This is a genomic window from Pseudomonas sp. BP8, assembly GCF_017875955.1.
Lineage (GTDB): Bacteria > Pseudomonadota > Gammaproteobacteria > Pseudomonadales > Pseudomonadaceae > Aquipseudomonas.
In genome coordinates this window covers 5,737,501-5,852,115 of record NZ_JAGINK010000001.1, presented here as the reverse complement: position 1 = coordinate 5,852,115, position 114,615 = coordinate 5,737,501, and the positions used below count along the sequence as shown (strand labels likewise).

Here is a 114,615-nt window from a genome sequence, read left to right as displayed (position 1 = left end):
CCGGCGCTGGACGGCGTTGGCTTGCTGATCTTCGACGAATACCACGAGCGCTCGCTGGACGCTGACCTTGCCCTGGCCCTGAGCCTCAACGGCCGCGAGCTGCTGCGCGACGATCCACCGCTGAAAATCCTGCTGATGTCGGCGACCCTGGAAGGCGAGCGCTTGTCGCGTCTGCTCGATGATGCGCCGGTGGTCAGCAGCGAAGGGCGCATGCACCCGGTGACGATCAACTGGGGGCGGCCGTACCAGCCGGGCGAGTTCATCGAGCCACGCGTGGTCGACTGCGTGCTACAGGCGTTGGCCGATCAAACCGGCAGCCTGTTGGTGTTTTTGCCGGGCCAGGCCGAGATCCGCCGGGTGCATCAAGCCTTGCTGGAGGCGGTCGGCGAACGGCCCGGCATCCTCCTCTGCCCATTGCATGGCGAGCTCGACCTGAACGCCCAGCGCGCGGCGATCGAGCCGCCCGCCAAGGGCCAGCGCAAGGTGGTGCTGGCGACCAACATCGCCGAGACCAGCCTGACCATCGATGGGGTGCGGGTGGTGATCGACGCCGGGCTGGCGCGGGTGCCGCGCTTCGATCCAGGCAGCGGCATGACCCGCCTGGACACTCAGCGTATCTCTCGTGCCAGCGCCACCCAGCGTGCCGGCCGCGCCGGGCGCCTGGAGCCGGGCGTGTGCTATCGCTTGTGGTCTGAAGCCCAGCATGAACAGCTGGCGGCGCATGGCACGGCCGAGATTCTCCAGGTCGACCTTGCCGGCCTCGCCCTGCAGCTGGCGCGCTGGGGCGTAAGCCCTGAGCAACTGCGCTGGCTCGATCAACCGCCGCCGGCTGCCTATGCCCAGTCCCAGGACTTGCTTGCCCGCCTGGGTGCGTTCAAGCCTGGCAGTCGCGACAACCTCGCTGAACACGGCCAGGCCATGGCCGAATTGCCGGCGCATCCACGCATCGCCCACCTGCTGTTGCGCGGGCACTACCTGGGCTTGACCGAGATGGCCTGCAACGTCGCTGCGCTGCTGGGCGAGCGTGATATTCAGCGCGGCGGCGGCGCCGACCTGCACACTCGGCTGACCCTGCTCAGTGGTGAAAGCCGAGCGTCCCGTGGCGGCCAGGGTGGCGTGCAGCGTGCGCGGCAGTTGGCCCGGCAGTACCGCGGTTTGCTGCGCGGCAAGTCAGCGGCGGCGGTGGCCGATCCTGAGCATCCACGTTGGCTGGGCGCGTTGCTGGCGCTGGCGTACCCCGACCGCGTCGCCCAGCAGCGCCGCGAAGGCGGTGCCGAATATCGTCTGGCCAATGGTCGCGCGGCATTGTTTGCCGAGGTCGATGCCTTGATGAAATGCCCGTGGCTGGTGATCGCCGATCTGGGTAGTCGTCAGGGCCAGCGTGAAGAGCGTATCTATCTGGCGGCCGAATTCGACGCCGGCCTGTTCGACGATGTGCTCGCTGAACAGGTCGAAACCCTCGACCTGCTCGATTGGGATGAGCGCGAACAGGTCCTGCGCGCCGAGCGCCAGCGCAAGGTGGGCGAGCTGGTGCTCAGCCGCGAAGCGTTGCCTGGTCTGAACGACGAGGCGCGGGCGCGGGCCTTGCTTGGCCTGGTCCGGCGCAAGAGCCTGGCGCTGTTGCCGTGGACGCCTGGGCTGCGTCAGTGGCAAGCGCGTGTGGCGCTGCTGCGGCAGTTGGATCTTGAGAAAAGTGCCGAGAGCGTTTGGCCCGATCTGTCTGATGAGGCCTTGCTCGCCAGCCTCGAAGACTGGCTGCAGCCTTATCTCGGCAAGGTCTCGCGGCTGAGTCATTTCGCCCAGCTCGACCTGTCCTCGATCCTGCGCAACCTGCTGCCATGGCCGCTGCCGCAGCGTCTGGACGAGTGGGCGCCGGAGCACCTGCACGTGCCCTCGGGTTCGAACATCCGCCTCGACTACAGCGAATTCCCGCCGATCCTTGCGGTACGTTTGCAGGAGCTGTTCGGTCTGGCCGACACCCCGCGGATCGCCCAGGGTCGCCAGCAGGTAAAGCTGCACCTGTTATCGCCGGCGCGGCGGCCGGTGCAGGTAACGCAGGACCTGGCAAACTTCTGGCGGACGACCTATGCCGAGGTGAAGAAGGATCTCAAAGGGCGGTACCCGAAGCACTACTGGCCCGATGATCCCTTGGTTGCGGAGGCTACTGCACGGGCCAAGCCGCGGGGGACCTGACTGCTGTTTGGGTGAATGGCACCGGCTTTGCCGGTGTTCGCGGGTGTACGACCGGAGACATCCTTTACATCTTAAACCGGGGACATGGTTTACACATTTGAGGCTTGAACGCGGTTTTCACCCCGTTCCAGCCTCCCCAGGAGATGGTCACACAGAAACACATCCCAAATATCATCCTCCACCTCTTTCAGGCCAATCCTCTCGCCAGACAAGGCCTCGCTGATGAACAGCAGCTTGCCTTTCCACTTGATCGAGCCATTTTGCCTGACACTGCGGACAGCCATTTCGGCGGGATACTCCACGACAGGCAGACATCCGGGGTAAGGCCGATTGGATGGTACATACAGCTCAAATGGACGCTTCATCCCCAGTGCTTCGTGGGGACGGACATAGTTGAATTCGTGGCGGAAATGCTCAAGCAACAATTGTTGATGGATCAGATTGTGACCCAGAGGCAGTTCAAGCTTCATGCTGCGATGCATCCGCTCGTGACGACCATTCTGATCTGGGCGCGCGGGAGCGGTCCGTTCGGGAAAAATCCCGAGGCGGATCAACCAAACAGCGATAGTGGACATCCTTGCCAGCCCGACTGAAGCAAATGGGCTGCCGTTGTCAGAGCGGATTACCTCTGGCATTCCATGCTCCTGAAAAAGCCACTCAAGCGTCTGTATGACCGGCTGCGTCATGATGTTCTTGTGGGCTTTGCAGGCCAAGAGGAGGCGCGAGGCGTGGTCCGTGACTGTTAGCGGGTAGCACCACTGGCCGTTGAGCATTTTGAACTGGCCCTTGTAGTCGATGCACCAGGTCTTGTTCGGCTCGTTGGCCTCTCTCATCTTTGTGGGGCTTTTCCCGTATCGCCGCTTTGGCCCACGTTTGTGAACCATGCCCAGTCGGTCTAGCCACTGCCCTGCGGTGCTCGGGGACGGCCAGTCAACGGATGGATCTTCAAGGCGCAACAGCTCAATGAGCTTCTTGGGGCCCCATTTGTCGTGCGCTTCTTTCATCGCAACAATGCGGGCCAACAGCTCATCACTTGTCTTGTTAGGACTGTTGTCGGGACGCCGTGAGGCATCGGACAGCGCTTCAACGCCGCCCGCAGAATATCGCGATATCCATTTGTCGATCGTGGGGCGGCTGACGTTGTACCGGCGAGCAAGCTGACTCTTGGTGTAATCACCGGAAAGCCATTCGCCAATCAATCTGACTCGTTGATCCATGGGGGACTCTTGGTTCCAGGGCATGATCAAATACCTCCTGATCATGCGTATTAGCCTGTAAACCATGTCCCCGGTTTGAAATGTAAACGATGTCTCCGGTTTGTACCCGGGTCAAGCCCGCTCCTACAGGGTCTCTGCCAAGTCAACAAGAGCATAAGCCCGTAAGTACACCGCCCCCCCTGTAGGAGCGGGCTTGCCCCGCGAAGAGGCCATCCGGTTCACCCTCAATCGCGATTCAAGTCTGAAGCGATGTACACATTGGTGCACAAGATTAACTGGCTCTGTTGCGAACGGCTGGATCAGCAGTTCCCGAGTTTTTGCCTTTGCGGCAGGTTGAATGACGCCGCAGTCGGTGGCGAAGATTGGTCCAGGTGCCCGCCCTGCAGAACATCGCCACGACTTGCAGGGAGAGCACATCATCTGCAAGCATGGCGTGCCGATCAAAGGCGCCCTGTCATTGCAGCATTGCTGTTGTTGGAGTTGTTTTGGAACGTATAGCCGTCATCGACTTTGAAACCACTGGCCTGGTCCCAGGCAACGCCCGCGCCACGGAAGTCGCTGTGGTCATGCTGGAGCGCGGGGAGATTGTCGAGCGCTACCAGAGCCTGATGAACGCTGGTGTGCCGATCCCGGGGTTTATCACCGGGCTGACCGGCATCACCACGGCCATGGTGCGCAGTGCACCCTCGGCCGCTCAGGTGATGAACGAAGTCGCCGAGTTTGTCGGCAATACGCCGTTGGTTGCCCACAACGCTTCGTTCGACCAGAGGTTCTGGGACTACGAACTTGGCCTGGTGCGACGCCAACGCGCGCAGCCCTTCGCCTGCTCCTTGCTGTTGGCTCGGCGTCTGCTGCAGGCGGCGCCCGATCACAAGCTCGGCACCCTGACCCGTTGGGCCAACCTGCCCAACACCGGCACCGCTCACCGGGCCATGGCCGATGCCGAGATGGCCGCCAACCTGCTGCAGCACATGGCCTTGGAACTGCGCCACAACCACGGTCTGAGCAACGTTGGCCACGCGCTGTTCTGCACCCTGCAGAAAATCCCCAAGGCCAAGATCAGCGAGGCGCTGCTGCGCTTTCGCAACTGAATGACGCCACGTTTACTGGCTGGCTGCGGCAGGTAGGCGAAGCTGCGCCGAAACCGGCAGGTGATCGGAAATCTGCAGGGTGTCCTGCTGCAGAACCTTGGCCTCAACCCGCAAAATCTTCGGGCTATGCACGATGTAGTCGAGCGTGCGATCCGGGCCACTGACGCTGGGGTCGTTAGGAAAATGCGTGAGCCACACCCCGCGCTCAGCTCCGCCAGCCTCGGCATTGCTGGGGATCATCGGGTACTTGTCCCACAGCAGGTGCAGATCGCTGTCGGCCGGATAACCATCACGCTGCTCCGGCGCTAGACGGCGCTGCTGGCCGAGCGGCAGCGAATTGAAATCGCCGCCGATCAGCCATGGCGTGCCTTGGCTTTCCAGGCGGTCGAGCACCTTGGCGACATGGGCCAGTTGCCTGCGTTGCAGGTCACTGCCTGGCTGATAAGCCGACAAGCGCGTATTAAGCACGGCCAGGCGGCTGCCATCCGCCAGCGGCAGGTAGCTGACCAGCAGCGCCGGTTGCGCTTCAAGCAGTCGCTCCAGGGCGGTGTTTGCACTATTGGGCAGTTGCAGGCGCTCGGCCTTGGCGATCGGGTAGCGGCTCAAGGTCGCCAGGGTCTGGCCGACGCTGCCGAAGATATGCCGGTCGGGGACGAAGCCGGCCTGCCAGTCGAACGTCTGTGTGCTGCACGGGTAGAGGTCGGCCAGGCGCTCGCGAAGCAGGGCGGTCTGATCCTGGTAGTCCGTGGCCTTGGCGTCCTTGTCCAGCTCCTGGAGCAGGACGATGTCAGGTTGCTCGGCGCGGATCACCCGCGCCACCTCATCGAGGTTGAAGGCCAGGTCTTCGGCGGTGGCGCGGGTATCGCTGCCCTGGCCTTGGTCGTTCCAGAACACGTAGCGCTTGCCGGCCAGGTGCTGGACGTTCCAGGTCATCACGCGCAAGGCCTGGCCGGGCAGCAGCGGCTTGGCCGCACCTTGGCAGGCTACCGGCACGGCTTCGCGCGGGGCAGGTTGCCAGCTCAGGTGCTCGGCAAGCAGCCAGAGCAGGGCCAGCAACACAATCAGCAACAGCAGGACATTGCGCAGTAGTCGGGTCATCGGCTCGGCTTGTCGGTGCAGGTCGCCTCAGCATAACCGAGCCGTTCGTCGCCAGGCCAGCTCAAGCGCCAGCGTCGGCTTCAAGCAGCATGAAGATCCGGAACAGCACCACGCTGCTGAACAGCTGCAGCAAGCCGCTCAGGCTGTCCATGAGCAACTGGATGCCTGGCTCGGGCTGCGGGAAGGCCATGATCAGCAGACCGTCCACCAGCCACGCCGGTGCCAGCGAGACGAACACGCAGACCAGGATGCGCATGAAGTGGCCGGTGGTCATCCGCGCGCTTTCGCGCATCGCCAACATCAGCGGCATGCCGCGCAGCACCAGCAGGTACTCGGCGAACACCAGGTTGATCATGATCCAGATGCCGGGGAATACGAACAGCGCCAGGCCGGCCATGATCAACAGGGTGCTGATCATGATCAGCAAGGCCAGCGGTGGCCACAGTTGCACAGCCCGGGCGAACAGGTCGCGCTTGCGGATCTCCTGGCCGCTGGTGCGGGTGTCGAGGTAGAGGATCAGCGCCGCGCTGTACAGCGGATACAGCAACAGGCTGATCAGCATGCCGTAGGCTGGCGAAGCCTGCTCACCCAGTTGGCGGTACACCAGCTGGGTGAGCAGCGCCTCGAGCACGACCAGTGGCAGGCACAGCTGGACGATGTTCGGCAGGTGCCGGCGGAAAAAGTACAGGGAGTCGCGCAGAACGCTCAGCGGATTCATCAGTCAACATCGCATGGCAGTAAAAGCAGGGCGGTAACTTTAGCCCAGTCGGGCCCCAGCTGAAAAAAGTTTCACGCCCCTGCTGATTGAATCGCGTCCTCATGCACCCCATCTTTGACACTGTCCGATGTCCCGTTTGGCGCATGAGGTAGCCCATGAACACTGAAGAACAAACCCTGATCGACGGCCTGTTCGGTCGCATCAAGCAAGCCGAAGACCCTAGCCAGCCGCGCGATGCCCAGGCGCAGGCGTGCATCGAGGGACACCTGCGCCAGCAGCCGGCCGCGCCGTACTACATGGCCCAGGCAATCCTGGTCCAGGAAGCCGCGCTCAAGCGCCTCGACGAGCAGAACAAGCAGTTGCAGAACGAGCTGCAGCAAGCCCGTGCCCAGGCTCAGGCGCCGCGCGAGGGCAACAGTGGCGGGGGCTTCTTGTCGAGCATCTTCGGCGGTGGCGGCGGTGGTGGCGCTCCTGCACGCAGCGCGGCACCGGCAGCTCAGCCGCAACAGCAGCGCCCGGTCGCCTCCGGTGGAGGCTGGCGCGAGCCATCAGCGCCCGGCTACGCCGCGCCACAACAGCAACAGTCCGCTTTCAACGCAGCGCCTGCGCGTGGCGGCGCTCCGAGCTTCCTCGGCGGCGCCCTGCAAACTGCTGCCGGGGTCGCCGGCGGGGTGATGCTGGCGCAGGGCATCAGCAGCCTGTTCAACCATCATTCCCAGCCTGAGGAAGTGGTCGAGGTGATCAAGGAAGAGCCCGCGCCAGCCAGTGACAGCGGCGGCTGGAATGATCAGGGCGGGCAGTCGCAGGTTGCCGACAATGGCTACGGTGCCGACCAGGGTGGCTATGCCGACAGCGATTACGGCAGCGACGATGGCGGCTTCTTCTCGGACGACGACACCTTCGTCTGAGGGCTCTGGCATACTGCTGGGCATTCTGGGGGCGCGCTGCGCCCCTTTTGCGACACAAGGCCGCTCCCACAAACGAGCGGCCTTGTGCTGTCCAACCAGTCGATAGAGGCCCTGTAGTGAAGAAAATCGCGCTGTTCGCCGACGTGCAGAACCTTTACTACACCGTTCGCCAGGCCCACGGTTGTCACTTCAACTATGCCGCGCTCTGGGCTGAAGTCAGCCGCCAGGGGCAGATTGTCGAGGCGGTGGCGTATGCAATCGATCGTGGCGACAGCAAGCAGCAGCAGTTTCAGCAGATCTTGCGCAACCTGGGGTTTGAGGTACGCCTGAAACCCTACATCCAGCGCGCCGATGGCTCGGCCAAGGGTGACTGGGATGTGGGCATCACCCTCGATGTGATCGAGGCGGCGAGCCGGGTCGACCAGGTGGTGCTGGCCTCTGGCGATGGCGATTTCGACTTGTTGCTGGAGCGGGCGATCCAGCGTTACGGGATCGAGGCTGTGGTGTATGGCACGCCGGGGCTGACCGCGCTGTCGCTGATTCGCGCCGCTACTCACTACGTGCCGATTGAAGGGCAGTTGCTCCTGCGCCATTGATGTCGCCCCTTTAAAGTGCAAGTGAGGCGGGGTGTTGCGGTAAACTGCCGCCTTCGCTGAACCCCCCTGACGGTATTGCCATGAATTTCGCCAAACTCGGCCTGATCGAACCGCTGCTGCGCACTTTGCAGCAGCGCGACTACTCCACCCCGACCCCAGTCCAGGCCCAGGCCATCCCTGCTGTGCTGGCCGGCCGCGACCTGATGGCCGCCGCCCAGACCGGCACCGGCAAGACCGCAGGTTTCGCCCTGCCGGTGTTGCAGCGGCTGGCCTTGGAAGGGGAGAAGGTCGCGAGCAATTCGATCCGCGCCCTGGTCCTGGTGCCGACCCGCGAGCTGGCCGAGCAGGTGCATGGCAATATCCAGGAATACGCCGAAAACCTGCCGCTCTCCACCTATGCGGTGTACGGCGGCGTCAGCATCAACCCGCAGATGATGCGCCTGCGTCGCGGCGTCGACCTGTTGGTGGCTACCCCCGGTCGCTTGCTCGATTTGTTCCGGCAGAAGGCGGTCAAGTTCGGCCAGGTGCAGATCCTCGTGCTCGACGAAGCCGACCGCATGCTCGACCTGGGCTTTGCCGAAGAACTGCAGTCGGTGTACGCCGCACTGCCGCGCAAGCGCCAGACGCTGCTGTTCTCGGCGACCTTCTCCGAGCAGATCCGCCTGCTCGCAGGTCTCGCCCTGAATGACCCGCTGAGCATCGAAGTCAGCCCGCGCAACGCAGCAGCGAGCACGGTCAAGCAGTGGTTGGTGCCGGTCGACAAGAAGCGCAAGGCCGACCTGTTCTGCTACTTGCTGCGCAAGCAACGCTGGACCCAGGTGCTGGTGTTCGCCAAGACCCGTAACGGTGTCGATCAGTTGGTCGAGCGGCTGCTGAGCGAAGGCGTCAACGCCGATGGCATCCATGGCGATCGTCCGCAGGCGACCCGTCAGCGCGCGCTGGACACCTTCAAGGCCCGCGAGATCCAGGTATTGGTGGCGACCGATGTCGCCGCGCGCGGGCTGGACATCGATGACCTGCCGTTGGTGGTCAACCTCGATATGCCGATCGTGGCCGAAGACTATGTGCACCGGATTGGCCGTACCGGTCGGGCGGGGAACAAGGGCGAGGCGATCTCGCTGGTGTGTGCGGATGAAGTGCAGATGCTCTCGGCGATCGAGACCTTGATTCGGCAGACCTTGCCGCGTCATGAAGAGCCGGACTTCATCCCTGAGCATCGGGTACCGATGACCGATGCCAGTGGGCAGGTGATCAAGAAGCCGAAAAAACCGAAGAAGCCCAAGGAAAATAGCGCCAAGCGTGGCTTGGGCAAGTGGATGGACAGCAGTGAGGCTGGCGATTCGAAGCCGGCCGTCAAGGCGGTGCGCAAGGTGCCGAGCTTCAATGGCGGGCCGCGCAAGCGCAAGCCTTGAGATCCTTGGGCCGCTTTGCGGCCCTTTCGCGACACAAGGCCGCTCCCACAGAGATCGTGTATGGCGCTATTTACAGGGTAAGCGCGGACATTATGGGAGCAGCCCCAGCACTTTACCTGGCGTTATTGGCCAACCAATCCGCCGCTGCCCGCCCTGCGCGCAAGCCGCTGGCAAAACACGCCGTCAGCAAATACCCCCCGGTCGGCGCCTCCCAGTCGAGCATCTCACCGGCGCAGAACACCCCCGGCAACTGCCGCAGCATCAAGCCCTGATCCAACCCGGCAAAGCGCACCCCACCGGCACTGCTGATCGCCTCATCCAGCGGACGGGTGCGCACCAGCTCGATCGGCAAGGCCTTGATTGCCGCTGCCAGCGCCTGCGGATCAGCGAAGGTGGCCTGATCAGTCAATTCCCGCAGCAACGCCGCCTTCACCCCATCGATGCCCAACTGACTGTGCAGGTGCTTGGCCATCGAGCGCGAACCACGCGGCTTGGCCAGCGCCTGAGCAATGTTGTCCACAGGCCGATCCGGCAACAGGTCCAGTAACAGCGTGGCGCGGCCGTCGCGGTTGATGGCCTCACGCAGCTCGGCCGACCAGGCATACACCAGGCTGCCTTCAACCCCCTGCGCGGTGAGGATGAACTCGCCTTTGCGCACGGCGCTGCCCGGTACGCCGAGGGCAATGTTCTTCAGCGGTGAGCCGGCGAACTTGCTGACCAGCAGCGCGCTCCAGCCTTCGACTTCAAAGCCACAGTTGCTCGGTTGCAGCGGCGAGATATCCACAGCCCGCTCGGCCAGCAGCGGCAGCCAGGCGCCGTCTGAACCCAGCCGCGCCCAACTGCCTCCACCCAAGGCCAACACCACGGCATCGGCCTGCAGGCTCAGTTCACCCTGTGGATAACCCAGCCGCAAGGCGCCGTCAGCCTTCCAGCCCAGCCAACGATGGCGGGTGTGGATAACTACCCCGCTGTCACGCAGGCGCTTGAGCCAGGCGCGCAGCAGCGGCGCAGCTTTCATGTCGCGCGGAAACACCCGGCCAGAACTGCCGACAAAGGTCTCGATGCCCAGGCCATGAATCCACTGGCGCAGCGCGTCGGCATCAAAGTCGCGCAGCAGCGCGTCGATCTCGTCGCGCCGCTCGCTGTAGCGGCCGACGAAGGCCGGGTAAGGCTCGGAGTGGGTGATGTTCATGCCGCCGACGCCAGCCAGGAGAAACTTGCGCCCAACCGAGGGCATGGCGTCGAACACCTGCACCGCGACACCGGCCGCAGCCAAGGCCTCGGCGGCCATCAGCCCGGCGGGGCCAGCACCGATCACGGCGACGAGGGGAGGGCAAGCGGGGCGTTGATCTGGCATGGCGGGCGGCAGGCTGTGGACAAAAGAGCCGGCATTCTACCCTAGGGCGTAGTGTCGAAGCACTGTTCAAAAAATGATCAGCAGGCTGCACGTCATGCAGTCAAAGGGCTGCAGCGTCTTTCACTCAGGTTATCCACAGGCGGTTCCACAGTCATTGTGAACAACTGATGACTTTTACTGCGCTGTGATGAAGGATGCCGTGGCGCCTGGCCAGCGCCGTGCGGTCTTTGCTGTAGCCGCCACCGATCACGCCCATCACCGGAATATCCCGCCCCAGGCAGTGGCGCAGCACGCTTTCGTCGCGCGCGGCGACGCCCTGATCGGTCAACTGCAGGTAGCCCAGGGCATCGTCCTTGTGCACATCGACGCCGGCGTCGTACAGCACCAGGTCGGGCTGGTACAACGGCAGCAGGTAATTGAGGGCGTCGTCGACCACCTGCAGGTAAGCCGTGTCGTCCATACCCCGTGGCAGGGGGATATCCCAGTCGCTGTCGGCCTTGCGCGCCGGGAAGTTCTGTTCGCAGTGCAGCGAGACGGTGATCGCCTCCGGCGTGTCGTGGAGGATGCGCGCGGTACCGTCGCCCTGGTGCACATCGCAATCGAAGATCAGCACCCGCTGGACCCGGCCGGCTTCGAGCAGATAACGGCTGATCACCGCCAGGTCGTTGAAGATGCAAAAGCCTGCCGGGTGATCGTAGTGCGCGTGATGGGTGCCGCCTGCGAGGTGACAGGCGATGCCGTCGCGCAAGGCCATTTCCGCCGTCAGCAGCGAGCCGCCCACGGCCCGCACGGTACGCCGCGCCAGCGCCTCGCTCCAGGGCAGGCCGAGGCGGCGTTGGTCCTCGCGGGAAAGGTCGCCACTCAGGTAGCGCTCGATGTAGCCGCGGTCGTGAGCCAGGGCGAGGATATCGTTGGGGCAGATCTCTGGACGCAGCAGCGCCTGGTCCGTGGTCAGGCCGCTGTCGACCAGGTGGTCGCGCAGGAGGCGGAACTTGTCCATCGGAAAGCGGTGCTCGGCGGGGAAGTCCGGGCTGTAGTCGTCGTGGTAGATCAGTGGCAACGGCATGGTCGGATCGCGGCTAGGGTCAGTGCTGATACTGCCAGTTGGCGTGGGCACGCGCCATGGTCGTGCCGCGCAGCGGAGCCAACTGCGCCTAATCTATAGACTGACAGACCGCGAAACCGGAGCACGCCCGATGACCCCCATCCTTCAACTGGAAAGCGCCCGGCTGGTGCTGCGCCAATGGCACGACGACGACCTGACCGAGTTCGCCAACCTGTGCGCCGATCCGCAGGTGATGCGCTACTTCCCGGCACCCTTGACGCGCCTTGAGGCCGCCGCCCTCATCGGTCGCATTCGTGGTCATTTCAATGAGTTCGGCTTCGGCCTGTGGGCGCTGGAGCGCAAGGACAGCGGCGCGTTCATCGGCATGACCGGGCTGCTCAACGTCAACTTCGATGCGCCGTTTGCGCCAGCAGTGGAGATTGGCTGGCGCCTGGCTCGGCGGCATTGGGGCCTGGGTTTCGCCAGCGAGGCGGCCTGGACCTGCCTGCGTTGTGCCTTCGCCCAATTGCGCCTGGATGAAGTGGTGTCGTTTACTACCGAGAGCAATCTGCCGTCGCAGAAAGTCATGCAGGCGATCGGCATGGTCCAAGACCAGGAGGGCAGCTTCGAGCACCCGCGCCTGCCCAGCGGCCACCCGTTACGCCGGCATGTGCTGTACCGCATCGACCGCAGCCACTGGCAAGAAACCCTGCGCGGCTGAATGGCCGTGCATGCGGGGGACTGATGACAAACCCTGTATCATCTTGCCTCTCAAAATCTGTTGTAGCGCCGTGATGCCTAGCAAGGAGAACCCCCGATGAGCCATGTGTTGGACGACCTGGTCGACCTGTTGAGCCTTGAAGCGATCGAGGAAAACCTGTTTCGCGGACGCAGTCAGGACCTGGGCTTTCGCCAGCTGTACGGCGGCCAGGTACTCGGCCAGTCGCTGTCTGCGGCCAGCCAGACGGTCGAGGACGCTCGCCATGTGCACTCGCTGCACGGCTATTTCCTGCGCCCAGGCGATGCCAGCCTGCCAGTGGTGTACTCGGTCGACCGGGTCCGCGACGGCGGCAGCTTCAGCACGCGTCGGGTGACGGCGATCCAGAAGGGCCACACCATCTTCACCTGCAGCGCCTCGTTCCAGTACGACGAGGAGGGCTTCGAGCACCAGGCGCAGATGCCGGATGTGGTCGGGCCGGAGAACCTGCCCAGTGAAGTCGAGCTGGCCAGTGCCATGGCTGACCACCTGCCGGAGCGCATCCGCGACAAGGTGCTGTGCGCCAAGCCGATCGAAATCCGCCCGGTGACCGAGCGCGACCCGTTCAACCCCAAGCCGGGTGATCCGGTCAAGTACGCCTGGTTCCGCGCCGACGGCAACCTGCCGGACATCCCCGCGCTGCACAAGTACCTGCTCGCCTATGCCTCCGACTTCGGCCTGCTGACCACCTCGCTGCTGCCGCATGGCAAGTCGGTGTGGATGAAAGACATGCAGATCGCCAGCCTCGATCACTCGCTGTGGTTCCACCAAAACCTGCGCGCCGACGACTGGCTGCTGTATGCCACCGACAGCCCGTGGGCCGGCAATGCCCGTGGCTTCTGCCGGGGCAGTATCTACAACCGGGCTGGGCAACTGGTGGCGTCGTCGTCCCAGGAAGGCTTGATCCGTCATCGCAAGGATTGGGCATGAGCCTTTCTGCCATTCGCAACTGGGTGTTCGACATGGACGGCACGTTGACCGTGGCCGTGCACGACTTTGCCGCCATCCGCGTGGCCTTGGGCATCCCTGCCGAGGACGACATCCTCACTCACCTGGCGGCGTTGCCGGCCGATGAAGCGGCGGCCAAGCACGCCTGGTTGCTGGAGCACGAGCGCGACCTGGCGCTGGCCTCGACGCCAGCCAGTGGCGCAGTGGAATTGGTTCGCGAGTTGGCCGGGCGCGGTTGCCGCCTGGGGATCCTGACCCGGAATGCCCGTGAGCTGGCGCATGTCACCCTGGAGGCGATTGGCCTGGCAGATTGTTTTGCGCTCGAGGATGTTCTGGGCCGTGACGAAGCAGCGCCCAAGCCCAGCCCCGATGGCCTGCTGAAAATTGCCCAGGCCTGGGCGGTGGCGCCGAGTGAACTGGTGATGGTGGGCGATTACCGCTTCGACCTTGATTGCGGCCGGGCTGCCGGGGCGCGCACGGTGCTGGTCAACCTGCCGGATAATCCTTGGCCGGAGCTGGTCGACTGGCATGTGTCGGACTGCCGTGCGTTGCGGGCGATGCTGGGCTGATCCGGCCCGCTTGTCCTGTCATCCTGGCAGGCTAGAGATCGGGCGTCAGGCTTCATGCCGTAAGCGCCCCCAATCCAGAAAACCATTCCGTGCGGCAGGCTAAGCTGCACAGCACTTCTCACCCATCACAGAGGAATTACCGCCATGAGCAGCAAGGCCATCTACGTCCAGCCAGGCGGCGGTTACGACAAGGTTCAGGTCGGCACTTGCGAGGCCGTCGCGCCACAGGCCGGCGAGATCACCGTGCGCCTGCACGCCAGCTCGCTCAACTACCATGACTTCGCCGTGGTCAGCGGCATGTGGGGGCCGAGCGAACAACGCATTCCCATGGCCGATGGTGCGGGTGAAGTGCTCGCGGTGGGCGCTGGCGTCAGCGAGTTCAAGGTCGGTGATGCCGTGGTCAGCACCTTCTTCCCCGACTGGCTCGACGGCCAGCCCTTGGTCGAGGGCTTCGCCACTGTCCCGGGTGACGGCATCGATGGTTATGCCCGCGAGCAGGTCACAGCCCGCGCCACCGCGTTCACCCTGGCGCCAAAGGGTTACAGCCACGCCGAAGCCGCCACCCTGACCACCGCCGGCCTCACCGCCTGGCGTGCGCTGATGGCCGATGACCACCTCAAGCCTGGCGACAGCGTACTGGTGCAGGGCACCGGCGGCGTTTCCATTTTTGCCCTGCAGTTCGCCAAGTTGGCCGGGGCAACGGTGATCGCCACGTCGTCGAGCGAGGCCAAGCTGGAGCGGCTCAAGGCGCTCGGGGCTGATCATGTGATCAACTACCGCACCACCCCCGCCTGGGGTGAGCAGGTGCGCCAGCTCACTGACAATCGCGGTGTCGACCATGTCATCGAGGTCGGTGGCCCGGCGACCCTGGAGCAGTCGATGATTGCCGCGCGCATTGGCGGGCATGTGTCGCTGATCGGCATCCTCACCGGGGTTGCCGGGCAACTGCCGTTGGTCCAGGCGCTGGTGCGCCAGATTCGTCTGCAAGGGGTATTGGTCGGCAGCCGTGCTCAGCAGCAGGCGATGGTACGGGCGATCGATAGCAATGGCCTGCGGCCGGTGGTCGACAAGCATTTCGAGCTGGAACAGATCGTTGAGGCGTTCCAGTATCAGGAGAGCAACCGCCACTTTGGCAAGATCTGCCTGACCTTCTAAGGTCGCTGGGGCCGCCTTGCGGCCCTTCGCCGGCTTCTCCCCCCGTGAAGAGCACCCAGCCCCTGTAGGAGCGGGCTCGCCCCGCGAACACCGGCAACGCCGGTGCCATCCAGCACAGCTATGTAATGGATTGTGCAGCAACCCCACCCCCGCAATACATTCGCGTACACCGGCAGGCCCGCCCGTCTGGCTAGAATGCCGCGCTTCGATTCTCTGTCAGGGGATTTCCTCCGATGCGCGCGCTCATCCATGCCTTCCTGCTGCTGGCGACCTGCCTAGGTTTCGCCCAGTCCGCCAGTGCGGTACAAGTCACCGACGTACTCGGCCGCAAAGTCGAGATCGACCATGCGCCGCAACGCATCGTCCTCGGCGAAGGCCGGCTGTTCTTCGCCCTGGCGCTGCTCGACCGCGATAACCCGTTCCAGCGCGTGGTCGGCTGGCAGAACGACATGCGCCTGCTGGATCCGCATACCTACGCGATCTACGCCAAGCAGTACCCGCAGATCACTCAGTTGCCGCTGATCGGCCAAGCGTCCGAGCAGAGCGTCAGCGCCGAGCAGATCCTGGCCTTGAAACCGGACCTGGCGGTGTTCAGCATTGCTGGCGAGGGCCCGACCCAACACAGTCCGGTCGCCGACCTGCTAGCCAAGGCCGGGGTGCCGGTGCTGTTCATCGACTTCCGCGTGCACCCGATCAAGAACACCCGGGTCAGTCTTGAAGCGCTCGGCCAATTACTGGGTCGTGAGCGCGAGGCCAAGCAGTATCTGGACCTGTATGACCGGCACCTCGCGAACGTCACCGAACGCGTCGCCGGGCTCAGTGACAGCGAGCGGCCCAAGGTCTTCCTCGAACTGCTGGCGGGCGTCTGGCAGGCGCCGGGGCACACCACCGGCAAGAGCGGCCTGGGCAGCCTGGTGCAGGCGGTGGGCGGGCATAACATTGGCGCCGATGTGGTGCCGGGGGCACTGGGTGATGTCAGTGTCGAGTATGTCTTGCAGGCCGATCCGGATATCTACATCGCCACCGGCAACCGTGCGCCGGGCGTATTGCTGGGCGCCGGTGTGACAGCCGACACCGCCCGCCAGAGCCTTGCTCAGATTACCGCTCGGCCCGAGTTCGCCCCGTTGCGGCCGATCCAGGCGGGCCATGCGCACGCCCTCTGGCATGACTTCTACAACTCACCCTTCAATATCCTCGCGGTCGAGGCCATGGCGCGTTGGGTTCACCCCGAGCGTTTTGCCGATGTCGACCCACAGGCGACCATGGCCGAGATCAATCAGCTGCTGCATGTCGGCCTTGAAGGCCAGTACTGGATCGACGCCAAGTGACTTCGCTTGCACACGACGGCGCAGCACTGGCGGCCTGGCGCTACCGCCGCCTGCTCTGGCGGCGGACAGCGCTGGTCGCCGGTATAGCCGCGCTGTTGCTGCTGTCGGTACTCGGTGACCTGGCCAGCGGTGCGTCCGGCATGAGCCTGGGGCGCCTGCTGCAGGGCGTGCTCGACCCGCACGCACTGAGCGCCACCGAGCAGGTGATCATCTGGAACGTACGCTTGCCCTATGCCCTGATGGCGGTGCTGGTCGGCGCCGCGCTGGCGCTGGCCGGCGCTGAAATGCAGGCGATCCTCGACAACCCGCTGGCCAGCCCGTTTACCTTGGGCGTGTCGTCGTCGGCAGCCCTGGGCGCCTCGCTGGCGATTGCCTATCCGTTGGCGGTTGCCTGGCTTGAGCCGGCGGTTCAGGTGCCATTGATGGCGTTCGTGTTCGCCTGTCTGTCGGTGGTGCTGTTGCAGGCCATGGCGCGTGTGCGTGGCGCCGGGGTGGAAAGCCTGGTGCTGTTGGGTATCGCGCTGGTGTTCAGCTGCAATGCGCTGGTCTCGCTGCTGCAGTTGCTGGCGACCGAGGACGTGCTGCAGCAACTGGTGTTCTGGACCATGGGTAGCCTGGCGCGGGCCGACTGGCACAAGCTCGGCCTGTTGGCGCTGGTGTTGCTGCTGGTGGCGCCGTTCTCGCTGCGCGCCGCACCCGCCTTGACCCTGCTGCGCATGGGCGAAGACCGCGCGCGCAGTTTTGGCGTCGACACGCGGCGGCTGCGGATCGCCTCCCTGCTGCGTATCAGCCTGCTCTCGGCCACGGCCGTGGCGTTTGTCGGCACCATTGGTTTTATCGGCCTGGTCGGCCCGCACATTGCTCGGCTGCTGGTGGGTGAGGACCAGCGTTTCCTGTTGCCGGCCAGCGCGTTGGTCGGCGCATTGCTGTTGTCGCTGTCATCGATCGCCAGCAAGGTGATCCTGCCTGGGGTGATCGTGCCGGTGGGCATCGTCACTGCATTGGTCGGGGTGCCGGTGTTCGTGGCGTTGGTGTTCCGTCGTGGGAGGCGTGCATGAGCCTGTTGATCAATGACCTGTCGGTGGCCTATGGGCCGCGCACGATCATCACGGGCCTGAGCTTGCCTGCCTTGCCGGGCGGCAGCCTGGTGGCGCTGGTCGGGCCGAATGGCGCGGGCAAATCGACCTTGCTGCGGGCGATTGCCGGGCTGGAACGGATGAAGGGTTCGCTGCAACTGGATGGCCAGGATGTGACCCGGCTGGGCTTGGCCGAGCGCTCACGGCGGCTGGCCTACATGCCCCAGCAGTTGCCGCCCGGGATCGCCCTGGGGGTGCTGGAGAGCATTGTCGCGGCGCTGCGTCTGAGCGGCGGCGACAACCTGCTCGAGGTGGCGTACCAGGCGTTGCGCCAGTTGGGCATCGAGCATCTGGCCGAGCAGCCGTTGAACAGTTTGTCTGGCGGTCAGCGTCAGTTGGTGGCGTTGACGCAGTTGCTGGCGCGTAATCCGCAGGTGCTGTTGCTCGACGAACCGACCAGCGCGCTGGACCTGCACTACCAGTTGCGGGTGATGGATGCCGTGCGCGAGCGGGTGGTTGCCCATCGCTTGCTGGCGGTGGCAGTGCTGCACGATATCAACCTGGCGGCAAGCCATGCGGACTGGCTGGTGGTGCTGAGCCAGGGCCGGGTGGTGGCGAGCGGGGCGCCTGCGCAGGTGCTGACGGCGGGGCTGCTGGCTGAGGTGTATGGCGTCGAGGCGCGGGTCGAGCGCTGTTCGCGTGGGCGCTTGCAGGTGTTGGTGGATGGCGCGATGGTGTGATGTTGCGGGGTGTCGGCGGCGGCCTCTTCGCGGGGCAAGCCCGCTCCTGCAGGACAGATCCCGAAGGCGCGGGCTTGCCCTGCGAAGAGGCCCTGATCAGGCAGGCTCAGCCCCTGGGTTCAACAGCAACTGCATGAAGGTCAGATCCAGCCAGCGGCCAAACTTCACCCCCACCTGTGGCATGTGCCCGGTGACCACGAAGCCCAGCCGCTCATGCAGGCGCACCGACGCCGCATTGCCACTCTCGATCGCCGCCACCATCACATGCTTGCCACACGTCCGGGCACGCTCGACCAGCCCCTGCATCAATACCGGCCCAAGGCCCTTGCCGCGCTGATCGCCTCGTACATACACCGAATGTTCCACCGTATGCCGGAAGCCTTCGAACGGGCGCCAGTCGCCAAACGATGCATAACCCAGCACGCCACTGTCATCCACCGCGACCAGGATCGGATAACCCTGCTGCGCGCGCGCTGCGAACCAGGCCTGGCGGTTGGCCAGGTCTACCGGGGTTTCGTTCCAGATCGCCGTGGTGTTGCGCACGGCGTCGTTGTAGATGTCGAGGATGCCCGGCACATCAGTGGCCAGGGCCTCGCGGATCTCGTAACTCATGACAAGCGTCTCGCAGGGGATAGGCCTGCAGATTAAATGGTTACCAGCCCGCGTACACCTTCGGCCTGCATGTTTTCCCCACGGCCCTGCTGGATGATCTCGCCGCGGGCCATGACCAGGTACTGATCGGCCAACGCCTCGGCAAAATCGTAGAACTGTTCGACCAGCAGGATGGCCATGTCGCCGCGGTCGGCCAGCTTGCGGATGACCGCGCCAATTTCCTTGATCACCGACGGCTGAATGCCTTCGGTAGGTTCATCGAGGATCAGCAGCCGCGGCCGGCTGGCCAGGGCACGGCCGATGGCCAGCTGTTGCTGCTGGCCGCCGGACAGGTCGCCGCCGCGGCGCTGTTTCATCTGCTCGAGCACCGGGAACAGCTCGTAGATGAACGCTGGCACTTCGCGGGCCTCGCGCGCCGGGAAGCGCGACAGGCCCATCAGCAGGTTTTCCTCGACGGTCAGGCGCGGGAAGATTTCACGGCCCTGGGGCACGTAGGCGATGCCGGCATGCACGCGCTGTTGCGGCTTGAGCGTGGTGATCGGCTGGCCTTCCCAGTGCACACTGCCCTCACGCGGCGCGACCAGGCCCATCAGGCAGCGCAACAGGGTGGTCTTGCCCACGCCGTTGCGCCCGAGCAGGCAGGTCACTTCACCGACCTTGGCCTCGAAGGACAAGCCGCGCAGGATATGGCTGCCGCCGTAGTACTGGTGCAGGGTATCGATTTTCAGCATATGTACGTCCTCTTGCTTCCCTGCGAGATCGCCGCACCGCCGCTCCTACAGGGATTGCATTGATGTGGGGTGAGCTTCAGCGGCCCAGGTAGACCTCGATCACGCGCTCATCCGCCTGTACCTGCTCCAGCGAACCTTCAGCCAGCACGCTGCCCTGATGGAGCACGGTGACGTGGTCGGCAATGCTGCCGACAAAGCCCATGTCGTGCTCGACCACCATCAGCGAATGACTGCCCGCCAGGCCCTTGAACAGCTCGGCGGTAAACTCGGTTTCGGCATCGGTCATGCCCGCCACCGGCTCGTCGAGCAGCAGCAACTGCGGCTCTTGCACCAGCAACATGCCGATTTCGAGAAACTGCTTCTGCCCGTGCGACAGCAGCCCGGCCTGGCGCTTGGCCAGGGGCAGCAGACGCAAGGTGCTCAGCACCTGCTCGATCCGCTCGCGTTGCTCGCCCGACAAGCGTGCCGCCAGGCTGGCCCAGACCGACTTGTCGGTCTTGAGCGCCAGCTCGAGGTTCTCGTACACGGTCAATGCCTCGAACACCGTCGGCTTCTGGAACTTGCGGCCGATCCCGGCCTGAGCGATCTGGTATTCGCTCATGCGGGTCAGGTCGAGGGTGTCGCCGAAAAACGCCGTGCCGGTATCGGGGCGGGTCTTGCCAGTGATCACGTCCATCAGGGTGGTCTTGCCGGCGCCGTTGGGGCCGATGATGCAGCGCAGTTCGCCGACGCCGATGTACAGGTTCAAGGCGTTCAGTGCCTTGAAACCGTCGAAGCTGACGCTGATGTCTTCCAGGCTCAGCACCGTGCCATGGCGCACGTCCAGGCCCTTGCCGCGGCGCTGGCCGAGGCCGATTGCTTCGCGGCCGGTGCCGACCTGGTCGAACACCGGTTCCAGCATGAATTCGGGATGTACCGGGGGCAGGCCTCTCATGGCTGGCTCCTTTTCTTCAACAGGCCGATCACGCCCTTGGGCAGGTACAGGGTGACGATGATGAACAGCGCACCGAGGAAGAACAGCCAGAACTCCGGGAAAGCCACGGTAAACCAGCTCTTCATGCCGTTGACCAGACCGGCGCCGAGCAGCGGGCCGATCAGCGTGCCGCGCCCGCCGAGGGCAACCCACACGGCAGCTTCGATGGAGTTGGTTGGCGACATTTCGCTGGGGTTGATGATGCCCACCTGCGGCACATACAGCGCGCCAGCCAGGCCGCACAGCACCGCGCTGAGCACCCACACCAGCAGTTTGAAGCCGCGTGGGTCGTAGCCGCAGAACATCAGGCGGTTCTCCGAGTCACGCAGTGCCGTCAGCAGCCGGCCGAACTTGCTCCGGGTCAGCCGCCAGCACAGGTACAGGCTGGCCAGCAACAGGCCGACGGTGAGCAGGAACAGCACCGCGCGGGTGCCTTGCGCGGCGATGTCGAAGCCGAGGATGGTCCGAAAACTGGTAAAGCCGTTGTTGCCGCCAAAGCCGGTTTCGTTGCGGAAGAACAGCAACATGCCGGCGAAGGTCAACGCCTGGGTCATGATCGAGAAGTACACGCCTTTGATCCGCGAGCGGAACGCGAACCAGCCGAACACCAGCGCGAGCAAGCCCGGCGCCAGCACTACCAGGCACATGGCCCAGGCAAAGTGCTGGGTGCCGGCCCAGTACCAGGGCAACTCGGTCCACGACAGAAAGGTCATGAAACCCGGCAGACCGTCGCCAGCGGCCTGGCGCATGAGGTACATGCCCATGGCATAGCCACCGAGGGCGAAGAACAGCCCGTGGCCGAGCGACAGCAGCCCGGCATAGCCCCAGACCAGGTCCAGGGCGAGGGCGACGATGGCATAACAGAGGATCTTGCCGACCAGCGTCAGGGTGTAGGCCGAGACCTGCAGCGCATGCCCTGCGGGCAGCAGTGACAGCAGCGGCAGGGCCAGCAGGATGAGGATGACGACGGCGCCGATGGCCAGCGACAAGCGCGGCCCGGCCTTTTGCGTGGCGGTGACAAGCAGTGGCTGGTTCATCAGTCGATTACCCGTCCCTTGAGGGCGAACAAGCCTTGCGGACGCTTCTGGATGAACAGGATGATCAGCGCAAGGATGAGAATCTTGCCAAGCACCGCACCGATCTGCGGTTCCAGCAATTTATTGGCGATGCCCAGGCCGAATGCGGCCCAGAGGCTGCCGGCCAGCTGGCCAACGCCGCCGAGCACCACCACCAGGAACGAGTCGATGATGTAGCTCTGGCCGAGGTCCGGGCCGACGTTGCCGACCTGGCTCAGGGCCACGCCGCCCAGCCCGGCAATGCCCGAGCCGAGGCCGAAGGCGAGCATGTCGACGTGTCCGGTGGACACCCCGCAGCAGGCGGCCATGTTGCGGTTCTGGGTCACCGCACGCACGTTCAGGCCGAGCCGGGTGCGGTTGAGCAGCAGCCAGGTCAGCAACACCACCGCGAGGGCAAAGGCGATGATCACCAGGCGGTTGTACGGCAGCACCAGGTTGGGCAGCACCTGAATGCCACCCGACAGCCAGGCCGGGTTGGCCACTTCGACGTTCTGTGCGCCGAACAGCAGGCGGATCGCCTGGATCAGGATCAGGCTGATGCCCCAGGTCGCCAGCAGGGTTTCCAGCGGGCGGCCATACAGGTGGCGGATCACCGTGCGTTCCAGCGCCATGCCGACCCCGGCACTGACGGCGAAGGCCACCGGCAGGGCGATCAATGGGTAGAACTCGATCGCCCCGGGCAAGTAGCGCTGGAGCAGGACCTGAACCATGTAGGTGCTGTAGGCGCCGAGCATGAGCATCTCGCCATGGGCCATGTTGATCACCCCGAGCAGGCCGAAGGTGATTGCCAGGCCAAGTGCTGCGAGCAACAGGATCGAACCCAGCGACAGGCCGCTGAACGCTTGGCCGAGCAGCTCGCCGATGAGCAGTTTGCGCTTGACCTGGGCCAGGCTGGTTTCAGCGGCGGTGCGCACCCCTGCGTCACTTTCGGCACCCGGCTGGAGCAGGCTTTCGAGACGGGTGCGGGCCAGCGGGTCGCCGGTTTCACCGAGCAGGCGTACGGCCGCCAGACGCACCGCAGGCTCGCCGGCGTCCAGTTGCAGGTTGGCCAGGGCCAGGCCCAGTGCGGCGTGCACGGCGGCGTCCGGTTCGCTGGCGAAGCGCCGGTCGAGGAAGGCCATCTGCGCCGGCTGCGCGCTGCGCTGCAGTTCGCTGGCGGCGGTCAGGCGCACGGCGGGATCGTCGCTGAACAACTGGTGGCTGGCCAGGGCGTTGTCGATCAAGCCGCGCAGGCGGTTGTTCAGGCGGATCTTGCGGCTGTCGTCTGCGGCGATGCGACCTTGCTTGAGCGAGGTGAGCAGGGCCAGGCGCTCCGGTGTCGGCTGCGCAGCCCAGTCCTGAAGCAGGCGGGCCTGCTCGGCGGGCTTGGCAGTGAAGAACAATTCGCCTTCGCTGGCCTGGGCTGCCAAGGGCAACAGCAGGAGCAGGGCGAGCAGGAATCTGAGCATGGGGTATTCCTGGAAAAAAGGCGGATGCACCGCGGGCAGCGTGGGCGCGGGCTTGCCCCGCGAATGGGCCGCAACGCGGCCCCGTGCGCTTAGTTACCTTTCACCGCGTAGTCAGGCCGCTTGTCGTTACCCGGAATGAACGGGCTCCAAGGCTGCGCCCGCAACGGCTGCTCGGTTTCCCAGACCACGCTGAACTGGCCGTCATCCTGGATCTCGCCGATCATCACCGGCTTGTGCAGGTGGTGGTTGGTCTTGTCCATGGTCAGGGTGTAGCCCGACGGCGCCTTGAAGCTCTGTCCGGCGAGGGCCTCGCGGACCTTGTCGACGTCGGTCGACTTGGCCTTCTCGGCGGCCTGTGCCCACATGTGGATGCCGACATAGGTGGCTTCCATCGGGTCGTTGGTCACGGCTTTGTCGGCGCCCGGCAGGTTCTTCGCCTTGGCGTAGGCCTTCCAGTCGGCGACGAACTTCTGGTTGACCGGGTTATCCACCGACTCGAAGTAGTTCCACGCGGCCAGGTGCCCAACCAGCGGCTTGGTGTCGATACCGCGCAGTTCTTCCTCGCCCACCGAGAACGCCACCACCGGTACGTCGGTAGCTTTCAGGCCCTGGTTGGCCAGCTCCTTGTAGAACGGCACGTTGGAGTCGCCGTTGACGGTGGAGATCACCGCGGTCTTGCCGCCGGCGGAGAATTTCTTGATGTTGGCGACGATGGTCTGGTAGTCGCTGTGGCCGAACGGCGTGTACACCTCTTCGATGTCCTTGTCGGCGACGCCTTTGCTGTGCAGGAACGCGCGCAGGATCTTGTTGGTGGTGCGCGGATAGACGTAGTCGGTGCCGAGCAGGAAGAAGCGCTTGGCGCTGCCGCCGTCTTCGCCCATCAGGTACTCCACGGCCGGGATCGCCTGCTGGTTGGGCGCGGCGCCGGTGTAGAAGACGTTTGGCGACATCTCTTCGCCTTCATATTGCACCGGGTAGAACAGCAGGCCGTTGAGCTCTTCGAACACCGGCAGCACGGATTTGCGCGACACCGAGGTCCAGCAGCCGAACACCACCGCGACCTTGTCCTGGGTCAGCAACTGACGGCTCTTTTCGGCGAACAGCGGCCAGTTGGAGGCCGGGTCGACCACCACCGGTTCGAGCATCTTGCCGTTGACGCCACCCTTGGCGTTGATCTCTTCGATGGTCATCAAGGCCATGTCCTTGAGTGACGTCTCGGAAATCGCCATGGTCCCCGACAGCGAATGCAGGATGCCGACCTTGATGGTCTCGGCGGCCTGGATGCTCCAGCTCAGGCCCATGGCGGCAATCGATGCGCTGAGGGTAAAGGCCTTGATCAGACTGCGACGCTTCATGTGCTCTCTCCGTTGAGTTGTTTTTGCTGTTGGCACCTCGGAGAAGAGCGTTTGCAAGCGGTGTGCCCAGTTTTCGGACACGGCAAAACCGCCGGTTTGCGGGGCTTGCGGAGGGGGTTAGGGATATTTGCGGTCCAGCTTGGTGCCAGTGCTTGCGCTGTGCACGGAATTGGGGCCGCACGCGGCCCCATTCGGACCTGTCAGTCCTGTGCGTTACCGATGGCCGCGCGCGGCTGGCGACGGCTACGGACGAACTGATAGGTCACCGCCAGAATCACGAACCACAATGGCGTCACGATCAACGCCTTGCGCGTGTCGTCTTCCAGGGCCAGCAGTACCAGGATGGCGGCGAAGAACACCAGGCACACGTAGCACATGAAGCGCCCGCCCGGCATCTTGTAGGTAGAGGCCTGGTGCAGTGCGGCGCGCTGGACGCGGTACTTCAGGTACGACAGCAGGATCAGCGTCCAGACGAACATGAACAGCAGCGCCGACACCGTGGTGACCAAGGTGAACGCTTCGACCACGTCGGGAATCACGTAGATCAGGACGGCGCCAAGCAGCAGGCAGGTGCACGAGAAGAACAGCCCGTTGGCCGGCACTGCGCGGCGCGAGAGCTTCTCGAAGGCTTTTGGTGCATCGCCTTCCTGGGCCAGGCCAAACAGCATGCGGCTGGTGGAGAACACACCGCTGTTGGCCGAGGAGGCCGCCGAGGTCAGCACCACGAAGTTGATGATGCTCGCCGCCGCAGGCAGGCCGGCGAGGACGAACAGTTCAACGAACGGGCTCTTGCCGGGTACCACGTCGCGCCATGGGGTGACGGCCATGATGGCGATCAGCGCCAGTACATAGAAGACGATGATGCGGATCGGGATCGAGTTGATCGCCCGTGGCAGCGTGCGTTGCGGGTCCTTGGCTTCGGCGGCAGTGGTGCCCACCAGCTCGATGCCGACAAAGGCGAACACGGCAATCTGGAATCCGGCGAAGAAACCCATCAGGCCATGCGGGAACATCCCGCCGTCATTCCACAGGTTGGCCAGGTCGGCGGTGCGGCCGCTTGGCGACTCGAAACCGGTGATGACCATGTACAGGCCGGTGACGACCAGGCCGAGAATGGCGACGATCTTGATCAGGGCGAACCAGAACTCGAGCTCGCCGAACATCTTCACCGTGACCAGGTTCAGCGCCAGCAGCAACGCGACGCAGCTCAGGGCCGGTATCCACTGGGGCAGGTCGGGGAACCAGAATTGTGAGTACGCGGCGATCGCGACCACGTCGGCAATACCGGTGACCACCCAGCAGAACCAGTAGGTCCAGCCGGTGAAGTAGCCCGCCCACGGCCCGAGCAGGTCGGCCGAGAAGTCGATGAAGGATTTGTAGTTGAGGTTCGACAGCAGCAGCTCGCCCATCGCCCGCATGACGAAGAACAGCATGAAGCCGATGATCATGTAGACGAAGATGATCGACGGGCCAGCGAGGCTGATGGTCTTGCCCGAGCCCATGAACAGGCCGGTGCCGATGGCGCCGCCAATGGCGATGAGCTGGATGTGGCGGTTGGTCAGGTTACGTTGCAGATGCTGGTCATCTGCCGGTGGAGGGGTGGAGGTCCGAGTCATTGGCTGCATTCCATTGAGGGTCAGTCTTTTTGTGCGAGCCGAGTAGGCTAACACGGGCGTCCCAAAACGGGGCGCGACAGATCGACACGACTTTGGTCGCGAACTGTACCGGCCTTTTCGCGGGGCAAGCCCGCTCCTACAGAGGGTGTGGTGTACCTGCAGGAGCGGGCTTGCCCCGCGAAGAGGCCGGCCCTGATCAGGCTCTGGCCAGTACTCTGCGCCGCAGCACCAGGCTATCCACACCCCACATCACCAGCATCGACACCCCCACCAACGGGAACGCCACCCCCAGCACCAGCATCACCGCCGTCGCCGTCTTCCAGCGCGGCAAGTCGTGGCGCAACGGCGGCACACCGAGCCCGCCCGCAGGCCGACGTTTCCACCACATCACCAGGCCGCTGACCGAGCCCAGCAGGATCATCAGGCACACCAGCAGGATGACGATCTGGTTGAACGCGCCGAACATCTTGCCCTCATGCAGCATCACCCCCAGCTCGGTGGCGCGGGCGACCGGGCTGTAGTCTTGCCAGCGCACATCGGCGAGCACCTTGCCGGTGTACTGGTCGACATGCAGGGTGGCGTCGTTGCGTGGGTCGTCGGCGAACACGGCGACGGTGAACACGCCCTCGGCAGTGGTCGGCAGGGTGATGCTGTAGCCGGGCTCGACCAGGCGGCTGGTCGCGATGTCCTCGACCTGCTGCAGGCTGACCTGTGGCGCCGCTGGGGCACTCGACATCATGTGGTGGCCAGCATGCTCGGCATGCGCGCCAGACTGCGGCATGGGCGTGTTCTCCATGGCCCAGGGCACGGTTTGCCGATGGGCCTGATTGAGCACTCGGGCCTCTTGATCCGACTTCGGCACGTCGTTCCACATGGCTGCCGGGAAGCGGTTCCACAGGTCGGCATACTGCTTGCCCCACAGGCCGGTCCAGGTCATGCCACTGAGCAGCATCAGCAGCAACAGCGCCGACCCCCAGAAACCACTGACCGCATGCAGGTCACGCCAGAGCAGCCGGCCCCGGGCCGACAGGCGTGGCCACAAGACCCCGGCGCTGTTGCGCCCGCGTGGCCACCACAGGTACAGCCCGGACACCACCAGGACGATGCCCCAGCCCGCCGCCAGCTCGATCAGGCGGTCACCCACGGTGCCGACCATCAGCTCGCCGTGCAAGGCGCGGGCCACGGCCTGCAGGTTGTCCTTGGCGTCCTGTTCACCGAGCAGCTTGGCGCTGTAGGGGTCGATGAATACATTCAGCTCGCGGCCGCCGTCATGCACCACGAACTGCGCGCTGCGCTCGGCATTCAGCGCTGGCAGGTACTGGCCCACGTGTCCTTGGGGATAGGCACGCTGGACCTCGGCGAGCAAGGCGTCGGCAGTCTGCCGGTGATCGCTGGCCTCGACCACCATCAGCTCGCGGTACATCAGCGGGTCGAGCTGGGGCTTGAACAGGTAGATGATCCCGGTGATCGCCAGCAGGATCATGAAAGGGGCAACGAACAGCCCGGCATAGAAATGCCAGCGCCAGGCCAGGTTGTAGAAGGAAATGCGTGGTCCGCTCATGGAACCTCCCATCAGGCAAGGTGTGGGGCGCGGTCGTTGCCGCGCCCGTAGTGAGTGTCAGAAGCTGATATCGACCTTGGTCCAGAAGGTCCTGCCTGGCTCGTCGACCGGCTGCGGGTCCATGGCCGGGTAGCCGAACCCGGCGTTCCCGGCCAGGTTCAGGTGCTCGGCGTAGGCTTTGTCGAACAGATTGTCGACCCCCGCGCTGAGCTTGAGGTTGTTGTTCACCTTGTAGGCGCCGTTGAGCGAGAACACGCCGAAGCCTGCGCTTTTCTCGTAGTCCTTGCCGACTACGTTGCCCTGGTTTGCGGCGATGCGGTTCTGTGCCGAGACCAGTCGCCACAGGGCACCGGTACTCCAGTTGTCCTGGCTGTAGGTCAGGCCCAGGCGACTTTCCAGAGGCGGCATCTGTGGCAGCGCTTTGCCATCACTGCTGTTCTTGCCCCAAGCGTAGGCCAGGGTTGCGTCGGCCTTCCAGTTTTCCGACAGCTTGTAGGCCCCGCCAAGTTCGCCGCCCATGATCCGCGCATCGATGTTCTGCGCCTGCGAGGTGCTCATGCCCATCATGCCGGTGCGGTAGTCGAACAGGATGTAGTCGCGGATCTGCCCAAGGTAACCCGAGGCCCAGGCTTCGAGGCGCTCGCTGCGGTACTGGATACCGAAGTCGAGCTGGGTGGTTTTCTCCGGTTTGATCCCGTCGAAGGCGTTGACCGAGCCCGCCGGGCCTTGGCTGGGGGAGAACAGCTCCCAGTAGTCGGGGAAGCGCTGGGCGTGGCCGAGACCGATATAGGTGGTCGCGGCCAGCGCCGCCAGGTCGTGCTCATAGCGCACAAAGCCGCTGGGCAAGGTGTCGGCACGGCTGTCGCCGCCGGTGGCACTGCTGTCACGAAAATCCCGCGTCGAGGCGCGGTCGAGGCGCGCGCCGGTGATCAGCCGGTCTTCAGCGCTGGCGTACCAGGTCAGCTCGCTGAAGACGCCGTAGTTGTGAAAGTCGGCGTCCTTGGTCCAGGCCTGGCCCTTGTGCGCGTCGACACCCATGCCCCCGCGCTTGCGGTGCTCGTTGGTCTGCGCGTCGATACCGCTGATCAATTGCACATCGGCCCAGCGCCAGGTGGCCTTGATCCGCGCGCCCAGCGTGCGCCGGTCGACATTGCTGACCATGGGCATGCCCATCATGCCGCTGCCCGACGGCGTGCGCAGGCTGTAGTTGTCCATCACGTGGTCGGCGTAGTTGTAGTAGACCTGCGCTTCGAGCGTGTCGAGTACCTCGCCGAGGTTGGATTTTTCAAAGCGCAGGCCGAGGCTTTCGCGCTTGAACTGCGAGCCGTCCATACCGCGCCCGGCATAGCGTGCCTCGCCATCGCCCTTGCCAGCGGTGAGCTCGAGCAGGGTATCGGCGTCGGGCGTCCAGCCAAGGCTGACGTCGCCGTTCCACTTGTCCCAGCGTGACGGCACGGTATCGCCATTGCCGTCGTCATAGTCGTCGGAGCGCGACTGGTTGCCGACAAAGCGCGCATAGGCCTGGCTGTTACCGGCCGCGGCGTCGAGGACCTTGTCGAAGCGGCCGTGCGAGCCGGCCAGCAGGCTGGCGTTGACCCGGCTGCCAAGCTCGCCGAATTTTTCTGGCTCGCGCTCGAAGAGAATGGTCCCGGCCGAGCCCCCTGGCCCCCAGATCACGCTTTGCGGGCCCTTGATCACGGTCAGCCGGTCGTAGGTTTCCGGTGAGATGTACGAGGTGGGTGCGTCCATCCGGTTGGGGCAGGCGCCGAGCATCAGGCCGCCATTGGTGAGGATGTTCAGGCGTGAGCCGAACATGCCGCGCAGTACCGGGTCACCGTTGGTGCCACCGGAGCGGATCGCCGAGAAGCCGGGGATGGTCTTCAGGTAGTCGGCACCGTCGCTGGCCGGCACCGGCTGGCGTGGGTCCTTGGGGTTGGTGACCACGGTCAGTGGCGAGCTGGGGGCGACGGCGGTGATGACCGTCGGGCTCAGCTCGGCGAGGTCATGGTCGTGGCCGTCATGGCCGGGCTCGGCGGCCAGCGCCAGCGGCGCGAGCAGCGAGCCGCAGAGCACGGCAATCGTCCCGCGCAGGGACAGGGCAGATACAGGGATGCAGCCGGACATAGTGATTCCAGTCGATCAGTCATGGGTGAGCGCGAAGCCTCCTGGCTCCGTGCGGTCAATTGCGCTTCAGACGTCGATCGAAGGGAAAGGCGGCGCACGGCTGCGGGCACCGGGGAACACCGCCTGGCGGGCATGGCCGTGCAGGGTGGGCGCGGATAGCGGCAGGGCATGGGCAACCCTGCCATGGTTGAGCGGGCTGAAGCTTTGCGGCAGGGTCGGGCAGTTGAACAGCAGGCTGCAATAGCCGCATTTTTCCCACAGGGCGTGCTGCTCGCCATCGCTGCCATGGCCATGGTGGCCCTCGCCGGCATGGGCGTGGCCGGACGCCATGGACATGTCCATCGGCATGTTGATGCCGGCGTGGTGATCCATCGGCATCGACTGGGAAACCAGTGGGCCGATGAAAATCATCCACATGGCGAACAGGCTCAGCCAGCCGCCACCGGCGCGCCTGCGATCAGGGCGGGTGGTACGGCGGGCGTTGCGGTCGCGCAGCAGGCTCATGGCGAGCGCTCGTCAGCGGTCAGTGCGTGTGTTGATGCCCTGGCTGGTCGGTGGGCGGCTGCTTCTGCACGGCCACCTCGACGGTAATGTCACCGGCTTTCTCGAAGTGCAGGGTCAGCGGAAAACGCTTGCCGTCGCGCAGCAGACTGCGGTCCTTGGGCTGCATGAGCATCACGTGATAGGCGCTGGGCGCGAACAGCAGGTCCTTGCCAGCGGGGATGGTGACCCCGGGCACTTGCTGCATTTTCATCAGGCCGTCGGCCGTCTTGCTGTGCTCATGCAGCTGGGCATCATCGCTGATGGGGGTTTCGACGCTGAGCAGGCGATCGTCCTGCGTGCCGTTGTTGTGCACCACGAAGTAGGCGGCGACGTTGGGGGCGTTGGGCGGCAGTTCCAGCGACCACGGGTGGGCGATGTGCAGGTCGCCCTGGGTGTATTCATGAGCGTTGGCGAAGGCGCCGGGCAGCAACAGGGCGGCCAGGACGAGGGCTTGCTTGAGCATGGATTGAGTCTCCGATCTGTACAGGTTCAGTGCGGTAGCGTGGTGAACTCAGGCCAGGGGAGAAGCGCGGGGATTGAGCGCCGGCCAGAGTTGGCGCGGCGTCGGTTGGTAGTCGGCGAGGCTGGGCAGCTGGCCGAGGCTGAACTGGGGCGGGCTGCGCAACTGCGGCGCCTGCCCCGGCAGAGCCAGTAGCGGTGCGCCACCGGAGCAGCACCAGCAGTGCTGCATGTTGGCTTGATCGCCGCCTTGATCGCCAAGGTCGATCTTGGCCAGGGCCTGTACATCGAGCTTGGCCTTGGCGCCCATGCTGGAACAGAAAGCCCCCCACAGCAGCTGCTCGGCCGCGCCCTTGGACGCAGCGGAAGACAGCGGCATGGCCAGCAGATTGAACAGCACTGCCAAGCAGGCTATCCAGGCGATGTGCCGACGTGGGGGCATGGAGAGATCCGGTCAGGAATCGTGGCGGGTATTGTACGGCGGAGTATAGGTAAAAAAGGCGGGGTGCGGTGAAGTGACGCAGGGGCGCAAAGCGCCCCTGGCTATGTCAGGCCTTGCGCCCAAGCAGCCCGCGTACCGTCTCTTGCAAGTCGGCCGGCAGCACCACGAGCTTGGCATTGTCGCTTCCCGCCAGGTTCTCCATGGCGGTGATGTAGCGCTCGCCCAGCAGGTACATGGCCGGGGTGGTTTCAGTGCCAACTGCGTCCCTGACCAGGGTGATCGCCCGTGCCGAGGCCTCGGCGAGGTTGATCTGCGCTTCGGCATCCAGTTTGGCCGACTGCAGGCGCGCTTCAGCTTCAAGGATGGCCGCCTGCTTGGCCCCTTCAGCGCGGGTCACATCGGCTTTACGCTCACGCTCGGCAGCCGCCTGACGCTCCATGGCCAACTGCATGTTCTCCGAAGGCTTGATGTCCTGGATCTCGACCGAGCGCACGGTCACGCCCCAATCCTCGGTCTGTTCGGACATCGCCTCGCGCAGGCGAGCCTTGATCTGCTCGCGGCTGGAGAGTGCCTCGTCGAGGTCCATGGCGCCCACGATGGCGCGCAGCGAGGTCATGGTCAGGCTGGTCACGGCAAAGGAGAAGTCCTGCACGCCGTACGAAGCCTTCTGCGGATCGACCACCTTGGCGAAGCACAGCGCATTGGCGACGATCACCGCGTTGTCCTTGGTGATGATCTCCTGCTGCTGCACGTCGAGGATGATGTCCTTGGTCGGCAGGCGGTAAGCGACTACGTCCATGTACGGGATGACGATGTTCAGGCCGGGTTTGAGGGTGCTGTGATAGCGGCCGAGGCGCTCGACGATCCATTCTTCGCCCTGAGGCACGATGCGTACCCCTTTGAATACGGTGATCAGGACGAAGACGGCGAGCGTCGCGACGACGATAAGGCTGGTCATGCTGGAGCTTCCTTGTAGTACGGATCAGGCCCGGGTGACGCGGGCGGTATTGCCTTCGATGGCGGTCAGACGCACGCGCTCGCCGGCGGCGATTTCGCTGTCGGCGACGCAGGTCCACTCTTCATTGCCGAGGATCGGCTTCTGGAAGCGCACGCGGCCCTTCTGGAACTCCGACACGCTGGCGGTCAGCAGGCCGACTTCGCCGAGCACGCTGTCGGCAGTCCAGCGCACGTCGGGCCGCTTGCGGCGGAACAGCTTGAACCACAGCGCGGTGGTGACTGACGAGAACAGCACCCACAGCAGTACCTGCATATCCAGCTGCAGGGTTGGTGCCGCCAGGGCGATCAAGGCCACCAGTACGGCACCGATGCCGAACCAGAGAATGAAGAAGGTGGGCAGGACCAGTTCAAGCAGGATCAGGGCAACGCCGAAGACGAGCCAGATCCACCATTGCATTTCCATATGGGTGGGCCTTCCAGGGGAGGAGGGCTGAGTTTACGGCAGATGGCAGGCCATGGGCCATTGGGGGGATTCGGTAGGGGGTAGGGGAAAAGGGCGGCACTGTTGTAGGACTTGGCCCTGCACAAGCGTTAAACGGAAGTCAGTGTTGCCACTATGGCCTCAACCGCAAAAAACTCCCGGTCAACCGTCGGCAACGCCGGCCGCCGCAACACCAGCACCGGCACGCCCAGCTCCCGCGCCACCTGCAGCTTCGGCTCGGTGGCCACGCTGCCGCTGTTCTTGCTCACCAGCACATCCACCCGCCGCCGCGCGAACAGCGCCCGTTCACCTTCGATATCAAACGGTCCGCGTGCGCCGATCACCTCACAGCGCTCATTCCCAGGGCACGCCTCCAGCGCACGCAAGGTCCAGAACTGGTGAGCGGGGATTTCGTCCAGATGCTGCAAAGGTTCGCGCCCCAACGTGAACAGTGGCCGCTCAAACGGCTTGAGCGCCTTGATCAAACCAGCCCAGTCAGCCACTTCGCGCCAGTCATCGCCGGCCTGCGCCTGCCACGCTGGCCGACGCAACGCCCAACAGGCAACGCCCGCGCTACGCGCCGCCTGCGCCGCATTGCGGCTGATCTGCGCGGCATACGGATGGGTCGCGTCGATCAACAGCGTGATGCCGGCGTCGCGCAGGTAATCCGCCAAGCCGTCGGCACCGCCATAGCCGCCCACCCGCACCTGGCACTGCAGGTCCTGCGGCACGCGGCCGATCCCGGCCAGACTGTAGACATGCTCCGGCCCCAAGCGTCGCGCGATGGCCAGCGCCTCGGTGACGCCACCGAGCAGCAGAATGCGTGCGCTCATCTCACACCCGCCTGGCCGACGATGCCGCCTTGGCGGTCGATGGCGAACACTTCCACCTGCACCTGAGCGGGCACCACGCTGCGGGCAAACGCCAGGGCATGGGCACACACCGCATCGCCCAGGGCGACCCCGGCCGCATGGGCCAGGGCCAACGCTTGCTGGCTGGTATTGGCGGCGATGATCGCATCCTGCAGCGTCTGATCGGCGCCGATGTCCTTGGCCCAACCGGCCAGCTGCGCAAGGTCGATGCTCGAATGGCGACTGTGCAGGTCCATGTGCCCCGCCGCCAGCTTGCTGATCTTGCCGAACCCGCCGCACAGGCTCAGACGCGCTACCGGTACCTTGCGCAGGTGCTTGAGCACCGCGCCGACAAAATCGCCCATTTCGATCAGGGCGATTTCCGGGAGGTTGTAGACCCGGCGCATGGTGTCTTCGCTAGCGTTGCCGGTGCACGCGGCAATGTGGCGATAACCATTGGTATGCGCGACGTCGATGCCTTGGTGGATCGAGGCGATGTAGGCCGAGCAGGAAAACGGCCGGACGATCCCGCTGGTGCCGAGAATCGACAGCCCACCGAGGATGCCGAGGCGCGGATTCATGGTCTTCAACGCCAGTTGTTCACCGTCGCGCACGTTGACCGTGACCTCGAAACCGCCGGCGTAGGCGCAGTCGCTGGCCAGCTGTTGCAGGTGCTCGGTGATCATCCGGCGTGGCACCGGATTGATCGCCGGCTCGCCCACCGCCAGGACCAGGCCCGGGCGGGTCACGGTGCCAACGCCGACGCCGGCGACAAAGCGTACCCCCGGCGCTTCAAGCAAGCGCACCTGGCTGTAGAGCAGGGCGCCATGGGTGACGTCGGGGTCGTCGCCGGCATCCTTGAGCGTACCGGCCTCGGCGCACTCGCCGGTTCGACGACAGAACTCCAGGCGCATCTGCACATGCTTGCCCTTGGGCAGGGTGATGTGTGCGGCGTCTTCGCTGAGGCCAGTCAGCAGCAAGCGCGCTGCCGCGAGGCTGGTGGCCGTGGCGCAACTGCCGGTGGTCAGGCCACTGCGCAGGGGCGTGGGCTGCTCGCGGGTTTCTTCACGCATCGAGGGGTTTCACCACGTCGAGCAGGGTGATCGGCAGGGCCTGGCGCCAAGTGTCGAAGGCTCCCAGTGGCTGGGTCTGGGCGAGATGGATTCGGGTGAGTTCGCCGCCGTGCTGCTCGCGAAAGTGCGCCAGGGCCAACTCGCTCTGCAGGGTCACGGCGTTGGCCACCAGACGCCCACCGGGGCGTAGCTGTTGCCAGCACCGCGACAACACGCCTTCGCGGGTAACGCCGCCGCCAATGAAGATCGCATCGGGCCGTTCGAGCGCGCTGAGCGCCTGCGGTGCCTTGCCGCGCACCAGCTGCAAGCCGGGCACGCCGAGGGCATCGCGGTTGTGTTCGATAAAGGCCTGGCGGCCGGCGTCGGCCTCGATGGCCAGGGTCCGGCAACTGGGATGGCTGCGCATCCACTCGATGCCGATCGACCCGCAGCCGGCGCCGACGTCCCACAGCAGCTCGCCAGGTTGCGGGGCCAGGCGCGCCAGAGTGATGGCGCGGACATCACGTTTGGTCAGTTGACCGTCGTGGCGAAACGCGTTGTCGGGCAGGCCGGCCGTTGGCGACAGGCGCACAGCAGTGGGCGAAGCCAGGCACTCGATGGCGACCACATTGAGTGCGGCAGCCTGGGCGTGCGGCCAGTCTTCAGCGGTGCCGCTGAGGTGGCGCTCGTCGCTGCCGCCGAGGTGTTCGAGCAGGTGCATCCGGCTCGGAGCAAAACCGCGTTCACGCAGCAGGGCGGCGATCTGTGCCGGGCTGTCGCCGTCATTGCTCAGCAGCAACAGGCGCACGCCGGTGTACAGCTGCGCAGTGAGCGCGGCCAGCGGACGGGCGACGAGCGACAGCACCTGCACATCCTGTAACGGCCAGCCCAGGCGCGCCGCGGCCAGCGCGCAGGAGGACGGGCTGGAAAGCACATGCATCTGTTCGGCGGGCACCTGGCGCGCCAGGCTGGCGCCGACGCCGTAGAACATCGGGTCGCCGCTGGCCAGCACGCAGACCGGTTCGCCGCGCAGGGCCAGGACCGGGGCCAGGGAGAACGGCGAGGGCCACTGCAGCCGTTCGCCGACGATGCAGCGGGGCAGCAGGGCCAGTTGGCGCGGGCTGCCGAAGATCCGCGCGGCGCCGAGCAGGGCGCGTCGGGCGGGCTTGCCCAGGCCGCTGAAACCGTCTTCACCGATACCTACTACTGTCAGCCAGGGGGCCATGGATTTCACTTCTGTCAGGTGCGGGGCCGCGTTGCGCCCCCGGATTCAATACGATGTTCGACCGCCGGTTTTTCATGCCGTCGGACAAAGCAGGCATAATACCGCGCCTTCTACACTCAAGCGCACTTTCACGATTGCCGGATGCCCCCTTGAACTCGCCCCAGACCCCTGACGTTTCGCCCCGCCCCTCGGCTTGCCCGGGGTTGTGGCGCATCGTCGCCGCCCGTGATGGCGGCATCTGCCGGATCAAGCTGCCGGGCGGCCTGCTGCTGGCTGATCAGGCCGATGCCGTGGCCGAGGCTGCCGAGCGCCATGCGTGCGGGGTGATCGAAGCGACCAATCGCGGCAACCTGCAGATTCGTGGCATCGGCGACCAGCATCAGGCGCTGATCGACCACCTGCTGGCCGCCGGGCTCGGCCCGCGCGAGGCGGCCGGCGACGATGTGCGCAACCTGATGCTGAGCCCACTGGCCGGCCTTGACCCGGCCATGCTGATGGATACCCGGCCGCTCGCCGGGCAGATCCTCGAGATGCTCGAAAGCACCCCGCGGTTTCATCAGCTATCGGCCAAGTTCGCCCTGCAGCTGGATGGCGGCGAAGGCTTGAGCATGCTCCACCACCCGCACGACCTGTGGCTGTCGGCGGTAGTCCTTGAGCAGCAGACCTGGTTGGCGTTTGGCCTGGCCGGTTGTCCTGGTGCCGACCGGCCATTGGCGGCGGTGCCGGTGGCACAGGGGCTGGCCCTGACCCGCGCGGTGCTCGAGCGCTTCCTGGACCTGGCCAGTACCGAACAGTCACGCATGCGCCAGTTGCTCGAAACCTGCACCGCCGAGGATTTCCTCGATGGCCTTGGTGTGCCGATCCGCCGTGATCCGGCGGTGCTCGGCTGGCGCCGCACGTCGGCCGGCACGACCTGGCTGGGCCGGCTTGCCCAGCAGCAGGGAATGGCGCTTGGCGTCGCTCCGCCGCTGGGCCGGCTGACCCCGACCATGCTGCGCGGTATGGCGCGGCTGGCGCGTGAGCTGGGGGACGGCCAATTGCGCCTGAGCCCTTGGCAAAGCCTGGTGCTGAGCTCCATCGACCCGGCCCAGGCGGACGCGGCCCTGACCGAGCTGGAGGCCCTCGGCCTGCTTTGCCAGGCCGCGGCGCCGCTGGCGCGGATCACCGCCTGCACCGGCTCCAGCGGTTGCGCCAAGGCCCAGGCCGACACCAAGGCCGACGCCGTGACGCTGGCCCCGCTGTTGTCGCCTGGCGCCGCCGCCAGCGTGCACCTGTCCGGTTGCCTGCGATCCTGCGCCATGGCCCATGTGGCTCCGGCCACCCTGCTGGCCCGCTCGCCGGGCCGCTATGACCTTTACGCGCGTGATGCGCGCCTGCCGGGCTTCGGTGCCCTGCGCGCCAGCGACCTTACCTTGAAAGAAGCAGGCGCCATGCTCGACCTGCCTACGGAGCACCTTGATGATTGACTACATCCGCGATGGTCAGGAGATCTATCGCAATTCCTTCCGGATCATCCGTGAGGAAGCCCGGCTCGAACGGATTCCTGCCGACCTGGAAAAACTCGCCGTGCGCGTGATCCATGCCTGCGGCATGGTCGAGGCGATCGACGGCCTGCAGTTTTCCGCAGGTGCCGGCACCGCTGGGCGTCAGGCCCTGGCCAACGGTGCGCCGATCCTCTGCGATGCGCACATGGTCGCTGAAGGCATCACCCGCGCCCGCCTGCCCGCCAACAACCCGGTCATCTGCACCCTGCGTGACCCGAGCGTGCCCGACCTGGCCAAGGCCGCAGGCAACACGCGCTCGGCGGTGGCCCTGGAACTGTGGCGGCCGCATCTGCAAGGCAGCGTGGTGGTCATCGGCAACGCGCCGACGGCGTTGTTCTACCTGCTCGAGATGATCGATGCCGGCGCACCGAAACCGGCGCTGATCCTTGGCTTCCCGGTGGGCTTCGTCGGCGCTGCGGAGTCCAAGGCGATGCTTGCCGCCGACAGCCGTGGCGTGCCGTTCGTGATCATGCAGGGTCGCCTGGGGGGCAGCGCGATGGCCGCCGCCGCAGTCAACGCCCTGGCCACGGAGGTAGAATGATGACTGCACGTGGACGTCTGCTCGGCCTGGGCGTTGGCCCCGGTGACCCTGAGCTGATCACGGTCAAGGCGCTGCGCCTGCTGCGCGAATCGCCGGTGGTGGCCTACTTTGTCGCCAAGGGCAAGCGCGGCAACGCCTTTGGTATCATCGAGGCGCACTTGCAGGCCGAGCAGACCCTGCTGCCGCTGGTGTACCCGGTGACTACCGAGGTGCTGCCGGCACCGCTGTCGTACGAACAGGTGATCAGCGACTTCTACGATGAAGCCGCCGAACAGGTCGCCGCGCACCTCGATGCTGGCCGCGACGTGGCGGTGATCTGCGAGGGTGACCCGTTCTTCTACGGCTCCTACATGTACCTGCATGACCGCCTGGCGCAGCGCTTCGAAGCCGAAGTGATCCCGGGCGTCTGTTCGATGCTCGGCGGCGCCTCGGTGCTCGGTGCTCCGCTGGTCTATCGCAACCAGACGCTGACCGTGCTCTCGGGGGTACTGCCAGCGGACGAACTCAAGCGCCGCTTGGCCGACGCCGATGCTGCGGTGATCATGAAACTGGGGCGCAACTTCCCCAAGGTGCGTCAGGTCCTCGCTGAGCTGGGCATGGACGGCCGCGCGCTGTATGTCGAGCGCGCGACCATGGCCAACCAGAAGATCGTCGCCCTGGACGCCGTCGACCCGCAGTCGTCGCCGTACTTCTCGCTGATCATCGTGCCGGGTGAAAAATGGCAGGGATGAACATGCGCAGCGCACCGGCAATCGTCATTCTGGGCGCGGGCAGCCTGGCCACCGCGCAGCGGATCCAGCAGCTGTACCCTGAGTCGATGATTCATGGCCTGCGTGGTCGGGTCGAGGGTGTCGACTGCCTGTATGACGCGTTTGGCCAGACCCTGCGTGAGCTGTACCAGCAGGACACGCCGATCATCGCCTTGTGTGCGGCAGGCATCGTCATCCGCAGCCTGGCCAGCCTGCTCAGTGACAAGGATGTCGAGCCACCGGTACTGGTCGTGGCTGAAGACGGCAGCGCGGTAGTGCCGCTGCTCGGCGGCCTCGGAGGGGTCAATGTCATGGCCCGTGAAATCGGTGCGGCGCTCGGCGTGGCGGCAGCGATTACCACCAGTGGCGAGTTGCGCTTTGGCACCTGCCTGCTCAATCCGCCAGCGGGTTATGCCTTGGCTGACCTGGAGCAGGGCAAACGCTTCGTCTCCGATCTGCTCGCAGGCGAAAGCGTGCGCATCGAAGGTGAGGCGCCGTGGCTGGCCGAGGTGCAGCTACCTGCCGATGCTGCGGCGCAGCGGACCATTCATGTTGGCTGCGAAGCGCGCCCGGCAAGCCGCGATGAACTGCTGATTCATGCGCGTTCGGTGCTGGTCGCTGTCGATGCGCAGCTGCCGGAGCTTGTCCAAGGCGTCACGGCGGCCTTGCGCGAAGCCAACATTGCTCAGGCGTCGCTGGCCTGCCTGCTGGCCAGTGAGCAGCAGATGGCCGAACCGGCCTTGCACCAGGCCGCACAGGCACTCGGGGTAGCCCTGCGCTTTGCCCCGCAAGCTGACAGCCTGGTTGCCATGGCGGGTCAAGCGGTGCCCCAGGCGCGCCTGAGCGAAGCTGCAGGTGTCGTCATCGCGCGGGCCTCTGCGCCGCTCGAGGTTGCCCAGGTCGGCCGCGGACGTGGCCGCCTGGCGGTGATCGGCCTGGGGCCGGGGGCTGCCGAACTGATGGTGCCAGCGGTCAAGGCCGAGCTGGCGCGCGCCGAGGATGTGCTCGGTTATGAAACCTACGTGCGCATGGCCGGGCCGTTCCGCCCTGATCAGACCCTGCACAACACCGATAACCGGGAGGAGATGCAGCGCGCCCGGCATGCGTTCGAGCTGGCCGCTCAAGGGCGTTCGGTGGTGGTGGTGTCGTCGGGTGATCCGGGCGTATTCGCCATGGCGGCAGCGGTGCTCGAGGCTCTGCACGAGTCCACCGACCCGGCCTGGCATCGGGTCGATCTGGAGGTCCTCCCGGGCGTGTCCGCGTCCCTGGCCACCGCTGCTCAGGCGGGTGCGCCGTTGGGCCATGATTTCTGCGTGATGTCGCTGTCTGACAACCTCAAGCCTTGGTCGATCATCGAAACACGCCTCGACCTGGCCGCGCAGGCTGACCTGGTCCTGGCGTTCTACAACCCGATCTCCAAGGCCAGGCCCTGGCAGCTCGGGCGCGCCCTGGAGATCGTTCGTCAGCATCGCCAGCCAGCTACCCCGGTCGTGCTGGGGCGGGATATTGGCCGTCCGGGGCAGACCCTGAAGGTGGTGACCTTGGGCGAGTTGCAGACAGAGATGGTCGACATGCGCACGATGGTCCTGGTCGGCTCGTCGACCACCTGCGTGTTTCCGCGCGAGGCCGGCGGGACCTGGGTCTACACCCCACGCTGGTATCCCGCTGCGGACTGAGCCAAGCCGGCAACGGTTCGCCGCCAAGGGCTAGCTGACGAAGTAGCCCTTGATCCCGGTAAAGATGATCTGTGCGGCCAGGGCGCAGACGAATAGGCCCATCAGTCGGCTGACGATCTGCAGGCCCTGCTCACCGAGGATGCGCTCGATACCGTGCGAGAGGTAGAGCACCAGGCCGACGGTGAAGCTGGCCAAGGCGATGCTGATGATGGCCAGCAGTTTGTCGTCCCAGTGCGGTTGACTGACGCCCATTACCAGCAGTGCACCGATGGTGCCGGGCCCCACGGTCAGCGGGATGGTCAGCGGCACGATGGTGACGTCCTGCTGGACGTTGTCGCTCTGCACCGCCGGCTTGCCCTGGGCCATGCCCAGCGCCGAGATGAACAGCACGCTGCCGGCGCCGATGCGAAACGCGTCGGCGGTGATGCCAAAGACTCCGAAGATCACTCGGCCGAACAGGTAGAGCAGGACACTGGCGATCAGCGCGGCGATCGCCACGCGCCAGGCCAGCTGCTTGCGCTCTTTGCTGGAGTAGCCCCGGGTCAGGCTGATGAAGCAGGACAGCACGAAGAACGGGCTGTAGAGCACGAGCATTTTCAGGTAGACGCTGAACAACTCATGGAGCATGGCCGGAGTCCGTGGCGGGGGAGGGTGGGTGGGAGTGTATCAGCAGGCCCAGGCCCTGTAGCCGATCGCCTGCCCCAAGCCGCCGCTCCTGGATGATCACTGCAATGTCCGATTCCGGGCGCAATCTCAAGGGATATGCACGGTATCCGCCTTGGCCTCACGCTGCCCGGCCCAGTACTGGATCAGCTCGCGCAACTGCGACAGTTCAACTGGCTTGGCCATGTGCCCGTCCATCCCAGCCAGCCGGGCGCGCTCTTTGTGCTCGCTGAGAATATGCGCGGTCAAGGCCACCACCGGCGTGCGCTGGCGCTGGTTCTCGGTCTCCCAGATCCGCAACTGCTGAGTTGCCGAGAAACCATCGAGCACCGGCATTTCACAATCCATCAACACCAGGTCATACCGCCGCGCCTTCATCGCACGCAAGGCTTCTTCGCCATTGCTCGCGGTATCCGGCTCAAGGTTGAGCTTGCCGAGCATGCCGCGGATGACCTTGGTCGAGATGCTGTTGTCTTCGGCGACCAGTACCTGGAAGTCGCTTGGCAGCTCCAGCGGCACAGGCGCAATGCCGGCCAACGGCGGCGGCAGGGTCTGTTCGCGGCCGCGCTGGGCCAGCTCTTCGGCGAGGGTGGTCTTCAGCGTGTAGCCGGCCACCGGCTTGGCCAGGATACGCTTGACCCCGGCATTGCGCGCGATGACCTTGCTCGGCGCATTGCTGATGCCGGTGAGCATCACCACCAGGATGTCGTGGTTCAGGCTCGGGTCTTCCTTGATCTTCGCCGCCAGTTGCATGCCGGTCATGCCCGGCATGTTCTGGTCGAGCAGCACCGCATCGAAGTAGTCACGCAGGTGCGCCTTGGTCCGCAGCAAGGCCAGCGCCTCCTTGCCCGACGGCACGGCGCTGACGTTCATGCCCCAGGCGCTGCATTGCTGCACCAGCACCTTGCGGCAGGTGTCGTTGTCGTCGACCACCAGCACCCGCGCATCGCGCAAAGGGCCGTCGAGGTCGGCCGGCGGTTGCTCCAGGCGCGACGGGTCGAGCGGCAGGGTCAGCCACAGGGTGTTGCCCAGGTTGCTGCTGCTCTTGATGCCGAATTCGCCCTGCATCAGGCCGATCAGTTGCTTGGCTATCACCAGGCCGAGGTGGCCGCCGAGCTTGTTGCTGGAGAGGAACTGATGACTGTGCAGCTCGGCTTGCAGCAGGGCGTCACGCTCGGCTTGAGGCATGGCGGTGCCGCTGTCTTGCACGGCGATGCGCAAACGCGGCAGCTCGCCGCGTTGGTCGAGGGCGACAACCAGCAGGATTTCGCCCTGCTCGGTGTTTTTCAGGGCGTTTTCCAGCAGGCTCGACAGCGCCTGGCGCAGGCGCGTCGGGTCGCCGCTGATGACCCGCGGGACCTGCGGCTGGGTGAAGCTGATCAGCTCGATATTCTGCTGTTCGGCCTTGGCCCGGAAGATGTTCAGGCAGTCTTCGATCAGGGCGTTGAGGTCGAACTGGACATCATCCAGTTCGATCTGCCGCGACTCCAGCTTGGAGATGTCGAGGATCTCGTTGATCAGGGTCAGCAGCTCATTCCCGGCGCTGTGGATGGTCTGTACATAGTCGCGTTGCTTGACCGACAGCGGGGTGCCGAGCAACAGCTCGGTCATGCCCAGCACGCCGTTCATCGGGGTGCGGATCTCGTGGCTGATCTTGGCCAGGAACTCGGCCTTGGCGTTGATCTCGGCATCGCTGGCGGCCAGCGCCCGGCTGGCGCGGAAGCGCTCTTCATTGATTTTGCGCAGGCGCTCGCTGACGGCCAGGTTGAGCAGCAGACCGCTGCTCACCGTCAGGCCCATGAGTATGCACAGCAGCCACGGCGTCGAGGTGTGGGTCAGGCCGAGCAGCGCCGGCAGCAGTACCAGGCCGCCAACGTTGTAGACCAGCATGGCCAGGGTGAACAGCCGCGCCGGGCCATAGCCCTTGTACCAGTGATAGCTGCTGACCAGCAGCATGCTGACACTGCCGAGGGCGAGCAGGGCATAGGTCATCAGGTTGAGCGGCAGGGTATCGACGAACAGCAGCACCAGGCCGCTGACCGCGGCTACAAGCATTTCGCCGTGCAGCAGCCGGTTCAATCGAGGCGAGCCACACGGGCTGAAGAAATGCTGGGTGAAGTACAGCCCGGCCAGGCCTGCCATGACCAGGGTCAGGTAGGCGGCCGGGGTCTGGGCGCTGTGCCAGAGGTGCCACCAGGGCCCGCTGAGGTTGAGCAGGATCAGCGCACTGAGCAGCATCAAGCCATGGTAGAGGGCGAGGATCAGGGTGGTGCTGGAACGCGAGTAGAGAAAGCGGATCAGGTTGTGCAGGATGAGCATGACCAGGCCGCCGAACAACAGCCCGAACAGCAGCGGTCGGGTCTGGTCGGCAGCAGCCGTGGCGGCGGTCTCGAGGCTGATCGCTGGGCGCAGTTGGTGTTCCGAGACCAGGTGCAGGTAGACGTCCAGCGGCTGAGTGCTGTTGGGCAGCGGCAGCACATGGTCGCTGCCACGCAGGGTCGGGCTGGCGTTGCCGGCCTGGGGGCCGTGATGCAATTGGCGCAGCAGTTTTTGCCCGTCCAGTGCATACAGGTCAAGGCGTGACAGGTCGGGGGCGAAGACCCTGAGCAGACGTTCCTGCTCGCCGGGTTCAAGGCGATAGTGCAGCCACAGCGCTTGATCGGCTGAGGCAGCCTCCAGCTCGTTGAGCTGCAGGGGGCTGAATTGGTTGCGGTAGCGGTCGGAGCGCACGTCGCTCAGTTGCAGGTTGGCCTGTTCGTCGAGCAACATCGACCAGCCACCGCCTTGCTCGGCCGAAACCGGGAGCAGGCAGAGCAAGGTCAGCAAGCTGACAGTCAGGGCAATGGCAATCCGAAGCCGACGCAAGACGAAATCCCTTCTTAGCTGATGTGCCGGGTAACAACTATGCGCGGCGCGCCAAGGCGAAGGCAAGGCCCATCAGGGCCCTGTCGACGAGCCGAAGGCCATGCGCGGGCGGCGTCATGGCCATTCGGTGGTGCAGTGTTACTGGTGCTCACCGCGCTCGCGGGCAATGGCCCGGTAGCCGATGTCGTTACGGTAGAAGCTGCCATCCCAGCTGACTTCCTTGGCCAGGCGGTAGGCTTGCTGTTGCGCAGCCTCGACGGTCTGGCCCAGGGCGGTGGCGCAGAGCACGCGGCCGCCGCTGGTCACGACCTGACCATCCTGCAGTGCGGTACCGGCGTGGAACACCTTGCCTTCGAGCTTGGCAGCAGCGTCCAGGCCGCTGATCGCAGCGCCCTTGGCGTAGTCGGCCGGGTAGCCGCCAGCGGCCAGGACCACGCCCAGGCTTGGGCGCGGGTCCCATTGCGCTTCGACTTTATCCAGGGCCTTGGCGAAAGCAGCTTCGATCAGCAGGACCAGGCTCGACTCCAGGCGCAGCATGACTGGCTGGGTTTCCGGGTCGCCGAAGCGGCAGTTGAACTCGATGACCTTGGGGTTGCCCGCCTTGTCGATCATCAGGCCTGCATAGAGGAAGCCGGTGTAGACGTTGCCTTCCTCGGCCATGCCGCGCACGGTCGGCCAGATCACCTGGTCCATGACCCGCTGATGCACGTCGGCGGTAACCACCGGGGCTGGCGAGTAGGCACCCATGCCGCCGGTGTTCGGCCCAGTGTCGGCGTCGCCGACGCGCTTGTGGTCCTGGCTGGTGGCCATTGGCAGCACGTTGTGGCCGTCGACCATGACGATGAAGCTGGCTTCTTCGCCGTCGAGGAACTCTTCGATCACCACGCGTGAACCGGCTTCACCGAAGGCATTGCCGGCGAGCATGTCGCGCACGGCGTCTTCGGCTTCCTGCAGGGTCATGGCAACGATCACGCCTTTGCCCGCGGCCAGGCCGTCGGCCTTGATCACGATCGGCGCACCGACTTGTTGCAGGTAGGCCAGGGCCGGTTCGATCTCGGTGAAGTTCTGGTAGTCGGCGGTCGGGATCTTGTGGCGAGCCAGGAAGTCCTTGGTGAACGCCTTGGAACCTTCCAGCTGGGCCGCGCCCTTGGTAGGGCCGAAGCACTCCAGGTTGCGGCTGCGGAACAGGTCGACGACACCCGCGACCAGCGGTGCTTCAGGGCCGACGATGGTCAGCTGGACGTTCTGCTCGGCGAAGTCGGCCAGTTGCTCCAGGGCAGTGACCTGGATGTCGACGTTCTCGCACTTGGCTTCGGTGGCGGTGCCAGCGTTGCCTGGGGCGACGAAGACTTTTTCGACGCGTGGATCCTGGGCGACTTTCCAGGCCAGGGCGTGCTCACGGCCGCCGTTGCCGATGATCAAAACTTTCATGTCAAAAACCTCAGTGGTTTTCCGAGCGGCAGGCGAAGCCTACCGCGCTGTATTCGCTATACGAGGTCGCAACGCAGCAGATAGCTGCTTCAGTGCGGCCGGTTGCCGGGATCAGTGGCGGAAGTGGCGCATGCCGGTGAAGACCATCGCGATGCCAGCTTCGTCGGCGGCGGCGATCACTTCAGCATCACGCATCGAACCACCTGGCTGGATGACAGCGGTGATACCCACTTTAGCCGCATTGTCGATGCCATCACGGAACGGGAAGAACGCGTCCGAGGCCATCACCGCGCCCTGCACCTGCAGGCCTGCGTGCTCAGCCTTGATCGCGGCGATGCGCGCGGAGTTGACGCGGCTCATCTGGCCGGCGCCGACACCGATGGTCTGGCGCTGCTTGGCGTAGACGATGGCGTTGGACTTGACGAACTTGGCCACTTTCCAGGCGAAGATCAGGTCGTGGATCTCTTGCTCGCTTGGCGCGCGCTGGGTAACGATCTTCAGGTCATCGGCACCGATCATGCCGATATCGCGGCTCTGCACCAGCAGGCCACCGTTGACGCGCTTGAAGTCCCAACCGGCGCTACGCTCGGCGGGCCACTCGCCACACTCGAGCAGACGCACGTTCTGCTTGGCAGCGACCACGTCCCGGGCGGCCTGGGAGATCTTCGGCGCAATGATCACTTCAACGAACTGACGCTCGACGATGGCCTTGGCGGTTTCGCCGTCCAGCTCGCGGTTGAAGGCAATGATGCCGCCGAAGGCCGACTCGGTGTCGGTGGCGTAGGCCAGCTCGTAAGCCTGGCGGATGCCGCCTTCGTTGTCCGGGACCACGGCAACGCCGCATGGGTTGGCATGCTTGACGATGACGCAGGCTGGCTTGACGAAGCTCTTCACGCACTCCAGCGCGGCGTCGGTATCGGCCACGTTGTTGAACGACAGTTCCTTGCCTTGCAGCTGGGTGGCGGTGGAGATGCTCGCCTCGCCCTTGTTCGCTTCAACGTAGAACGCCGCGCTCTGGTGCGGGTTCTCGCCGTAGCGCATTTCCTGGGCCTTGACGAACTGGCTGTTGAAGGTGCGCGGGAACTGGCTGCGGCCTTCGGTGCTGAGGGTCTCGACGGTCTGGTTAACAGTGCCCATGTAGTTGGCGATCATGCCGTCGTAGGCGGCGGTGTGTTCGAACGCCTTGAGCATCAGGTCGAAACGCTGAGCGTAGGTCAGGCCGCCGGCCTTGAGGTTTTCCAGCACCTGGGCGTAGTCACTGGCGTTGACCACGATGGCCACGTCTTTGTGGTTCTTGGCCGCCGAGCGGACCATGGTCGGGCCACCGATGTCGATGTTCTCGATCGCGGTCGGCAGGTCACAGCCTGGCTTGGCGATGGTGGCTTCGAACGGGTACAGGTTGACTGCAACCAGGTCGATCGGCTTGATGCCGTGCTCGTTCATGATCGCGTCGTCGGTGCCGCGACGACCGAGGATACCGCCGTGGATCTTCGGATGCAGGGTCTTCACCCGGCCGTCCATCATTTCAGCGAAGCCGGTGTAGTCGGCCACTTCCACCGCGTCGACGCCGTTGTCCTTGAGCAGCTTGTAGGTGCCACCGGTGGACAGGATCTCGACACCGAGCTGTTGCAGCTCACGAGCGAATTCGAGGATCCCGGTCTTGTCGGAGACGCTGATCAGGGCGCGGCGGATCGGCAGGCGGGTAGTCTGGTCGGTCATTTCGGATTCCATAACGCGGTGGAGTCAGCAAAAAAGGCGCCTCTTTCGGAGTCGCCTTTTCTGATTGGGATTCTGGCTTTACAGCAAGTCGTATTGCTTGAGCTTCTTGCGCAGGGTACCTCGGTTGAGCCCGAGCATCTCACTGGCCTTGGTCTGGTTGCCCTTGACGTAGTTCATCACACTTTCGAGCAGCGGCGCCTCGACCTCCGAGAGCACCAGGTTGTACACGTCCGTGACGGAGGCGCCTTCGAGGTGGGCGAAGTAGTTGTGCAGCGCCTTCTCGACGCTGTCGCGAAGGGTCTGACCCTCCTCGCTCGGCGTATTGAGGTGCTGTTTGAGGTTGGCGTTGTCGCTCACGGGCGTTGTTCCACTCACTAAAGTCTCGGTCATCATCGTCATGCGGCCACCCCTGTTCCGTCCTTTGTTTCAAGGCTCTGTCGACCTTCGCGGAAAAATTCGCGAACGTTGGCGCACTGCGCGTGTGTCTCATCCAAAGCGTTGAACCGGGAGCGAAACTCCTTGCCGCCGGGTCTTGTCGCCAGGTACCAGCCAACGTGCTTACGGGCGATACGTACGCCCATCACATCGCCATAGAAGGCATGCAGCGCGGCAAGGTGCTCCAGCAAAATGCGTTCTACCTCGTCCAGCCCAGGGGCTGGCAGATGCTGGCCGGTCCGCAGGTAATGCTCGATCTCGCGGAAAATCCACGGCCGCCCTTGAGCGGCACGGCCGATCAGCAGGCCGTCGGCTCCGGTGGCGTCGAGCACCGCCCAGGCCTTTTCTGGCGAGGTGATATCGCCGTTGGCAAATACCGGGATCGACACCGCCTGCTTGATCGCAGCGATGGTGTCGTACTCGGCTTCGCCGGTGTACAGGTCGGCGCGTGTGCGGCCATGCACCGCTAGCGCCTGAATGCCGGCCTGCTCGGCGATCTTTGCCACGTTCAGGCCGTTCTTGCTCGCCCGGTCCCAGCCGGTGCGGATCTTCAGGGTCACCGGCACGTCCACAGCGCCGACGACGGCATGGACGATCTCGCTGACCAAGGCTTCATCTCTCAATAAAGCAGAGCCTGCGGCCTTGTTGCAGACTTTTTTTGCCGGGCAGCCCATGTTGATATCGATGATCTGCGCGCCTGCCTCGACATTCGCCCGGGCCGCCGCTGCCATCATCTGCGCATCACCGCCGGCGATCTGCACCGAGCGTGGCTCGGGATCACCTTCGTGGATGCGGCGCAGACGCGACTTGCGGCTGTCCCACAGGGTCATGTCGCTGCTGACCATTTCCGAGACCACCATGCCGGCACCAAGGCGTTGGCAAAGCGTGCGGAAAGGTTGGTCCGTAACCCCGGCCATGGGCGCAAGGATCAGGTTGTTTTGCAGTGTATATGGGCCGATGCGTACCGCCGACATAGGTGTTCCCTGTTGTGGGGCCGAATCATTGGAGTTCGAAAAAGGGTTGGCATAATACCCGCTCTCGATGACCGGATAAAGATCAATCTGGATAAAATCTGAACAGTTACGGCCTTATGCCTCTGGGTTCTGGACAGCCTTCCGGCGCCGGTAAACCGGCAGCCGGGCGGGCGAATCATTCCGGGGAGCGGAAGCTGAGGCTGTAGTTCACGGCCTTGGCGCCTGGGTCGAGGATATCCAGCGCGATGTGGATCGGCGTCTGGCTGGGCATCTCGCCGCGACCGGCCAGTTCACCGGAGAGGTATTCGCTGGGTTTGAAGCGACGGCTGGCGATCAACTGGCCGTTGAGATCGGCGAAACGCAGCTCGAGCAGGGGGAAGGGCTGGGCGAAGGGGGCGCGGTTGTAGATGATCGCGTCGACGATCAGCGCACCCTTGAAGTCCGGATGGCTACGGACCACCAGGTTGCTGCTCTTGATCCGGCCGATGTCGACCCGGGTCGGCACCTTGCAGCCGAACATCGGGCAGAGTTGCTGGAACCACGGCCGGTACTGGTCCTGGCGGGCCATCTCGTCGAAGTGGTACCAGATGTACTGGAAGGCCAGCAGGCCGGCCGCGAACAGGGTCAGCAAGCCCCACAGCAGGCGCTTGCCCCAGTTGACCTTGGGCTTTTGCCAGTCCAGCTGCAACGGGTCGTCGACCACATCGATCAACGGCTCCTTGCGTCTGGTGGTGCGGGCATTCAGGCCGGGTTCGATGCGCGTGTCGGGGGCGTGCTCGGTCCCGTCGACGTCATCGTCGTCACGCGCCGACAGGCGCTCGCGACGCTCCTCGTGATCAAGCGCCGACAGGCCTTTCTCGCCGGGCGCCTGGTCATCGGTTGCGGCCAGGCGGTCTTGCTCGCGCACGGCCGGTTCGATCTCGTCGAGGTCGAACGAGGGCTGCTGGCGCAGGGGCTCTTCTTCTGGTCCCAGGTCCAGGCTCAGGGTCGGCTCGGTACGCTCGCCCGGCGCGAGTTCGAGCGCCAAAGGCTCGGCCTCGACCAGTGGCGGCTGGGGCTCATCCAGTGCTGCTGGCTCTGCCAGGGGCTCGTCGGTGGCGTTGCCGAAGGGTTGGTCGGCGTGCGCGTCGGGGCCGTGGTCATCGCGTCGCGCCTGCAACGAATCGTTGCGTGGCGCGGCCTGGCTTTCTCCTGGCGGGCTGCGCCGATCCGCTACCGGGCCGCGGCGCTCCATGTCGGCCAGGGCCTGGTCCAGGTCGAGCTCATCCAGCGCTTGCGAGGTGCTTGCCCAGTCGTCCTCAGCGAGCGGCAGCGGCTCGCGCTGTAGCGGCGGCACGGGCACTACCGGGGTAGCCGGGACGACAGCCGTCGGCGCCTCCACCGGCAACGCTGGAGCAGGCTGCGCCGTGGCGGCGCGGTTCTGCTCGAGCAACTGCTTGGCGGCGTTGAAGACCTGCAGGCACTGGCCGCACCGGACCACCCCGCGGGCCACACTCAACTGGTGGTGAGTGACACGAAAGCTGGTCTGGCAATGCGGGCACTGGGTGACGAAACTGTCGGTCATGCGGCGATCCGGGGGGCTGTGCAGGAAGTTATTCTAGGCCTGCCGAGCGACGGCGGCCACTGATGCGCACCCAACCGTCGCGCACGACGATCGGATCCAGCTCGAAGTCGGCAGCATAGGCGGCAGCGACTTCTTCGCCTTGTTCGGCAAGGATACCCGACAGGGCCAGCAGGCCCCCGGGACGAACCAGCCCGGCCAGTTGCGGGGCCAGCGAAACCAGAGGCCCGGCGAGGATATTGGCGACCAGCACGTCGGCCTGCATGGCCGGCATCTGCTCGGGCAGGTACAGGGCGAACAGTGCTTCGGCGATGCCATTGCGCCCGGCGTTGTCGCGCGAAGCTTCCAGCGCCTGTACGTCGATGTCGGTGCCGACCGCTTCACGCGCGCCGAGCAGCAGCGCGGCAATGGCGAGGATGCCCGAGCCGCAACCGAAGTCCAGTACCTGGGTGCCTTCGAGCTGTTGGCCATCGAGCCATTCCAGGCACAGGGCGGTGGTCGGGTGGGTGCCGGTGCCGAATGCCAGGCCGGGGTCGAGTAGCAGGTTGACGGCGTCCTTCTCGGGGGCCTCGTGCCAGCTTGGCACGATCCACAGCCGACGGCCGAAGCGCATTGGCTGGAAGTTGTCCATCCAGCTGCGTTCCCAGTCCTGATCCTCGATCACTTCGGCGTGGTGTTCGGGCAGTTCGGCGCTGGTCAGCAGGCGCAGGTGAGCGAACACCTGGTCTGGTTCAGCATCGGCCTCGAACAGGGCCAGCAGGTGAGTGTGCGACCACAGTGGTGTGGTGTTGAGGTCCGGCTCGAAGATCGGCTGGTCTTCGGCGTCCATGAAGGTCACCGAGACAGCGCCTACTTCCAGCAGGGCATCTTCGTAGGTTTCGGCTTGTTCTGGGCTGATGGCCAGGCGTACTTGCAGCCAGGGCATGGCGGGTACCTTTGATGAATCGGGTTGAGGGCAGCGCGGGGGCTGCGCGAAGGAGGGGAGTTTACTTGAGTGTGGGGTTTTCTGCATGCATCAGCGCCCCCTGCATAACCGGTATCCGCGCCTCGGCCCTCCGCTGCGCTGCGGGTTCCCTCACTCCGGTCTTGCTCCGGGAGGACCGCGCTGTACGGCCCCTCCTGGGCCTCCACCTCCCTGCGCAAGACCTCCACTCGGCCTCCTGAAGTCGCGAAGTTACGGGCGGCGTCTGGGCTGGCGTTGTTTTTGATAGTGGCATGGGTGGTGGATATTCGGGCCTCTTCGCGGGGCAAGCCCGCTCCTACAGGTATAGCGCCGAACCCAAAATCTGCGCCCATCTTGTAGGAGCGGGCTTGTCCCGCGAAGAGGCCGGTACTGCCAATGCAAATCGCAGGGCGCAGCCCTGCCAGCCACACCACAAATCTGCTGGAAAATAAACAAAGCGAGAGCGCAGCGATTCGCCTGCCGTTGCCCTGGCTGTTGAGTTGCGGGCGGCGTCTGGGTTGGCGTTGTTTTCGATAATGGCAGGTGGGGTGGGTATTCGGGCCTCTTCGCGGGGCAAGCCCGCTCCTACAGGTATAGCGCCGAACCCAAAATCTGCGCCCATCCTGTAGGAGCGGGCTTGTCCCGCGAAGAGGCCGGTACTGCCAATGCAAATCGCAGGGCACAGCCCTGCCAGCCACCCCATAAATCTCCTGGAAAATAAACAAAGCGAGAGCGCAGCGATTCGCCTGCCGTTGCCCTGGCTGTTGAGTTACGGGCGGCGTCTGGGTTGGCGTTGTTTTCGATAATGGCAGGTGGGGTGGGTATTCGGGCCTCTTCGCGGGGCAAGCCCGCTCCTACAGGTATAGCGCCGAACCCAAAATCTGCGCCCATCCTGTAGAAGCGGGCTTGCCCCGCGAAGAGGCCGGTACTAGCAACGCAAATCGCAGGGCGCAGCCCCCAACCCATCCATGAAACCCCCAAAAAAAACCCCGGCACCAGGCCGGGGTTTTTCACATCATCAACTCAAGATCAATCCTGGTTAGCCAGTTTGTGCTCAAGGTAATGAATGTTGACGCCACCTTTGCAGAAACCTTCATCGCGCACCAGATCACGGTGCAGCGGGATGTTGGTCTTGATGCCGTCGACGACGATTTCGTCCAGGGCATTGCGCATGCGCGCCATGGCCTCGTCGCGGTCCTTGCCGTAGGTGATCAGCTTGCCGATCAGCGAGTCATAGTTCGGTGGTACCGAATAGCCGCTGTACAGGTGCGAATCGACCCGCACGCCATTGCCACCCGGGGCATGGAAGTGCTTGACCGTGCCCGGGCTCGGAATGAACTTGCGCGGGTCTTCGGCGTTGATCCGGCACTCCAGCGAGTGACCACGGATGACCACGTCTTCCTGGGTGAACGACAGCTTGTTGCCAGCGGCGATGCTGAGCATCTCCTTGACGATGTCGATGCCAGTGACCATCTCCGACACCGGATGCTCAACCTGAACGCGGGTGTTCATCTCGATGAAGTAGAAGCTACCGTTCTCGTAGAGGAACTCGAACGTGCCGGCGCCACGGTAGCCGATCTCGATGCAGGCATCGACGCAACGCTTGAAGACTTCCTGACGCGCTTTCTCATCAATGCCCGGGGCCGGCGCTTCTTCCAGAACCTTCTGGTGACGACGCTGCAGCGAGCAGTCGCGGTCGCCGAGGTGGATGGCGTTGCCCTGGCCGTCGGAGAGTACCTGGACTTCCACGTGACGTGGATTGGTCAGGAACTTCTCGAGGTAGACCATCGGGTTGCCGAACGCAGCACCGGCTTCGGTACGGGTCAGCTTGGCCGAAGAGATCAGGTCCTCTTCCTTGTGCACCACGCGCATGCCGCGACCACCACCGCCACCGGCGGCCTTGATGATCACCGGATAACCGACCTGGCGAGCAATCGCCAGTGCGGTTTCTTCGTCTTCCGGCAGCGGGCCGTCAGAGCCCGGTACAGTCGGTACGCCGGTCTTGATCATGGCGTCCTTGGCCGACACCTTGTCGCCCATCAGGCGAATGGTGGCAGCGGTCGGGCCGATGAAGGCAAAACCGGATTTCTCGACCTGCTCGGCGAAGTCGGCGTTTTCCGCCAGGAAGCCATAGCCAGGGTGAATGGCAGTGGCGCCCGTCACTTCGGCGGCGGCGATGATCGCCGGGATGTGCAGGTAGGAATCTTTGGACGAAGCAGGACCAATGCAGACCGACTCGTCTGCCAGGCCCAGGTGCATCAGTTCGCGGTCAGCCGTGGAGTGAACGGCGACGGTCTTGATGCCCAGCTCTTTGCAGGCACGCAGGATCCGCAGGGCAATTTCCCCACGGTTGGCGATCAGGACTTTTTCCAGCTTCCCAGACATCGTTGGCTCTCCGCGAATCAAACGACGGTGAACAGCGGCTGGTCGAACTCAACCGGCTGACCGTCTTCCACCAGGATGGCGTCGATGACACCGCCGATTTCGGCTTCGATGTGGTTCATCATCTTCATTGCTTCGACGATGCACAGGGTGTCGCCCTTCTTGATGCTCTGCCCGACTTCAGCGAAGTTTGGCGAGGTCGGCGACGGCTTGCGGTAGAAGGTACCGACCATCGGCGAGCGCACCACGGTGCCTTTCAGGGCAGGCGCAGCGGCTTCGGCGGCAGGGGCGGCAGCAACCGGAGCAGCAGCGACAGGGGCGGCGGCCATCGGTTGTGGTGCGAAGTATTGCTGGGCAGCTGGGGTCTTGCTGTGACGGCTGATGCGAACGGACTCTTCGCCTTCCTTGATCTCCAGTTCGTCGATGCCGGACTCTTCCAGCAGTTCGATCAGCTTTTTGACTTTACGGATATCCATTAATCAGCAACTCCCAAGGTTCGGTCGGGGACGTAATTTGAAAACGTGTCGAAAACGTTTCTCTATGGCCTCGGCCCGCAAGGGCCAAGGCTTTGTGTCATCAGGGCTGTGCGTTGCCAGCCAGGTGTTCCAGCGCAGACTCCAGGGCCAACCGGTAGCCGGTGGCGCCCAGGCCGCAGATCACGCCTACCGCCACATCGGAGAAGTAGGAGTGGTGCCGGAACGGTTCACGCTTGTGCACGTTGGACAGGTGCACTTCGATGAATGGGATGCTCACCGCCAGCAATGCGTCACGTAATGCGACGCTGGTGTGGGTGAAAGCAGCCGGATTGATCAGGATGAAGTCGACGCCTTCGTTACGGGCAGCGTGGATACGTTCGATCAATTCGTATTCGGCATTGCTCTGCAGGTACTGCAGATGGTGGCCAGCGGCGCGGGCACGCTGCTCCAGGTCCTGGTTGATCTGGGCGAGGGTGGCGGCACCGTAGTGACCCGGCTCGCGAGTCCCGAGCAGGTTGAGGTTGGGGCCGTGCAGCACCAGTAGCGTTGCCATCTGCGGGTTCCTTGGTCTTGTAGGGCAATTCGACATGCGCGGCGACTATGCCGCAAACCGACCACGAGTGTCCAGTTCCCTGCAATAGCCAGCACGATGTCCGAGATTCGCGCAAAGTATGTGACCAGATGATTAACTCTGGTCATGTATGACGAGAAATGTCCCGGTCAGCGGGAAGTTATAGACCGAGTTTGCCGCGTACGCGCGCGAGAACTTCTGCAAAATCGCCGGCGTTTATTTCGCCAACCACCCGATCGCTGCTCATTTCGCTGCCGTTCGCGGCAAAGAAAATCAGCGCTGGCGGGCCGAACAGCTGGTAGCGGTCGAGCAGCGTGCGCTGCTCGGCATTGCTTTCGGTGATGTCGAAACGCAGCAGCTTGAACCCGCCCAGCTGCGCCTGCACCGCAGTCGCCGGGAGCACCTCGTGCTCGATCACCTTGCAACTGATGCACCAGTCGGCGTACCAGTCGAGCAGGACCGGCTGGCCGGCGGCCTTGGCCTCGGCCAGCGCGGCATCCAGCGCCGCCGGGGTGGTGACGGTCTGCCAGGCATCCGCCGCGACCGGCGCTGCCAGCGCGTTGCTTGCCTGGGGCGGGGCGGGCAGCGGGCGCAGCGGGTCGCCCTGACCGCTCAAGGCGCCGTACCAGCAGGCCAGTGCATAGACCAGCAGGGCCAGGCCAAGCAACTGTGCCAGGCGCTCGCGCGGGCTCTTCACAACCAACTCCAGCGTACCGAGGAACAGCGCCACGCCAGCGGCCAGCAGGCCAATCAGGAGCAAGGTGGCCGGGCCGGGCAGCACCCGGCTCAGCAGGCCGATGGCCAGTCCCAGCAGGAGCACGCCGATGGCGTTCTTGACGGTGTTCATCCAGGCACCGCTCTTCGGCAGCCAGGCGGCGCCACCGGTAGCGATCAGCAGCAGCGGGGCGCCCATGCCCAGGCCCAGGGCAAACAGCTTCAAGGCGCCACCGAGTGCGTCACCACTGGCGCTGATATACAGCAGGGCACCTGCCAGTGGTGCTGAAACGCACGGCGAGACGAGCAGACTGGAGAGCACGCCGAGGACTGCCGCACCTAACAGTGAGCCGCCTTTGGTGCGATTGGCGACGCCGGCCAGGCGGTTGCTCAAGGCCTGAGGCAGCTTCAGTTCGAACAGGCCGAACATGGCCAGCGCGAACAGCACGAAGAACAACGCAAACGGCACCAGGACCCAGGCCGATTGCAACCGCGCCTGCAGGTTCAGGCCGGCGCCGAATACGCCCATCAGCGCGCCAAGCAGGGCAAAGCAGGCGGCCATCGGCAGCACGTAGGCAAGCGACAGGCTGAGGCCACGCCAGCCACCGACCTGACCGCGCAGGACCACCCCAGAGAGGATCGGCAGCATCGGCAGCACGCAGGGGGTAAATGTCAGGCCGACGCCAGCGAGGAAGAACAGCACCAGCGACTTCCAGCTCCAGCCCTGCTCTGCACTGGCGGGTACGCCGCTGCCTTGGCCATCGATGGCCAGGCGCACGGTTTCCGGCGGATAGCACAGGCCTTTGTCGGCGCAGCCCTGGTAGCCGACCAGCAAGGTGAAGGCGCGTGAGTCGGCGGCGGGGCGGGGGACCTCGATGTCGACGACGCCGTGGTACACCTCGACATCGCCGAAGAATTCATCGTGCTTGGCTTCGCCCGGCGGGATCTGCGCGGTGCCCAGGGCAATGTCGGCCGGCTCGCTGCGGAACTGGAAGCGGTGGCGGTACAGGTAGTAGCCGTCGGTGGCGACGAAGCGCAGTTTGATGCTGTGGGCGTCGCTGCCGACCAGGCTGAGCTTGAAGGCCTCGTGCACGGGCAGGAAGTCGGCGCTGTTGTTCAGCGAGGATGCGCCAAGGGTGGCGCTGGGGCGGTTGTCGAGCAGGCCGGAGGCGAAAGCCGGGCTGGCCAGCAGCAGGAACAGCAGGAAAAACAGGCGGCGCATGGCGGACTCGCGAGGTGGAACGTGGGGGCATGATAACGGAGTTGCCGCAGATTTTGCTTGCCTCGGCCTGGCGCACGACACATGGCCGCTGGATCTGCGGGTGGCCTGTTGCGGCCTCTTCGCGGGGCAAGCCCGCTCCTACAGGTGGGGTGTCGTTGATGAATTGGCGTACGGCCAGATCACCACCGTCCCTGTAGGGGCGGGCTTGCCCCGCGAAAGGGCCATGACAGGCACCCCCTCAGACCCTGAACGCCCGCACCGCCGTATTCAACTCGCCGCCCAGCTTGAGCAACTGCTCGCCCTGTTCGCGGCCCTCGCCAATACGCTGCAGATTATCCTCACCCAGCGCATGAATCCGCTCACTGTGGTCACGGATCTCGCTCACTGCACCAGTCTGCTGGGCGGTCACGTCGGCAATGCGCACCGCCGTCTGGGCAATGGTCTGGATGGCACTGACAATCTCATCCAGCGCGCCATCGGCCGCCTGCGCCTGGCTGGCGGTCGCTTCAGCGTGCTCCAGCTGGATGCGCATGCCATTCACCGATTCGCGGGCGGCCAATTGCAGTCGGTCGATCAAGGCCTGGATCTCACCCGTGGCACCCGTGGTGCGCTGGGCCAGCGAGCGCACTTCATCGGCCACCACGGCAAAACCACGGCCCATCTCGCCGGCGCGGGCGGCCTCGATGGCGGCATTCAGCGCCAGCAGGTTGGTCTGCTCGGCAATCGAGCGGATCACCGTCAGCACGCTACCGATGGTCGCCGATTCCTCGGCCAATTGTTCGATCAACTGAGCATTGCCCTGCACTTCATCGACCAGCGTGCGCAGGCCGGACAAGCTCTGGCCGATCACCGCCTGGCCATGCTCGACGGCGCGACCGGCATCATGGCTGGCGTCAGCCGCCGAGCTGGCGTCGCCGGCCACCTGCTGGATGGTCGCCTCGAGCTCGCCAAGGGCGTCGCGAATCTGCGCGGTGTCGCCGGCCTGGCGTTCGGCGCCCACGTGCAAGGCGCTGCTCATGCCGGCCAGGGCATGGCTGCTGCCGGCAACCTGCTCGGCATTGGCCCTGAGCGTGCCGACCAACTGCACCAGGTACTGCCGCAGGCGATTGAGTGAAGCTTCGATATCGTGCAGCTCGCGGTTGGTCTTGCCCAGGCCGATGGGCGCGGCGAAATCGCCTTCGGCCCAGCGCGACAGGGCTGGCGCGAGGCTGCTCAGGGTACCGGTCAAGCGCCGCTGCAGGCGGTCGATAAGCAGGGCGATGAGCAGGATCAGGCCGATCATCAGGCCTTGGATGATGCGCACCTCGGCGGCGATCTGGCCATGCTGGGCACGCACCTGCGGTTCCAGGGCGGCGATGGCCTGCTGCACGGCGTCGAGACGCTCGCCAGTGCTGGCGGCCAGGGCGGCGCGGTGCTGGATCAGCTCGCGGGTGCGTTGCAGCTCGGCGGGGTAGCGCGCGAGCAGGCTGTGCAGTTCGCGCTTGAGGCCCACGGCGATATCTTCCTGCTCAGTGCTGGCCTGGCTTTCCAGGCCCATCAAGGCGGCGAAGTCATCGGCGTTGGAGTCGGCGGCGCGGGTTACCCCGAGCAGGGGCAGGGCGTCGATCAGTTCGGCTTGGGTGCGGATCAGTTGCAGTTCACGTTCAACCTCGTCAGCCAGTTCGGCGCGGCCACTGCTCACCAGTTTGTCGCGGGCCAGCGACAGCCGGCCGAGGTGAATCGAAGCCTCCAGCAGCGGCACCAGGTAGCGCGGCGCTTCGCTGTTGCCGCCCTCGCGGGCATATCCCGCCAGTTGTTCGAGGTTGGCGCCAAGTTCGCGCTCGGCTTGCAGCAGCAGGGCTTGCGGGTCGCCGGCGAGCTTGCCGGCCGCCAGCAATTGGTTGCTGCTGAAGGCCAGCAGGTTGTCAAGGCTCGGGCGCAGTTGTTCGGCCAGTGTCGGCGGCCAGTCGGCGAGGGCCTGCTGCAGCGCCTGGGTGGCTTGCTGGGCCGCTGCGTGGCGCAGGGCGTCGCCGCTGGCCAGGTAGGCCTGGGTATTGCGCGCAGCCTGGTTCTGGAACTGCTGGGACAGGTTCAGGTAGCGTTCCATCAGCTGATAAGGGCGCTCCAGGGCGCGTTGCGACCACCACAGGGTCGCGCCCAGGGCGATGCATACGGTTACCAGCAACAGGGTGTTGAAATTGGTCAGCCACTTCAGGCGCATGGCGCGAACTTCCGGCGGGCGGGGGGAGGTAGGTGCCTGAAGTTATTGCGGTTTTGTGACGTGGTGATGACGGCGGGGGCTTGGCGTCAGAAAAAAAGTGGCGTTTTGCCTTTATGGCGTGCAGGGGCCGCTTTGCGGTCGCAGATGCTCAGGTTTGCCCAAAGCGCTGCAGCGCAGCCCCTAGGGCTCTACTCGCACCACGCAGTTGCGCCCGGCATGCTTGGCCCGGTACAGCGCCTGGTCGGCCGCACTGGCCATGGTCAGCGCATCATGCTCATCATCCAGTTGCACCACGCCAGCACTGAACGAGCAGTGCAAGTCGTGCGGCTGCGCCGGGTAGAGAATCTCGGCGAAGCGTTGGCGGATCTCGTCGAGCACTCTATGCGCTGCTGCCAGCGGCGTATTGGGCATGACGATGGCGAACTCTTCACCGCCATAACGGCCAATGTAGTCGCTCTTGCGCAGGCGCTGCTTGAGAAACAGCGCCAGGCTCTTGATTACGCGGTCACCCATGGGATGCCCATGACGGTCATTGATCTTCTTGAAGTGATCGATATCGAGCATGGCAAAGCTCAACGGTTGCGCCTCGCGACGGGCGCGGAAGCTGCAATCCTCGAGCAGCTGGAGGATGTGGGTGTGGTTGTACAAGCCAGTCAGGCTGTCACGGACCATGCGCGCCTTGAGGTGGCGAGCGCGGGCGGCGCGGGTACGCACGGTGGTCACCAGATGACGCGAACGGATCGGCTTGGTCAGGAAGTCGTCACCGCCTTCGCTCATGGCATCGAGCTGCTTGTCGAGGTCGTCCTCGGCCGAGAGGTAGATGATCGGCACGCTGACGTAGCGGTCATTGTGGCGGATAACCTTGGCCAGCTCGGTCCCGGTGCAGCCCTGCATGTACATGTCGAGGATGACCAGGTCGGGCTGAAAGTCGGCCAGCTCGGCCATGGTCCTGATCGGCTCGGTCAGGGTGCGGGTGATCATCCCGGCATTGTTGAGCAGGCGTTCGGTGTGCATGGCCTGGGCACGCGAGTCATCGATGATCAGCACCCGAAACGGATCGTATTGGGTAGCGCTGGTCAGCAGTTCGACTTTCTCCAGCAGGCTGGAGGCCTCGAGGATGCCGGTGAGAAACTCCTGGCCACCGGCGCGCACGGCGGCCAGCCGGGTCGGTGTGTCGGCTTCGTGCAGGCTGAAGAACAGCAGCGGAATGTGTTGCAGCAGGCCCTGCTGAGCCTTCGCTGCCAGCAGCAGCCCGCAGCCAGGGCCAGAGAAGTCGACGTCCATGATGATCGCCGAAGGCGGCCGTTCGCTCAGCGAAGCAGCAAAGGCCTCGGGGCTGGACAGCGCCTGCACCGCCAGACCGAAGAATTGCAGCTGCTGGGCAAGGCGCTCGGCGCGATCATGGTCTTGCAACAGGATATAGACAGGCTTGCGCAGCGCGGGCAGCGACACCGTGTGCAACGGATCATCTTTGCGCAGGCCGGGACGCAGCAGGCGCTGCTGCAGAAGGCGCGGTTGGCACGGCTCGGCTGGCTGGGTCATGTCCTGGCTACATTATTGGAAGGAGGGTGCAGGTTCGATGATGGCTCTATGCTAGCACCCCTTTTCCGACAAGCGCGTGTTCCATGTCAACAATGCGTTTACGGACGTATATTCAGTTGCCGACTGCTGGGTCGCTTATGCGTAAGGCGATGTCTGCTTTATAGTGCTGCGATGTGAGCTTGCCGTGGCACCCTGGCCGAGACCTGAGGTCCAAGCTCTGAACCGTCGTGACTGATTAAGGACAATGCCATGCTGGACTGGAAAAACCGCGAGGCCAACGCCGAGCCCCGCGAGCGGGTAGAGACCCGTGGCGCCGCTACCCGAAGCTACCTGGGAGGCCTCTGGAGCCGTGCCCTGGGGACGCTGATCGGGCTGTACCTGCTGGTCTGTATCGGCCTTGGCTGGTACTGGAGCCAGGAGCCGGAGCTGTTCCCGGTGCAGCAGAATGCCCTGGTCACGTCCGAGCGTACCGGCCATAAGATGGTGATCGGCTACACCACTATCGAAACCTTGAAGACCGTGGCCGGCACGCTGCTGGACAAGCCGGGTGGCTATATTTCCAACGACCGTTTCCCGCCGGGCCTGTGGATGGACAACATGCCGAGCTGGGAATACGGCGTGCTGGTTCAGGTGCGTGACCTGTCGCGCGCCCTGCGCAAGGATTTCGCCCGTTCGCAATCGCAGTCGACTGAAGACGCCGACCTGGCCAAGGCCGAGCCGCGCTTCAACTTCGACAACAAGAGCTGGATCCTGCCGTCGAGCGAATCTGAATTCGAAGAGGGCATCAAGTCGCTGAACCGCTACCAGGCTCGCCTGGCTGCAGGTGACCAGGGCGCGATCTTCTACACCCGTGCCGACAACCTCAACAACTGGCTGGGCGATGTCGCCACCCGCCTGGGCTCGCTGTCCCAGCGCCTCTCGGCGAGTGTGGGTCGGGTCAAGCTCAACAGCACCCTGAAGACTGAAACCGTGGTCGCTGGCCAGGTGCCGCAGCTCGACGAAGAGCTGGTGGAAACCCCGTGGATGCAGATCGACAATGTCTTCTATGAGGCGCGCGGCCAGGCTTGGGCGCTGTCGCACCTGCTGCGTGCGATCGAAGTCGACTTTGCCGACGTGCTGGCGAAGAAGAACGCCACGGTCAGCGTGCGCCAGATCATTCGTGAGCTGGAAGCGTCGCAGGAAGCCCTGTGGAGCCCGATGGTGCTCAACGGCAGCGGCTTTGGCATGTGGGCCAACCACTCGCTGGTGATGGCCAACTATATTTCCCGTGCCAACGCTGCGGTGATCGATCTGCGTCAGTTGCTGTCGCAGGGTTGAGGATGTCGATCAGCCCCGCTGAGGCCGCGCATCGCGCGGCCTCCGACCTCGAACTGATCGCCTGGGTGGATGACGCCGATGAACCACTCGGTGCGCTGCCGCGGGCCGAGCTGCGCAACGCCGGGCTGATCGGCCGTGGCACCTTCATTCTGCTGTTCAACAGTGCCGGAGAGCTGTGCATCAATCGCCGCTCGTTGAGCAAGGCGGTGTACCCGGGCTACTGGGATGTGGCAGCTGGAGGCATGGTCGGGGCTGACGAGAGTTACCCCCAATCGGCAGCCAGGGAGCTTGAGGAAGAGCTTGGGGTCAGCGGCGTCGAGCTGAGCTTTCACGAGAAGTTCTTCTTTGACCAGCCGGGCAACCGGCTCTGGTGCGCAGTGTTTTCAGCGGTCTGGGACGGGTCGCTGAAGCTGCAGCCTGAAGAGGTTATCGAAGCCCGCTTTGCCAGCCTTGCCCAGGTTGAACAGGAGCGGCAGCAGATGCCGTATTGCCCGGATTCGCTGGCTGCCTTGCAGCGCTATCAGGCTGCGCGTGTGCGCTAGCGGCCAAGGGTCGCAAAACACGCGTAAAATGGCGCATTCAAGTACTTAGCAATCGGCGCATTTATCGTTACACTGCGCGCCCTTTTCGGGCTGTCGCAGGATCTGCGCCAGTAGCGCCGCCCCTGCCAGAGTGGGGCTTCGCGGTCGGTTCCAGGCAACGGCGCCGACCAGTTTTTGTCCTCAGCAAGAGGAACAAAAGTGGCCAAGAAAGCTTCTTCCTTCTCCGCCCTTGGCGGTCTCGTGTATTCCACCGATGCCGGTCGTCATTGCCCCGAGTGCGGCAAGCCGGCAGACGCCTGCATCTGCAAGCAGCAAGTCATCCCCGACGGTGACGGTATCGCCCGCGTGCGCCGCGAAAGCAAAGGCCGCGGCGGCAAGACCGTGACCACTGTCACTGGCGTGCCCCTGGCCCTGGAGCCGCTCAAGGAACTGGCAGCGACGCTCAAGCGCCGCTGCGGTACTGGCGGTGCCTTGAAGGACGGCGTCATCGAGATCCAGGGCGACCACGTCGAGCTACTGCTCGCCGAACTGACCAAGCAGGGCTTCAAGGCGAAAAAATCCGGCGGTTGATGCCGCCAGGGGGATTTTTGCCCAGGGCTTTCTAAACTCGTTTGCGTCGTCAGGGTCTATCCCTGGACATGGACGAATCGTCATTTTCAGTTTCTACACTGCCAGCGCCTCCCGGTGGGGCAGTGTCTTCGACTTATCTACAGGGGACTTGAATGTCCGTACGACGCACACGCAAAGACGATGGTAGCCAGTGGACCGTGGCCGACAGCCGCAGTGTTTATGGCATCCGCCATTGGGGCGCTGGTTACTTCGCCATCAATGAAGCCGGGCGCGTCGAAGTGCGCCCCAACGGCCCCGACAGCGCCCCGATCGACCTCTTCGAGCAGGTTGACGAGCTGCGCCAGAGCGGCCTGTCGCTGCCGCTGCTGGTGCGCTTCCCGGATATCCTGCAAGACCGCGTTCGCCAGCTGACCGGTGCCTTCGACGCCAACATCGCGCGCCTCGAGTACCAGAGCGAGTACACCGCGTTGTACCCGATCAAGGTCAACCAGCAGGAAGCGGTGGTCGAGAACATCATCGCCACCCAGAACGTCTCGATCGGCCTCGAAGCCGGTTCCAAGCCCGAGCTGCTGGCTGTGCTGGCCTTGGCGCCGAAGGGCGGCACCATCGTCTGCAACGGCTACAAGGACCGCGAGTTCATTCGCCTGGCGCTGATGGGCCAGAAGCTTGGCCATAACGTGTTTATCGTTATCGAGAAGGAGTCCGAGGTCGCCCTGGTGATCGAAGAGGCCGCCGAGCTCAAGGTCAAGCCACAGGTCGGCCTGCGTGTGCGGCTGTCGTCGCTGGCCTCGAGCAAGTGGGCTGACACCGGTGGCGAGAAGTCCAAATTCGGTTTGTCGGCGGCCCAGCTGATCTCGGTGGTCGAGCGCTTCCGCGCGGCCGGCCTGGATCAGGGCATTCGCCTGCTGCACTTCCACATGGGCTCGCAGATCGCCAACCTGGCCGACTACCAGCACGGCTTCAAGGAAGCCATCCGTTACTACGGCGAGCTGCGCGCGCTGGGCCTGCCGGTCGATCACATCGACGTCGGTGGTGGCCTGGGTGTCGACTACGACGGTACCCACTCGCGCAATGCCAGCTCGATCAACTACGACATCGACGATTACGCCGCTGTCGTGGTCGGTATGCTCAAGGAGTTCTGTGACGCTCAGGGCCTGCCGCACCCGCACATCTTCTCGGAGAGCGGCCGCGCCCTGACCGCGCACCATGCCATGCTGGTGGTGCAGGTGACCGACGTCGAGAAGCACAACGACGAAGTGCCGCTGATCGAGAACAAGGAAAGCCTGCCGGAGACCGTGCAGTGGCTGGTCGACCTGCTGGGCCCGACCGACATCGAGATGGTCACCGAGACATACTGGCGCGCGACTCACTACATGGGCGACGTGGCCGCGCAGTACGCTGACGGCAAGCTGACCCTGGCGGAGAAGGCCCTGGCCGAGCAGTGCTACTTTGCCGTCTGCCGGCGCTTGCACAACTCGCTCAAGGCGCGTCAGCGCTCGCACCGCCAGGTACTCGACGAGCTCAACGACAAGCTCTCCGACAAGTACATCTGCAACTTCTCGGTGTTCCAGAGCCTGCCCGACACCTGGGCCATCGGCCAGGTCTTGCCGATCCTGCCGCTGCACCGCCTCGACGAAGAGCCGCTGCGCCGCGCCGTGCTGCAAGACCTGACCTGCGACTCCGACGGCAAGATCAACCAGTACGTCGACGAGCAGAGCATCGAGACCAGCTTGCCGGTGCATGGTATCAACGAGGGTGAGGATTACCTGCTGGGGATTTTCCTGGTCGGTGCCTATCAGGAGATTCTCGGCGACATGCACAACCTGTTTGGTGACACCGACTCGGTGAACATCTACCAGAATGCCGATGGCAGTGTGTACCACGCCGGGATCGAGACCCACGACACCATCGAAGACATGTTGCGTTACGTGCACCTGTCGCCGGAGGAGTTGATGACCCACTACCGTGACAAGGTCGCCAGCGCCAAGATCACCGCCCGCGAGCGTACCCAGTACCTGGATGCGCTGCGGTTGGGGCTGACCCGGTCTTCGTACCTGTCGTCGTAACGCTTCGGGGCCGCTCCCACCTGGGGATTCTGTGGGACCGGCCTTGTGTCGCGACATGAGGGCGCAGCCCTCACCGGCATGAGTTTGCCGCCCGAAAACGGACGTAATCGGCGAGGACTACAAGCGATTCTTCCCATCGGGATTGGGTGGCTGTGGGTCAGTCGGTGAGGGCTGTGCCCTCATTTCGCGACACAAGGCTCCCACAGGGTACGCGGCGCTTTTGCGAACGTTGTTCCGGGCAATCTTCCACCGTGGAGCGGCGCCCGGCTCAGTTGAACCACTCCCCCCGTTGCTGCATCCGCCAGCCAAGCCATCCCAGTGTCACCGCACGCAACCCCATGAACAGCAGAAACGCCAGCCACAGCCCATGGTTGCCAAACCCGCTCGCCAGCCAGGCCACGGGCAGGGCCAGCACCACGCTGAGGAGCATCGCGTTGCGCATCTCGCTGGCGCGGGTCGCGCCAATGAACAACCCATCCAGCAGATAGCTCCACACGGCAATCAGTGGCAACACTGCCAGGTACGGCAGATACGGGTACGCCGCCTCGCGCACGCTGGCAATGTCGGTCTGCAGGTCGATGAACAGATGCCCGCCGAGCAAGAACGCCCCGGCAAAGCCAGCACTGGTCAGCAATGACCAGCCGCCCGCCACCACCAGCGAGCGGCGCAGGGTGTCGCGGTCGCGCGCGCCGATGGCGTGGCCACACAGCGCCTCCACGGCATGGGCGAGGCCATCCAGGGCATAGGCGGTCAGCAGCAAGCCGTTCAGCAACAAGGCATTGGCCGCTACCGTTGCTTCACCGAGGCGCGCACCCTGGATGGTCAGCAGGAGGAACACCAGTTGCAACGCCAGGCTGCGCAGGAAGATGTCGCGGTTGACCGACAGCAGCGGGCGCCACGCCTGCCAGCGGCGCAAGGCCGCCCAGGCGATTTGCCCAGGGTAGGCGCGCAAGGCTGGCCGGGTGAGGGCCAGGCCGAGCAGCGCGGCGCTCCACTCGGCAATCACCGAAGCCCGCGCCGAACCGAGTACTCCCCAATCCAGGCCGAGTACAAACCACAGGTTGAGGACGATGTTGAGCAGGTTGGTGGTGAGCAGGATCGCCAGCGGCGCGCGGGCGTTCTGGGTGCCGAGGAACCAGCCGACCAGCGCGTAGCTGGCCAGTGCCGCCGGCAAGCCGAGCAAGCGCGTGTGGAAGAAGTCTTCGGTGGCTTGCTGCAACGCGGCACTGGGTGCCATCGCCTGCAGCGCGAGCTGGCTGAAGGGGAGGGCGAGCAGGCCGATCAGCACGGCGAAGGCCACCGCCAGCAGCAGGCCTTGCACCAGTACCTGGCGCAACGCTGCGCCGTCGGCACGCCCGGCGGCCTGGGCGGCGAAGCCGGTGGAGCCCATGCGCAGAAAACCCATCAGGCCGACCATGAAGGTGAACAGGGTTGCGCCCACGGCGACTGCGCCCAGTTGGTGGGCGTGCGGCAAATGGCCGATCACCGTGCTGTCGACCAGTGCGACCATGGGTACCGAGATGTTGGACAGGATCATGGGTGCGGCAAGGCCCCAGACCTTGCGGTGGGTGCGGCGATCGCGCCAGTCGGCGGACAGAGCGGGCATGCTGACTCCAGCACTAACGACAGATATTCGGACGCGCATTCTACCGGCCCGGCAACCAATCTGCGCGAACACGGTCTCACTTGCCGCGCAGCGTCAGGTAAGCCGCCTGCGGTTACGCTATAGTTTGTGCCCTCAAGACCACGCTGCCGAAGAGTCCCCTCTCTCATGTTCAACAAAGGATTGTTGCTGGCCTGCGCGCTGGCCCTGCTCAGTGCCTGTGATTCCTCTTCCAAGGACGTCCCTGCGCCTGCGGAAAAACCGCCCGCGCCCGCCGAAGCGCCGGCGCCCAAGCGCGAGGATCCGGCCGTCCTGGCCAAACGCTACGAGGGCCGCGAGCTGACCGTGCTGGATGTCTCGGAAACCCAGCTGGACGGCGCCAGTGCGCTGTCGATCAGCTTTTCCGCGCCGCTCGACGCCAGTCAGGACTTCGCCAACAAGGTCCACCTGGTCGACACCGTCAACGGCAAGCTCGACGGCGCCTGGGAGCTCTCCGACAACCAGATGGAGCTGCGCCTGCGCCACCTCGAGCCGCAGCGCAAGCTGGTGCTGTCGGTCGACAAGGGGCTGCTGGCAGTCAACGGCAATGCGCTGGCCAGCGAGTCGGTCAGCCGCCTGGAAACCCGCGACATGCAACCGACCATCGGCTTCGCCAGCCGCGGCTCGCTGCTGCCCACGCGCCTGGCCGAAGGCCTGCCGGTGATCGCCCTGAACGTGGCCAAGGTCGATGTCGAGTTCTTCCGCATCAAGCCGGAGATGCTCTCGACCTTCCTGGCCAGCTGGGGGCGCAACAGCAGCCTGTACTACTACCAGTCCAAGGAAACCCTGGACATGGCCGAACTGGTCTACAGCGGCCGTTTCGACCTCAACCCGGCGCGCAACACCCGCGAGACCGTGCTGCTGCCGATCGCCGGGATCAAGCCACTGCAGGAGCCAGGCGTGTACCTGGCGGTGATGCGCGCCTCCGGGACCTACGACTACTCGCAGCCCGCGACCCTGTTCACCCTCAGTGACATCGGTGTTTCTGCGCACCGCTACCGCGATCGCCTGGATGTCTTCGCCCAGGCCCTGGAAGGCGGCAAGGCGCTCGACGGGGTGACCCTCGAGCTGCACGACGACAAGGGCAAGCTACTCGCCCAGGCCAAGACCGACGGCGACGGCCACGCCCAGCTGCCGATCACCGCCAAGGCCGATACCCTGATCGCTACCCAAGGCGTGCACACCACCTTGCTGCGCCTGAATACCGCGGCCCTGGACCTGGCCGAGTTCGACATCACCGGGCCCCAAGCCAACCCGCTGCAGTTTTTCATCTTCGGCCCGCGTGACCTGTATCGCCCAGGTGAGACCGTGTTGCTCAATGGCCTGCTGCGTGACCAGGACGGCAAGCCGCTCAAGGCTCAGCCGGTGACGGTCGAAGTGCGTCGGCCGGATGAGCAGGTCAGCCGCAAGTTCGTCTGGGAGGCCGATGCCAATGGCCTCTATCAATACCAGTTGCAGCTGGCCACGGAAGCACCGACCGGTCGCTGGCAACTGCTGCTCGACCTGGGCGGCGGACGCAAGCAGGTCCATGAGTTCCTCGTCGAAGACTTCCTCCCCGAGCGCCTGGCACTGGAGCTCAAGGGCAGCGCTACGCCGTTGAGCCCAGAGCAGACCGCCAGTATCGAGGTCAATGGCCGCTACCTGTACGGTGCTCCGGCAGCCGGTAACCGCCTCAGTGGCCAGGCCTATGTGCGGCCTTTGCGCGAAGCGGTGCCGGCGCTGCCGGGTTATCAGTTTGGCTCGGTCACCGAGACCGAACTCAACCAGGACCTGGAGCTGGACGAGGTCACCCTCGACCAGGCCGGCAAGGCCAGGCTCGAGATCGAGAGCCGCTGGGCCGAAGCCCGTTCGCCGCTGCAACTGACCGTGCAGGCCAGCCTGCAGGAGTCCGGTGGCCGGCCGATCACCCGGCGCCTCGAGCAACCGATCTGGCCCGCCGAGCGCTTGCCAGGCTTGCGTGGTCTGTTCGATGGCGAAGAAACCGATGGCGATGGCCCGGTCGAATTCGAAGTGCTGGTGGCCGATCGTGATGGCAACAAGCTCGCCGTCGACAACCTCAAGGTGCGTCTGGTCCGTGAGCGTCGCGACTACTACTGGAACTACTCGCAGAGCGACGGCTGGAGTTACAACTACAACGAGAAGTACCTGACCCAGAGCGAGGAGACCGTCAGCGTCAAGGCCGGCTCCACGGCCAAGCTCAACTTCCAGGTCGAGTGGGGCCCGTACCGGGTCGAGGTCGAAGACCCGCAGACCGGTCTGGTCTCCAGCGCGCGTTTCTGGGCCGGTTATCGCGCCCAGGACAACGCCGAAGGCGGCGCGGTGCGTCCGGATCAGGTCAAGCTGGCCCTGGACAAACCGTCCTACGCCGATGGCACGACAGCCAAGGTCACCGTCACCCCACCCGCCGCAGGCAGTGGTTACCTGATGGTCGAGTCCAGCGACGGCCCGCTGTGGTGGCAGGAAATCGACGTGCCCGCCGAAGGCAAGACCTTTGACGTCAAGCTCGATCCGAAGTGGGCGCGGCATGACCTGTACATCAGTGCGCTGGTGATCCGCCCGGGTGAGCGCAAGGCCAACGCCACGCCAAAACGCGCCGTTGGCGTGTTGCACCTGCCGCTTGACCGCGCCGAGCGCAAGCTTGCGCTGAGCCTGCAAGCGCCGGAGACGATGCGCCCCAAGCAAGCGCTGACGGTCAAGTTCAAGGCGCTCAACGCCGACGGCAGCGTGCCCAAGCAGGTCCACGTGCTGCTGTCGGCGGTGGACGTGGGCATCCTCAACATCACCGACTTCAAGACCCCGGACCCGTTTGCCAGCCTGTTCGGCCGTAAGGCTTACGGCGCTGACCAGCTGGATATCTACGGCCAGTTGATCGAAGCCGGTCAGGGCCGTCTGGCCAGCCTGGCGTTTGGTGGCGATGCGGCGATGGCCAAGGGCGGCAAGCGCCCCAATACCACGGTGACCATCGTTGCCCAGCAGAGCCTGCCGGTGACCCTCAACGACAAGGGCGAGGGTGAGGCCAGCGTCGACATCCCCGACTTCAACGGTGAACTGCGGCTGATGGCCCAGGCCTGGAGCGACGAGCACTTCGGCGTGGCCGAAGGCAAGACCGTGGTCGCCGCGCCGTTGATCGCCGAACTGTCGGCGCCACGCTTCCTCGCCGGTGGCGACCGGACCAACCTGGCGCTGGACCTGGCCAACCTGTCCGGGCGCGCCCAGCAATTGACCGTCGAGCTCAGCACCGAGGGCCAGTTGAGCCTCGCCGCCGCTTCTCAACAGACGCTGACCTTGGCCGAAGGCCAGCGCAGCACGCTGCTGATCCCGGTCCAGGCCTTGGGCGGCCTGGGCCAGGGCAAAGTGCAGGTGCGGGTCAACGGCCTGCAGCTGCCGGGCGAGGCGAACACCAGCTTCAGCCGTGAATGGACCCTGGGTGTGCGCCCGGCCTACCCGGCGATGCTCAAGCACTACCGGGTGGCGCTCAAGGACCAGCCATGGACCTTGCCGGAAGGCGACCTGGCTGAATTCGAGCCAGCCGGGCTGGAAGCCAGCCTGGCCTTGTCGAGCCGCCCACCGCTGAACCTGGCCGAACAGATCCGTGCCCTTGAAGCCTATCCGTATGGCTGCCTGGAGCAGACCACCAGCGGCCTCTACCCGTCGTTGTACGCCGATGCCGAAAGCCTCAAGCGTCTCGGCATCAAGGGCGAGCCCGCCGAGGTGCGCAAGCGCAAGATCGAAATGGGCATCGAGCACCTGCTGGGCATGCAGCGCTACAACGGCGGCTTTGGCCTGTGGAGCTCGGACAGCGAAGAGGAGTACTGGCTGACCGCTTATGTCACCGACTTCCTCCTGCGCGCCCGCGAGCAGGGTTATGGCGTACCGGCCGAGGCCCTGAAAAAGGCCAGCGAACGCCTGCTGCGCTACGTGCAGGAACGCAATCTGATCGAGGTCGATTACAGCCAGAACGCCGAACATACGCGCTTTGCCGTACAGGCCTATGCCGCCTTGGTGCTGGCGCGCAGTCAGCAGGCGCCACTGGGTGCCTTGCGCGCCCTGTATGAACGGCGCAGTGACGCCCGCTCTGGCCTGCCACTGGTGCAACTGGCCGTGGCGCTGGACAAGATGGGTGACAATCCGCGTTCGCAGCAGGCGTTGCAGGCGGGTCTGGCTGTCAGTCGCAGCAATGGCTGGATGGCCGACTACGGCAGTGCCGTGCGCGATCAGGCGCTGATTCTGGCCTTGCTGCAGGAGAACAACCTGGCGGCCAATCAGGTCGATCAACGCCTGTTCGCCCTGTCTGACGAGCTGGCGGCCAACCGCTGGCTGTCGACCCAGGAGCGCAACGCGCTGTTCCTCGCCGGTCGTGGCCTGTTGGGCAAGCCGGAAGGCAAATGGCAGGCGCGGCTGGACAGTGCCGGCGAGCTGCGCGAGCTGAACAACGCCGAGGCGGGGATGAAGCTCGAGGGGCCGTTGCTGGCCTCGCCGTTGAGCGTGCAAAACCAAGGCAGCGAAACGCTCTACCAGCAGCTGACCCTCTCCGGTTACCCGCGTCAGGCGCCGGCGCCGAGCGCTAATGGCCTGGAAATTCGCCGTGAGTTCCTTGGCATGAACGGCCAGAACCTGGACCTGCGCAACCTGCGCAGTGGTGACCTGGTGCTGGTGCACTTGGCGCTCAAAGCCCACAGCCAGGTGCCGGATGCGTTGGTGGTCGATTTGCTGCCAGCGGGCCTGGAGCTGGAGAACCAGAACCTGGCGCAGAGTGCGGCCAGCCTGGAGAACGCCAGTAGCGCCGTGAAGCAGTGGCGCGAGTCGATGCAGAATGCCAGCGTGGTGCATCAGGAGTATCGCGATGACCGCTACGTGGCAGCGCTGAAGCTCGACAGCTATGGCACCACTCACCTGCTGTACCTGGCCCGGGCAGTGACGCCGGGTACCTACCGTGTGCCGCCACCGCAGGTGGAGTCGATGTACCGGCCGAACCTGCAGGCAGTGGGCGAGAGCCCAGGGGAGATGGTGGTCAAGCCGCGCTAGTGTGCTGCATCAGTCGGCGCCCACGCTCACCGCGTGGGCGCCAGCACTGGCAGCGCATGAAACCCAGGCTCAGTGAATGATCCAGCTAAGCACCCACAAGCCCAGCACCAGCCAGATGATCCCGAGAATGATCGAGGCGCGCATGAAGGCGCGGATCGCCGAGTAGAGCAGCATCAAGCCAACGATCAGGGCAAGAATGCTGACCAGCGAGGTGTCCATGCCCAACGTACGCGCCAGGCCATCAATGAAGTTGCCGCCGGCATTGGCCAGCAGGTTGAACAACCCGCTCAAGGCATCGACGATGATGCGGATCAATGCCCCCAGTGCCTGGCCCAGCCAATCGAAAAAACCTTCTACATGCATAGTCGCTTCCTGATGATCAATCCAAGGCTTTGGCCATTACCAGGCCAGGTCGGTTCCCAATGCCAAGTTTAATACGCCCGAGCACCCGTGCGGGGCGTCTGTTGCGTGCAGTGGTTGCCGCGGGGCTGCTGGCGACCGGCTTGCTGTGGCTGGCCGACCGCCTCTGGCCGTTGCCGATGCCGGCCGATGACCTGGCGCGGGTGGTGCTGGCCGAAGACGGCACACCGCTGTGGCGCTTCGCCGACGCCGACGGAGTCTGGCGCTATCCGGTCAGCCCCGAGGAGGTCTCGCCGCTCTACCTCGAAGCCCTGCTGACCTACGAAGACCGCTGGTTCTACAATCACCCGGGGGTCAACCCGCTGGCGCTGGCGCGGGCGGCCTGGCTCAACCTGCGCGGGGGGCGCGTGGTTTCGGGTGGCAGCACCCTGTCGATGCAGGTGGCGCGCTTGCTCGACCCCCACGACCGCACCCTGACAGGCAAGTCGCGTCAGTTGTGGCGCACGCTGCAGCTCGAATGGCACCTGTCCAAGGCCGAGATCCTCCAGCTCTACCTCAACCGAGCGCCGTTCGGCGGCACCCTGCAGGGGGTGGCTGCGGCCAGTTGGGCCTATCTGGGCAAGTCGCCCAAGCACCTCACCCCGGCCGAAGCGGCCTTGCTCGCAGTGCTGCCGCAAGCGCCCAGCCGGTTGCGTCCGGACCGGCATCCGCAGCGGGCCCAGCAGGCCCGCGACAAGGTCTTGCAGCGCTTGGCCGACTACCAGGTATGGCCCGATCAGCGTGTGCGCGAGGCACGCGAAGAACCGTTGTTGCTGGCTCCGCGTCAGGAACCGGCGCTGGCGCCTTTGCTGGCGCGACGGCTGAACACGAAGCACAGCCCGCCGCTGATCCGCACCACCGTCGATGCGGCGTTGCAGCGGCGCCTGGAAGACCTGCTGCTGGGCTGGCGCGCGCGGCTGCCCGAACGCACCTCGGCGGCGATCCTGGTGGTCGAGGCGCAGAGCATGGCGGTGCGTGCCTACCTGGGCTCGATCGAACTGGCTGACGCGCGTCGTTTCGGTCATGTCGACATGGTCCACGCGCTGCGCTCGCCCGGCTCGACCCTCAAGCCGTTTCTGTATGGGATGGCCCTGGACGATGGCCTGATCCATTCCGAGTCGCTGCTGCAGGATGTGCCGCGGCGTTATGGCGACTATCGCCCCGGTAACTTCTCCATGGGCTTCAGCGGCCCGGTCTCGGCCAGCGCCGCCTTGGCCCTGTCACTCAACCTGCCGGCGGTGCAGTTGCTTGAAGCCTACGGGCCCAAGCGCTTTGCCGCACAGATGCGCATGGGCGGCGTGCCGTTGGCGCTGCCGCCGCTGGCCGAGCCCAACCTGTCGCTGATTCTGGGTGGCGCCGGCAGCCGCCTGGAGGACCTGGTCGGCGGCTATGCGGCGCTGGCGCGCAGCGGCCACAGCGCGCGGATCCGCCTGCAACCGCAAGAGCCACTGGTGGAGCGTCGGCTGGTATCACCGGGTGCGGCGTGGATCATCCGGCGCATCCTCAGTGGCCAGGCGCGTCCGAACCGTGACCCGCATGCCGAGCTGGTCCAGCGCCCTTTGCTGGCCTGGAAGACCGGCACCAGCTATGGCTTTCGCGATGCCTGGTCGATCGGCGTCGGCCCGCGCTACCTGATCGGCGTGTGGATCGGCCGCCCTGACGGCACGCCGGTGCCCGGCCAGTTCGGCCTGGCTTCGGCGGCGCCGCTGATGCTGCAGGTGCATGACCTGTTGAGCAACCGCGACAGCCAGCGCGGCATCCAGCCGCCGGTCGAGCAGGTGCCGGCGTCGGTGGGGGTGGCGGCAATCTGCTGGCCGCTCGGCCAACCGATGAATCGCCAGGACGCCAACTGCCGGCGCCAGCGTTTTGCCTGGACCCTCGACGGCACCACGCCGCCGACCTTGCAGGCGGCTGATCAGCCGCTGGGGCTGGGCCTGCGCGATAGCGTCTGGGTCAACCCACAGGGGCTGCGGGTCGACGCCAGTTGCAGCGGCGCCACTGCGCGCGCCATCGCCCTCTGGCCAGCGCCGCTGGAGCCTTGGTTGCCCCGTGTGGAGCGGCGTGCTGCACGTCTGCCGGCGGTCGACCCGAACTGCCCGCCGCAGGTGCCGGCCAGTGCGCCGCCGTTGTCGATCGTCGGGGTGCGTGCCGGGGACAACCTGCGCCGCCCGGCCACCAGTCGCGAACCGCTGCAATTGCAGGTGTCGGCACTGGGCGGCGGCGGCCAGCGCTGGTGGTTCGTCAATGGCCAGCCAATGGGCGAGACCCGCGGGCAGGACAGCCTGCAGCTGCGCTTCGAGCAGCGCGGGCGCATCGAACTGAGTGCGTTGGACGAGAGCGGTGAGACGGCGCGGGTGGAGTTTCAGGTCAGCGAGTGAGCCGGCGGTGTGAGCAGGCTACGCTGTCAGTCAATGGCGTCGCGATCGCCGGCTTGCCCCGCGAAGGGGCCGGCACTGCCTGAGAACCTCCCGAGGATGATGGAGTATCCCAATGCGCCGTCTGCTGCTGATCCTGCTGCTGTCCTCGGCCAGTCTGGCCGGCGCCGAGCCTTTGCCAAGCTACCTCAGCAGCAACGACACTGATCGCCGCTTGCCGGCGCGCAACCTGCCGGTGGACGTCTATCGGCCGGCCAGCATGGGGCTGCAGGTGGCCGCGCCAGAGCCCGTGCAGCAGCAGGCGCTGCCCATGAATAGCCGTATCCCGCTGCGCAAGGTGCGCTTCGAGGGTGGCACGGTCTACCCGTTGAGCGACCTGCGCGAGCACTACCGGCCGCTGATTGGCCGCCAGGTATCCCTGGCCGAGCTGACCGAACTCACCCAGCGCCTGACCAAGCGCTATCAACAGGACGGCTATCTGCTGTCGTACGCCTATTTGCCCGCGCAGGATTTCGCCGATGGCCGGGTGCGTGTCGTGCTGGTTGAAGGCTATGTCCGCGATTACCAGCTGCAGGGCGATATCGGCCCTGCCGCCGATTACCTTGAGCAGGTGATGGCCAGGCTCAAGGCCGAGCGGCCGCTGACCCGCAAGAGCTTCGTGCGCTATACCAGCCTGATCAGCCGTATCCCAGGCGTGACCACCCAGGCGCAGCTACTGCCGCCGCGCACCGGGGACGGCGGTGCCCGGCTGATCGTCCAGGCCGCGCGCGCACCCTTTACCCGCACCATGACCCTGAACGACGGCAGCCGCGACGATCTGCAGGCACTGATCGGCGTCACCAGCAATGCCCAGACGCGCTTTGCCGAGCAGCTCTCGGCCAGCGTGCTAGTGCCACCGGGAGAAGAGCAGGCGCGCTACTGGCGTCTGGGCTACAGCCAGTACCTGGACAGCGAAGGCAGCCAACTGCTGCTTTCGGCTTCGCGCTATCGCAGTGAGCCCAGCACACGTATCCGCCAGGCCGATGGCACCGACCTGACCCAGCGGCGCGACAGCCAGCGCTATTCGATGGGGATCAGTCAGGCGTTGATTGCCGCGCCGGGCGAGTGGCTGGATGTGGTCGGGCGTTTTTATCTGGTCAGCGAGCGTAACGACTATGAGGGGCTCGGCGTTGCGCAGCCGTCAACCACCGATACCGATATGCGTGCGCTGTCGTTCGAGGGCGACTGGCGTAGGGCCGAGGTGGGGCGGTTGCGTATGGTCAGTGCGGGTGTGTATCAAGGGCTCGACTATCTTGGCGCGCGTAGCAATGGCGACTACGACCTGGATTTTCTCCGGGTGCGTTTGTCGGCCCTGCAGAGTGACGCGTATGGGCAGAACTGGCAGGGGGTGGCTTCGGCGGCACTGTACTGGAGCCGTGACAGCCTGCCGGACAGTGAGCAGGTGCTATTTGGCGGGCAGAATTTCGGCCGTGGTTATCCGCGTGATCAGGCTGGCGGTGACAAGGGCTGGGGGCTGGGCTATGAGCTGAACTACAGCTTCACGCGCGACGGTAGCTGGGTGAGGGTGCTGCAGCCGTATGTGGCGGTGGATGCGGCGCGGGCCTGGTTCAATGAGCTGCAGGTGCAGCAGTCACGGTTGTCGTCTGCTGCGCTGGGAGTGCGTGTTGGGGATGCGCGGTCTTACAACATTGCGCTGGAGGTGGCCAAGCCGCTGTCGGACGTGGCTCTTGATAGCCTTAACCGCAGGCCGCGGATGAGCTTGAGTTTCAGTTTTCAGTTGTAGGGACGAGAGGTGTACGTCCTGACCGGCCTCTTCGCGGGGCAAGCCCGCTCCTACAGGTGGGGTGGTGTCGGTGAGGGCGGGTGTGGGCTGGGCGGGCCTCTTCGCGGGACAAGCCCGCTCCTACAGGTGGGGTGGTGTCGGTGAGGGCGGGTGTGGGCTGGGCGGGCCTCTTCGCGGGGCACGCCCGTTCCTGCAGGTGGGGGGGTGTTGGTGAGGGCGGCGCCGTCCCTGTAGGAGCGGGCTTGCCCCGCGAAGAGGCCGGCCCAGACGAACAATGATTTACCTGACTGCCTGCATCCTCGGTGCAGGAAACAGGTTATCAAGGGTCTCCAGCAGGCGGGCGTGATAGAGGGGTTTGCGAAACAGATCCAGCACATGCAACCGCAGCAGGTCGCTGACGTCGTCCAGGTCGGCATGGCCAGACATGACGATGACCGGCAGGTGCTGGCGAGCGGTGTGGTCTCGCAGGCGTTTGATCAGGGCGATGCCGCTCTCGTCGGGCATGCGCAGATCAGTGATGACCAGAGCCACATCAGGATGACGGGTAAGTAGCTGCAAGGCAGCTTTCACCGAGGTTGCCGTGTGGCAGTGAAAACCTTCGTTTTCCAGCAGTTCGGCCAGTTCCTGCAATGCCTCTTCCTCGTCGTCGACCAGAAGAATCTGCTGACGCAAGGAAGAGTTCTGCATTGGTAGCTCCTGGGTTTATGGCATTGCAGATCAGACAGTAAATATTATGGTGTAGGAGTAATCGCGTTCTGGATGGTGGTCATCAACGCCGTCACTTGCGTCGAGATAGGCGTCACAAACGCCGCCAACGCCACGGCCACCATCGCCGCAATCACCGCGTATTCGATACCCGAGGCTCCTTCCTTGCTTTGCAGAAAAGTCTTGCACTGGACATAGATCTTAAGCAGCAACATGGCACATCTCCTGGCGCCATTGGCGCGGGTGTTCGGGGCACTGCAGTGATACCCCTTTGCCATCAGAGCATCGTCAACCTGTGGCGACCTGCAAATGTAACAAGGCGTTAATCACAAAGTAGGGGGTGAGCGGAACGCGGGTAAGTTCATGTTTTATATGAGCGTCAATTCCCTGGCTGGAAATTGCATGCCCTGCTCATGGCGAAATATCCGCTCTGGACTACCGTGCAATAGCGAAATAGTTACTTTTTGCCATCATGCTTCCAGGACGGGAGAGCGGTAATGAGCAGTCGCTTGAGCATGATTCTTGCCGGAGTGTTTCTACTTGCTGCATTGCTCGCGGGCTACTGGGGGCTGACCCTGAGTCGTCCACCTGCACCGGTAGCGCCAGCCCCCACGGCCGAAGCCGCAGCGCAGCCGGTGGCTGCACCGGCGCCAATTCAGCTCGATGAGCCACGTCGTTCGCCACTGGTCGTATTGCGTCGGGATGTAGCCGCGAACACGCCTTTGGGCGAGGACGATGTACTGATCGAGCGGTTGCAGGTGGTCCCCGAGGGTGCCTTCGCCACGCTTGAACAAGTGCTTGGACGCAGCAGTGCGCGGCCCTTGCTCAAGGGCGCCTGGCTCGACGAGAACAGCTTCCAGGCGGGCGGCCCGCTGGCGCGGATGATCCGCCGCCACGAGCGTGCCGTGGCGCTGGCCGTCGACGAAGTGATTGGTGCGGCCGGGCAACTGCGCCCCGGCGACTATGTCGATGTGCTGTTGTTCTTGCGCGAAGAAAACAACAACCCGCAGTCTTCTGCACAGGTCGTGCTGCCTGCCCTGCGCGTGCTCAGTGTCGGCGAGCAGACCGGCCTGGCCAATGACGGCCGGCCCGCGCAAACCGCTGAAGAACAGCAGGCTTACCGCCAGTCGGGCAACGCCACGCGTACCGTGGCCCTGGCCGTGCCCGAAGCCTTGGCCAGCCGGCTGATGCTGGCCGCTCAAGCGGGCAGCTTGCGCCTGGCCGTACGCAGCGCCGATGAACAGCTGCTGGCCGGCTACTGGGCCAACCCCCAGGCCAAGCCGCAGGTGGAGAGTGCCAACCGCGAGCTGTTCCGTTTCAGCCAGTTGTCCCAGGTGCCCATGGCCAAGACGGTCGCCACCGGCGCGGCCCCTGGCATGCAGATCATTCGCGGCGCCCAGGCCAACGATCCGACCAAGACACCCTGACCCAGCAAGGATGCAGCCATGCGTAGTTCCGCGCGGATGTTCACACCGTTGTGCCTCGCCGTGGCGCTGCTCGCCGCGTGTTCCAGCGCCGAGGCGGCAGACAGAGGCTGCTCGGCGTTTGCCGAATTGCCCTCGGTGATCGAGATAGACCAGGGCCTGCAACAGGAGCTGCGCCTGCCGTTGGCGATCAGCCGCGCAGCCGTCGGTGAGCCGAAGGTCGCCGACGTGCAGCCCAGCGGCGACCGTGCGGTGCTGATTACCGCCGTTGCCCCAGGCAGCACCAGCCTGATGCTGTGGACCGCCTGTGCGCCGGCGCCACATCGGGCGATGCTGTTCGTCAAGGGCCAGGCCAGCGTCGACATGGCTCCTGGCGCGCTGCTGCCCTCGCAGGACAACCAGCTGCCGACCCAGGTGCAGGCCGACATCCGCTTCGTCGAGGTGCGCCGGACCAAGCTCAAGGAAGCCGGTGCGCGGTTGTTCTTCAGCGGCTCGAACAACAGCGTGATCGGCTCGCCCGGTACCGTGCCGGGGGTCAACGTCACCCCGGGCGGGGCGTCTGGCCTGCGCCCGGCAATCCCGCTCAATGACAACGTCTTCAACATCGTCTGGGGTGGCGGCAGCAGCCGCTTCCTGGCGGCGATCAGTGCGCTGGAAAACAGCGGCTTCGCCTATACCCTGGCGCGCCCCAGCCTGACCGTGCTCAGCGGCCTGACCGCAAGCTTTCTGGCCGGCGGCGAAATCCCGATCCCGGTGCCCAGCGCCGGTAGCGACAACGTCTCGATCGAGTACAAAGAGTTTGGTGTACGCCTGGCGCTGACCCCTACCGTGATCAGCCGCGACCGCATCACCCTCAAGGTTGCGCCGGAAGTCAGCGAGCTGGACTACAACAACGCGGTGAACATCGCCGGCACCCTGGTACCGGGCCTGAGTGTACGGCGTACCGACACCAGTATTTCCCTGGCCGATGGCGAGAGTTTCATCATCAGCGGCCTGGTCAGCAGCAACACCCGCTCGTCGGTCGACAAGCTCCCAGGGCTGGGCAGCCTGCCGATCATCGGTGCGCTGTTTCGCCAGTCGGGCATCCAGCGCGAAGACACCGAGCTGCTGATGATCGTCACCCCGCACCTGGTCCAGCCGCTGGCAGTCAATGCGCGTCTGCCAGAGCTGCCCGGCGAAAACCTGCGCACTTACGACCCCAGCTGGGGCCAGCTGTTCTTCCTGGAAAACGGCAACTTCGATGGCCGTAGCGGGTTATCACGATGAGCGAGAGCCTGAATCAGACCTACCTGGCGATTACCCGCAACGAAGAAGACCTCAGTTGGCTGCAGGGTGCCCTGGCCTCGAACGGCCAGGTGATCGGCGCCAGTGCCGGCAACCTCGACGAGCTGCTGGCGTTGGTCGACGTCACCTTCAGTAACCTGCTGTTCATTGGCCTGGACCGTGAACAGCTGGTCAGTCAGTGCGCCTTGATCGAGGGCGTGCTGGAAGCCAAGCCGATGCTGGCGATCGTCGCCCTCGGCGATGGCCTGGACAACCAGTTGGTGCTGCATGCAATGCGCGCCGGCGCCCGTGACTTCGTCGCCTACGGCTCGCGGGCCAGTGAAGTGGCAGGGCTGGTGCGGCGGCTGAGCAAGCGCCTGCCCACCGTCACCAGCAACCCCAGCCTGGGCGGCCTGAGCGTACTCTACGGTGCCCAGCGCGGTGCCGACGGTGCGCTGTTGACCACGCACCTTGCGCGGGTGGTGCAGGACAGCGGCCAACAGACCCTGCTGCTCGACCTCGGCCTGCCGCGCGGCGACAGCCTGGCCTTGCTTGGGCTGGAAGCGTCGTTCTTTTTCGGCGATGCCTTGCGCCATCTGCGCCGGCTGGATGCCACGCTGATCGACAGCGCCTTTACCCGCGACAAGAGTGGCCTGCGCATCCTCGCCTATGCCGAGCCCGACGACCTTCTGCGCAAGACCAGCCCGGCCGAGCTGTACATGTTGCTCAGCGCCCTGCGCCAGCACTTCCAGCACATCGTGGTAAACCTTGCCGGGCAGGCCGACAGTGAAGCCTTGCGCACCATCGTCACCCACTGCGACAAGCTGATCGTCTATACCGACCAGAACATCATCGACTGCCGGCGTAACCTGGAAGTCCTTGAGCAATGGCGTGATCGCGGCCTCAAGCTGGACCACGCCAGCCTGCTGGTCGACCGCTACCTGCGCAACGTGGCGCCCGATCCCGATGCTCTGGCCAAGCGCTATGGTCTGCCGCTGCTCAAAGCCCTGCCGTACAGCCCGGAGGTACGCCTGAGTGCCAAGAATCAAGGGCTGAGCCTGTTCGAGGTCGCGCCTCGGGAAAACCTGACGCAGGCCCTGCAAACCTTGGGCGAGCGCCTGGCGCGGCGCTCGGAAGGCCTCGAAACACCGACCCTGACCTGGCTGCGCCGCCTCTGGGGGAGCAAGTGAGCGGCGACGAACCGTTCGGCGGCGCGCGGCATGCGCCGAGCGAGTCGCAGGCGCTCAAGCGCGCGCTGCACCACCATGTCATCGACAGCATCGAAGACAGTGGGCGCAACCTGCTCGAAGGCGCGCGGCCAGCCCTGACCCAGTTCGTCTTCGAGCAGGTTGGCGACTATGTCGCGCGGTTGCGCCTGGCCCTGTCGCGCTACGAGATGGAGCGCATGGCCGAAGAACTGGTCGACGAGCTGACGGGCTATGGCCCGCTGGAAGTACTGCTGCGCGACCCCAGCGTCACCGAGATCCTGGTCAACGGCCCGTACCGGGTGTTTGTCGAGCGGGCCGGGCTGCTGCAACTGACCGACCTGCGCTTCATCGACGCCCACCATGTCGAGCGGGTCATGCAGCGCATTCTGGCGCCGTTGGGGCGGCGCCTGGATGAATCGTCGCCGATGGTCGATGCGCGCATGCCCGATGGCAGCCGGGTCAATGCGATCATTCCGCCGGTGGCGCTGGACGGGCCGTGCCTGTCTATTCGAAAGTTTCGCAGCGACATGCTGAAAAGCGCCGACCTGCTTGCCACCCGCGCCATCGACCAGGGCATCCTGGAGTTTCTCGAGCGTGCCGTGGGGCGGCGCTGCAACATCCTGGTCAGCGGCGGCACCGGTACCGGCAAGACCACGTTGCTGAACATTCTCAGCCAGATGATTGCCCCGCATGAGCGGTTGGTGACCATCGAAGACGTTGCCGAACTGCAACTCAACCACCCCCATGTGGTGCGCCTCGAGACACGCCCGCCGAACGTCGAAGGGCATGGTGAGATCAAGTCCAGCGACCTCATTCGCAATGCCTTGCGGATGCGCCCTGACCGCATTCTGCTGGGCGAGATCCGCGGCGCCGAAGTGCTCGATGTGCTCACGGCGATGAACACCGGGCATGACGGCTCGATGAGCACGGTGCACGCCAACACGGCCCAGGATGCCTTGCTGCGCCTGGAAACCCTGGTCGGCCTGAGCGGCAAGCAGATCGCCGAGAAGACCTTGCGCCAGATGCTCTGCGCCGCCCTCGACGTGGTCATCCAGTTGACCCGCCTGGCGGATGGCCGGCGCTGCGTCAGCGAGGTGCTGGAAGTGGTTGGCGTGCGTGATGACGTCTACGTCACCAATACCCTGTTCCGTCTCGACCGGCGCGGCGATGTGTTTGTACGCGAAGCGCCAAACCCGGCCGGAGCCAAACTGCGTAACGAAGGTGTGCTGTGAGCGGCCCGCTGCTGCTGGCGCTGTCGCCGCTGTTGTTGGGCGCCTCGCTGCTGCTGTATCGCTTGGGCCTGTACAAGCGCGGCGAGGAACGCATTCTCCAGCGCCTGGGCCGTGCCTACCTCGCCGTGCGCTCGGGCAAGGCTCGCCGCGACTGGTTCGACCCGTTGCTGCTGCGGGCCGGGCTGGACACCGCGCAGTTCAATGCCAAGGCCTGGTTGCTGGGCTGGATCGGCCTGGTGCTGGTGGGGCAACTGTTGGCCGGCTGGGCCGGTGCGCTGATGATGGTGATCGGTGTGCCAGTGCTCGGCCGCCTGTACCTGAGCTGGCGCTATCGGCGGCGCCTGCGTCTGATCATCGAGCAGTTGCCCAGCCTGCTCGACTTCAGTGTGCGCAGTTTGAAGGCCGGGCGAACTTTGAACGACTCGGTGCTGGGGGGTATCGACGGTGCCCGTGAGCCGCTGCGTTCGGCCATGGAGCGGGTGCGCCGCAACGTGCGCCTGGGCGTGGCGCTGGATGTCGCCTTGAGCGAGCTGGCCGAACTGTACGACCAGGACGAACTGCGCCTGCTCGCCCTGGGCATGCGTATCAACCAGCAATACGGCGGCAACGCCAGCGAATTGCTGGAAAACCTGATCAAGCTGATCCGTGAGCGCGAGCAAGGCGCGCGCCAGCTCAAGGCGATGACCGGTGAAACCCGGGTAACCGCGTGGATCCTCGGCGCGCTGCCGTTGTTCATGGTCGGCTACTTCCTGTTCGGTAACCCGACGTACTTGCTGGGCATGTGGCGCGACAGCCAGGGGCAGATCCTGCTGTTGCTGGCCTTTGCCTTCCAGGCGCTCGGCTGCCTGGTGCTGTGGCGCATGATGAGGAGCCTGTGATGATCGCCTGGCTGCTGTTTGCCCTGTGTCTGCTGGCGGCGATTGGCTTGTTGAGCGCGCAGCTGATGCGCCAGCTGCGCACACGGCTGCTGATCGCGCGGCGGCTACAGGGGCAAATGGCCCGCGAAGAACGCCTGGGCGACTGGCTGCACTGGCTGGGCAGCAGCAGCCTGGGCCGGCGCCTGCAAACGCTCGATGGCGAAACCCAGGCCCTGCTCGACCGGGTGGGCTGGCGGCGCAGTCGCCAACGAGCGCTGTTCGCCGCGCTGCAGCTGGGCTTGCCGGTGCTAACAGTAGGGCTGGCGCTGCTGCTTCAGCATGGCGTGATCGGCGCCTGGCTCGGCCATTGGCTGGTGCTGCCGATGTGCGCGCTGGGCATCGGCTATCTGCTGCCCAAGCGGTTGCTGGCGCTGGCGGCCGCACGCCGCCAGCGACGTATCGGCCTCGAGGTGAGCCTGCTGATTCCGTTGCTGCGGATCCTGTTTGAAACCGGGCTCACGGTCGAGCAGTCGTTGCGCGTGCTGAGCCAGGAGGGGCGCACGCTGCTGCCGGAAATCAGTGAAGAGCTGCGCCTGGTGCTGCAACGGGTTGACTCGGGGATGGCCTTGGCGGCCGAGCTGGAGAAGACCGCTGAGCTGCTGGCGGTGGAAGAATTGATTGATACCTGCGTGATCCTGCGTCAGTTGCTGGTCCAGGGCAGTGGCGCGATGAAGTCGTTGCAGGCACTGAAGACCCTGCTCGATGACCGCCGCCTGACCCACCTGCAGGAGCGGGTATCGAAGATGTCGGCGAAGATGTCGGCGGTGATGATGGTGTTTCTGTTCCCGGCCCTGCTGATTGTTCTGGCCGGGCCGGGCCTGACCGCGTTGGCGCGGGCGTTGGGATCGTGAGGGGAAGGTGGCGATGAGAACACTAGGGATGCTGATGGCGCTGTTGGCGCTGAGCGGTTGTGCCGGGCAGTCGCCTGCAGGCTTGGCGCACCTGCTGGGCGGTGGCAACTGCGCCAAGCCCGATAGCGACCAGCAGTTGGCGCTCAACCTGTCGGACGAGATGCTCAAGGATGGCCGTCCGCATGCCAGCCTGGCGCACCTGCAGGAATTGCCCGAGAGCATGGACCAGGTTCGCTTGCGCAAGGCCAAGGTGCTGCGCCTGCTTGGCCGCAGTGAGGCCGAACCGCTCTATCGCAGCTTGCTCGGTGGCTGCCTGGCGGCAGAAGGCGAGCATGGCCTGGGGCAGCTCGCGGCGGCGCGCGGTGATGATGCGCAAGCCCTGCAGAACCTGCAGCGAGCCGTGCGCCTGGCGCCCACCGACGAGAAAGTGCGCAATGACCTTGGCGTGGTGCTGATGAACCTGGGCAAGCATGAGCAGGCGCGGTTCGAGTTTCTTACGGCGATCGAACTGAAGGATGACAACCCGCTGCCGGCGGTCAACCTGGTGACCTTGTCGCTGCTGCAGGACAACTGGCAGCAAGCGACTGACCTGGTCGCGCGCTTGCGCCTCAAGCCGCAGCAGTTCGCCGAAGCGCAGGCGCGGGCCAAGCAGTTGAAGTCGATCGGGCGCACTGCGATGCCGGTGGGTTGACGCAAGAGGGCACTGGACCGCTTTCCGGATTGGCCGGGCTGGCCTCTTCGCGGGGCAAGCCCGCTCCTACAGGGGGTGGGGACATCATTCAGTTGGCGGTTATTGCACGGATTAGGAGACAACACCCATGCTCAAACAGATGATCCTGCTGGCCGGTATCTCAGCGTCCATGGCGGCGCTGGCGGTCGAGCCGTCTTATCAACGACCGCCGGAAACCGCCACCGAGGCGCTGCTGCGGCTGCAATCGAGCAACCAGCAAGCCTCGTCCACCTTGCAGATCCAGACTGCCAGCGAGCGCGACCAATCCATGCATCGCTGGCTTGAGACCTACAAGTACCAGATCCCGGACTTCTTCCGCTGGGTGAAGAGCGGTGCCGAGGACAACTAGTGGGTGGCGAAGCGCTGGTGCACCGGGGATGATCGGGGGGTAAGCGCCAGGGCCAACTGGGTGCGGTTGTGCATGTGGGTCAGGCGCAACACCTGCGACACGTAGAGTTTGACCGTGTTCTCGGTGATGCCCAGCTCGCAGGCAATCTGGTAGTTGGTCTTGCCCTTGCTGACCAGCTTGGCCACTTCGAGCTGGCGCGGCGAGAGCTTGTCGAACACCGCTGGCAGTTCGGCTTCACCCTCTTCGACATCGCCGGCACGCCGGTGCACACCTTGCCCGCGGGCTTTTTCCAGGTCCTGGTAGAGGTCATCGATGGATTCCGCCAGGTACTGCAGGCGCTGGTTGAGGCTGCCCAGATCGCGGAAGTTGCGCCGCCGCTCGAGCAATGCCTGCTCTTGGCGGCGTACGCCCTCGAGCAGTTCATCGAGGTCCACCGGCTTTTGGTAGTAGTCGGCGAACCCTTCGCGCAGGGCGCGAATCACATCCTGCTTGTCGGCGCGGCCGGTCAGCAGGATGGCTTCAAACATACGCTGGCGCCCGGTCATGTTCTTGAGCGCGCGGACCAACTCGATGCCATCGCGCTCGGGCATGTGCAGGTCGCACAGGACCAGGCCGATCGTTTCGTCGGCCTGGTAGCGCTCGATGGCCTTGGCTGTCGAGTCCGCGGCCACGCAGGCATAGCCGCTGCTTTCGAGAAATTCACACAGTTCTTCGACTATGACTGCCTGGTCGTCGACTACCAGGATCTTTACCTCACTCTGCGATCTGTTCACGTTCAACTCCCTGTTCAATTCGCCCCGCTCCCGTGCCAGACACTCTCACGGGTTAGAAAGTAGTCCCACTTTGCGGTTATGTACAAGGGCGGTACAGGTTATCCGACCACATGGTCACTCATTGGATCCACACCGATGTGAGTAAAAAACCGGCCAGTACGTAAGGGGCGAAGGGTTGCTTGTCGCCGACCTGCTCGGCCAGGGCTTGCAGGCGTTTTTTGACTTTGGGGTTGAGCAGGGTCCACAGCCGGCGCCGGGTCAGCATCCACAGCAGTACGGCGATGCCCGCGCCAATAAAGGTGCCGAGCACGTATTGATGGCTGGTGGCCAAGGCCAGTGCCGCCATCAGCTTGACGTCGCCGGCACCAAAGCGCCCGAGCATGTAGCCGGGCAGGGTGAGCAGCATGACCACGGCCAGGGCCCAGCCAGCATCAGTGGCCTCGGCCCCGATCCAACTGTGCCCGGTAACGAACAGCCAGGCCAGCGCGCAGGCGCCGACACCCAAGGTCAGGGTGTTGGAAATCTGCCGTTCACGGACATCCTGTTCTGTACACAAGGCAAGCCACATCAAGAGAACAATGCTTTGCATTGGCAAATCGCCATCCCTATTCGTTGAACGGATCTATGCTGTGTTTCAGGTTTGATAAGTCTGTGTTTCATAGTCAGGGTAGACGCGAACATGCAAGCAAGCCCGGCAGGACGGCAAAAAGGCGCAGCAGCCATCGAGTTTGTCGCTGTATTCATGGTGTTTTTTGCGATTTTTTACGGATTGGTCAGCTATGCGCTGCCCATGCTCATGCTGCAATCGTTCAACCAGGCCAGCAGCGAGGCGGTGCGCCGCTGCGTCGCGCTCGACCCGACCAGCGCCAGCTATGACGCTGACATGCAGGCCCTGGCCCGCCAGGTGATCGACCAGCAACTGAACTGGATGCCGGCAGCCCTGGGCTTCAGCGCCGCCCGCCATGTCAGGGTCGCGATGGTCGACAAACTGCTCACGGTGACGATCGACTACCCCCGGGCAAGCCTGACCAGTGTGGTGCCGGTGCTGCGCTTGCCGTTGATCGGTGAAGTGCCGCAGTTGCCTGCGCGGTTCAAGGCCGAAGCGAGCCTGCAGCTGTGAGCGGCCTGTTCGATCGTTGGCGTGCGGCGCCGTTGACCTTGGCCGACGCCGAGCCACCGGCTGCAATTGGCTTGCAGGTCTGGCTCGATGATCAGGCGCGAGTCCTGCGCTTCTCGGGCCCGCTGCGCAGCCTGCTGGCCTTGCCTGCGCAGGGTGCGCGACGGCTGCATGATTACCTGCAACCACACAGTTGGCTGGTGCTCGAGGGGGACCCTGCGGATTGGCAGGGGCAGCCGCTCGATCTTGATTTTCAGGGCGTATTGGGCCGTGCGCTGCACACCCGTGGCTGGCTGATGCGTCAGGGGCAGGGCTGGATGTTGCAGCTGTTCGATATCGGCGATCTGCTCCGCGAGCGTGTCAACGGCAGCCAGCAACAGGCTGAGCAGCAGTTGGCCATGCAGATGAGCCATGCCCTGCGCGAGTGTGGCGAAGCGCATCTGCGCGACGCGGTGGGCGAGCAGTTGCAGGGCCTGGCCAGTCACTGGCAGGGCGCCGCGCTGCGGTTGCTGCTGGAAGAGGGCGGGCAATGGCGCAGCTATGCCAGCAGCGATGACGCCTGGCCGTGGCCTGACGATGAGCGCTTGCAGCCCTGGCTGGCACACCTCAAGCCACAGGCGATGTCCGCCCGCGAGCTGCCGCCTGAGCTGGTCGCGCTGTGCGCAAGCACCTCGTTAGCCCTGGTGCCTTATCGCCAAGGCTGCGATGTACAGGCCTGGCTGCTTTGCGCCGGTGGTCAGGCGACGCCGGTCAACGCCAGCGCGCAAGCTTTGGTGCAGGCCCTCGTCCAGCCGCTGCTGGGCCGTCTGCACCATGCCCGCAGCGTGCACCAGGCGCGGCACCTCGACGAGCTGCAACAGCAACTCGGCGCCGGTTGGTGGGAGTGGCCGCAGCAGGGTCAATTGCAGCTCGACCCGACCCTGGCCGCGAGCCTTGAACTGGCGCAACTGGTCAGCCTCGAGCAGTGTCTGGCACGGCTGCATCCGGCGGATCGTGAGCCGGTGCAACTGGCCCTGGAGCAGGCTTGGGCGGGCCGCGAACTGAGCCTCACGGTGCGCCTGCCGCACGCCGATGGCCAGCGCTGGTTGCATTGGGCCGGGCAGTTGCAGGGGCGGCGCTTGCGCGGTTTCATGCTCGACATCAGTGCGCTCAAGGCGCAGGAACTGCAGACCGGCGCGGCACGGGCGCGGCTGGAAAACCTGATCGCCAGTTCGCCTGCGGTGATCTATGTGCAGCGCTGCCTCGAGGGCGCCTTGCACAGTGAGTTCTTCAGCGCCAGCCTGATGCCCCTGCTGGGCTGGAGCAGCGACGGTGAACAGGCCCGCCAGCCTGGCTTGGCGGTGCACCCGGACGACCAGTCGTTGTGGCTGGAACGGACCCGCAGCCTGTTGCGTGATGGCCAGGTGCGCTGCCGCCTGCGTCTGCGCGACAGCCGTGGCGGTTATCACTGGATTCTCGACGAAGCGCGTTTGCTGCGCGATGACCTTGGCCAACCGGTGGAGGTGGTCGGGCTGTGGCTGGATGTCAGCGAGGCCACTGAAGCGGCCGAGCGGGTGCGCCAGAGCGAGGAGCGCTACCGGGTGCTGGTGGAGGATTCTCCGGCGATGATCTGCCGTTATCGGCCAGACCTGAGCCTGGTGTTTGGTAACCGGCCGTTGGCCGATTACCTGCACTGCACCCCGCAGCAACTGGTGGGCATGAACCTCGGTCAGTGGCTCTCGCCAAGCCAGCGCGAGGCGTTTGTGCAGCGCCTGCAGGCGCTGACCCCGCAACAGCCGATGAGCAATGCCGAGATCTGCCTGCAACTGCCTGGGCGTGAGCACGCCTGGTGGATCTGGGCCGACCGTGGCCTGTTCGACGAGCACGGCCGCTTGCTGGAAATCCAGGCGGTCGGCCGTGACAACACCGAGCTGCGGCGCAGCCAACAGCAGCTGCTGCAAGGGGCCAAGATGGCGACCTTGGGCGAGCTGGCCACAGGCTTGATGCACGAACTCAACCAGCCGCTGAACGTGATGCGCATGGCGGCCGCCAATGCCATGAAACGGCTGGAGAGCGGGCTCGCTGAACCGGCTTATCTTCTGGAAAAACTGCGCCGCATCGAGGCCCAGGTCGAGCGTGCGGCGCGCCTGGTGGAGCACATGCGGGTATTCGGCCGGCGCTCAGCGGTGGAACGCGAGCGTTTCGCGGCGTGGGCGGCGGTGGAGGGGGCGGTGGCGTTGCTCGAAGAAGGGCTGCGTGGCAAGGGCGTGATCTTGCAGGTCGAGCCGCCCCTTGAACAGCCGCAGGTGCTGGGCCATCAGGATCAGTTGGAGCAGGTGTTGATCAATTTGCTGGTCAACGCGCGTGATGCGATGTTGCACCAGGGTGCTAGGCCGGCCCGAATCAGCGTGCGCCAGAGCGTTGCCGCAGGGCAGGTGATGCTGTGGGTGGAGGACAACGGCGGCGGGATCGACCCGTTGTTGCTGGAGCGGATCTTCGAGCCGTTCTTTACTACCAAGCCGGCTGGGGTCGGGACCGGGCTTGGGTTGTCGGTCAGCCATGGCATTGTTTTGGCCATGGGGGGCAGCCTGGGGGTCGAGAATCGGGGGGAGGGGGCGTGTTTCTGTATCAGTCTGCCGGTTCTGGGCTAGCACTTTCGATGGCTGGGGCGCGCAGCGGCCCCAGCATTGCTGAGCCTAGAGTGCCAGTTCGGCATGCCCGCTGGAACAGGTCAGGTTTGCGCCTACTTCGGCTTGGTTAAGGTCGATGCCGAGGACCTTGAGCAGGCCGTTAAGCAAGGGGTCGAGCAAGTTGCTGAGCAGGCCCTTGATGACCGGCTGGAGGATGTTCTTGACCGTGTCGAGGAGGCCGGCGGTCAGTACCATGATCTGACCCAAGCCGCTATTGGCCGTGGGTTTGAAGGCTTCAAGATGAACACCCATGAGCGTGTCGCTCAAGCTCGCTACCACCAGTGTATCGGCCATCTTCAAGTAGGCAGGTTCGAGGCCAATGTCAGGGGGCTGACTGACGTTGCTGAACAATAGTGCGGTATCAACCGGCCCACTGCCGAGTACCTTGCTGTCCACACGTATACCGATACCGCCGCCGGTGTAGGGGACACGAGCAGCGCATGTGCCCAGGACCAACAATTTGGTGCAACGCTGACTGCCGATATCTATCAAAGGCAGTGCCTTGACCGCCGTGGTGCCATCTTTGAAGAACGCATCGGGCGATTCGAACTTGCCCACTGCCAGCTTCACCGCCGACTTGCGTGTCATGGTCTTGAGGCTTTTCGGCGAGCAACTGAACGTATCTTTTGCCGCTGGATCGAGCCGCGTGCTTGCCTCGGCCACCTCAAGCCCGACATCGATGTGCACCTGGGTATCCAGAAGCTTGACGCTGATGATGTCGCACGGCACTCCCAGCAGGCACACCACTGAATTCAAAGTGGCGCCCAGGTTCAGGCTGAGCAGGTTATTGACGACATTGGTCAGCGGAGCTGCAAGGTCGAGCACAGCGTTCAACAGGTTACCCAGGCCTGTCAGCAGCGGCAGGTCCAGCGAAATCATCGCCCTGATCTGCGCGGTATGTACTTCGAGCGCATCCTTGGTCGGATCACCTACTGCGGAAATCTGCTGTGGCTCGATCACTTTTATCCGCACCCGCCCATTGACCAGGCCGAGCACGCTGATCGGCAAGTCGGCGGTGGCCGCGCTTTCGCTGGCTGCCAGCTGGATCACGCCTTGCACCAGTTGCAGCAACTGGATGCTGGTATCCAGGCCGGCCTGGGCAGTGCCGTTCTGGATGTCGAGCAGATCGCCCAGTTGCAGCACGGTGCCGTTGGCACTGCCCAAGGCGAGTTTGCCCAGGTTGGTGACCACTTCGGCAGCGGCGCCACTTTGCTGCAGTACCTTGACGGCCGCGTCGAGCAGCTTGGTAACTGTGGCATCGGCGCGCAGCAACTGCTGATAGTCGCCCACGGTCAGATCCAGCTCGATGGCCAGTTGATCGAGGTACTTGAGCAGGTTGATGTCGGTGGCGGCGATGCCCTTCCAGCCGGCCAGGTCCAGTTGTGCGCTACTGCCCAATGCACTGAGCAGGCCGTTGAGCAGCACCGACTGCCGCGAGTCGACACTGACCAGGGTTGTTCGGATGCGCAGCATGGCCTGTGGGGGCAGCGGTTTGGCGGCGACTGCGCTGGCGTGCAGGGTTGTCGTGGTTGGCAAGTTGCCGTCCTCAACCAAAGCGAATACGCCGGCGGCAATGCTGGTCGCCACTGTATGCCGGACATCGACCTTGATCGCTTCGCTGCGGGTGATGTCGCTGGTAAAAAAACGCATGCTGTTGGCGCCGGTCTGGAGGAAGCCGCAGCTGGCTTGCAGGGGGGCGAGTGGTGCATGGCCGTTGCGCGTGGCTGCTCCCCGGGCGATGGCTGTTGCTTGCGGGCCAATGCCGGTACACACGGCGTATTGCCCTGCTGCTTCGAGGGCGGCCATGTCGGCGATGCGCTGCAGCTTGCGTTGCTCCAGGTAGAGCCTGCCGCTATCGACGATCAACAGCATGAACAGCAGGGCCATGCCGAGGGTGATCGCGGCGAACAAGCCGATCGCACCCCGTTGGCGCACAGCGGAACGGGTAACCACGGGCACTCCTTTGCCGACCATTAGCCATGCAGCGTGGCGGCGGTGGCTGGAGTGTAGTCAAGGTAGTGGCAAGTTGCCTGCTGGGGTGGGGGTTGGAGGGTGGGGGTTTATCCGTTTGATGGGGTGGCTGGCAGGGTTGCGCCCTGCGATTTGCATTGGCAGTACCGGCCTCTTCGCGGGACAAGCCCGCTCCTACAGGGATTACGCCGAATTCAAAATTTGCGCTGAACCTGTAGGAGCGGGCTTGTCCCGCGAAGAGGCCCGAATATCCACCCTATCTGCCACTATCGAAGACAACGCCAGCCCAGACGCCGCCCGTAACTTCGCGACCTCAGGAGACCGGAGTGAGGGAACCCGCAGCGCAGCGGAGGGCCGTATGTGGGAGCCAGCGGTTTTTGGTTACTTTTTTCCAAGAAAAAAAGTGACCCGCCGTAAGGGCGGAAGGGGCCAGTGGCGCCACCACATCAAATGGATAAGCCCACAATCCCTAAGCCAGCCAGCCAGCCAGCCAGCCAGCCAGCCAGCTAAGCCAACACATCATGTCTCCCAACAACCCGCAAAGAGGCCGGTAGGCTCAACGCGGTGGATACTGACTCAACACCTGAGCCACGGTCTTCTGGATCGCAGCATTGCGCTCCTGCGGACTGGGCGGGTAGTTGTTCATGATCTGCTCGGCACTGCCGCGCCAGACCAGCTTGCCGTCACGGCCATCGAACATATCGACCTGAATGGTCGCCACCTTGTAGTCGACGCTGCGGGTTTCGTTATACATCGGCCCGCCCCAGTACCCGCCCCAATAGCCACCCCAGCCGCCACCGTAGTTGGTGGTGATCTGCTGCTGGCGCTGCTCGACGATCAGGTAGCTGCGCACCTTGAGGTCAGCCCGGGCATTGCCCTGCACCGGGCGCAAACCACGCTGGTCAAGCTGCTCGGTGACCGCCTGGCGGATCCGCTGTTCGGTCAGATCACTCTTGATCCGCGGATCATCCGGCCGGTACTGCAAGGCCGGATCTTGCCAAGCCCAACTGCGGTAGCCGGCAAAGTCGCGACTGGCGTCGAAGTCCTGCTGGACGTTATTGCTCGAGCAGGCGGTAAGCAGCAGCGCAATGGACAGCACAACGAGACGGCGCAACATGATGATTCTCCGTTAAGCGTTAACTGGGAGGATAGCCGCTGAGTGCCTTGTGCACGGATTCGCGCAGGGCACTCTCGCGATCCCGGGGCGAGTCCTTGCCACTGCCGCTTTCAGCGCTGGCACTCCATACCGGCTGGCCGTTGCGGGCGTCGAACAGGTCAATGCGCACCACCATCACTTCGACTTCGTAGGTGCGCACGATGGGTACGCTGCCGTAGGCGCCATAGCCGTTGCGGTAGCCACCATAGCCGACGCTGCCATACGGATAGCCGCCGTAGTAAGGATCGTAGTCGTAATCGCGCACCTGGCGCAGGCGCCGTTCCAGACGCAGGTCGGCGCTCACCAACAAGTCTGCGCTGTTGCCGCGGGCTGGACGCAGCCCATGCTGGTCGAGCGCGCCACTGACTGCATCGGCCAACTGTGCCGGGTCAGCGCTGGCGCTGCCGCTGGGCAACTGGCCGTTGCGCCAGCTCCAGCTGCGATAGCGTCCATAATCGCGCGGCGGGGCCGGGTAGGCACTGGCGTCGAAGGTACTGGCGGCCTGGGCAGGTGCCGGCGGGATCGAGCCGGCGGCAACATAGGGGTTGCTGCCCTGGCACGCCGCCAGGGCGAAAGGCAATAGGGCCAGGCACAGCAAACGGTAGGGCATGCGGTTCTCCCGGCGGGTGAGGTCAGCGCGGTCGGCAGATCCAGTGCAGGTAGCGACCCAGCCCGGCAAAGCTTGGATGACGGCGGTGGGCCAGTTCCATTTCCAAGAGGTCGAGCAACTCGGCCTTGGCCTGGAACTCCCTGGGCATATAGTCGTGGAAAACCCTGACACCACTTTCGCTTTCGACCGTCCACAGCGGCTCAAGTTGCGCCCTGAGCTCACGCGGATCAACCGGTTTTTGCGGGGTCAGGCTTTGTTTCTCGCCGGCCAGGTGATTGCTGCGCAATTTACGGAAGTGGCCTTTGAGCAGGTTGCGGTAGACCAGTGCATCACGGTTGTAGAACGCCAGCGACAGCCAGCCGCCCGGGGCGGTCAGTTGGTGCAGCACGGGCAGGATGCTCTCGGGTTCTGCGAGCCATTCCAGCACGGCATGGCACAGCACCACATCATAGGGCTCGGTCAGTTGGCCGAGCAGGTCCTGCCAGGGCGCCTGGATGAACGTGGCGCTCTGGCCCGCCTCGGCAAAGCGTGCCTTGGCGCCGTCAAGCATCGGTGCTGCGGGTTCGGCGAGGGTCAGTTGGTGACCGCGCTCGGCCAGCCACAGGGCCATATGGCCGAGGCCTGCACCAATGTCGAGAATCCGAAGAGGTCGGTCGGGCAGCGTCTCGGCAAGGTCGGCCTGCAGCACCGCCAGGCGGATTGCGCCTTTGGCGCCGCCGTAGATCTTTTCCGCGAAGCGGGTGGCCAGTTGATCGAAATGACGGTCGTTCATCGGGCGAAACGCCTTTCGCTGTCGGCCAGTTTGGCGCGCACCACGTGGTCCATGTCCAGGCCCAGCTCACTGCACAACAGCAGCAGGTAAAGCACGATGTCGCCCACTTCCTGGCCGGCATGGGCGAGTTTGTCAGCGGGCAGTTGGCGCGACTGCTCTTCAGTCAGCCATTGGAAGATTTCCACCAGCTCGGCCATTTCAACGCTGGCGGCCATCGCCAGGTTCTTGGGGCTGTGGAAGCCGCGCCAGTCGTTATTGTCGCGGATCTGGTGCAGGCGTTCGGTCAGTTCTTGCAGGTTCATCAGGGCTCTCCTATGGCGCATAGCTTCCGGCTAGCCCTGATGTAAAGCAAGTGGCCGCAGCGATCACAGCGTCTGCCAGCGCCCGACCATGTGCACCAGCCCGCCGTGCCCATCGAGCCGCAGCGCGCCTTCGGGGCCTGCCGCACTGGCACTGAGAATGACTTCCGAGGGCAAGCGCACCGGCTTGCGGAAATCCACTTCGAAGGCGAAGCCGGCCAGCGGCAGGTGCCCATCCAGCGCGGCCAGCGCCATGGCCTTGCTCCACATACCGTGGGCAATCGCCTTGGGGAAGCCGAACAGCCGCGCCGTCGCAGCGCTGAGGTGAATCGGGTTGTAGTCGCCACAGACCTTGGCATAACGCCGGCCAATACCTGCGTCGGCGTACCAGCGCGTCGCCTCGGCGAGGTGATCGGGCTCGACCTCTTCCGCTTCGCTGGCGCCGCTGTCGAGCTTGAGGCCACGCACCAGCATTCGGCTGGTCTCGCGCCAGACCAGGCCGAGACCATCCTCGGCTTCGGTGATCAAGTCGAAGGTGCCGCCTTTGGCATGTGCCTGGAGGTTGTCGGCATACACCGCAAAACGCAGCCGGTCGATGCCGCCCAATGGCCGCAGGATCTGGATGCTGTTGTGCAGGTGGACCAGGCCGAGCAACGGGAACGGGAAGTCTGGCGCGGTGAGCAACTGCAGTTGCAAGGTGAACGCCATGACATGCGGGTAGGTGGCGGGCAGGCGGCCGTTGTCAACGAAGTGACAGAGCCGTCGGTAGGCGGCCAGGTTATCGGGCTGGACCCTCAGCGAGCAGCGCAGGCCGGCTTCAGGCAAGCGGTCGCCGCTGATCTTGCGTTTGCCGACCGCGCGCAGGTAGAGGCTGGCGCTGGAGTCGGGGCTGTGCAGGTCGTGCCAGGTACGCTCCATGCTCATGCCCCCATCAATGCCTGGCCACACACCCGCAGGGCCTGGCCATTGACCGCACCGGACCCTGGCTGGCTGAGCCAGGCAACCGCCTCGGCGACGTCCTGGGGCTGGCCACCCTGGCCCAGCGAGCTCAGCCGCCGGCCCGCTTCGCGCAGGCCCATGGGCATGGCGGCGGTCATGTGGGTCTCGATAAAGCCGGGCGCCACGGCATTGATGCTGGCGCCGCGTTCGGCCAGCTTGGCCGCCCACGCCTGGGCGAAGCCGATCAGGCCGGCCTTGCTGGCGGCATAGTTGGCCTGGCCACGGTTGCCGGCGATGCCACTGACCGACGCCAGCAAGGTGATGCGCGCATCGGCGCCGAGCGCGCCGGCGTCGAACAAGGCCTGGGTGAGCAACTGTGGCGCCTTGAGGTTGACCGCCATCACTGCATCCCAGTACTCCGGGGTCATGTTGGCCAAGGTCTTGTCGCGGGTGATGCCAGCGTTGTGCACGACGATGTCGATGCCCTCGGGCAGCGCTTCCAGCAGTCTGGTGCCGGCATCACTGGCGCAGATATCCAGTGTCAGCGCGCGTCCGCCGAGACGTGCGGCTAGAGCATCAAGGTCTTTGCGGGCCTGTGGCACGTCAAGCAGCACCACCTGCGCGCCATCGCGGGCCAACGTCTCGGCAATGGCCGCGCCAATCCCGCGGGCGGCGCCGGTGACCAGGGCGCGGCGCCCGGCCAGCGGCCGGGTCCAGTCCTGGACCTGGCTGGCGCAAGCGGTCAGGCGTAGGACCTGGCCGGAGACAAAGGCGCTTTTCGGCGACAGGAAAAAGCGCAGGGCACCTTCGAGCTGATCTTCTGCAGCCTCGTCGACATACAGCAGTTGCGCCGTGGCGCCGTTGCGCAGCTCCTTGGCCAGCGAGCGGCTGAAACCTTCCAGGGCGCGCTGGGCGACGCTGGCCAGCGGCTCGTCGAGGGACTCGGGTGGACGGCCGAGGATCACCACATGGGCGCTCGGCGCCAGGCTGCGCAACAAAGGCTGGAAAAATTCACGCAACTGGCTGAGTTGGTCGCTGTCGGACAGGTGACTGGCGTCGAACACCACGGCCTTGAGCTTTGGCCCCAGGCCTGCGACCCAGGCGGTCGACTGCAGGTCGCTGCCGGCAAAGCTGTAGAGTTCGTCGGTAAAGCGTGCGGCGATGGCTTCGACCTGGTTCGCCAATGGCCCACCGCCCAGCACCAGCGCGCCTTCCACCGGGCGTAGGCGACCAGCCTGCCAACGCTCCAGCGGTGCCGGGCTGGGCAGGCCGAGGGCATCGACGAGGCGCCGGCCGAGGTTGGAGTTGGCAAAGCCGAGGTAGCGATCACTCATGTGCGGGTCTCCCTGAAGGCAAGGAATGAAGTGTGGACCAAGTTTGTGGCATGGTCGTTCGACTGCGTGAAAAAGACCTAGGCTGTACGGATCAAATTGTTTCAGGAGGAAATACCGCATGCGTTCACCTCGCCGGGTAGCGATCCTGGGTGGCAACCGAATTCCCTTTGCCCGTTCCAACGGTGCCTACGCCAACGCCAGCAACCAGGCGATGCTGACTGCTGCCCTCGAAGGCCTGGTCGAGCGCTATCGCTTGCACGGATTGCGTCTGGGCGAAGTCGTCGCCGGGGCGGTGCTCAAGCATTCGCGCGACATGAACCTGACCCGCGAGTGCGTGCTTGGCTCGCGGCTGGGCGTGCAGACGCCCGCCTATGACATCCAGCAAGCCTGTGGCACCGGCCTTGAGGCGGCCTTGCTGGTGGCTAACAAGATTGCCCTTGGGCAGATCGACAGCGGTATTGCCGGCGGCGTCGACACCACATCGGATGCGCCGATCGCGGTCAACGAGGGGTTACGGCGGATCCTGCTCCAGGCCAACCGCGGCAAGAGCCTGGGCGAGCGGCTCAAGCCGTTTCTGAAGCTGCGCCCGGGCCACCTCAAGCCCGAGTTGCCGAGGATTGGCGAGCCGCGCACCGGCTTGTCGATGGGCGAGCATTGCGAGCGCATGGCGCAGACCTGGCAGATCGAGCGTGCCGCGCAGGATGAGCTGGCGCTGCTCAGCCACCAGCATCTGGCGCAGTCGTTCGGCGAGGGCTGGCATGACGATCTGCTCACGCCTTATCTTGGCCTCAGTCGCGATAACACCCTGCGCCCTGAGCTGACCCTGGCGCAGCTGGCCAAGCTCAAGCCGGCGTTTGACAAGAGCGGCCTGGGTAGCCTGACCGCCGGCAACTCCACCCCGCTGACCGATGGCGCCTCACTGGTGTTGCTGGGCAGCGAAGCCTGGGCCGAGGAGCAGGGCCTGCACGTGCTGGCGTACCTGGTCGATGGTGAAACCGCAGCGGTGGATTTCGTCACTGGCCAGGAGGGGCTGTTGATGGCGCCGGTGTATGCGGTACCGCGCCTGTTGGCGCGCAATGGCCTGAGCTTGCAGGACTTCGACTACTACGAAATCCACGAGGCATTTGCCGCGCAGGTGCTGTGTACGCTCAAGGCCTGGGAAGATCCCGACTACTGCCGTACGCGGCTGGGGTTGGAGGCGCCGCTGGGGGCGATCGACCGCAGCAAGCTGAATGTGAAGGGCAGTTCGTTGGCGGCCGGGCATCCGTTTGCCGCAACCGGCGGCCGGGTGCTGGCCAACATGGCCAAGCTGTTGGCGACGGCGGGCAAGGGCCGCGGATTGATCTCGATTTGTGCGGCGGGCGGGCAGGGCGTAACGATGATCGTAGAGCGCTGACCTCTCAGGCAAAACTGTTAGGCTTGGCTGATCAGAACGACAAGATCAGATCATGCCGAGCATCGGACAGCTTTCTGCGCCGCGCGCCATTCCCGCACTGGATCACCTGCCCAGGCCCCTTTATGCCCGTGCCGAAAGCCTCGGTGCCGGCTCGTGGACCACGCGCCATCGACATGACTGGGTGCAGTTTTCCTACGCGATCAGCGGTGTACTCAGTGTTTATACCAGCGATGGCAGCTATTTCGCGCCGCCGCAATGGGGGGTGTGGATCCCTGCCGATGTCGAGCATGACGTGGCCAGTTCCATGCAGGCCGAGATGCGCAGCCTCTATGTGCGCCGTGACGCCTGCCCGTGGGCGGCGGATCAGTGCCGGGTGCTGGAGGTCACGCCGCTGGCGCGTGAACTGATCAAGCAGTTCTGCCTGCTGCCTGTGCATTACCCTGAGGGTGACAGCGTCGAGGCGCGCTTGGTGGCAGTGCTGCTCGATCAGTTGCAGGCGTTGCCGGAGGTGGCGTTCTCCCTGCCGTTGCCGCGCCACCCTGGCCTGCTGAGGTTGTGCAATGGCCTGATCGCCGCGCCGGACCAGGGGCAGACCCTGCAGCAATGGGCGGTGCAGTTGGGCTGTTCGGAGAAGACTTTGATGCGCCTGTTCCAGCGCGAGACGGGGCTGAGCTTTCGCAGTTGGCGTCAGCGTATGCGCGTGCTGTCGTCGCTGGCGTTGCTTGAGGCGGGGGAGAACGTGACGGAGGCGGCGTTGGGCTGTGGGTATGATTCCACGTCGGCCTATATTGCGGCGTTCAGGCAGTTGTTTGGCTTTACGCCGGGGGAGTTGCGGCTTTAAGGGGTGGTTTGAGAGTGCGCTTGGCTTGAGCCTGCCGGGGCTGCTGTGCAGCCCATCGCGACACAAGGCCGCTCCCACAAGGGAACAGCGCACTGCGCAGCGGCCCCGGCTTTGCGCGACAGCCTGCGCGGGCTGTCAGGTGCGGAACCTGCGCACCAGCGTATCCAGCTCGTTCGACAGCCCCGCCAGGCTCTCGGAGTCCTGCCGCGCCGCCTGGGCCAGCTCGGCCACCAACTGCGCGTCACCATGAATCTGGCTGATGTGCCGGTTGATGTCTTCGGCGACCTGATGCTGCTCTTCGGCGGCAGTCGCGATCTGGGTGTTCATGTCGCGAATCACATCCACCGACTCACGGATCTGGCCGAAGCTGTCACGGGCCAGGCCGATGCGGCTGACCGATTGCTGCGAGACGTCGAGGCTGGCGTGCATCTGCTGGGCAACTTCGGCGGTGCGGCTGGCCAGATTGCCGAGCAGGCCGTCGATCTCGGCAGTGGAGTCGGCTGTGCGCTTGGCCAGCGCCCGCACCTCGTCGGCGACCACGGCAAAACCACGGCCCTGTTCACCCGCCCGGGCTGCTTCGATGGCCGCGTTGAGCGCGAGCAGGTTGGTCTGTTCGGCGATCGAGCGGATGGTGCCGAGGATCGACTGGATGGCATTGCTGTCGCGCTCCAGTTGCTGGATCGACTGCGCCGATTGTTCGATTTCCTGGCTCAGGCGGTCAACGCTCTGCACTGCCGCGTCGATCTGCTGCTGGCCTTCGCGGGCCTGTTGCTGGCCACTGTCGGCCGACTGCGCGGCCTGGCTGCACGAGCGGGCCACTTCGTTGGCGGTGGCGACCATCTCGTGGAACGCGGTAGACACCATGTCGACGGCTTCACGCTGGCGCCCGGCGGCTTCGGCCATGTCGCTGGAGACCCGGGTCGAACTGCTGGAGGTGCTGAGGATCTTGCCCGCCGCTGCACCAATGTGCTGGATCAGGCTGCGGATAGCGCCCAGGAACTGGTTGAACCAGCTGGCCAGTTGCGCGGTTTCGTCGCGCCCGCGCACCTCAAGGCTGCGGGTCAGGTCGCCTTCGCCCTGGGCAATGTCTTCCAGGCCGCTGGTGACGCTGTTGATCGGGCGTACGATGAGCTTGGCAAACGCCGCGCCGACCACCGCAAACAGTGCTGCCAGGACCACAGCGATGGTGCCGATCAGCCAGGTCAGGCGGGTGGTGGTCTGCATCACTTCGCTCTGTTGGATCAGGCCGATGAAGGTCCAGCCCAGTTGTTCGTCCGGGTAGACGTTGGCCATGTAGCGCTCGCCGTTGATCTCGACCTCGACCAGGCCTTTGCCGGCCTTGGCCAGTTGCGCGTAGCCGCCGCCGAAGCTGGCCAGCTGCTTGAAGTTGTGGCTGGCGTCACGTGGGTCGACCATCACGTTGCCGTTGTTTTCGACCAGCATCAGGAAGCCGCTTTCGCCGAGCTTGATCTTCTTGACGATGTCGGTGAGCCCGTTGAGCGAGACGTCGATATTGACCACGCCGCTGTTGTTGCCTAGCTGGTTGGTTACCGAGCGCACGGTGCTGATCAGCACTGCGTCGTCTGCGGCCCAGTAATAGGCCGCGGTGCGCACGGTCTTGCCTGGGTTGGCCATGGCCAACTGGTACCAGGGGCGTGTGCGCGGATCGTAATTGGAGAACTTCTGCCCTGCAGGCCAGCCGATGTAGCCACCATCGCTGACGCCGTACGACAGGTAGGCGTAGGCCGGGTGGGCTTCGGCCAGGCGGGTGAAGAACTCGAGCACCTTGGCGTCCTGTTCGCCCAACACGTTGGACGGGTTGCTGATCAGGTACTTGTTCAGGTCGCTGCCGGTGGCGCTGATCAGCGGCTGCGAAGCCAGGTAGTTGACGTTTTGGTCAATGCCCTGGAAGAAGATGTTCATCGCGTTGCTGACCTGGCGGATCTCTCGGCTACTGTTGTCGAGGAAATCGTCGCGGGCTTCGCCGCGCAGGTTGAGCACCACCAGGGTGGCTACCAGGACGATGGGCAGGCCCGCAATAACAGCAAAGGCCCAGGTCAGTTTTTGCTTGATGTTCATCCACGCTCCCGAAGTTTTTTTCTTGTCGTACGCATGTGGCAGATAAGAAGGCCATCGGCAGCGGTTGTTATTTTTGTAGGAAAACGCCCGTATTTATTGGATTAAGTCGCGTTTGGTGACTATTCGGTCGCCTTTAGGCTAATACGGCATACCACACCGGTTGCAGGGCCGCCGCGCGGCCCCGAAACACCGGCTAATGACAGCAGTTCTTGCCATTGGCCAGGTCCTTGAGGATCGGGCAGTCCGGACGCTCATCGCCCTGGCAATGGGCAACCAGCTCAGCCAGGGTGTCACGCAGGCTGACCAGCTCTGCGATACGCGTGTTCAGCGCATCGATGTGTTCGTTGGCCAAGGCCTTGACGTCGGCGCTGGCCCGCTGACGGTCCTGCCACAGGGTCAGCAGCTTGGCCACTTCATCCAGGGAAAAGCCCAGGTCGCGCGAGCGCTTGATGAAGGCCAGGCTGTGCAGGTCATCGGCCTGATAAAGGCGGTAGCCGCTGTCGCTGCGCTGGGCTGGCTTGAGCAGGCCGATCGACTCGTAGTAGCGGATCATCTTGGTACTGAGCCCGCTGCGCCGGGCGGCCTGGCCGATGTTCATGCGTCCTCCTGCTGGCTGTCGGTGGGTGTCCAGGTCTTCAACCACAAGGCGTTGCTCACCACGCTGACGCTCGACAGGGCCATCGCGGCGCCGGCCAGCACCGGGTTGAGCAGGCCGAAGGCGGCCAGGGGGATGCCGATCAGGTTGTAGATAAAGGCCCAGAACAGGTTCTGGCGAATTTTCGCATAGGTCTTGCGGCTGATTTCCAAAGCGGCGGGAACCAGCCGCGGATCGCCGCGCATCAAGGTGATGCCGGCCGCCTGCATCGCCACATCGGTGCCACCGCCCATGGCGATGCCAATGTCGGCAGCGGCCAGGGCCGGGGCGTCGTTGATACCATCGCCGACCATGGCCACCACGCCGCTGCGTTTAAGCTGGGCGACCGTTGCGGCTTTGTCGGCTGGCAGCACCTCGGCGTGCACGTCATCGATGCCCAGGGCATCGGCGACTACTTTGGCACTGCCACGGTTGTCGCCGGTCAGCAGATGGCTGCTGATGCCTCGGCCATGTAGTGCACGAATGGCCTGCTCGGCGCCCGGCTTGAGGCTGTCACCAAAGGCCAGCAGACCGAGTACCTGGGGCTGTGGTGCTTGCTCGATGAGCCACGACAGGGTGCGGCCTTCGGCTTCCCAGGCCTGGGCCTTGCTGGCCAGCACGCCAGGCTGCAGGTTGCTCTCTTCCAGCAGGCGTCGATTGCCCAGCGCCAGTCGGCGGCCCTCGACCGCACCGGCGATACCGCGCCCGGTCAGCGACTGGCTGTCGTTGACCGGCGGAACATCCAGCGCCTGTTCGCTGCAGGCGTGCAGCACCGCCTTGGCCAGCGGGTGCTCACTGCCGCGCTGCAGTGCGCCGGCCAGGCGCAGCAGTTCGCTGTTGTCCGCGCCGACCGCCTGGCTATGCACGATCCGCGGGCTACCCGAGGTGAGCGTACCGGTCTTGTCGAACACCACCCGGTTGACCGCATGGGCCCGCTCCAGCGCCTCGGCGTCCTTGATCAGGATGCCGTGCCGGGCGGCGACCCCCGTGCCGGCCATGATTGCCGCTGGGGTTGCCAGGCCGAGGGCGCAAGGGCAGGCGATCACCAGGACCGCAACAGCGTTGATCAGGGCGGTCTCGATCGGCGCGCCTGCCAGCCACCAGCCGACCAGGGTGATCACCGCCACGACCAGCACGGCCGGCACGAACACCTGGCTGACCCGGTCGACCAGTTTCTGAATCGGCGCCTTGGCCGCCTGCGCGTCTTCGACCAGGCGGATGATCCGTGCCAGCACGGTCTCGGTGCCTAGCGCCAAGGTGCGTACCAGCAGGCGGCCTTCGCCGTTGATTGCCCCGCCGGTGACGTGATCGCCGGGCTGCTTGGGTACCGGCAGGCTTTCGCCGCTGATCAGGGCTTCGTCGGCATGGCTGCTGCCTTCGAGCACCTCGCCATCGACCGGAAAGCGCTCGCCGGGTTTGACCAGTACCTGGTCATCCAGGCGCAGCTGACTGATGGCCACCTCTTCTTCGCGGCCGTCGACCACGCGCAGGGCCCGCTCCGGGCGCAGCGCCTCCAGCGCACGGATGGCGCTGGCAGTCTGGCGTTTGGCCCGGCTTTCCAGGTACTTGCCAAGCAGGACCAGGGCGATGACCACTGCCGAGGCTTCGAAATACAGGTGCGGCGCCATCCCCGCATGGGCCCTGGACCATTCATACAGGCTCAAGCCATAGCCGGCGCTGGTGCCCAGCGAGACCAGCAGGTCCATGTTGCCGGCACCGGCGCGCACGGCCTTCCAGGCCGCCACATAGAAGCGCGCGCCGAGGATGAACTGCACCGGGGTGGCGAGCAGGAACTGCACCCAGGCCGGCAACATCCAGTCAAGCCCGAACGGCTGGACCAGCATCGGCAGGACCAGCGGCAGGGCCAGCAGCACCGCTGCGGCCACCGCCAGCCGCTCGGTGCGCAGTCGGCGCTGTGCAGCGGCCTGGTCATCACGGTTGGCCTGGGGCAGGGTGGCGCTGTAGCCGGCTTTTTCGACCGCCGCAATCAACTGGCTGTCGTCGATCGCCGTGAGCACTTCGACATGTGCCCGTTCGCTGGCCAGGTTGACGCTGATCTGCTCGACCCCGGGCAGCTTGCCCAGGGCGCGTTCGACGCGTCCGGCGCAACTGGCGCAGGTCATGCCGCCGATCTGCAGCTCGACGCTGCGGGTAGGTACGGCGTAACCGGCCTGGCGTACTGCTTCGACCAGCACCGGCAGGCTGTCGAGCGGGGCTTCTACGCGGGCCTGTTCGGTGGCGAGGTTGACGCTGACGTGTTCAGCGCCGCTGACCTTGCGCAGTGCGCGTTCGACGCGGCCAGCACAGCTGGCGCAGGTCATGCCGCTAATCGGCAGGTCAAAAACGGTGGATGCGGACATGGCTCTCCTCCTTGGACTAGCCTCCAGCATCAACCTTGCCACGTGGTCAAGGTCAATAGCCCAGGCCGGCTCGCTTCAGATGGAGGCCATCATGATTCATGGCGATGCGGTATTTATTGATCTCGCCCGCGCGCAGGTTCAATCGCTGGTTGTATTGATTCTCAAGCCCGGGCGCACAGCCCGGCACTTGCCCGGGCAGCAGCCGCAGGCGCACGTCGACCGGCCCTGGCGGCAGGTTGAACGAGGTCGATTGCTCCTGGAACAGGCGCCCTGACAGTTGGTCATTGAGGTACACGCCGATCTCGCAGGTGGTGGCGACTTCCAGGCGCTCCCGGGAAATAATCAGCACGCTGTAATCGCTGTTGCCCTCGGCGCTGGCCGCAGGCACCACAGCCAGTGCGCCCAGCAATCCGACAAGGCCCAATGCTGCCTTGATCATGATGAATCTCCTGCTTGCCATGTCGTCAAAAGCGCAGCTTGGCCGAGCCGCGCGCGGATTTCCAGTCCGGCTGACAGCCCCGGGCCTTGACCTTGCCCCGATGGCAAGCTTGAGACTGGGCAAAACCCACAAGGAGACAGACCCGATGCACGTATTCACTGTACAAGGCATGACCTGTGGCCACTGTGTAAAGGCGGTGACTGCTGCGGTGCACGAGCAGGACGCGGCGGCCACGGTGGAAGTGAACCTGGCTGGCAAGCAGGTGCGCGTCGACAGCCCATTGGCGGCGGACAAGATCCTGGCCGCCATTCGTGAAGAGGGCTATCAGGCCGAACCGGCCTGACGGTTCAGGGGCTGCTTGGCAGCCCCTATTGTTACAAAGGTTTTCATACCGTTCGCACACACTGCAGGTAGACTAACGGGCTTGCTTAGCCTGCTATGGATTCCTGATGAACCTGCGTTTTGTGCTGATTCTGGGCGCCCTCAGTGCGTTCGGGCCGTTGGCAATCGACTTCTACCTGCCCGCCTTCCCGGCCATGGCGCAGGCATTTCTGACTGATGAACAACACGTCCAGACTACCCTGGCGGCGTATTTTCTCGGCCTGTCACTCGGTCAGCTGGCCTATGGGCCGGTAGCCGACCGCTTTGGCCGGCGCATCCCGCTGCTGTTCGGCGTGACTTTGTTCACCCTGGCTTCGCTGGCCTGTGCCTACGCGCCCAACCTCGACACGCTGATCGTTGCGCGCTTCGTTCAGGCGTTGGGTGGTTGCGCCGGCATGGTGTTGTCGCGGGCCATCGTCAGTGACAAATGCGACCCGGTGGCGTCGGCCAAGGTGTTCTCGCAACTGATGCTGGTGATGGGCCTGGCGCCGATCCTCGCGCCGATGCTCGGCGGTGTGCTGGTGAACGTGGCGGGCTGGCAGTCGATTTTCCTGGTCCTGAGCCTGTTCAGTGCCGGTTGCCTGCTGGCCGTGAGCCTCGGCCTGCCGGAGAGCATGCCTGCCGATATGCCGCGTCAGCCGCTGGCGGGCGCGTTTCGCCAGTACCTGCGCCTGTTCAAAGATCGCGTGTTCATTGGTCATGCGTTGACCGGCGGTACCGCCATCGCCGGCATGTTCGCCTACATTGCCGGTTCACCGTTCGTGTTCATCAAGCTCTATGGGGTGCCGGCAGAGCACTACGGTTGGCTGTTCGGCACCAACGCAGCGGGCTTCATCCTCGTTGCCCAGGTCAATGCCCGGTTGCTGTCCAAGCGTGGCCCGGCGTTCCTGCTGAGCCGGGCGGTGTGGCTGTACCTGGCCTCGGCATTGGTGCTGCTGGGCGTGGCGGCGCTGCGCCCGGCTCAGCTGTGGCCATTGCTGGTGCCGTTGTTTGTCTGCATCGCCAGCCTGGGCTGCATCATCCCCAACGCGTCGGCCTGTGCCATGAGCGGCCAGGGCGCGCGTGCTGGCAGCGCCTCGGCGTTGATGGGCTGCCTGCAGTTCAGTGTCGCGGCCGGTGCCGCCGGGCTGGTCAGCTTGCTGCACGACGGCAGCGCGGTACCGATGGCGCTGGTGATCAGCCTGTGCGGCGGGTTGGTGGTCAGTGTCGCGATGCTGACTCGGCGCTTGCAGGCCAAGCGTCTGGCGTGAACGCATGAGGTGCCTGCAGGCGGCTTTCGAGGGTGGCGACAAACGCCCGTGCCTCGGCCTCGCTGCGAAAACTCACGACATGCTGATCGAGTCGGACCTGCCAGGGGCAATTGGGGTGGCGGCTCGACGTACTGACGACAATTTTCATCGCGGCATTCCTCCAGGGGACGAGAGCGGCTCAAGTTTAGCGCCGCTACCGTCAGGCGCCATGGCCTGTGGTGGTGATCCTGACTGACGGTCGTGGCGGCAACTTTCCTACACGCAGTGTCTAGGTGGTGGGGTGCTTGCTGTAGGACGGACGCTTCGCTTTTGTTTGCCGTACTTGATGAAGCGGGCTGTCGGCACTGTCCTCGGATCTTTCTTACAACGAAGCCCTGCTCGGTTGCTGCGGCCTATACACCTGAAGCCCTGTGGCGCTGATAGCAGGGCCGATGCCCGGCTACCCACTTCGCTGGATGATTGTCGAGGGGGGGTATACCCACGGCGTTTGCCTGCCTGGCATGGCCTTCCCTGGCAGGGGCGGACGACTTCGACCGGCTTATACTGCTTTCGGCGGCCAGCGACAGCGAGAGAAACTTCCCTACCATGCTTGGCCATCGTAACCAGACGGATCTAGCAGGGAGTTACCGTTTATGCCCGCAGTGAGCAGTATCAGTCAGATCGCCGGCCTTATGGCCGACCCCAAGCGTAGCGCCATGTTGTGGGCGCTGATCGACGGCACGCCGCGTCCGGCCGACGAACTGGCCGTAATGACTGGGGTGACCTGTTCGTCCGCCTGTGCGCATTTGTCCTTGCTGTCTGCTGCTGGGCTGTTACGGCTCGAGGCAAGGGGGCGAAAACGCTATTTCCGCTTGGCCACGCCTGAGGTCGGGGCGGCGGTAGAAGCCCTGGCCAGTTTGCGCCTGGATGATCTTCGCCAGCGTGATTCGCAGGTGCAGCCCTTGCAGGTGCCGCTGTCGATGCGCAGAACGCGGCGTTGCGGCGATCACCTGGGCGGCGAGTTGGCGGCTGATCTGCATCAGCGGCTGATTGCCGCTGGCTGGCTGGACGGCTGTGACCGGCAATTGCGCGTCACCGAGGAAGGCAGAGGCCAATTGGCGGCGATCGGCGTCTACATCGAGGCGCTTGCGCACAGCCAGCAGAACAAGTGCGTTGTCTGTCGCTGCAACCAGTGGAGCGACCGCGGGCCGCATCTGGGCGGGAGTCTGGGGCAGGCGCTGCTCAGGCTGTTCCTGCAGTCGGGATGGCTCCTGGAGCAGGAAGGGGCGCGGGCGCTGCAGATCACGCCGCTGGGTATCCAGCAGATCAACCGCATCGCCCGCGTCCAGCCGGCATTGCAGGTCGGCTAGGTTACCTGCAATACGCTGCGGCGATAGTCTCAGACCAGTCGAGCATCCAGGCTGTTCTGTGCCAGTCGGCGGGCTTGGTCTTCGGTCATGCCCAAGTGGGTGTGCAGGGCATGGAAGTTCTCGGTGACATAGCCGCCGAAGTAGGCCGGGTCGTCCGAATTGACAGTCACTTTCACGCCACGCTCGAGCATGTCGAGGATGTTGTGCTGGCTCATGTGATCGAACACGCAGAGCTTGGTGTTGGACAGCGGGCAGACGGTCAGCGGGATCTGCTCATCGATGATGCGCTGCATCAGGCGTTCGTCCTCGATGGCGCGTACGCCGTGGTCGATCCGCTTGATCTTGAGCAGGTCGAGGGCTTCCCAGATGTATTCGGGTGGGCCTTCTTCGCCGGCGTGCGCCACGGCCACGAAGCCTTCGCTGCGGGCGCGGTCGAAGACCCGCTGGAACTTGCTTGGTGGATGGCCCTTCTCGGAGCTGTCCAGGCCTACTGCAATGAAGGCGTCGCGAAACGGCAGGGCCTGGTCGAGGGTTTTTTGCGCCTCATCTTCACTGAGGTGGCGCAGGAAGCTCAGGATCAGCCCGCTGCTGATGCCCAATTGCTCGCGACCGTCCTTGAGGGCCTGGCTCAGGCCACCCAGCACCACTTCGAAGGGAATGCCGCGGTCGGTGTGGGTCTGTGGATCGAAGAACGGCTCGGTGTGGATAACGTTCTGGGCCTTGCAGCGTTGCAGGTAGGCCCAGGTCAGGTCGTAGAAGTCCTGCTCGGTGCGCAGGACGTCAGCGCCCTGGTAGTAGAGGTCGAGAAACTCCTGCAGGTTGTTGAACGCATAGGCGCTGCGCAGGGTTTCCACATCGGCCCAGGGCAGGGCGATCTTGTTGCGTTCGGCCAGGGCGAACAGCAGTTCAGGCTCCAGCGAGCCCTCCAGGTGCATGTGCAGTTCGGCCTTGGGCAAGGCATTTAGCCAGTCATACATGTGTGCAATCTCGATCAGGAACGGTTGCCGCCATTCTACAGGGCCAGGCCGGGCAATGCGCCCGGTCTGGCCCGGTGACATCAACCGGCGATCAGTTGCGCTGCGGCTTGGCGGTGATTGGCGATCAGGCGCTGTACGTCCAGGCCTTCGATCTGCCCGTCGATAACCCGCCATTGGCCGCCGACCATCACCCGGTCGGCGCGGTCGGCACCGCACAGCAGCAGCGCCGAGAGCGGGTCGTGGCTGCCCGAGAAGCGCAGTTCGTCGAGCTTGAACAGGGCCAGGTCGGCTTGTTTGCCGACCGCCAACTGGCCGATGTCGCTGCGCCCGAGCAAGCGCGCCGAGCCGCGCGTTGCCCAGCCCAGCGCGCGCTCCGGGGTGATCTGTTCGGCACCGTAGCGCAGCCGTTGCAGGTACAGGGCCTGGCGTGCTTCGAGGATCATGTTCGAGGCATCGTTGGAAGCGGAGCCGTCCACACCGAGGCCCACCGGTGCACCGGCGTTTTCCAGGTCGACGGTCGGGCAGATGCCTGACGCCAGGCGCATGTTCGAGCTTGGGCAGTGGCAGACACCGGTGCCGGCCTCGCCCAGGCGAGCGATTTCATCAGGGTTGAAATGGATGCCATGCGCCAGCCAGGTGCGCGGGCCGAGCCAGCCGACGCTGTCCAGGTAGTCGACGGTGCGCAGGCCGAAGCGTTGCAGGCAGAAGTCCTCTTCGTCGAGGGTTTCCGCCAAGTGGGTATGCAGGCGAACGTCGAGCGACTCGGCGAGCTCGGCGCTGGCGCGCATGATCTCTGGGGTGACCGAAAACGGTGAGCAGGGGGCCAGGGCGATCTGGATCTGCGCGCCGTCGCCGCGTTCGTGGTAGCTGTGGATAAGTCGCTGGCTGTCGGCCAGGATCACTTCGCCCTGCTGCACGGTCTGTTGCGGCGGCAGGCCGCCGTCGTCTTCGCCAAGGCTCATCGAGCCGCGGGTCAGCATGGCGCGCATGCCCAGCTTGCGCACGGCTTCAACCTGCACGTCGATCGCGTTGTCCAGCCCCTCCGGGAACAGGTAGTGGTGATCGGCGGCGGTGGTGCAGCCGGACAGCAGCAGCTCGGCCAGGGCAACCTGGCTGGCCAGCTCGAGCTTGGCCGGGGTCAGCCGCGCCCATACCGGGTAGAGCGTCTTCAACCAGGGGAATAGCGGCTGGTTGACCACTGGCGCCCAGGCGCGGGTGAGGGTCTGGTAGAAGTGGTGGTGGGTATTGATCAGGCCGGGCAGGACCACATGTTCACGGGCATCAAAGACCTGGTCGCAGGGTAGGCTGGGGCTTTGGCCAAGGGCCAGGAGTTCGCTGATGCGGCCGTCTTCGATGACCAGCCCGCCGCGCGCGTCGGCATCATTGGCAGTGAAGATGGCAAGGGGAGATTTCAACCAGGTACGGGTCGCAGGCATGGTGCCGGCTCCTCTGAAAGTGGGTTCAGGTAAGCCAGCTCAGTTTTGCCCTGTCTGCTGATCCAGGTTCGCCACGTGGGCGAGGCACCGAGTCTACTGCCTCGCCCCACAGCTTTCAATTCACCAGGTCAGCGCTTCGCCCTTGTAGTTGATGAAGCGCAGGCCGCCATTGCCGGCCTGCGCCTTGATCTGCTCGAGCATGCCGCGGGTGCTGGTGAGCACGTCGATCTCGGCGTTTTCGCCGCCCATGGCAGTCTTCACCCAACCCGGGTGCATGGCCAGCACGCTGAGGTCGGGGCGCTGCAAATCGACCACGAAGCTGTTGATCATCGAGTTCAGGGCGGCCTTGCTGGCCTTGTACAAGGGGATCTCGCCGCCGTCGGGGATGCTCACGCTGCCCAGGATCGAACTCATGAAGGCCAGCACTCCGCTGCCTTCGCGCAGTTGCCCGGCGAGGCGGCGGGCGACTCGGATTGGCGCCACTGCATTGGTCATGAACAGCTCGCCGATGGCCTGCGTGCTGACGCTTTCCAGGTCCTGTGGCAACGGGCCCATGACCCCGGCGTTGACGAACAGCAGGTCAAGCACCTGGCCCTGCAGGCGTTGCTGCAAGGCATCCAGTTGCTGGGTGTCGTTCATTTCCAGGGTTTCCAGTTGTACCCCGGCCAGGCTGCCGACATCGCCAGGATTCTGCGCGTTGCGTACAGTGGCGATAATGTTCCAGCCATCTTCATGCAGACGCTGCGCCAGGCCCAGGCCGAGGCCGCGCGAGGCGCCGATGATCAGTGCGGTCTTGTTTGCGGTCATTTCACTGCTCCTTTTGATGGGGACTGTTGACTGCCATTGATCAAAAAACGATCAGTTGGCCCGGGGGCTTATGCCATCAGGCTCTGACCTGATAGCGCACGGGTTATCCACAAGCTCCTCCACAGTATCTGTGCGCAAGCCCGGTGTCGTGCAGATAAGCGTCAATGTTGGCCGGAAGGTGCCCGGTCTGGGGATAACTTACTGAAAACAAGCGGGTTGCTGGCCTGTCATGAAAATGTGATCAAAATATGATCATTCTTCTGCAGGCCTTTGAATACGTGGGCTGCGTGAGAGTGCCCCAAGCTTATCCACAGGCAGGCCCACAGTAGTTGTGGGCAAAGGTTCAGAGCGCTTCGAGCAAGATCCGGCCGCGACTCAGGTCAGCGAACTGGCGTTGCAGGGTTTCAAGGTGCGCTTCGCCCACCGCCACTTGCAAGTCGACACCGTTGGCACCGAACTGCTCATCGAGCACCAGTCCGTCGACCTCGGCCAGGCGCAACTTGAGCAACGCCAGCTCGCTGAAGGCGCAGCTGCAACGGTACTCGCTGCGCTGCACCAGCAAGCGCTTGGGCGCCTGCTGCAGGCATTTGTTGGCGCCGCCACCGTAGGCCCGGGCGAGGCCACCGGTGCCCAACTGGATGCCGCCATACCAACGAATCACCAGCACGACCACCTGATCGCAGTCTTGCGCTTCGATCGCCGCCAGGATCGGCCGCCCGGCCGTGCCGCCGGGTTCGCCGTCGTCGTTGCTGCGGTACTGGCCGCCGAGCTTCCAGGCCCAGCAGTTGTGGGTGGCCGCCAGGTCGCTGTGGCGTTCGATGAAGCTCATCGCCTCGGCAGCGCTGCTGATCGGGCCGGCGAGGGTGATGAAGCGGCTCTTGCGGATATCCTCGCGAAATTCGCAGAGCTCGAGCAGGGTAGAAGGCATAGGTCCGGGTCAGGCGGGCGGAGTGATACCGCAGCCCTTGAGAATGATGTGGATAAGGTTGTTGCTGGCATCTTCCATGTCTTGCTTGGTCAGGCGGCTGCGGCCGGTGACCTGGCAGATCTGGGTCGAGAAGTCGGCATAGTGCTGGGTGCTGCCCCAGAGCAGGAAGATCAGGTGTACCGGGTCGACCGGGTCCATCTTGCCCGCCTCGATCCAGGCCTGGAACACCGTGGTACGGCCGCGGAACCATTCGCGGTAGTCGGCGCTGAAGTACTCGCTCAGGCACTGGCCGCCGCTGATCACTTCCATCGCGAAGATCCGCGAGGCCTGCGGGTTGCGGCGGGAGAACTCCATCTTGGTGCGGATGTACTGGCTGAGCGCCTGGCCCGGGTCGTCGTCGACGCTCAGGGCGTTGAAGGTGCTGTCCCACAACTCGATGATATTGCTCAGCACGGCGATGTACAGGCCAAGCTTGTTGGTGAAGTAGTAGTGCAGGTTGGCCTTGGGCAAGCCGGCCTTGAGCGCGATGGTATTCATGCTCGTGCCCTTGAAGCCGTGGCGGGCGAACTCGTCCTCGGCGGCCTGGATGATGGCCTGTTCGTTCTTCTGGCGGATGCGGCCAGCGGGCTTGCCCGAGGCGGGGAGGCGATGCGCAGGGACTTCTAGGGTCATGGACGATTCCGGACGGGGCTGAAACGACGGATTGTCGGACAGATTACCTGCCTGTGGCGAAGTGACAAGCCTTTAGCGCGTCGCGGCGAGGCTTTCCAGGAAGCTTTCCAGGACGAGGTTGGGCCTGCGGCCTTTGCGGGTTACCCAACTCAGGCTCAGCTCGTAGTGGCGGTGCGCCGGTTTCAGCGCGCGCAGCCGCCCCTGTTGCACCCACACGTTGGCGTAATGCTCCGGCAGATAGCCGATAAAGCGTCCGGTCAGGATCAGAAACGCCATGCCTTCGCGGTCCGACGCGGAGGCGGTGCAATGCAGCGCCTGGTAGTGCGCCTGGATATCGGCGGGCAGGCGGAAGGTCGGGGCGATGGCATCCTGGCTGTTCAGGCGCTCGTCGTCGATCTTCTGGTCATCGGCATAGAACAGCGGATGGCCGACTGCGCAATAGAGCAGTGACCGCTCGCTGTACAGCGGCTGGTACTCCAGGCCTGACAAGGGACTGGTCTGCGGTACCACGCCAACGTGCAGGCTGCCATCGAGTACCCCTTGCTCAACCTGGCTCGGTGCGATCATGCGGATCTGGATACGCACGTCGGGGCCGCGGTCCTTGAGCTCGGCCAAGGCGTGGGTAATGCGCATATGCGGCAAGGTCACCAGGTTGTCGGTCAGGCCGATGTTCAGCTCGCCGCGCAAATGCTGGTGCAGACCGTTGACCTCGGTGCGAAAGGTTTCGAGGGCGCTGAGCAGTTGCAGGGCGGAGTGGTAGACGTCGCGACCTTCTTCGGTCAGCGAGAAACCGGCACGCCCGCGCTGGCACAGGCGCAGGCCAAGGCGTTGTTCGAGGTCGCTCATCTGCTGGCTGATCGCCGAACGGCCGATGCCGAGGACGTTTTCCGCGGCAGAGAAGCCGCCGCACTCTACGACGCTGCGGTAGATCTTCAACAAGCGTATGTCGAAATCACTGACCTGGGCGAGGGGGTCGGGGCGTCGGCTCATTAGTTTAGTCCGCTGCTAACTGAAGATTAGAAAAGTAGGCTTTTCCAGACTTTATCGCCGTGACAATTTAGCTGCAACAACATCCATCGCTGCCTATTCGTCTTCCGAGGAACCGCCCGATGAACATGCCCGAAACTGCAACCACCGGCATCGCCAGCCAGCTCAAGCTGGATGCCCACTGGATGCCGTATACCGCCAACCGCAATTTCCAGCGTGACCCGCGCCTGATCGTTGCCGCCGATGGCAGTTATCTGGTTGACGACAAGGGGCGCAGGATCTTTGACGCCTTGTCGGGGCTGTGGACCTGCGGTGCCGGGCACACGCGCAAGGAGATCAGCGAGGCGGTCGCGCGCCAGGTTGGCGTGCTCGATTACTCCCCTGCATTCCAGTACGGCCACCCGCTGTCGTTCCAGCTCGCAGAAAAGATCACCGACCTGACCCCGGGTGACTTGAACCATGTGTTCTTTACCAACTCCGGTTCCGAGTGCGCCGACACTGCGCTGAAGATGGTCCGTGCCTACTGGCGCCTGAAAGGCCAGGCGACCAAGACCAAGATGATTGGCCGGGCGCGTGGCTACCATGGCGTCAATATCGCCGGCACCAGCCTGGGCGGGGTCAACGGCAACCGCAAGATGTTCGGCCAACTGCTTGATGTCGATCACCTGCCTCACACCGTGCTGCCGGTCAACGCCTACTCCAAAGGTCTGCCGGAGGAGGGCGGTATTGCCCTGGCCGACGAGATGCTCAAGCTGATCGAGTTGCATGACGCCTCGAACATCGCCGCGGTGATCGTCGAGCCGCTGGCCGGCTCGGCTGGTGTGCTGCCGCCGCCGAAGGGTTACCTCAAGCGTCTGCGCGAGATCTGCACCCAGCACAACATCCTGCTGATCTTTGACGAAGTGATCACCGGCTTTGGCCGCATGGGTGCCATGACCGGTGCCGAAGCCTTCGGCGTTACCCCGGACTTGATGTGTATCGCCAAGCAGATCACCAACGGTGCTATTCCGATGGGCGCGGTCGTTGCCAGCAGCGAGATCTACCAGACCTTCATGAACCAGCCGACGCCGGAGTACGCCGTCGAGTTTCCCCACGGTTACACCTACTCGGCCCACCCGGTCGCTTGCGCCGCGGGTATCGCCGCGCTCGATCTGCTGCAGAAGGAAAAACTTGTGCAGTCGGCCGCCGAGCTGTCGCCGCACTTCGAGAAGCTGTTACACGGCGTCAAAGGCACCAAGAATATCGTCGACATTCGCAACTATGGCCTGGCCGGCGCCATCCAGATCGCTGCGCGTGACGGTGATGCCATCGTGCGGCCCTATGAAGTAGCCATGAAACTCTGGCAGAAAGGTTTCTACGTACGTTACGGCGGTGACACCCTGCAGTTCGGGCCGACCTTCAATACCCAGCCGCAGGAGCTCGATCGTCTGTTCGATGCGGTGGGCGAGACCCTCAACCAGGTCGACTGATTTGTCTGATTCTGACGGCAGGCGTGCATGGGCATGCCTGCCCCATCCTTCTTGTTTCTGGAGTTATGCATGAGCATTGTTCAGCACCTGATCAACGGCGAGCTGGTTTCCAAGGGTGAGCGTACCGCCGATGTTTTCAACCCATCCACCGGCCAGGCCGTGCGCAAGGTCGAACTGGCCAGCCGCGCGACTGTGCAAGAGGCCATCGACTCGGCCAAGGCGGCGTTCCCGGCCTGGCGCAATACGCCACCGGCCAAGCGCGCCCAGGTGATGTTCCGTTTCAAGCAGCTGCTTGAGCAGAACGAAGCGAAGATCTCGCAGATGATCAGTGAAGAGCACGGCAAGACCCTCGAAGACGCTGCGGGTGAACTCAAGCGTGGTATCGAGAACGTCGAGTTCGCCTGTGCCGCTCCGGAAGTGCTCAAGGGTGAGTACAGCCGTAACGTTGGCCCGAACATCGATGCCTGGTCCGATTTCCAGCCACTGGGTGTGGTTGCCGGTATTACCCCGTTCAACTTCCCGGCCATGGTGCCGCTGTGGATGTACCCGCTGGCCATCGCTTGCGGCAATGCCTTCATCCTCAAGCCATCGGAGCGCGACCCGAGCTCGACGCTGTATATCGCGCAGTTGCTGCAGGAAGCCGGCTTGCC

Annotated in this window: 100 protein-coding genes (2 of these 100 cut by a window edge); 40 read left to right on the top strand and 60 right to left on the bottom strand. The window is 64.7% G+C overall.

From position 1 onward, the window contains the following. Positions 1-2,193, top strand: partial view of an ATP-dependent helicase HrpB gene (gene hrpB, locus J3B00_RS25665; RefSeq protein WP_209874095.1) — the 3' portion only. The gene continues 336 nt to the left of window position 1, outside the view; the window shows 2,193 of its 2,529 coding nt (coding positions 337-2,529); its start codon lies off the left edge, out of view; the stop codon is at positions 2,191-2,193. Between the two features lie 89 nt (positions 2,194-2,282). On the opposite strand, the gene J3B00_RS25660 is transcribed toward hrpB, so the two are convergent. Next, positions 2,283-3,410: a DDE-type integrase/transposase/recombinase gene (locus J3B00_RS25660; protein WP_245362473.1), complete on the bottom strand. Its 1,128-nt coding sequence runs from the start codon at positions 3,408-3,410 to the stop codon at positions 2,283-2,285. Positions 3,411-3,895: 485 nt separating this feature from the next. Here J3B00_RS25660 and J3B00_RS25655 point away from each other — a divergent pair, with 485 nt between their 5' ends. Then, positions 3,896-4,501: a 3'-5' exonuclease gene (locus tag J3B00_RS25655; protein ID WP_209874092.1), complete on the top strand. Its 606-nt coding sequence runs from the start codon at positions 3,896-3,898 to the stop codon at positions 4,499-4,501. Between the two features lie 12 nt (positions 4,502-4,513). Here the strand turns inward: J3B00_RS25655 and J3B00_RS25650 are convergent, their stop codons facing one another. After that, complete coding sequence (locus J3B00_RS25650) at positions 4,514-5,599, bottom strand: endonuclease/exonuclease/phosphatase family protein (RefSeq protein WP_209874089.1); 1,086 nt, start codon at positions 5,597-5,599, stop codon at positions 4,514-4,516. Between the two features lie 61 nt (positions 5,600-5,660). Further along, the gene (locus J3B00_RS25645; RefSeq protein ID WP_209874087.1) at positions 5,661-6,317 is read right to left on the bottom strand and encodes a YciC family protein; all 657 of its coding nucleotides are present in this window, start codon (positions 6,315-6,317) and stop codon (positions 5,661-5,663) included. A 155-nt stretch (positions 6,318-6,472) separates the two neighbouring features. Between J3B00_RS25645 and J3B00_RS25640 the strand changes: the two genes are divergently transcribed. The 3 genes from J3B00_RS25640 (at position 6,473) to J3B00_RS25630 (ending at position 9,233) form a co-directional block, all read left to right on the top strand. Next, complete coding sequence (locus J3B00_RS25640; protein WP_209874084.1) at positions 6,473-7,225, top strand: DUF2076 domain-containing protein; 753 nt, start codon at positions 6,473-6,475, stop codon at positions 7,223-7,225. Positions 7,226-7,341: 116 nt separating this feature from the next. Beyond that, positions 7,342-7,821, top strand: a complete 480-nt coding sequence (locus J3B00_RS25635) for an NYN domain-containing protein (protein WP_209874081.1) — start codon at positions 7,342-7,344, stop codon at positions 7,819-7,821. An 80-nt stretch (positions 7,822-7,901) separates the two neighbouring features. After that, on the top strand, positions 7,902-9,233 hold the full coding sequence (locus tag J3B00_RS25630) for a DEAD/DEAH box helicase (RefSeq protein WP_209874078.1): 1,332 nt from the start codon (positions 7,902-7,904) through the stop codon (positions 9,231-9,233). A 112-nt stretch (positions 9,234-9,345) separates the two neighbouring features. On the opposite strand, the gene J3B00_RS25625 is transcribed toward J3B00_RS25630, so the two are convergent. Both J3B00_RS25625 and J3B00_RS25620 read right to left on the bottom strand, forming a co-directional pair. Further along, entirely contained in the window at positions 9,346-10,590 is a 1,245-nt protein-coding gene (locus J3B00_RS25625; RefSeq protein ID WP_209874075.1) for a TIGR03862 family flavoprotein, read from the bottom strand. A 151-nt stretch (positions 10,591-10,741) separates the two neighbouring features. After that, positions 10,742-11,656 carry a histone deacetylase gene (locus tag J3B00_RS25620; protein WP_209875160.1) on the bottom strand — a complete coding sequence of 305 codons (915 nt, stop codon included), beginning with the start codon at positions 11,654-11,656 and terminating at the stop codon, positions 10,742-10,744. 130 nt (positions 11,657-11,786) lie between these two features. On the opposite strand from J3B00_RS25620, the gene J3B00_RS25615 reads away from it, so the two are divergent. The 7 genes from J3B00_RS25615 to J3B00_RS25585 all read left to right on the top strand — a co-directional run bounded on the left by J3B00_RS25615 (position 11,787) and on the right by J3B00_RS25585 (position 18,208). Then, on the top strand, positions 11,787-12,356 hold the full coding sequence (locus J3B00_RS25615) for a GNAT family N-acetyltransferase (RefSeq protein ID WP_209874072.1): 570 nt from the start codon (positions 11,787-11,789) through the stop codon (positions 12,354-12,356). Between the two features lie 96 nt (positions 12,357-12,452). Further along, positions 12,453-13,322 carry an acyl-CoA thioesterase II gene (gene tesB / locus J3B00_RS25610; protein ID WP_209874069.1) on the top strand — a complete coding sequence of 290 codons (870 nt, stop codon included), beginning with the start codon at positions 12,453-12,455 and terminating at the stop codon, positions 13,320-13,322. Further along, on the top strand, positions 13,319-13,909 hold the full coding sequence (locus J3B00_RS25605; protein ID WP_209874066.1) for an HAD family hydrolase: 591 nt from the start codon (positions 13,319-13,321) through the stop codon (positions 13,907-13,909). The genes tesB and J3B00_RS25605 overlap by 4 nt, the downstream gene beginning before the upstream one ends. Before the next feature lie 144 nt (positions 13,910-14,053). Continuing rightward, on the top strand, positions 14,054-15,064 hold the full coding sequence (locus J3B00_RS25600) for an NAD(P)-dependent alcohol dehydrogenase (RefSeq protein WP_209874063.1): 1,011 nt from the start codon (positions 14,054-14,056) through the stop codon (positions 15,062-15,064). 233 nt (positions 15,065-15,297) lie between these two features. Next, a complete protein-coding gene (locus J3B00_RS25595) occupies positions 15,298-16,392 on the top strand; it encodes an ABC transporter substrate-binding protein (RefSeq protein ID WP_209874060.1) in 1,095 nt (364 codons plus the stop codon). Then, a complete protein-coding gene (locus tag J3B00_RS25590) occupies positions 16,389-17,450 on the top strand; it encodes an iron ABC transporter permease (RefSeq protein WP_209874057.1) in 1,062 nt (353 codons plus the stop codon). Before J3B00_RS25595 ends, J3B00_RS25590 begins: the two co-directional genes overlap by 4 nt. Next, entirely contained in the window at positions 17,447-18,208 is a 762-nt protein-coding gene (locus J3B00_RS25585; RefSeq protein WP_209874054.1) for an ABC transporter ATP-binding protein, read from the top strand. Before J3B00_RS25590 ends, J3B00_RS25585 begins: the two co-directional genes overlap by 4 nt. Positions 18,209-18,304: 96 nt before the next feature. Here the strand turns inward: J3B00_RS25585 and J3B00_RS25580 are convergent, their stop codons facing one another. The 17 genes from J3B00_RS25580 to cbiE form a co-directional block, all read right to left on the bottom strand. Beyond that, positions 18,305-18,820, bottom strand: coding sequence for a GNAT family N-acetyltransferase (locus J3B00_RS25580; RefSeq protein ID WP_209874051.1), 516 nt, complete (start codon positions 18,818-18,820; stop codon positions 18,305-18,307). A gap of 32 nt (positions 18,821-18,852) precedes the next feature. After that, positions 18,853-19,551 carry an urea ABC transporter ATP-binding subunit UrtE gene (gene urtE, locus J3B00_RS25575; protein WP_209874047.1) on the bottom strand — a complete coding sequence of 233 codons (699 nt, stop codon included), beginning with the start codon at positions 19,549-19,551 and terminating at the stop codon, positions 18,853-18,855. 76 nt (positions 19,552-19,627) lie between these two features. Further along, positions 19,628-20,485, bottom strand: a complete 858-nt coding sequence (gene urtD / locus J3B00_RS25570; RefSeq protein ID WP_209874044.1) for an urea ABC transporter ATP-binding protein UrtD — start codon at positions 20,483-20,485, stop codon at positions 19,628-19,630. Beyond that, entirely contained in the window at positions 20,482-21,561 is a 1,080-nt protein-coding gene (gene urtC, locus J3B00_RS25565; protein ID WP_209874041.1) for an urea ABC transporter permease subunit UrtC, read from the bottom strand. The genes urtD and urtC overlap by 4 nt, the downstream gene beginning before the upstream one ends. Further along, positions 21,561-23,048, bottom strand: a complete 1,488-nt coding sequence (gene urtB / locus J3B00_RS25560) for an urea ABC transporter permease subunit UrtB (RefSeq protein WP_209874038.1) — start codon at positions 23,046-23,048, stop codon at positions 21,561-21,563. Before urtB ends, urtC begins: the two co-directional genes overlap by 1 nt. Before the next feature lie 89 nt (positions 23,049-23,137). After that, on the bottom strand, positions 23,138-24,403 hold the full coding sequence (gene urtA / locus J3B00_RS25555; protein ID WP_209874034.1) for an urea ABC transporter substrate-binding protein: 1,266 nt from the start codon (positions 24,401-24,403) through the stop codon (positions 23,138-23,140). Between the two features lie 200 nt (positions 24,404-24,603). Next, complete coding sequence (gene cycA, locus J3B00_RS25550) at positions 24,604-26,019, bottom strand: D-serine/D-alanine/glycine transporter (RefSeq protein WP_209874031.1); 1,416 nt, start codon at positions 26,017-26,019, stop codon at positions 24,604-24,606. 196 nt (positions 26,020-26,215) lie between these two features. Next, positions 26,216-27,580, bottom strand: a complete 1,365-nt coding sequence (locus tag J3B00_RS25545; protein ID WP_209874028.1) for a PepSY domain-containing protein — start codon at positions 27,578-27,580, stop codon at positions 26,216-26,218. 57 nt (positions 27,581-27,637) lie between these two features. Further along, on the bottom strand, positions 27,638-29,704 hold the full coding sequence (locus tag J3B00_RS25540) for a TonB-dependent copper receptor (RefSeq protein WP_209874025.1): 2,067 nt from the start codon (positions 29,702-29,704) through the stop codon (positions 27,638-27,640). Between the two features lie 66 nt (positions 29,705-29,770). Beyond that, positions 29,771-30,208, bottom strand: a complete 438-nt coding sequence (locus J3B00_RS25535) for a DUF2946 domain-containing protein (protein ID WP_209874022.1) — start codon at positions 30,206-30,208, stop codon at positions 29,771-29,773. A gap of 19 nt (positions 30,209-30,227) precedes the next feature. After that, positions 30,228-30,710, bottom strand: coding sequence for a copper chaperone PCu(A)C (locus J3B00_RS25530; protein WP_209874019.1), 483 nt, complete (start codon positions 30,708-30,710; stop codon positions 30,228-30,230). A gap of 48 nt (positions 30,711-30,758) precedes the next feature. Then, positions 30,759-31,148, bottom strand: a complete 390-nt coding sequence (locus tag J3B00_RS25525) for a DUF2946 domain-containing protein (RefSeq protein ID WP_209874016.1) — start codon at positions 31,146-31,148, stop codon at positions 30,759-30,761. Positions 31,149-31,254: 106 nt separating this feature from the next. Beyond that, a complete protein-coding gene (locus J3B00_RS25520) occupies positions 31,255-32,106 on the bottom strand; it encodes an SPFH domain-containing protein (RefSeq protein ID WP_209874012.1) in 852 nt (283 codons plus the stop codon). Between the two features lie 24 nt (positions 32,107-32,130). After that, positions 32,131-32,568, bottom strand: a complete 438-nt coding sequence (locus J3B00_RS25515) for an NfeD family protein (RefSeq protein ID WP_209874009.1) — start codon at positions 32,566-32,568, stop codon at positions 32,131-32,133. A 128-nt stretch (positions 32,569-32,696) separates the two neighbouring features. Beyond that, on the bottom strand, positions 32,697-33,419 hold the full coding sequence (locus tag J3B00_RS25510) for a cobalt-precorrin-6A reductase (protein ID WP_209874006.1): 723 nt from the start codon (positions 33,417-33,419) through the stop codon (positions 32,697-32,699). Next, on the bottom strand, positions 33,416-34,510 hold the full coding sequence (locus tag J3B00_RS25505; protein ID WP_209874003.1) for a cobalt-precorrin-5B (C(1))-methyltransferase: 1,095 nt from the start codon (positions 34,508-34,510) through the stop codon (positions 33,416-33,418). The genes J3B00_RS25510 and J3B00_RS25505 overlap by 4 nt, the downstream gene beginning before the upstream one ends. After that, positions 34,503-35,714, bottom strand: a complete 1,212-nt coding sequence (gene cbiE / locus J3B00_RS25500) for a precorrin-6y C5,15-methyltransferase (decarboxylating) subunit CbiE (RefSeq protein WP_209874001.1) — start codon at positions 35,712-35,714, stop codon at positions 34,503-34,505. The genes J3B00_RS25505 and cbiE overlap by 8 nt, the downstream gene beginning before the upstream one ends. 134 nt (positions 35,715-35,848) lie before the next feature. On the opposite strand from cbiE, the gene cobG reads away from it, so the two are divergent. The 4 genes from cobG to cobJ are packed head-to-tail and all read left to right on the top strand — an operon-like array spanning position 35,849 to position 40,224. Next, positions 35,849-37,180 (top strand): precorrin-3B synthase, encoded by a 1,332-nt coding sequence (gene cobG / locus J3B00_RS25495; RefSeq protein ID WP_245362628.1) that lies wholly within the window; start codon positions 35,849-35,851, stop codon positions 37,178-37,180. Further along, a complete protein-coding gene (locus tag J3B00_RS25490; protein ID WP_209873998.1) occupies positions 37,173-37,799 on the top strand; it encodes a precorrin-8X methylmutase in 627 nt (208 codons plus the stop codon). The genes cobG and J3B00_RS25490 overlap by 8 nt, the downstream gene beginning before the upstream one ends. Continuing rightward, on the top strand, positions 37,796-38,530 hold the full coding sequence (locus J3B00_RS25485; RefSeq protein WP_209873995.1) for a precorrin-2 C(20)-methyltransferase: 735 nt from the start codon (positions 37,796-37,798) through the stop codon (positions 38,528-38,530). Before J3B00_RS25490 ends, J3B00_RS25485 begins: the two co-directional genes overlap by 4 nt. A 2-nt stretch (positions 38,531-38,532) precedes the next feature. Then, a complete protein-coding gene (gene cobJ, locus J3B00_RS25480) occupies positions 38,533-40,224 on the top strand; it encodes a precorrin-3B C(17)-methyltransferase (protein ID WP_209873992.1) in 1,692 nt (563 codons plus the stop codon). A gap of 30 nt (positions 40,225-40,254) precedes the next feature. Here cobJ and J3B00_RS25475 read toward each other — a convergent pair whose 3' ends face one another. From J3B00_RS25475 to J3B00_RS25410, 14 genes are all read right to left on the bottom strand, one after another. Then, the gene (locus J3B00_RS25475; RefSeq protein WP_209873989.1) at positions 40,255-40,851 is read right to left on the bottom strand and encodes a MarC family protein; all 597 of its coding nucleotides are present in this window, start codon (positions 40,849-40,851) and stop codon (positions 40,255-40,257) included. Positions 40,852-40,977: 126 nt separating this feature from the next. Beyond that, on the bottom strand, positions 40,978-43,752 hold the full coding sequence (locus tag J3B00_RS25470; RefSeq protein WP_209873987.1) for a hybrid sensor histidine kinase/response regulator: 2,775 nt from the start codon (positions 43,750-43,752) through the stop codon (positions 40,978-40,980). Between the two features lie 138 nt (positions 43,753-43,890). Further along, positions 43,891-45,183, bottom strand: a complete 1,293-nt coding sequence (purD, locus tag J3B00_RS25465) for a phosphoribosylamine--glycine ligase (protein WP_209873984.1) — start codon at positions 45,181-45,183, stop codon at positions 43,891-43,893. Between the two features lie 111 nt (positions 45,184-45,294). After that, positions 45,295-46,902 (bottom strand): bifunctional phosphoribosylaminoimidazolecarboxamide formyltransferase/IMP cyclohydrolase, encoded by a 1,608-nt coding sequence (gene purH / locus J3B00_RS25460; protein ID WP_209873982.1) that lies wholly within the window; start codon positions 46,900-46,902, stop codon positions 45,295-45,297. A gap of 78 nt (positions 46,903-46,980) precedes the next feature. After that, a complete protein-coding gene (gene fis / locus J3B00_RS25455; RefSeq protein WP_101316071.1) occupies positions 46,981-47,301 on the bottom strand; it encodes a DNA-binding transcriptional regulator Fis in 321 nt (106 codons plus the stop codon). Further along, on the bottom strand, positions 47,298-48,311 hold the full coding sequence (gene dusB, locus J3B00_RS25450) for a tRNA dihydrouridine synthase DusB (RefSeq protein ID WP_209873980.1): 1,014 nt from the start codon (positions 48,309-48,311) through the stop codon (positions 47,298-47,300). Before dusB ends, fis begins: the two co-directional genes overlap by 4 nt. Before the next feature lie 175 nt (positions 48,312-48,486). After that, complete coding sequence (locus tag J3B00_RS25445) at positions 48,487-49,875, bottom strand: DUF3426 domain-containing protein (RefSeq protein ID WP_209873969.1); 1,389 nt, start codon at positions 49,873-49,875, stop codon at positions 48,487-48,489. A 28-nt stretch (positions 49,876-49,903) separates the two neighbouring features. After that, a complete protein-coding gene (prmA, locus tag J3B00_RS25440; RefSeq protein WP_209873966.1) occupies positions 49,904-50,797 on the bottom strand; it encodes a 50S ribosomal protein L11 methyltransferase in 894 nt (297 codons plus the stop codon). 1,047 nt (positions 50,798-51,844) lie between these two features. Next, entirely contained in the window at positions 51,845-53,200 is a 1,356-nt protein-coding gene (gene accC, locus J3B00_RS25435) for an acetyl-CoA carboxylase biotin carboxylase subunit (RefSeq protein ID WP_209873963.1), read from the bottom strand. Positions 53,201-53,217: 17 nt separating this feature from the next. After that, a complete protein-coding gene (gene accB / locus J3B00_RS25430) occupies positions 53,218-53,673 on the bottom strand; it encodes an acetyl-CoA carboxylase biotin carboxyl carrier protein (protein WP_209873960.1) in 456 nt (151 codons plus the stop codon). A gap of 100 nt (positions 53,674-53,773) precedes the next feature. Then, entirely contained in the window at positions 53,774-54,226 is a 453-nt protein-coding gene (gene aroQ / locus J3B00_RS25425) for a type II 3-dehydroquinate dehydratase (protein WP_209873957.1), read from the bottom strand. Between the two features lie 178 nt (positions 54,227-54,404). Next, positions 54,405-56,180, bottom strand: a complete 1,776-nt coding sequence (locus J3B00_RS25420; protein WP_209873954.1) for a protein-disulfide reductase DsbD — start codon at positions 56,178-56,180, stop codon at positions 54,405-54,407. A gap of 238 nt (positions 56,181-56,418) precedes the next feature. Then, complete coding sequence (locus tag J3B00_RS25415; protein ID WP_209873951.1) at positions 56,419-58,380, bottom strand: methyl-accepting chemotaxis protein; 1,962 nt, start codon at positions 58,378-58,380, stop codon at positions 56,419-56,421. A 180-nt stretch (positions 58,381-58,560) separates the two neighbouring features. Next, positions 58,561-59,922 carry a diguanylate cyclase gene (locus J3B00_RS25410; protein WP_209873948.1) on the bottom strand — a complete coding sequence of 454 codons (1,362 nt, stop codon included), beginning with the start codon at positions 59,920-59,922 and terminating at the stop codon, positions 58,561-58,563. Positions 59,923-60,171: 249 nt separating this feature from the next. Here J3B00_RS25410 and J3B00_RS25405 point away from each other — a divergent pair, with 249 nt between their 5' ends. From J3B00_RS25405 to speA, 4 genes are all read left to right on the top strand, one after another. After that, entirely contained in the window at positions 60,172-61,239 is a 1,068-nt protein-coding gene (locus J3B00_RS25405; RefSeq protein WP_209873945.1) for a DUF2333 family protein, read from the top strand. Positions 61,240-61,241: 2 nt separating this feature from the next. After that, on the top strand, positions 61,242-61,781 hold the full coding sequence (locus J3B00_RS25400) for an NUDIX hydrolase (protein WP_209873941.1): 540 nt from the start codon (positions 61,242-61,244) through the stop codon (positions 61,779-61,781). 198 nt (positions 61,782-61,979) lie between these two features. Then, on the top strand, positions 61,980-62,351 hold the full coding sequence (locus J3B00_RS25395) for a translation initiation factor Sui1 (RefSeq protein ID WP_209873939.1): 372 nt from the start codon (positions 61,980-61,982) through the stop codon (positions 62,349-62,351). Positions 62,352-62,503: 152 nt separating this feature from the next. After that, the gene (gene speA, locus J3B00_RS25390; protein WP_209873937.1) at positions 62,504-64,417 is read left to right on the top strand and encodes an arginine decarboxylase; all 1,914 of its coding nucleotides are present in this window, start codon (positions 62,504-62,506) and stop codon (positions 64,415-64,417) included. A 268-nt stretch (positions 64,418-64,685) separates the two neighbouring features. Here the strand turns inward: speA and J3B00_RS25385 are convergent, their stop codons facing one another. Continuing rightward, positions 64,686-66,023: an MATE family efflux transporter gene (locus J3B00_RS25385; RefSeq protein WP_209873935.1), complete on the bottom strand. Its 1,338-nt coding sequence runs from the start codon at positions 66,021-66,023 to the stop codon at positions 64,686-64,688. A 165-nt stretch (positions 66,024-66,188) separates the two neighbouring features. On the opposite strand from J3B00_RS25385, the gene J3B00_RS25380 reads away from it, so the two are divergent. Next, positions 66,189-71,084, top strand: coding sequence for an alpha-2-macroglobulin (locus J3B00_RS25380; protein WP_209873924.1), 4,896 nt, complete (start codon positions 66,189-66,191; stop codon positions 71,082-71,084). Between the two features lie 69 nt (positions 71,085-71,153). On the opposite strand, the gene J3B00_RS25375 is transcribed toward J3B00_RS25380, so the two are convergent. Next, complete coding sequence (locus J3B00_RS25375; RefSeq protein WP_209873921.1) at positions 71,154-71,447, bottom strand: hypothetical protein; 294 nt, start codon at positions 71,445-71,447, stop codon at positions 71,154-71,156. A gap of 59 nt (positions 71,448-71,506) precedes the next feature. Between J3B00_RS25375 and pbpC the strand changes: the two genes are divergently transcribed. Both pbpC and J3B00_RS25365 read left to right on the top strand, forming a co-directional pair. Beyond that, entirely contained in the window at positions 71,507-73,861 is a 2,355-nt protein-coding gene (pbpC, locus tag J3B00_RS25370) for a peptidoglycan glycosyltransferase PbpC (RefSeq protein WP_209873918.1), read from the top strand. 112 nt (positions 73,862-73,973) lie between these two features. Next, a complete protein-coding gene (locus tag J3B00_RS25365) occupies positions 73,974-75,641 on the top strand; it encodes a ShlB/FhaC/HecB family hemolysin secretion/activation protein (RefSeq protein ID WP_209873915.1) in 1,668 nt (555 codons plus the stop codon). 279 nt (positions 75,642-75,920) lie between these two features. Here the strand turns inward: J3B00_RS25365 and J3B00_RS25360 are convergent, their stop codons facing one another. Together J3B00_RS25360 and J3B00_RS25355 are read right to left on the bottom strand one after the other, a co-directional pair. Beyond that, positions 75,921-76,328, bottom strand: a complete 408-nt coding sequence (locus tag J3B00_RS25360; RefSeq protein ID WP_209873911.1) for a response regulator — start codon at positions 76,326-76,328, stop codon at positions 75,921-75,923. A gap of 44 nt (positions 76,329-76,372) precedes the next feature. Continuing rightward, positions 76,373-76,561 (bottom strand): Flp family type IVb pilin, encoded by a 189-nt coding sequence (locus J3B00_RS25355; protein ID WP_209873908.1) that lies wholly within the window; start codon positions 76,559-76,561, stop codon positions 76,373-76,375. 282 nt (positions 76,562-76,843) lie between these two features. Between J3B00_RS25355 and cpaB the strand changes: the two genes are divergently transcribed. From cpaB to J3B00_RS25315, 8 genes are all read left to right on the top strand, one after another. Continuing rightward, entirely contained in the window at positions 76,844-77,773 is a 930-nt protein-coding gene (cpaB, locus tag J3B00_RS25350; RefSeq protein ID WP_209873905.1) for a Flp pilus assembly protein CpaB, read from the top strand. A gap of 18 nt (positions 77,774-77,791) precedes the next feature. Further along, the gene (locus J3B00_RS25345; RefSeq protein WP_209873902.1) at positions 77,792-79,036 is read left to right on the top strand and encodes a type II and III secretion system protein family protein; all 1,245 of its coding nucleotides are present in this window, start codon (positions 77,792-77,794) and stop codon (positions 79,034-79,036) included. Continuing rightward, positions 79,033-80,223 (top strand): pilus assembly protein, encoded by a 1,191-nt coding sequence (locus J3B00_RS25340; RefSeq protein ID WP_209873898.1) that lies wholly within the window; start codon positions 79,033-79,035, stop codon positions 80,221-80,223. Before J3B00_RS25345 ends, J3B00_RS25340 begins: the two co-directional genes overlap by 4 nt. Continuing rightward, complete coding sequence (locus J3B00_RS25335) at positions 80,220-81,473, top strand: CpaF family protein (RefSeq protein ID WP_209873895.1); 1,254 nt, start codon at positions 80,220-80,222, stop codon at positions 81,471-81,473. Before J3B00_RS25340 ends, J3B00_RS25335 begins: the two co-directional genes overlap by 4 nt. Further along, the gene (locus J3B00_RS25330) at positions 81,470-82,351 is read left to right on the top strand and encodes a type II secretion system F family protein (RefSeq protein ID WP_209873892.1); all 882 of its coding nucleotides are present in this window, start codon (positions 81,470-81,472) and stop codon (positions 82,349-82,351) included. Before J3B00_RS25335 ends, J3B00_RS25330 begins: the two co-directional genes overlap by 4 nt. 2 nt (positions 82,352-82,353) lie before the next feature. Further along, complete coding sequence (locus J3B00_RS25325) at positions 82,354-83,241, top strand: type II secretion system F family protein (RefSeq protein WP_348635988.1); 888 nt, start codon at positions 82,354-82,356, stop codon at positions 83,239-83,241. A 13-nt stretch (positions 83,242-83,254) separates the two neighbouring features. Then, positions 83,255-83,932 (top strand): tetratricopeptide repeat protein, encoded by a 678-nt coding sequence (locus tag J3B00_RS25320; protein WP_209873886.1) that lies wholly within the window; start codon positions 83,255-83,257, stop codon positions 83,930-83,932. A 127-nt stretch (positions 83,933-84,059) separates the two neighbouring features. Then, on the top strand, positions 84,060-84,320 hold the full coding sequence (locus tag J3B00_RS25315; protein ID WP_209873883.1) for a DUF3613 domain-containing protein: 261 nt from the start codon (positions 84,060-84,062) through the stop codon (positions 84,318-84,320). On the opposite strand, the gene J3B00_RS25310 is transcribed toward J3B00_RS25315, so the two are convergent. Then, positions 84,317-85,093, bottom strand: a complete 777-nt coding sequence (locus J3B00_RS25310; protein ID WP_209873880.1) for a response regulator transcription factor — start codon at positions 85,091-85,093, stop codon at positions 84,317-84,319. The genes J3B00_RS25315 and J3B00_RS25310 overlap by 4 nt on opposite strands. A 118-nt stretch (positions 85,094-85,211) precedes the next feature. After that, positions 85,212-85,682: an A24 family peptidase gene (locus tag J3B00_RS25305; protein WP_209873877.1), complete on the bottom strand. Its 471-nt coding sequence runs from the start codon at positions 85,680-85,682 to the stop codon at positions 85,212-85,214. Positions 85,683-85,772: 90 nt separating this feature from the next. On the opposite strand from J3B00_RS25305, the gene J3B00_RS25300 reads away from it, so the two are divergent. After that, a complete protein-coding gene (locus J3B00_RS25300) occupies positions 85,773-86,213 on the top strand; it encodes a TadE/TadG family type IV pilus assembly protein (RefSeq protein WP_209873868.1) in 441 nt (146 codons plus the stop codon). Further along, positions 86,210-88,840 (top strand): PAS domain-containing sensor histidine kinase, encoded by a 2,631-nt coding sequence (locus J3B00_RS25295; protein WP_209873864.1) that lies wholly within the window; start codon positions 86,210-86,212, stop codon positions 88,838-88,840. The genes J3B00_RS25300 and J3B00_RS25295 overlap by 4 nt, the downstream gene beginning before the upstream one ends. A 45-nt stretch (positions 88,841-88,885) precedes the next feature. Here the strand turns inward: J3B00_RS25295 and J3B00_RS25290 are convergent, their stop codons facing one another. The 7 genes from J3B00_RS25290 to J3B00_RS25260 all read right to left on the bottom strand — a co-directional run bounded on the left by J3B00_RS25290 (position 88,886) and on the right by J3B00_RS25260 (position 95,960). Then, positions 88,886-90,832, bottom strand: coding sequence for a pilus assembly protein TadG-related protein (locus tag J3B00_RS25290; protein WP_348635976.1), 1,947 nt, complete (start codon positions 90,830-90,832; stop codon positions 88,886-88,888). Positions 90,833-91,406: 574 nt separating this feature from the next. Then, positions 91,407-91,967 (bottom strand): DUF4136 domain-containing protein, encoded by a 561-nt coding sequence (locus J3B00_RS25285; RefSeq protein ID WP_209873858.1) that lies wholly within the window; start codon positions 91,965-91,967, stop codon positions 91,407-91,409. Positions 91,968-91,986: 19 nt separating this feature from the next. After that, positions 91,987-92,616 (bottom strand): DUF4136 domain-containing protein, encoded by a 630-nt coding sequence (locus J3B00_RS25280; protein WP_209873854.1) that lies wholly within the window; start codon positions 92,614-92,616, stop codon positions 91,987-91,989. 22 nt (positions 92,617-92,638) lie between these two features. Continuing rightward, on the bottom strand, positions 92,639-93,388 hold the full coding sequence (locus tag J3B00_RS25275) for a methyltransferase domain-containing protein (protein WP_209873851.1): 750 nt from the start codon (positions 93,386-93,388) through the stop codon (positions 92,639-92,641). Continuing rightward, positions 93,385-93,690 carry a MazG-like family protein gene (locus J3B00_RS25270; protein WP_209873849.1) on the bottom strand — a complete coding sequence of 102 codons (306 nt, stop codon included), beginning with the start codon at positions 93,688-93,690 and terminating at the stop codon, positions 93,385-93,387. Before J3B00_RS25270 ends, J3B00_RS25275 begins: the two co-directional genes overlap by 4 nt. Positions 93,691-93,753: 63 nt before the next feature. Further along, a complete protein-coding gene (locus J3B00_RS25265; RefSeq protein WP_209875155.1) occupies positions 93,754-94,605 on the bottom strand; it encodes a MaoC/PaaZ C-terminal domain-containing protein in 852 nt (283 codons plus the stop codon). A gap of 2 nt (positions 94,606-94,607) precedes the next feature. After that, positions 94,608-95,960: a 3-oxoacyl-ACP reductase gene (locus tag J3B00_RS25260; protein WP_209873847.1), complete on the bottom strand. Its 1,353-nt coding sequence runs from the start codon at positions 95,958-95,960 to the stop codon at positions 94,608-94,610. A 118-nt stretch (positions 95,961-96,078) separates the two neighbouring features. On the opposite strand from J3B00_RS25260, the gene J3B00_RS25255 reads away from it, so the two are divergent. Beyond that, on the top strand, positions 96,079-97,356 hold the full coding sequence (locus J3B00_RS25255; RefSeq protein ID WP_209873843.1) for an acetyl-CoA C-acetyltransferase: 1,278 nt from the start codon (positions 96,079-96,081) through the stop codon (positions 97,354-97,356). Positions 97,357-97,408: 52 nt separating this feature from the next. Beyond that, positions 97,409-98,197 carry a helix-turn-helix transcriptional regulator gene (locus J3B00_RS25250; RefSeq protein WP_209873840.1) on the top strand — a complete coding sequence of 263 codons (789 nt, stop codon included), beginning with the start codon at positions 97,409-97,411 and terminating at the stop codon, positions 98,195-98,197. A gap of 135 nt (positions 98,198-98,332) precedes the next feature. On the opposite strand, the gene J3B00_RS25245 is transcribed toward J3B00_RS25250, so the two are convergent. The 4 genes from J3B00_RS25245 to J3B00_RS25230 all read right to left on the bottom strand — a co-directional run bounded on the left by J3B00_RS25245 (position 98,333) and on the right by J3B00_RS25230 (position 103,709). After that, positions 98,333-100,276, bottom strand: a complete 1,944-nt coding sequence (locus J3B00_RS25245) for a methyl-accepting chemotaxis protein (RefSeq protein ID WP_209873836.1) — start codon at positions 100,274-100,276, stop codon at positions 98,333-98,335. A 193-nt stretch (positions 100,277-100,469) separates the two neighbouring features. After that, a complete protein-coding gene (gene cueR, locus J3B00_RS25240; RefSeq protein WP_209873833.1) occupies positions 100,470-100,874 on the bottom strand; it encodes a Cu(I)-responsive transcriptional regulator in 405 nt (134 codons plus the stop codon). Beyond that, complete coding sequence (locus J3B00_RS25235; RefSeq protein ID WP_209873830.1) at positions 100,871-103,270, bottom strand: heavy metal translocating P-type ATPase; 2,400 nt, start codon at positions 103,268-103,270, stop codon at positions 100,871-100,873. Before J3B00_RS25235 ends, cueR begins: the two co-directional genes overlap by 4 nt. A 52-nt stretch (positions 103,271-103,322) precedes the next feature. Then, positions 103,323-103,709: a hypothetical protein gene (locus J3B00_RS25230; RefSeq protein WP_209873827.1), complete on the bottom strand. Its 387-nt coding sequence runs from the start codon at positions 103,707-103,709 to the stop codon at positions 103,323-103,325. 145 nt (positions 103,710-103,854) lie between these two features. Here J3B00_RS25230 and J3B00_RS25225 point away from each other — a divergent pair, with 145 nt between their 5' ends. Then, positions 103,855-104,052 (top strand): cation transporter, encoded by a 198-nt coding sequence (locus J3B00_RS25225; RefSeq protein WP_209873825.1) that lies wholly within the window; start codon positions 103,855-103,857, stop codon positions 104,050-104,052. Between the two features lie 106 nt (positions 104,053-104,158). Beyond that, entirely contained in the window at positions 104,159-105,340 is a 1,182-nt protein-coding gene (locus J3B00_RS25220) for a multidrug effflux MFS transporter (protein WP_209873823.1), read from the top strand. On the opposite strand, the gene J3B00_RS26770 is transcribed toward J3B00_RS25220, so the two are convergent. Beyond that, on the bottom strand, positions 105,291-105,488 hold the full coding sequence (locus tag J3B00_RS26770) for a hypothetical protein (RefSeq protein ID WP_245362625.1): 198 nt from the start codon (positions 105,486-105,488) through the stop codon (positions 105,291-105,293). The two genes, J3B00_RS25220 and J3B00_RS26770, sit on opposite strands and share 50 nt — an antisense overlap. A gap of 484 nt (positions 105,489-105,972) precedes the next feature. On the opposite strand from J3B00_RS26770, the gene J3B00_RS25215 reads away from it, so the two are divergent. Beyond that, positions 105,973-106,689 carry a helix-turn-helix transcriptional regulator gene (locus J3B00_RS25215; protein WP_209873821.1) on the top strand — a complete coding sequence of 239 codons (717 nt, stop codon included), beginning with the start codon at positions 105,973-105,975 and terminating at the stop codon, positions 106,687-106,689. A 29-nt stretch (positions 106,690-106,718) separates the two neighbouring features. Here the strand turns inward: J3B00_RS25215 and J3B00_RS25210 are convergent, their stop codons facing one another. The 6 genes from J3B00_RS25210 to J3B00_RS25185 form a co-directional block, all read right to left on the bottom strand. Then, positions 106,719-107,666 carry an adenosine deaminase gene (locus J3B00_RS25210; protein WP_209873819.1) on the bottom strand — a complete coding sequence of 316 codons (948 nt, stop codon included), beginning with the start codon at positions 107,664-107,666 and terminating at the stop codon, positions 106,719-106,721. Positions 107,667-107,746: 80 nt separating this feature from the next. Beyond that, the gene (locus tag J3B00_RS25205) at positions 107,747-109,102 is read right to left on the bottom strand and encodes an 8-oxoguanine deaminase (RefSeq protein ID WP_209873817.1); all 1,356 of its coding nucleotides are present in this window, start codon (positions 109,100-109,102) and stop codon (positions 107,747-107,749) included. A 120-nt stretch (positions 109,103-109,222) separates the two neighbouring features. After that, positions 109,223-109,909, bottom strand: coding sequence for an SDR family oxidoreductase (locus J3B00_RS25200; protein WP_209873814.1), 687 nt, complete (start codon positions 109,907-109,909; stop codon positions 109,223-109,225). Positions 109,910-110,252: 343 nt separating this feature from the next. Then, positions 110,253-110,837, bottom strand: coding sequence for a YigZ family protein (locus tag J3B00_RS25195; protein ID WP_209873811.1), 585 nt, complete (start codon positions 110,835-110,837; stop codon positions 110,253-110,255). Between the two features lie 9 nt (positions 110,838-110,846). Further along, positions 110,847-111,509: a TetR/AcrR family transcriptional regulator gene (locus tag J3B00_RS25190; RefSeq protein ID WP_209873809.1), complete on the bottom strand. Its 663-nt coding sequence runs from the start codon at positions 111,507-111,509 to the stop codon at positions 110,847-110,849. Between the two features lie 72 nt (positions 111,510-111,581). After that, on the bottom strand, positions 111,582-112,499 hold the full coding sequence (locus tag J3B00_RS25185) for a LysR family transcriptional regulator (protein WP_209873807.1): 918 nt from the start codon (positions 112,497-112,499) through the stop codon (positions 111,582-111,584). A gap of 119 nt (positions 112,500-112,618) precedes the next feature. On the opposite strand from J3B00_RS25185, the gene J3B00_RS25180 reads away from it, so the two are divergent. Both J3B00_RS25180 and J3B00_RS25175 read left to right on the top strand, forming a co-directional pair. Next, on the top strand, positions 112,619-113,965 hold the full coding sequence (locus J3B00_RS25180; protein ID WP_209873805.1) for an aspartate aminotransferase family protein: 1,347 nt from the start codon (positions 112,619-112,621) through the stop codon (positions 113,963-113,965). Positions 113,966-114,034: 69 nt separating this feature from the next. Next, positions 114,035-114,615, top strand: partial view of a CoA-acylating methylmalonate-semialdehyde dehydrogenase gene (locus tag J3B00_RS25175; protein ID WP_209873804.1) — the 5' end (the start) only. Its footprint extends 913 nt past the window's final position; 581 of the gene's 1,494 nt are visible here — the first part of the coding sequence; its start codon is at positions 114,035-114,037; its stop codon lies off the right edge, out of view.

Coding starts and splice junctions, on each gene's coding strand:
- urtA (WP_209874034.1), bottom strand. CDS start 24,403: ATGAAGCGTCGCAGTCTGATCAAGGCCTTTACCCTCAGCGCATCGATT.
- J3B00_RS25615 (WP_209874072.1), top strand. CDS start 11,787: ATGACCCCCATCCTTCAACTGGAAAGCGCCCGGCTGGTGCTGCGCCAA.
- J3B00_RS25515 (WP_209874009.1), bottom strand. CDS start 32,568: ATGGAAATGCAATGGTGGATCTGGCTCGTCTTCGGCGTTGCCCTGATC.
- J3B00_RS25365 (WP_209873915.1), top strand. CDS start 73,974: ATGCGCCGTCTGCTGCTGATCCTGCTGCTGTCCTCGGCCAGTCTGGCC.
- J3B00_RS25535 (WP_209874022.1), bottom strand. CDS start 30,208: ATGAGCCTGCTGCGCGACCGCAACGCCCGCCGTACCACCCGCCCTGAT.
- J3B00_RS25595 (WP_209874060.1), top strand. CDS start 15,298: ATGCGCGCGCTCATCCATGCCTTCCTGCTGCTGGCGACCTGCCTAGGT.
- aroQ (WP_209873957.1), bottom strand. CDS start 54,226: ATGGCAACGCTACTGGTGCTGCACGGCCCCAACCTCAACCTGCTCGGG.
- J3B00_RS25375 (WP_209873921.1), bottom strand. CDS start 71,447: ATGCATGTAGAAGGTTTTTTCGATTGGCTGGGCCAGGCACTGGGGGCA.
- J3B00_RS25180 (WP_209873805.1), top strand. CDS start 112,619: ATGAACATGCCCGAAACTGCAACCACCGGCATCGCCAGCCAGCTCAAG.
- J3B00_RS25320 (WP_209873886.1), top strand. CDS start 83,255: ATGAGAACACTAGGGATGCTGATGGCGCTGTTGGCGCTGAGCGGTTGT.
- J3B00_RS25405 (WP_209873945.1), top strand. CDS start 60,172: ATGCTGGACTGGAAAAACCGCGAGGCCAACGCCGAGCCCCGCGAGCGG.
- cpaB (WP_209873905.1), top strand. CDS start 76,844: ATGAGCAGTCGCTTGAGCATGATTCTTGCCGGAGTGTTTCTACTTGCT.
- J3B00_RS25270 (WP_209873849.1), bottom strand. CDS start 93,690: ATGAACCTGCAAGAACTGACCGAACGCCTGCACCAGATCCGCGACAAT.
- accC (WP_209873963.1), bottom strand. CDS start 53,200: ATGTCTGGGAAGCTGGAAAAAGTCCTGATCGCCAACCGTGGGGAAATT.
- cbiE (WP_209874001.1), bottom strand. CDS start 35,714: ATGGCCCCCTGGCTGACAGTAGTAGGTATCGGTGAAGACGGTTTCAGC.
- J3B00_RS25275 (WP_209873851.1), bottom strand. CDS start 93,388: ATGAACGACCGTCATTTCGATCAACTGGCCACCCGCTTCGCGGAAAAG.
- J3B00_RS25305 (WP_209873877.1), bottom strand. CDS start 85,682: ATGCAAAGCATTGTTCTCTTGATGTGGCTTGCCTTGTGTACAGAACAG.
- J3B00_RS25225 (WP_209873825.1), top strand. CDS start 103,855: ATGCACGTATTCACTGTACAAGGCATGACCTGTGGCCACTGTGTAAAG.
- J3B00_RS25205 (WP_209873817.1), bottom strand. CDS start 109,102: ATGCCTGCGACCCGTACCTGGTTGAAATCTCCCCTTGCCATCTTCACT.
- J3B00_RS25280 (WP_209873854.1), bottom strand. CDS start 92,616: ATGCCCTACCGTTTGCTGTGCCTGGCCCTATTGCCTTTCGCCCTGGCG.
- J3B00_RS25235 (WP_209873830.1), bottom strand. CDS start 103,270: ATGTCCGCATCCACCGTTTTTGACCTGCCGATTAGCGGCATGACCTGC.
- J3B00_RS25520 (WP_209874012.1), bottom strand. CDS start 32,106: ATGACCAGCCTTATCGTCGTCGCGACGCTCGCCGTCTTCGTCCTGATC.
- urtD (WP_209874044.1), bottom strand. CDS start 20,485: ATGAGAGGCCTGCCCCCGGTACATCCCGAATTCATGCTGGAACCGGTG.
- J3B00_RS25210 (WP_209873819.1), bottom strand. CDS start 107,666: ATGTATGACTGGCTAAATGCCTTGCCCAAGGCCGAACTGCACATGCAC.
- J3B00_RS25400 (WP_209873941.1), top strand. CDS start 61,242: ATGTCGATCAGCCCCGCTGAGGCCGCGCATCGCGCGGCCTCCGACCTC.
- J3B00_RS25265 (WP_209875155.1), bottom strand. CDS start 94,605: ATGGAGCGTACCTGGCACGACCTGCACAGCCCCGACTCCAGCGCCAGC.
- J3B00_RS25415 (WP_209873951.1), bottom strand. CDS start 58,380: ATGCGCCTGAAGTGGCTGACCAATTTCAACACCCTGTTGCTGGTAACC.
- J3B00_RS25300 (WP_209873868.1), top strand. CDS start 85,773: ATGCAAGCAAGCCCGGCAGGACGGCAAAAAGGCGCAGCAGCCATCGAG.
- J3B00_RS25510 (WP_209874006.1), bottom strand. CDS start 33,419: ATGAGCGCACGCATTCTGCTGCTCGGTGGCGTCACCGAGGCGCTGGCC.
- J3B00_RS25580 (WP_209874051.1), bottom strand. CDS start 18,820: ATGAGTTACGAGATCCGCGAGGCCCTGGCCACTGATGTGCCGGGCATC.
- urtC (WP_209874041.1), bottom strand. CDS start 21,561: ATGAACCAGCCACTGCTTGTCACCGCCACGCAAAAGGCCGGGCCGCGC.
- J3B00_RS25530 (WP_209874019.1), bottom strand. CDS start 30,710: ATGCTCAAGCAAGCCCTCGTCCTGGCCGCCCTGTTGCTGCCCGGCGCC.
- J3B00_RS25485 (WP_209873995.1), top strand. CDS start 37,796: ATGATGACTGCACGTGGACGTCTGCTCGGCCTGGGCGTTGGCCCCGGT.
- J3B00_RS25195 (WP_209873811.1), bottom strand. CDS start 110,837: ATGCCTTCTACCCTGCTCGAGCTCTGCGAATTTCGCGAGGATATCCGC.
- urtE (WP_209874047.1), bottom strand. CDS start 19,551: ATGCTGAAAATCGATACCCTGCACCAGTACTACGGCGGCAGCCATATC.
- accB (WP_209873960.1), bottom strand. CDS start 53,673: ATGGATATCCGTAAAGTCAAAAAGCTGATCGAACTGCTGGAAGAGTCC.
- J3B00_RS25250 (WP_209873840.1), top strand. CDS start 97,409: ATGCCGAGCATCGGACAGCTTTCTGCGCCGCGCGCCATTCCCGCACTG.
- cueR (WP_209873833.1), bottom strand. CDS start 100,874: ATGAACATCGGCCAGGCCGCCCGGCGCAGCGGGCTCAGTACCAAGATG.
- J3B00_RS25620 (WP_209875160.1), bottom strand. CDS start 11,656: ATGCCGTTGCCACTGATCTACCACGACGACTACAGCCCGGACTTCCCC.
- J3B00_RS25245 (WP_209873836.1), bottom strand. CDS start 100,276: ATGAACATCAAGCAAAAACTGACCTGGGCCTTTGCTGTTATTGCGGGC.
- J3B00_RS25355 (WP_209873908.1), bottom strand. CDS start 76,561: ATGTTGCTGCTTAAGATCTATGTCCAGTGCAAGACTTTTCTGCAAAGC.
- fis (WP_101316071.1), bottom strand. CDS start 47,301: ATGACGATGATGACCGAGACTTTAGTGAGTGGAACAACGCCCGTGAGC.
- J3B00_RS25345 (WP_209873902.1), top strand. CDS start 77,792: ATGCGTAGTTCCGCGCGGATGTTCACACCGTTGTGCCTCGCCGTGGCG.
- J3B00_RS25340 (WP_209873898.1), top strand. CDS start 79,033: ATGAGCGAGAGCCTGAATCAGACCTACCTGGCGATTACCCGCAACGAA.
- J3B00_RS25260 (WP_209873847.1), bottom strand. CDS start 95,960: ATGAGTGATCGCTACCTCGGCTTTGCCAACTCCAACCTCGGCCGGCGC.
- J3B00_RS25185 (WP_209873807.1), bottom strand. CDS start 112,499: ATGAGCCGACGCCCCGACCCCCTCGCCCAGGTCAGTGATTTCGACATA.
- J3B00_RS25505 (WP_209874003.1), bottom strand. CDS start 34,510: ATGCGTGAAGAAACCCGCGAGCAGCCCACGCCCCTGCGCAGTGGCCTG.
- J3B00_RS25490 (WP_209873998.1), top strand. CDS start 37,173: ATGATTGACTACATCCGCGATGGTCAGGAGATCTATCGCAATTCCTTC.
- cobJ (WP_209873992.1), top strand. CDS start 38,533: ATGCGCAGCGCACCGGCAATCGTCATTCTGGGCGCGGGCAGCCTGGCC.
- tesB (WP_209874069.1), top strand. CDS start 12,453: ATGAGCCATGTGTTGGACGACCTGGTCGACCTGTTGAGCCTTGAAGCG.
- J3B00_RS25640 (WP_209874084.1), top strand. CDS start 6,473: ATGAACACTGAAGAACAAACCCTGATCGACGGCCTGTTCGGTCGCATC.
- J3B00_RS25230 (WP_209873827.1), bottom strand. CDS start 103,709: ATGATCAAGGCAGCATTGGGCCTTGTCGGATTGCTGGGCGCACTGGCT.
- J3B00_RS25410 (WP_209873948.1), bottom strand. CDS start 59,922: ATGACCCAGCCAGCCGAGCCGTGCCAACCGCGCCTTCTGCAGCAGCGC.
- J3B00_RS25660 (WP_245362473.1), bottom strand. CDS start 3,410: ATGGATCAACGAGTCAGATTGATTGGCGAATGGCTTTCCGGTGATTAC.
- J3B00_RS25625 (WP_209874075.1), bottom strand. CDS start 10,590: ATGCCAGATCAACGCCCCGCTTGCCCTCCCCTCGTCGCCGTGATCGGT.
- J3B00_RS25255 (WP_209873843.1), top strand. CDS start 96,079: ATGCGTTCACCTCGCCGGGTAGCGATCCTGGGTGGCAACCGAATTCCC.
- J3B00_RS25190 (WP_209873809.1), bottom strand. CDS start 111,509: ATGACCCTAGAAGTCCCTGCGCATCGCCTCCCCGCCTCGGGCAAGCCC.
- purD (WP_209873984.1), bottom strand. CDS start 45,183: ATGAAAGTTTTGATCATCGGCAACGGCGGCCGTGAGCACGCCCTGGCC.
- J3B00_RS25445 (WP_209873969.1), bottom strand. CDS start 49,875: ATGACCGACAGTTTCGTCACCCAGTGCCCGCATTGCCAGACCAGCTTT.
- cycA (WP_209874031.1), bottom strand. CDS start 26,019: ATGACTCGGACCTCCACCCCTCCACCGGCAGATGACCAGCATCTGCAA.
- J3B00_RS25540 (WP_209874025.1), bottom strand. CDS start 29,704: ATGTCCGGCTGCATCCCTGTATCTGCCCTGTCCCTGCGCGGGACGATT.
- J3B00_RS25215 (WP_209873821.1), top strand. CDS start 105,973: ATGCCCGCAGTGAGCAGTATCAGTCAGATCGCCGGCCTTATGGCCGAC.
- J3B00_RS25220 (WP_209873823.1), top strand. CDS start 104,159: ATGAACCTGCGTTTTGTGCTGATTCTGGGCGCCCTCAGTGCGTTCGGG.
- J3B00_RS25525 (WP_209874016.1), bottom strand. CDS start 31,148: ATGCCCCCACGTCGGCACATCGCCTGGATAGCCTGCTTGGCAGTGCTG.
- dusB (WP_209873980.1), bottom strand. CDS start 48,311: ATGTCGGCGGTACGCATCGGCCCATATACACTGCAAAACAACCTGATC.
- J3B00_RS25545 (WP_209874028.1), bottom strand. CDS start 27,580: ATGAGCGGACCACGCATTTCCTTCTACAACCTGGCCTGGCGCTGGCAT.
- speA (WP_209873937.1), top strand. CDS start 62,504: ATGTCCGTACGACGCACACGCAAAGACGATGGTAGCCAGTGGACCGTG.
- purH (WP_209873982.1), bottom strand. CDS start 46,902: ATGACCGACCAGACTACCCGCCTGCCGATCCGCCGCGCCCTGATCAGC.
- J3B00_RS25360 (WP_209873911.1), bottom strand. CDS start 76,328: ATGCAGAACTCTTCCTTGCGTCAGCAGATTCTTCTGGTCGACGACGAG.
- J3B00_RS25200 (WP_209873814.1), bottom strand. CDS start 109,909: ATGACCGCAAACAAGACCGCACTGATCATCGGCGCCTCGCGCGGCCTC.
- J3B00_RS25380 (WP_209873924.1), top strand. CDS start 66,189: ATGTTCAACAAAGGATTGTTGCTGGCCTGCGCGCTGGCCCTGCTCAGT.
- J3B00_RS25475 (WP_209873989.1), bottom strand. CDS start 40,851: ATGCTCCATGAGTTGTTCAGCGTCTACCTGAAAATGCTCGTGCTCTAC.
- J3B00_RS25285 (WP_209873858.1), bottom strand. CDS start 91,967: ATGTTGCGCCGTCTCGTTGTGCTGTCCATTGCGCTGCTGCTTACCGCC.
- J3B00_RS25630 (WP_209874078.1), top strand. CDS start 7,902: ATGAATTTCGCCAAACTCGGCCTGATCGAACCGCTGCTGCGCACTTTG.
- urtB (WP_209874038.1), bottom strand. CDS start 23,048: ATGCTCAGATTCCTGCTCGCCCTGCTCCTGCTGTTGCCCTTGGCAGCC.
- J3B00_RS25585 (WP_209874054.1), top strand. CDS start 17,447: ATGAGCCTGTTGATCAATGACCTGTCGGTGGCCTATGGGCCGCGCACG.
- J3B00_RS25605 (WP_209874066.1), top strand. CDS start 13,319: ATGAGCCTTTCTGCCATTCGCAACTGGGTGTTCGACATGGACGGCACG.
- J3B00_RS25650 (WP_209874089.1), bottom strand. CDS start 5,599: ATGACCCGACTACTGCGCAATGTCCTGCTGTTGCTGATTGTGTTGCTG.
- J3B00_RS25385 (WP_209873935.1), bottom strand. CDS start 66,023: ATGCCCGCTCTGTCCGCCGACTGGCGCGATCGCCGCACCCACCGCAAG.
- pbpC (WP_209873918.1), top strand. CDS start 71,507: ATGCCAAGTTTAATACGCCCGAGCACCCGTGCGGGGCGTCTGTTGCGT.
- J3B00_RS25315 (WP_209873883.1), top strand. CDS start 84,060: ATGCTCAAACAGATGATCCTGCTGGCCGGTATCTCAGCGTCCATGGCG.
- J3B00_RS26770 (WP_245362625.1), bottom strand. CDS start 105,488: ATGAAAATTGTCGTCAGTACGTCGAGCCGCCACCCCAATTGCCCCTGG.
- prmA (WP_209873966.1), bottom strand. CDS start 50,797: ATGCCCTGGCTGCAAGTACGCCTGGCCATCAGCCCAGAACAAGCCGAA.
- J3B00_RS25600 (WP_209874063.1), top strand. CDS start 14,054: ATGAGCAGCAAGGCCATCTACGTCCAGCCAGGCGGCGGTTACGACAAG.
- J3B00_RS25645 (WP_209874087.1), bottom strand. CDS start 6,317: ATGAATCCGCTGAGCGTTCTGCGCGACTCCCTGTACTTTTTCCGCCGG.
- J3B00_RS25420 (WP_209873954.1), bottom strand. CDS start 56,180: ATGCGCCGCCTGTTTTTCCTGCTGTTCCTGCTGCTGGCCAGCCCGGCT.